Here is a 94,994-nt window from a genome sequence, read left to right as displayed (position 1 = left end):
CCGCCTGCCCCCCCCCCCCGCCCTGCATTTTTTCGCTTGAGCCATGACAGCGCCCGTCCGGTCCCTGAAACGGGACCGGACAGGCATCGATCACGCAGCCTGCGGCGGAGCGAACTTGGTCAGGTCGATGCCCTGCACGGCGCTCTTGTACTCGTCCATGTTCGGCGTACGGCCGAGGATCGAGGAAAGCACCACGAGCGGGGTCGAAGCGAGCAGCGATTCACCCTTCTTCTCGGCGGCATCTTCCACGACGCGGCCCTGGAACAGACGGGTCGAGGTGGCCAGAACGGTGTCGCCCTTGGCGGCCTTTTCCTGGTTGCCCATGCACAGGTTGCAGCCCGGACGTTCCAGATAGAGGGTGTTCTCGTACTCGGTGCGGGCGGCGGTCTTCGGTGCGACGTCGTCGAACTCGAAGCCGGCGTACTTCTTGAGCACGTCCCAGTCGCCTTCGGCCTTCAGCTCGTCGACGATGTTGTAGGTCGGCGGAGCGACGACCAGCGGCGCCTTGAACTCCACCTTGCCCTCTGCTGCTTCGATGTTCTTGAGCATCTGCGCCAGGATCTTCATGTCGCCCTTGTGCACCATGCATGAGCCGACGAAGCCCAGGTCCACCTTCTTGGTGCCGCCGTAGTAGGAAACCGGGCGGATGGTGTCGTGGGTATAGCGCTTGGACACGTCCGGGTTGTTTACGTCCGGGTCGGCGATCATCGGTTCGTCGATCTGGTCGAGATCCACGACGACTTCGGCGAAATACTTCGCGTTGGCGTCGGGGGCCAGAGCCGGCTTTTCGCCCGAACGGATTTCCGCGATGCGCGCGTCTGCCTTGTTGATCAGGCCCTGCAGGGTCTGGGCGGCGTTGTCCATGCCCTTGTCGATCATGATCTGGATGCGCGACTTGGCGATTTCCAGCGATTCGATCAGGGTCTCGTCCTGCGAGATGCAGATCGAGGCCTTGGCCTTCATTTCGGCCGTCCAGTCGGTGAAAGTGAAGGCCTGGTCGGCCAGCAGCGTGCCGATGTGGACTTCGATGATGCGGCCCTGGAAGACGTTCTCGCCGAACTGCTTGAGCATCTGCGCCTGGGTTGCATGGACCACGTCACGGAAGTCCATGTACGGGTGCATCTTGCCCTTGAAGGTCACCTTGACCGACTGCGGGATCGGCATGGTCGCCTCACCCGTGGCCAGCGCCAGTGCGACAGTGCCCGAGTCCGCGCCGAAGGCAACGCCCTTCGACATGCGGGTGTGGCTGTCGCCGCCGATGATGATCGCCCAGTCGTCCACGGTGATGTCGTTCAGCACCTTGTGGATGACGTCGGTCATCGAGTGATAGACGCCCTTGGGGTCGCGCGCGGTGATCAGGCCGAAGTTGTTCATGAAGGACATGAGCTTCGGGATGTTCGCCTGTGCCTTCTTGTCCCACACCGATGCGGTGTGGCAGCCCGACTGGTAGGCGCCGTCGACGATCGGCGAAATGACGGTGGCCGCCATCGCTTCCAGTTCCTGCGCGGTCATCAGGCCGGTGGTGTCCTGCGAACCGACGATGTTCACGCGCACGCGAACGTCCGATCCGGCATGCAGCACCTTGCCCGGCGTCACGCCCACGGCGTTGCGGTTGAAGATCTTCTCGACCGCGGTCAGGCCCTGGCCCTCAACCGAGATTTCCTTGTTCGGTGCAAAAACCGGGGTGGCCTCTACACCCAGCGTTTCGGCAGCAAAGGTCTGGAGCTTCTTGCCGAAGACGATGGCATAGGAGCTGCCCGCCTTCATGAATTCCATCTTCTGCGGGGTGAAGGAGCTTGCAACGTCGACCAGTTCGTTGCCGGCTTCGTCGCGCAGGACCTTGTCCTTGACGTCGATCTTGAGGACCGTGCCGGTCTCGACCGAGAACTTCTGTTCAAGGACGGGGTTTCCGTCGTTGTTGAGGATCGCCTTGCCGTCTTCGCCGACCTTCTTGACCCAGTTCTTCAGGTTGATGCCGATGCCGCCGGTCACGTCGACGGTGGTCGCAAAGATCGGCGAGATGCCGTTGGTACCCGCGACGATCGGCGCGTAGTTCACGAAAGGAACATAGGGGCTGGACTGCTTGCCGGTCCACAGCGCCACGTTGTTCACGCCCGACATGCGCGACGAGCCCACGCCCATCGTACCCTTCTCCGCGATCATCATCACGCGCGCGTCGGGGTGCTGCGCCTTGAGCGCAACGATCTGCTGCTGCGCTTCGGGCGAGATCATGCACTGGCCGTGCAGTTCGCGGTCCGAACGCGAGTGCGCCTGGTTGCCCGGCGAGAGCAGGTCGGTCGAGATATCGCCTTCACCGGCGATGAACGTGACGACCTTGATCTCGTCCTCGACGTCCGGAAGCTTGGTGAAGAACTCGGCCTTGGCGTAGCTCTCCAGCACGTCCCTGGCGATGGCGTTGCCGGCCTTGTAGGCATCGGCGAGACGAGCCATGTCGGCGTCGTAGAGGAAGACCTGAGTCTTCAGCACTTCGGCAGCCTGCGCGGCAACCGCGGCATCGTCGCCCAGCGCGATGTCGAGCAGGACCTTGACCGAGGGACCGCCCTTCATGTGCGAGAGCAGTTCGAGCGCGAAGGCGACCGAGATTTCCGGGACGACGACTTCGCCCAGCACGATTTCCTTCAGGAATTCTGCCTTCACGGCAGCGGCGCTCGTGGTGCCGGGCAGCGTGTTGTAGATGAAGAACTTGAGAGCATCGGCGCGGTGTTCGCTGCCGGCATCCTTGATCAGGGTGATGATCTCTTCGATGAGCTTGCCATCGTCGATGGGCTTGGGCGCAAGGCCTTGCGTAGCTCTGCTGTCGATTTCGGTCAGATAATCCAAGTAGATGCTCATCGTAATCCCAAGCTCAAGAGTGAATGGAGCCAAAAAAGTGCCGTGATCCGGCCTAATTCGGTTGCCCGAGGGCATGCGCGGCTCCCGCTACGCCAACCGAAATCAACTGGCAAGGCATCACATTTCGGCCAAACCGACTTGGGACGAAGATGCATGATATATCGGCAGGAGGATGCAACTGCGTGGCTGGCCCCATTCACGATGGACCGGAAGGGCCTCCTGCCCCGGACCGTCAATCCATCTCGTCGACCGGAACGCGCATGCGCAGAGAAGTGGAACCCGGGTTGGAGACGATCTCCAGCGTACCGCCTCGCTCGGTCAGGCGTTCGCGGATCGAGCGCGGGAAAATCGGCTCGTTGCTTTCGCCAAAGCCGTGACCATTGTCCGTCACTTCGATCTCGATGCCTACCGCACGCATGCGGCACTTGATGGTCACTCGCGTGGCATCCCCGTGACGTACGCCATTCGAAACGGCCTCGCGCACGATCTGCTGGATCTCCAGCGAGAGCCATACGGGCACCGGCACGCGATAGTCGGACTCGATGATGTCGACCGTGATCTGCCAACGCAGGGCCAGAGCTTCGCTCGTCGCCTCGAGATCGTCGATCAGGTTGCGCACGCGCGCATCGGAGTCCGTCTCGCGCAATTGCTCGATCAGGCGACGGACATGGATATGCTCGGCCGCCAGCGCGTCCTTGATGGCGTCGATCTCCCCGGTGACCTCGGGATCCGCGCCCACCTTCGAACGCAGCGCGACCAGCAGGAACTTCGCACCGACCAAGGAATGCGCTACGCTGTCATGCAGGTCGCAGGCGACCGACTTGCGCAGCCGGCTCAGGGCGCGGTCGAGCGCGTTGACCGCGCTGACCTGCCAGGCCACGCCTTGCGCCACTTCCGACGCGATAGCGTGGGCAAGGTACAAGTGCCCCCATCCCAGCATCGGAATGCCGGTAAGGATAAGGCAGTTGACGCCGTCCTCGCCGCTGGTCGGGATACACAGGCCCCGCTCCACTCCCAACTCCTTGAGGAGTTGGAAGCCGGGTAGTGCAGAAGCCTTGCATGCGCTCAGCTTGCCCTCTGCCGAGACGATCGCGCGATTGCGGACGAGATCGAAGAGCATCGGCTCCAGCTGGCGCAGGCGATCGGCAGCGCCGAAGCTCAATTTCCTGGGCTGAAGCCGTTCCTCCAGAGAGGCCGGCGTGCAGGAATAGCAGCCGAGATTTTCGCGATCGATCCAGCACAGCACGGCATCGGAGGCAGCGGCAGCTTCCATTGCATAACCCATCGCCGATGCGGTGACGGGATAGCCGGGCCCCGGGGTCTCGCCAGCGAACCGGGGCAGGTTCGTCTTGATCATCTGGCCGCTCGCCCAGACGAGAACCAGCGAGCCGAGCGGAACGAACAGCCCCCATCGCACCACGCTCGCCCAGGCCACAGTCCCGCGAGGCACTTCGACAAGCAGGATGTCGCCGATCCATACCGCGTTGAGAAAAGCGGCAATGGCAAGGACGAGCGCAAGGCGCCAGCGCAGGACGCTGCTGAACAGGATATGCCCGATCAGGCACAGCGACAGGACGACCCACGTCACGCCTTCGTTCATGGGCGGGACCGTCAGCGCAAGGAAAGCCAGTCCATCCAGCCCGATGAACGCCTCGGACGCGATGAAGTCGAGATACCAGTCATTGAAGGCGATGAGCAGCGCGACAAACGCAAAGGCCGCATAACCCAGCGCGAAAACGTCGAAGTAGCCGCCCTGAAGGCCGAGCCCCGATGACTTGGTGAAGGCGAACAACAGCAACACGAATGCGCAGAACGCCCGGCTTACCGCGACGATGTGGTTGGAGTGCGCCCCGCAGGTCAATTCGGACAGGAAGTGCAACAGCCGCGTGCCGGCGCCGGATGGCAGACCTTCTCCAGGACCGATCGGCTGTTCCCCCGCCTTGTCGAAATCATGGACCACGCCGTTCACGCCGCCCACCTCCGAAGGTAACGAAACGGTTTGAAAGAGACAGACACGAAGTCATGCATAGCAAGGCTCACCGCTGGGCGTTGCACCGAAACTGGCGATATTGAGCCTGAGACCGCGAAAGCCATTCGAACGCCATCTTTCTTTGTGCGAGCCTGCGTACGGAACGGTAACTGAGGGGCATTCGCGCCCCGGCGGCCCAACTTTCGCAACCTTGAATACACCCCCGGGTACGAAGCAGAAACCTCAATAACCTGCCCCTGCAGGAGCCGTTTACTTCTATGCCTCGACCGGCAAGAATTAAGTATCTATCGATAGTTAGTCAAGTTCCCTAACCGGGGTAGCTGGCGCGGTACTTCAATGCCGATCCAGCGAGGAGGCGGACCGCACCTCGTCGTCCCGCCACGAGACACTCCAGCAGCCAAGATGGCGACCAAATGGTCCGAGCTTGCAGCGAAAAGGCTATTCGCCGGCGTCTTTGAGGCTGTTCGCCAGCTCGGTCCGATTCGAAATGCCCAGCTTGGTATAGATGTTGTGAAGGTAGACCTTCACCGTGCCCTCGGTCGTACCCAGGCGCGCCGCGACTTCCCGGTTCCGCAGACCACGGGCCACATGCTGGGCCACGTCCAGCTCTTTTGGAGTAAGGCCGGCAAGGCGGGACGAAGGACTGGCCGAACTGGCATGGGCGATCGCCTTGTCGATCAGATCGCCATCCAGGTACCGCATGCCATTCTTGACCGAGTCGATGGCCTTGAGCAGACAATGCTCGGCATCGTGCTTGAAGACGATCCCGTTCACCTGCGACCGGATCACCGACAACAGTTGCTCGTCGTTCATTTCCACGGTCAGGATGATCACCGGGCGCGTATCGCCCCGCCTGCGCAATTCCGAGAGCGTCGAGACGCCATCACGACAGGGCATGCGGACATCGAGCAGGACGATGTCAGGATTCTCACGCTCGATCGCTGCAAGCGTTTCGTCCCCGTCGCCGGTCATGGCGACGACTTCGTGCCCACCCATTCGGAGTACGGCTTCGACACCCAGTCGAAAAAAGGGATGATCGTCGGCAACTAAGATTCGCGACACGTTTTATGTTTCCCACCCGACGACTGCCTTTCGGCAGCTTGATGCCCCCAACCCAAAGGTAACGCCCGATCATTACCTAGCGTCGGATTTTGCAAGGGCGCGTGGACAAGGTCAATAAAATAGCACCCCTGGATCACCCGATTTTCACAATCGATTCCAGGTCCGCCACCCACCGCGAATCCGGTACTCAGATAGTATGACTTGCGCAGGGGCATGGCAGGTCCGCGCATTAACTTGCGTTAGAAGTATTGACTAACGGCCTATATCTTTAGATATTAAACGCGTCTTTCAGCATAATGACCGATCATGGATAACGGCTCAGGACGCGGAGTTGTCAGATGACAGTGATGGCCAATATCAATCTGCGCAGCCGGACGGGCTACCTGCACGGGCAACCCACGCGCAAGCTCAGCCTTGAGGGAGCCGCCGCCAGCTTCAAGGGACAACGGGAATCCGTGTCCGTTACCAATCTGTCGAAGGCAGGCATGTTGCTCGAGACATCGGCTCCGCTCTCGGTGGGCGAACCGTTGATGATCCTCTTCCCCGAAGGAGAGACGTGCAACGCCAGCATCGTCTGGGCCGCCGAGACGATTTTCGCCTGCGAATTCGAAAAGGCCCTGTCGATCGCCACGATCCGGAAGGTGCAGCTGCAGAGTCCGCCGGAACCGCGCGCCGAGGAAGAGGCCGCGACCTCCGAAACCCTGGGCGCCCGCATCAAGCGACTGCGCCGCGAACGGGGCTTCGGCGTAGACCATTTCGCCAGCTACATAGGCGTGAGCCGGCCTACCCTGTGGAAGTGGGAGAAAGGCACAGTCTCGCCCCGGCAGAACATGGTCCAGACGATCGCAAAGGCGCTAGGCGTGCCGGAAAAGGAACTGCTCTACGGTAGCCGTCCCGAAGTGGTGCGCCACGACGCCAGCCAGCTTGCGGCCTTCGATGTTTCGAGTTCGGTCATTGCCAGCAAGAAGGTGGAGATCGCAAAGCTCATCGGCGTCGATCCCAATCGCGTGCGCATCCTGATCGAGACCTGATCCCGAAGCCCCTTCTCAGGCCGCTTCAACGCTGGGCCCGATAGCGCCAAGAGGTGTCTTTCGCACCCTATCGCCCGGTGCTTTCCCGGATTACCAGTTTGCCCGGCACCGGGCTCGTGTCGATGGCATCGCCAGAAGATACCCCGATGAAATTCGAGACGAGCCGCCTGGCAATGGCCGGCATGTCCTGCTCGACAGTCGTGATCGACGGATTCGTGAGACGCGTCGCATAGATCCCGTCGAAGCCGCACAAAGCCACTTGCCCGGGCACGCTCAGCCCACGTTCGTGCAGAGCCCGCAATGCCCCGATCGCCATGAGGTCGCACGTCGCGAAAATGCCGTCGAGTTGCGTGCCTTCATCGAGCACCTGATGCATCAGCTTGAGGCCCTGCTCCAACCGATCGGTCGGAACGTCCGAATAGCGCACCGTTTCCTTCATGCCGCGGCGGCTCATGACCGACCGGTAGCCCTCGACACGATCGGCAAACTGCCGCTGGTCGCCCGGCCTTGGCGAGAGACAGGCTATTGCCCGACAGCCAATGTCGACGAGATGCTCGACCGCGCCAGCCGCCGCGTCGACATTGGCCGCTGATATAGCCGAGAGACGCTGCGAAGCGATGCCCCACCCCACTACCGGCACCCCATCTTCGGCCAGCGCCCGGAAGCGGTCCCAGCAAACCTTGTCCCGGCCGCTGCCGATGACGATGTAGCCATCGGCCAGCCCTCGCATGACAAGGCCGACATCGCCCATCTTCTCGCTCATCAGCGACGTGAGGACAGCGTAACCTTCCGCATTGGCTGCCACCGAAATGTGCCCCTGCAAGGTGGTGTAGAAGGGATTGAGCGAGCCGATGCCCTCATGATCGTCATAGAGCACGACAAGAGCGATCGTGCGCGTCGTGCTGCGCCGAAGATTGGAAGCGGTGGCATTGGCGATGTAGCCCAGCTTGCGCGCCGCTTCCTCGACACGCACACGTATATCCGGCCTGACCGAAGTCTTGCCATTGAGAACGCGCGATACCGTCGACTGCGACACGCCCGCCAGACCTGCAACATCATATGCCGTGACGCGGCCCGAATTCACGCCTTCCCCTCCTGCACGACCCAACCGGAACAGCATCCGTCCGGTCAGACCCTCTATCGGCACAAGCCCATAGCAGCGCAAGCCCGGTGTAGGAACGCCCGAGATCGGCGATGCTTCCGGACGGCCAGCCGCACGAGCGCGACCCTGCGGGACCGCATGGAGGAGAGCGTCACAGCGTCCTGATCAGATCATGCTGCGGGCCGCTTCGCGCGCCTCCTTGTACCGAGCGCGTCGCCCCTCCTCGATCTTGAGCCGGGCATCCAGCCCCGGGTCTGCCGGATAGGCACGAAACGCATCGATCACTTCTGCAAAGACCTCGGCAAGTTCCTCGCGGAATTCCGGGTGAGAGAAGATATAGAAGCGGTTCTCCTTCACAGCATCGATCGTGCGCCGCGCGATCACTTCAGGCTCCATGCCGGCTTCGTGCACTTGCTCGAGCTGGTTTACGAATGCCTTGTTAACGTCCTTCGCCCCGGCCCTGAGCGTCGCGGGCCGAATTTCATCGCTGGCGTAGATATGCGTCTTCACCAGGCCAGGGCAGAGCATCGAGACACCGATCCCGTGCGGGGCAAGACTATATCGCAGCGATTCACTCAGCCCACGCACTGCAAACTTCGTCGTGTTATAGATGCCGGGCGTACCGCCGCACAGGAAAGCTGCCATGGATGCCGTATTGCAGATGTGGCCGCCCTGCCCTCGCTCCTTCATGCGCGGCGCGAAAGTAGCCACGCCATTGATCACACCGTGCAGGTTGACGCCAAGCAGCCAGTCCCAATCGTCGTAGGAAGATTCGTCGATCGACTGGAAGAGATTTACGCCGGCATTGTTGAACAGCAGGCTGACCGGCCCCAGTTCGCGCTCCACCCTTTCGGCGGCTTCGGCAAAGCCCTCCCGCGAGGAAACGTCGAGCTGCACACCCATCACTTCCTGATTTTCGAGGAGCTTCAATGCCTGCTCCAAGGCATCCTCGCGTATGTCTGCAATGGCGACCTTGCAGCCCTCGGCCAGAAGCGCGCGCGCAAGCCCCAGTCCGACACCGTTCGCCCCGCCGGTTACGAAGGCCGTTCTTCCCGAAATATCCTGCATTGGCATTTCCTCAGGCCGCGCTGATTTCGGAGAGTTGATCGGCGCGCAGCGCGTTCTGGCGCCCGATTTCATCAGCGATGGCCGGATTTCGGAAGAGAATTGCGAAGGTACGCTTATATTCTTCGCTCTCCGGAAGGTGGGTCTGAACCGCAGCGGTGGTCGCCTCACCCCGTTCACGCACGCCGTCCAGGAACTCACTGTGCGTGAGGATGTAGAGTTCATCGTTCATGATGCCGCGCAGTACACGCTGCCCCACCTCTTCCTTCGTCTGGTAAAGGTGGAAGAACTGGTCACCCGACTGCCGGCGCTTGTCCGCCTCGGCATAGCCGGTTGCACTCAGTTCCTCCGGCCGGGTCTTGCCCGCCTCGGCGATATTCGACTGAACGGCCCCCGGACAGAAGGCCGAGCAGATCACGCCGCGCGCTTCCAGTTCCGGACGCATGCATTCCATCATGGAAACGACCGCGGCCTTGCCGGATGAATAGATCGTCGTGCCTGCCGCCGGCACCAAGGCCGACATCGAAGCCGTGTTGACGATGTGCCCGCCTTCGCCATGTGCCAGAATTCTTGGCAAAATTGTGACAATCCCGTTGATTGTCCCACCGACATTGACGCCCATCACCCAGTCCCAATCGGCATAGGTCGCAAGGTCGGTGGGTCCGACAACCGCAACGCCTGCATTGTTGCACAGCAAGTGGATCTTGCCGAACTTCGCCTCCGCGCGGTCTGCAGCCGCAGCAAAGGCCTCGCGGTCGGTCACGTCCAGCCTGATCGCAAGAACCCGTTCGCCACCACCCAGTTCGGCAACCGCCTCGTCGAGATGATCCTGACGGATATCGGCAATCGTCAGGTTCATGCCTGCGCCGAGCAAGGCCTTGTCAATGCCAAGGCCAATGCCGCTGGCACCGCCTGTCACGAATGCGGTCTTGCCCTGAAGATCCTGCATGATTTGCGTCCTCTCTGAATGTCTTTCCTGCGTCGAAACGAATCTCCCCCCTTTTGTTCACCAACCAAAGTTAGTATGCAAGACAAACATTCACGATTGATCCCGTGCCCAAGAAGGCATTTGTAGGACGAATGGGAGAAACCATGGCCGCAGCAACTGCCAATGTCGCGATGCTGGAACAGTCACCGCAGATTGCAGCACCGGACGCTGCAGACACGCCGGAATGGCCAAGTTCGGCTTCAGCCTATTGGGCCCTGACAGTCATCGTACTCGCGACCTTCATGACCTTCTTCGATCAGGTCGTGTTCGGAATGCTGGCTGAACGAATAAAGATCGATTTCGGACTGAGCGATTCGCAACTCGGCTTCCTCGCAGGGCCAGCCAGCATCATCTGCTATCTCTTCGTCGGCATTCCACTCGCGCGCCTGGCAGACATCTGGCCGCGCAAGTACGTGCTCGCCGGGGGTGTTTCCGTCATTGGCTTCGTCACCGTTCTTGGCGGGATCGCCCAGACCTTCACGCAGTTCGTAGGGACCCGCGTATTCCTCGCGGCGGGTGGCTCTGCCCATGCCCCCTCGTCCTATTCGCTCATCGCCGACATGTTCCCCCCTGCGAAGATCACACGCGCTTTCGCGATCCTGCAATTCGGCTTCATCGGCGGAACGACTCTGGGGCCACTGGTTGGGGGACAGCTCATTGCGCTCACCGCGCCCTGGGCTCCGACCGAAATCGGACCGATCCAGATCCTCGGCTGGCAATGGATCCTGATCTGGACCGGGCTGCCCGCCTTCCTTGTCGCCCTGCTCTTCCTTACCGTACGCGAACCGCGCCGCCGACTGCCCACTGGCGAAGGTCCCGCCGTGAACGGGGATACGAGTCTTGCGCGGCGAGTGCTGACTTTCACCGGCCTCGATGCGGCCAGGGCCATTCGCGCCAACCGCAAGGTCTATTACCCGATGTTTCTCGGCCTTGCCCTCAGCGCCCTCGAAAGCACCGGGTTCGCATTCTGGCGCGTGCCCTTCCTGATGCGCACATACGGCTGGACCGAAGCCGAGATTGGCGCCGCGACATCGGCCTCGATGCTCGTAGCGTCGCTTCTCGGCCTGCTGCTCGGCGGCACCCTCGTCGAATGGCTCGCCAAGCGGCACAAGGATGCGAACTTGCGCGCGGCCTTCATCTGCTTCGTTGCCGTCACGATCTGCGCGATCCTTGCGCCGCTCATGCCTTCCGCCGTGCTCGCCATTCTCGTCATGTCGGTCGGCGTGATGTTCGGCATAGGTGGAGCGGTGCCGCAGAACGCAGCAATCCAGCGCGTCGCCCCAAGCGCAATGCGGGGTCAGGTGACCGCCATCTACCTGTTCATGTTCACGTTCTTCGGGGCGATGGGCAGCTTCGCGATTGGCCTCGTTGCGCAATACGTCGTTGTCGATCCGGCCAGGCTCTGGCTGGCGCTGGAGATCACGGCGGCACTGCTGATGCCGCTCGCAACCCTGTGCATCTACCGCGCCATTCGCCCCTATCGCGAAGAAATCGAGCGCCTTGAGGCAGCAGGAAACTGATGTCCGGCCGGCACCCATAACAGCAAGGAGAAGACTGAAATGGCAGACGACGAGCGCATTGGCGCCCTCGAGGCGCAAGTCGCGAACCTCGCACAGCGTCTTACCCAACGCGAAGATGAACTGGACGTGCGCAAGCTGCAGCACCTCTACGGCTACCTGATCGACAAATGCATGTACAACGAGGTCATCGACCTTTTCACGGACGACGGCGAAGTTCGCTTCTTCGGCGGCCTCTGGAAGGGCAAGGAAGGCGTGCACCGTCTCTACGTCGAACGGTTCCAGAAGCGCTTCACCCACGGCAACAACGGTCCGATCGACGGCTTTCTGCTCGATCATCCGCAATTGCAGGATATCGTCACGATCGATCCCGATGGCGTTACGGCCCATGCCCGGGCCCGCTCGATGATGCAGGCCGGTCGCCATCGCGATTTCGTCGACACTTCCAATCCGCTCACGGCAAGCGTGCGGCAATGGTGGGAAGGCGGCATTTACGAGAACACCTATCGCAAGGTGGACGGCGTGTGGCGCATCCATGTGCTCAACTACTTCCCGCACTGGCATGCCGATTTCGACAAGGGCTGGGCTTTCACGAAAGCCGAATATGTACCCTTCCCCAAGGAACTTTATCCGCAGGACCCAAGCGGCCCCGACGCCCTGATCGAAGACCACTGGCTCTGGCCTACCCACAAGCTCCTGCCCTTCCACATGCCTCACCCGATCACCGGCAAGCCGATGGTCGCGCAGCGCTGGCAAGGTGACATCGATCGCGAACACGCGCGCAAGGAAGGCTTCCCCGCCACATAATCCCAGCCATCCCCATCGGCAGACCTGTCGCCGCACGCGCCTGCGCGGCGCTAGGTTTGCCGTCGCCACGATCCAGGTGAGGCATGATCCAGTACCCCAAGCTTTCCATGATCATCGACGGCGAGCGCATATCCGGCGAAGGGCGACGCACCCACGCCGTCCTCAATCCGGCCACCGGCGAAAGGCTGGCTGAACTGCCGCTCGCCAGTGCTGAGGATCTTGACCGCGCCCTCGATGTCGCCGCATCCGGCTTCCGGCTCTGGCGCAAGTCATCGCCGCAGGAACGCGCCGCGGTGCTGCAGGGCGCGGCGCGACTAATGCGCGAACGATGCGAGGACATCGCGCAGGTCGCCGTGCTCGAACAAGGCAAGACACTCGCCGAAGCGCGCATCGAAGTGGCAATGAACATCGGCCTGTTCGAATTCTATGCTGGCGAAACCTTTCGCATCTATGGGCGGACCCTCGTGCGGCCCGAGGGGATGCGATCGACCGTACAGTATGAACCGGTCGGCCCCGTCGCAGCCTTCGCGCCCTGGAACTTCCCGATCGGCAATCCCGGCCGGAAGCTCGGGGCACCGATAGCCGCAGGCTGCTCGGTCATTCTCAAGGCGGCGGAAGAAACGCCCGCGTCAGCTCTGGCTGTCCTGCAGTGCCTGTTGGATGCAGGCTTGCCACCCACTGTGGCGCAGGCCGTATTCGGCGTACCGGATGAAGTCAGCCGGCACCTGCTGGCAAGCCCGGTGATCCGCAAGCTCTCCTTCACCGGATCGACTGCGGTGGGCCGCCACCTCGGCGCCCTTGCCGCGGCGGGCCTGCAGCGCACGACAATGGAGCTGGGGGGCCACGGCCCCGTGCTGGTCTTCGAAGATGCCGACCTCGACCGCGCGCTCGATACGCTTGTCGCGCAGAAGTATCGCAATGCCGGACAGGTGTGCGTTTCGCCGACGCGCTTCATAGTCGAAGACGGCATCTTCGAGGCCTTCTGCGACGGTTTTGCCGAACGGGCGAAGGCGCTCAAGGTCGGGGATGGCCTCGCCCCTGCAAGCCAGGTTGGGCCGCTCGCCAATGCCCGCAGGGTGGAAGCGATCGATACGCTTGTGAAGGAAGCGCTCGAAGCGGGAGCCCGGCTGGAGACCGGCGGCGAACGCCTTGGAAACCGCGGCTTCTTCTACGCGCCAACTGTCCTTCGCGACGTTCCGACGGCGGCGCGGATCATGAATGACGAACCTTTCGGGCCGGTCGCCCTGATCAACCGCTACGCAAACGAGGAAGCCATGATCGCGGAGGGCAATCGCCTGCCCTACGGCCTCGCCGCTTATGCGTGGACGCAGGACAGTGCTCGCCAGAAGCGGCTCGCCGCGCAGCTTGAAGCCGGGATGCTCGGGATCAACACCGCCATGATCGGCGGTGCAGATGCGCCCTTTGGCGGGGTCAAATGGTCCGGTCATGGCCATGAAGATGGACCGGAAGGGCTCATGGCCTGCCTGATTGCAAAAGCCGTCCACGAAGGCTGAAGGGAATTCGCAAGATGTCAGATATCGCGACAACCGCCGATCTGCAGACCGGCGGCGGGCAAGGCTACTTGCGCATCGCTACCGAGGAAGCCTTCGCCACGCGGGACCAGATCGAGGTGTATCTGCGAATGGTACGCGACGGTACCGCGGACCTCGGCATGACCTCGCTGTGGGGATTTTATGCGCAGAGCCCGAGCGAACGGGCAACGCAGATCATCGAACGCCTGCTGGACCTTGGCGATCAACGCCTCGCCGACATGGACGCGGCCGGGATCGACAAGGCGGTGCTGGCGCTGACCTCTCCCGGCGTGCAGCCGCTTCACGACCTGGAAGAGGCACGGCGCATCGCCGGCAACGCGAACGACTGTCTGGCCGAGCGCTGCGCAGCCCACCCCGACCGCTTTATCGGCATGACCGCCGTCGCACCGCAGGATCCACAGTGGTCAGCACACGAAATCCTGCGGGGCGCAACGCAGCTCGGCTTCAAGGGCGTCCAGATCAACAGTCACACGCAAGGCCGGTATCTGGACGAGCCGTACTTCGACCCGATCTTCCGGGCGCTGAGCGAAGTGGGCCAACCGCTATACATCCATCCCGGCACGCCGCCCGATTCCATGATCGCCCCTCTACTGGACGCCGGCCTCGACGGCGCGATCTACGGCTTCGGAGTCGAAACGGGCATGCATCTGCTGCGCCTCATCACCGCCGGCATCTTCGATCGCTACCCGGACCTTCAGATCGTGGTCGGCCATATGGGCGAGGCCCTGCCCTACTGGCTCTACCGCCTCGACTACATGCATCAGGCCGGCATCCGTTCGCAGCGATACGAACGCATGCGTCCGTTGCAAAAGACGATCGCCGGGTATTTCCGCAGTAACGTCCTCGTGACCTGCAGCGGCATGGCCTGGGAACCTGCCATTCAATTCACCCGGCAGGTGATGGGCGAGGATCGGGTGATGTACGCCATGGACTATCCCTACCAGTACGAAGCCGATGAAGTGCGCGCTCTCGATGCGATGAACCTCTCACCGCAGAGCAAGCGCAAGTTCTTCCAGACCAATGCAGAACGGTGGTTCAACCTGTGAAGGCGGACGTCAGGAACGCCTCCGGGCCGGATCGCACTTTCGAAGCGCCACGCCAAATCGCCCGGGGCGGATGGTACGCGCTGGCGCTGATCTCACTCACCAATGCGCTGAGTCTGCTCGATCGGCAGATCCTCGCCATTCTCGCGCCGGCGATCAAGGAGGACCTGAAGATCGGCGATGCCGAGATGGGCCTGTTGTTCGGAACGGTTTTCGCCTTGTTCTATGCCCTGTTCTCGCTGCCGGTCGGACGCCTGGCAGACGGCTGGCTGCGGGGTCGCCTGCTGTCATTGAGCATCCTTTTGTGGTCGGCAGCCACAGCGGTGGCCGGCCTGACGTCCAGCTTTGCGATGCTCGCCGCATCGCGCCTGTGCGTCGGTATCGGCGAAGCGGCGACGCAGCCTGCGGGCACATCGCTGATCTACGACTATTGGCCGCGCCATCGTCGCGGTTTCGTCATGGCGGTCCTCGCTGCGGCCATCGCGCTGGGGCTTGGCGGATCGCTCGTCCTGGGCGGGGTCGCTGCACAGATCTGGACCGATGCATTCCCGCCCGGCGAAGCCCCATTCAACTTGCGCGGCTGGCAGTTCGCCTTCCTCGTCGCGGCAACGCCGGGCTTCATCCTGGCCTGGTTTCTCTGGCGCCTGAAAGAACCGGAACGCGGTGCGATGGACGGTATCTCTTCCCCCACCGATCCGCATCCGTTCCTTTCCAGCCTTGCCCTGCTCGGTGCCGTCACGCCGGGACTGCACCTCCTCGCCATGACGCGCCGCAAGGCTGGCCCCCGCAGCATTGCCCTGAACCTTGCCGTGATCTTCGCGCTAGTACTTGGCATGGCCTTCCTGTCCCGGATTGGCGCGGCACACTCGCCGCGCCCGCCGCTGGGCTTCGGCTCGTTCGCCGTCGATCCCCATGTCCTGCAATGGCTGGTCATCGGCATCGGCCTGCTGACCATCGTGAACCTGCTGCAAGGCATCAAGGCCAGCGACAGCCAGGCATTCCGCGTGCTCGCCGGCTCACCGACACTCATAATGGCAATCGCGGTCGGCACGCTGCAATCGGCGATCAACTACGGCTTGATGGCATTCAATCCGAGCTTCCTGATCCGCAGCTACGATCTCTCGCTTTCCGAAGCCGCCTTGCAGTTCGGCCTGCTTTCGGCCGCGACAGGAATAGTCGGTCCGCTGGTCTGGGGACCGTTGTCCGATCGTCTGCACCAGCGCTTTCCCAGCAGCGGCCGCGCCATGATCGCGCTCATATCGATGGGCGCGTCCCCGCTGCTTTCGCTTTGGGTTTACACGGCAGATGCGCCTTCCGACTTCTATTTGCGCTTCGTCTTCTACGGCCTGCTTTTGACCGGTTGGATGCCCCCGCTTTATGCGATCCTCTATGATCAGGTTCTCCCGCGCATGCGTGGTCTGACCGCCAGCCTGTATCTGCTGGTCATGACGATCCTTGGCATGGGCGTTGGGCCTTACGTCGTCGGATTGGTATCGGATGCCACCGGCGACCTTCGCCTTGCAATGCTGTGTATCAACTTCGTGGCAGTGCCGATTGTCGTCCTGATGGTACTGATCGCCCGGCGCTCTGCCCGCGACGAAGGCAATCTCCTGAAGCGCGCCGGCCAGCCTGCCTGAAGGCCGGCGCGACTTCCCCTACCGTTTCTTCAGGCGGCAAGGCCGATAGCGTCGGCATCGGCCCAGTTGCCGTGAAGGCCGAAGCGTAGGCGGATCGGCACTTCGATGGTCGCCACCGGGCCCTTTCCGATCTCCAGCGCATCGAAAATCAACAAGTCGCTGCGTTGTTCTTCCAGACGATTGCAGACCTGCAGAATCCAGCCATCCCCTTCCGGGGTAACCGGAGAACGCGGCGCGAAACAGGGTTCCTGCAGGCTGCTGACGGGACCGCACCACCAGTGCTGCTCGCATCCTGTCTCCAGGTCTTTCAGGAACAGGCAGTTCATCAGCAACCCTCCTGCGCTTCCACCACGGATCTCGACAGGACGGCGCATGTCCATTTCCAGCATCCAGCCATAGCGGGTCCTGCGACCGGTGAATCGGTCATCGATGCGGGGGAACTCGGCCGCCGTGTCGCTAAGGCGTGTGATCGCCGAAAAGTCGGCACCGTTGGATGCCAAGTCGACCGTCCAGTCGGTCAGATAGCTCATGGCTTCCCGCCCGTTGAACGGCGCACCATGCACATCGGGGAAAAACGGGAACATGTTGTTCTTTGCCTCGGCGGTCAGGAAGTGGATCTGCGATCCCTCCTGCCAGGCATTGAGGACATGGCTGGCAAAGCAATTGTCCCTGCGAAACCAGCGTACCTGATCGCCGGTCACGCCCTCGCAGCGCGGCAGGACGCCGAGGTAGACGGGCATCGTCCTATCGAATCCGAAGTGCGGGAGCCCCTGCTCGAGCCGCTCCCAACTGCCGATCGAGGGAACGATGTGGATGACGAGATAGTCCTCGGTGATCGCGAAGTCATGCATCATGCAGTAGTAGGGCGCCTTGAACCAGACTTCACGGACCAGCGTTCCGCCTCGATCGACTTCGTAGTAGGCCACGTCGTCGCTGCACAGGCCCGAAGCGGCATAGCCGATCGCCACCATGTTGCCGGTCTTCGGATCCACCTTGGGATGCGCGGTGAAAGTTTGCCCCCGCATCGCCCCTTCGAAAGTTTCGAAACCGATCGTCTCCATCGAAGCGGGATCCATCAGCAAGGCAGGACTGTCTTCCTTCATGGCCCAGAGCTTTCCCGCATAGATCCAGGCATTGGTATTCGCCGTCGACCGGTAGACACCCTTGACCGATTCATCGTCCGTAAGCGGATTGCGATAGGCGCCGAACAGACCGCGCCCTGCCTCTCTTTCACGCAGCCACTTGTCGGTTCTCGCCCAGCGCTGGCGCAGATCGCATTGCCCGTCGTGAATGTGGAAGCGGGTGATCATCCCGTCGCCATTGAACGCGATGTCATCACCCAGCCGGGGCGGGAACTGCGGGTCGGGCTGAACCCGAAAGAAGGCACCGTTGAGTTCGCCCGGGATCGTCCCCTTGTAGGCAAGATCCGCGATGTCGGCTTCGATGCGGGACGGGGTATTGAAGCCCGTGAAGTTCGGCGTCTCGGGAAAGTGGGACATGGCCTCTCCAACTCAGATACTTTCGGTAAATTTTGTATGCACCACTAACATATTTATTCCAAGGCATCGCTTGACGATTCCCGAAAACGCAAGCAACAGGGAAAAATGAAGGATGCCGAAACATTCGCAGGACTGACAGCTGGCCGCACCCTGGACCACGTACTGGATCTCCATTTGCGCTTGGCGCAAAGCGCCACGCAGCGTCGCTTCTCGGAGATATTCAGCGATCTCGGAATCACGCAGACCCAGCTGACGGCAATGCTCCTGATTGCCGAAAACCCGGGCACCTCTCAGGCGGACATCGGTCGCACCCTACAGATGGACCGGGCAACGGTGATGGGCATCATCAACCGTCTCGAAGGCCGCGGGCTGATCGTGCGCGGGCAATCCGCGGAAGACAGACGTCGGCAGACACTCGACATTACCGAAGCCGGAGTGGCCATGCTGTCCGCGGCGCATGAACGCAGTGGTGAACTGGGCAGATGGCTGCGGGAGCGCTTTTCCGAAGCCGAATTCCACATGCTGGCAGCCCTCCTGAAACGCATCCACGAGGTCGACATCGGCGGAGTGTAAGCCTCAGTCGAAAAGCTGACCGAAATCCTCGAGCCTTTCTGCTCCCAGGCAGGCAAGGTCAGCCGCCGCCGCCGAATGGATCGGCAACTCTGCAAGGAAACAGGCCGCTGCAGATTTCATGCGCCGGGCGACGCCATCGTCACCTGCCCAGTGAAGAATGCGCAGGGCAATCCAGCCACTAGCGACCATCGTGCAGAGATCGAGATAGGCGACGGCGCCTGCATCGGCATCGCGTGGCGTATCGCGAAGGCCATCCATCTCCTGCGTCACCCGCTCCAGGCTGGCAATACTTCCGGCCAGCAGCCGGGACGGTTCATCATCGCACATGTCTGCCCGAACCATTGCCAAGAAGCGCGCAAGGCCCTCACCCTCCTCGCGCCAAATGCGGCGATGGACGAGATCGGTGGCCTGCATCCCGGTGGTACCTTCAAACACCGCAAAGACCCGCGCATCGCGCAGGCGCTGCTCGACCGGCCATTCGCGCGTATACCCTGCTCCGCCGAACACCTGCAGCGCCATGCTCGACACATCGAAGGCAAGTCGCGCCGCACCGTCCTTTACCAGCGGCAACAGGAACTGCGCGACAGAGGACCAGTGGGCCCGCGCCTCGGCATCCGGGGCGCAAGCGACAAGGTCCAGGGCAGCTGCACAGGCCAGCGAGACCCCTCGCGCGGTCTCGATGCGACCGGCCATCTGCAGCAGCATCCGCTGGACATCGACATGTTCGGCAATCGGCACGGGAGGCTCGTCGGGCCGCCCGCCCTGCCGCCTTTCCCGGGAATAGCGCAAGCCTGACTCGAACGCGCCGGTTGCAACCCCGATGCCCTGGGGCCCGCAGGACAGGCGCATGCGCAGCATCATGTGGAACAGCGTCTGAAGGCCGCGCCCTTCCTCGCCGATCAGATACCCGCGCGCATCCTCGAACCCCATGGCGCAAGTCGGCGATCCGTGAAGGCCCAGTTTTTCCTCGATGCGCCGAACGAAGACCCCGTTGCGAAACCCATTCTCATCGCGATCGGGCACGAGGAAAAGGCTGAGGCCACGAACCCCGCTCTCGGGGCCTGAACGGGCCAGCATGAAATGCCCGATACGCGCAGTCAGGTCGTGATCGCCGAAGGATATCCAGCATTTCTCCCCGGTTATGCGCCAGCCTCCGCACCCGTCAGCCACCGCACGCGTGCGGATACGCCCGACGTCGGATCCTGCATCAGGCTCCGAAATACAGATCGTACCACCCCACTCGCCAGCGAGAAGGCGCGGCACCCATTCGCTTGCCAGCTCGTCAGGTCCAGCCTCGGCGAGAAGTTGCGCCGCCGTGCGATTGGGCGTCGCCAACATCGCGAAAGCAGGCGATGCGCGGTTGAGCAGCTCCTCGCATGCGGTCTGCAGCACCAGCGGAAGGCCCATGCCGCCGCGTTCCTCGGGCAACGGCAGGCCGATCCATCCACCTTGCGCATAAGCCTGCCATGCCGACAGATGCCCTTCGGCAGTGACGACCCTACCATCGACAAGCCTTGCGCCCCGCCGATCCATGACGCAATCGACCGGCGCAACGACCTCTTCGGAAAGCCGCCCGGCTTCTTCCACGATGGCGCGCCACGTATCCGAGTCACTCTCGCAACCGGCCATTTCCAGGGCATCGCGAAACGGCCCGATCTCAAGGTGTCGGCAAAGCGCGTCGATGTGTGACTGATATTCCAAGCTCGCTCTCCTGTACCTGGAACCGCAGGCCGCAACGCCTCAATCGCGGGGACGAAACCGCATGGTTATGAGCGCAAACGCAGCGAACAGCGAGCCCATCGCGATAAGGGTGGAAACCCAGGGCAGGGAAAATCCCGCCTCGAACAGCACGCCGGCCAGGATTGGCGAGAGCGCCGCGCCGCCGCGACCGATACCGATTGCAAATCCCGTCCCTGTCGCCCGCACATGCGTCGGGAAACTCCGGGCGAAGATTACATAGAGGCCGGATACCGCGCTGTTGGTAAAGAGGCCAGAGACGAAGGCCAGCGCCGAAAGGCCAGCCAATGTCCGGACACCCGAAGCCCCGAACAGGGCGATCATGAGCGCCGATCCGAACAGCATGGCTATCGTGGCGCCCTTGAGCGGCAACTTCTGCACGGCGAACCCGAATATTCCGCCACCTATCGCCCCGCCAAGGTTCGCGGCAACCAGCACGCCAGCGGCCTCAGGCGCAGGGAAGCCAATGTCGACGACGATTTTCGGCGTCCACTTCAGGATGAAGTAAAAGCTGACGATATGGGCAAAATAGGCGAAGGTGACGAGAACGGTCGTCGCGAGGAGCCCGGGCCTGAAGATATCCGCAAGCGACGGCTTGTCCTTTCCGGACGGTTCGGGCGGCAAGGCTGATACCGGGCCATGCCCGAAGCGCGCCATGAGCCGGTTGATCCGCTCCAGCGTGTGGGGACCGCGGCGGACCAGCAGGTATTGCGCAGTTTCCGGAGCAAAGGCCCAGACAAGAGGAATGAAGCAGGCCGTCAGCAGGCTGCCGAACCAGAAGATGGCCCGCCAGTCGAACAGCACCAGTAATTCCGCCGAAATGAGACCGCCGATCACGGCACCCAGCGGATAGCCGATCACCATCAGACCCATGGCGATCGTGCGGCGCCGGGCATTGGCGAATTCCGCCGTCACGGCGTTGATCGAGGCAAGCATTCCGCCGATGCCGAGGCCGGTCAGGACACGCCAGATCGAAAGTTCGGTAATGCTGCCGGCCTGCGTCACCATCGCCATGCCCAGCGCCATCACGGCGAGGCAGCCCAGGATCGTACGCTGCCGTCCGACGCGATCCGCGACGCCCCCAAGGACAAGCGAACCGACCGCCATGCCGATCAGTTCCATCGACAGGACCGCACCCAGGGCGACCCTGTCGATACCCCATTCGGCAGCAATGCCCGGCGAAGCGAAGCTGATCGAAAGCACGTCGAACCCGTCCAGCGCGTTCAGGCCGACCATGATGGCCACGGCCACGATCTGCGCGCGTGACATGGGAGCATTATCGACAATGTCCCGTGGATCCTTCGCGTTCACCCAATTCCTCCCTTGGCGGGCGCAGCCGCCACAGGCAGGCACCACCCCGTTTAGTATCCTTGAGATACGAATACGTGTCTGCGAAAGGAATTCAATCGGTTTGGCGTGTGGCGAGCAAATTGCCGAAACGCGGGTGCGCAAAATGCATCGGGACGTCACGGCGATAGGGCGGGGTCGGACGATGCTCGCCGGAAGCAACCAGGGACCCATCTTTTCCCATCCCGAATATGCCCGGGATTTCCGCGAAATCTATGAGACGTCCCTCGCCGCCCTGCCCGAAGAGGATCCTCCGGCCGATCGCCTCGAGATCGAGCGCCTGCGCCGCGACGCCAATCGGGCGGCGGCGGCAGGTCGCACCGTTTCGATCAAGGAGCTGACCTGACTGCCGAAGGGCGGACACCGGACGGTCTCCGCCCTCCCGATCCCGTCAGGCGTTTTCGGGCTGGTATGCGCCGATGACCGACTTGATCTCGAGGAATTCCTCGATACCGAACTTGCCGAATTCCCGACCGTTGCCCGACTGCTTGTAGCCACCGAAGGGCATGTCGAAGACGAGACCGCCGGCGTTGACGAAAACGGCGCCCGCCCGCAGCTTGCCGACGATCTTGCTCGCCTTGGCGGGATCACCGGCAATGTAGGCGCCCAGACCGTAAGGCGTGTCGTTGGCGATGCGCACGGCGTCATCCTCATCCTCGTAAGGCATGATGGCCAGGACCGGACCGAAGATTTCCTCCTGGGCGATCGTCATGTCCGGGGTCACGTTCGAGAACACGGTCGGCTTGACGTAGAAGCCACGCTCCAGACCATCGGGACGCCCCAGACCGCCAGTTACCAGCGTCGCGCCCTCGTCGATGCCCTTCTGGATCAGACCCTGGATCTTGTCCCACTGCGCCTTGTTCACCACCGGGCCGATATGCGGGCCTTCCGTCATCGGATCGCCGACCGGCTTGGCGGCGAACATCTCGCCCACCATCCTTGCCGCTTCATCATGTTGCGACTTGTGGACCAGCATGCGCGTAGGGGCGACGCAGCTTTGGCCCGAATTGATCAGCACACCGCCCACCCCTCCGGGCAGCGCGGCATCGAGGGGAGTTCCTTCGATGATGATGTTGGGCGACTTGCCTCCCAGTTCCTGCGACACGCGCTTGACGGTATCGGCGGCATTCTTGGCAACCATGATGCCGGCACGCGTGGAACCCGTGAAACTGATCATGTCGATGCCCGGATGCTTCGCAAGCGCGGTGCCGACACCGGGCCCGTCCCCCTGCACGAGGTTGAAGACACCGGCAGGAACGCCCGCCGCTTCCATGACTTCAGCAAAGATCGCGGCGGAAGTCGGCGCTTCTTCGCTGGGCTTGAGGATCATTGTGCAGCCCGCAGCAAGGCATGGGCCGACCTTGGCGACGATCTGGTTCATCGGCCAGTTCCAGGGAGTAATGAGGGCGACAACGCCGATGGGCTCGCGGACCACCGTGTTCTCGCCCAGGCTCTCGGAGAACGCAAAGTCCTTGAGAGCAGCCAAAGCCTGGCCAAGATGCGCCACACCCGATCCCGCCTGCGCGGTGGACGCCGTCGAGATCGGACAGCCCATCTCGACTGCAATCGCTTCTGCAATGTCGGGAATACGGGCCTTGTAAGCCTCGATCACCCTTTCAAGCAGGGCCATGCGTTCTTCACGGGTGGTTTGCCCGAAGCTTTCGAAAGCCCGCCGCGCCGCCACCACAGCCCGGTCGACGTCAGCCGCCGTGCCCAGCACGATCTGCGAGCAGGTATCCTCGGTTGCGGGGCTCACGACGGGGTGCCCGACGCCGCCTTCGCTGTCGACCCAGCTGCCATCGATATAGTTCTGCAAGTAGCTCTTCATGAAAATGGTCCTGTTCTCGGCAAGAGTAAGAATATCGGAGATCTCAGGCACCGACAGTCGCGGCGGCAAGGCCCAGTTCGCGATCGGTGGCAGGCGTGCCCCACTTGTCGCGCGGAGGCATGGGACGCTTGTCCCAAGCCGGATCGAGAGTGAAGCTGGAGACCTGCCGCCCTTGAGGAAGACGACCGTTGCCACCGCCCTGGCTGTAATCGTAATACAGGGTCATCAGCTCGCGATGACTGTGCCTGTTCGCAACGGCCGGGTGTTCGGTACAGGCCTCGCGCCAACGCAATACGCGCGTGAGGTGCCGGGGCACTTCGTAATCTTCATAGTATTCAAGGAACCAAAGGCGCTTGAACATCGGCGCAAAGGCCACTTCGGCCCAACCGAAAGTAGCGAACAGATAATCGCCGTCAGGGCTGTAGTGCCTCAGGAAATCATCCAGCCTTGCATACTGCGCATCCACTTCCGCCTTGTGGTCGTCGCGCTTCGAGCGGTCCCGGTTGAGGATCATGCGATAACCGGCACCGGTAAACTGCCCGTCCGTGGCACAAAGCATGGCCTCGACCGCATGTTCAAAGGGATCGCGCCGCGCGACCGGCCGTTCGGGAAACCGCTCCTCGAAGTAGCGCAGGATCACCATGCTCTCCTTCAGGGTTTCGCCGTTCTCCAGCTCGAGCGCGGGAAGCGAGGTCGTCCCACGCGTTTTCGACAGGAGCCAGTCCGGCCGAGGCTTCGAGATGTCGATTTCATGGTCGGCCATGATCCCCGACAGCCCCTTGAGATCGAGCAGGATTTCCACGCGTTCGGAAAAAGGGCAGCCCGGGATGTGATACATCCGCAGGGCACCCGGCGGCGGCTCTTCGTGCCATGCCATCGTCACTCTCCTCTCAGTCCGCCATCTCGGCACTTCGTGCAGTTCCGCGGTTGACCGGAGCCACCTCGATCCCTGCACCGTCACGCACGAACGGTTCGGGATCACCTTCCCGCAGTTGCAGGCCGAAGAGACCGTGCATCCCGGGGTGCCGGCCCAGCCCGCCATGGAGATCGAAACCGCGATCGAGCCAGCCGCGCAAGGGATCGTCCTCGGTCAGAGGTGGTGTCGTTGCGACCGAGGCCGTCCACAGAAAGACGGAAAGCGCCGTGTAATCGGCGAAGTTCGGCGCATCCCCGCCAAGCCAGGGCGTATCGCGCAGCAACTTGCGGAAGGGTTCCAGCGTCGGAGGCACCAGCGGCAGGCGATCTTCCCTGCCCGCCTGCACTTCCTCCAGAGTCTTCCCGCCCAGAAACATCGTCTCGCGCGAGTGGCGGACATAGGCCTGATCCTGGGGCAATGACAGGTCGTGATAATCCTGGATATAGCAACGGAACCAGGGGCCGATCGCAGTCTGCCACAGCCAGGCGTCGAGAAACTTGGTGAGCTGTTGCATCGAAGGGCCTTCGAACAACATCGGCCGTTCCGGATAGCGCTCATCGAGGTATTCGGCGATTTTCCAGCTGTCCAGCACCCATTCGCCGTCATCGACGATGACCGGAACGCGCTCGCTGCGCCCACCCGTCCGTTCGGCGATTCCGGTAAAGCCGCCGGGCACGATATCGATGTCGAACCCCTTGTGCGCCAGCGCATATTTCGAACGCCAGACGAAGGGGCTGATCGTGCAGCCCGAAGCGAGTTGCAGATCGTAAAGGGTAATACGGTTGTCTCTGGCCATCCCGGGAAGCTCCTTGGTCGCAGGTTCGTGGCGGTGGGAACCGTCAGGCGGTGACTTTCCGGCCACGGTCGGCGAACTCGCTTTTCGAGTGAGCGAACATCGTCTTGCAGGCCGGGCGGTCGTTGATCTTCTCGATCCACGCTACGAGGTGCGGTGTCGCTTCGCGGTTGACGATATCGGAAAATCCGTTCTGCATGCCGTTGGCGATGGCGAAATTGCAAACGTCGGCCAACGTGAACTCATCGCCGGCGAGCCAGGGGCTCTCGGCAAGCCGCATTTCGAGCCGGTTCACCGATACGCCGATCTTGCGCATCTCTTCGGCCAGCACGTCCTTCGGGAAACCGGCGCGCGCGGTGCGCCACTTCGTACGTTGCTCCGGCACGGGAATGCGCGCGACCTTCGCCTCGAATTCCTCGTCCGAAAGCGCCCGCGCCATCGGCCCGATCATCCGTTCCCAGCCGATCGTGGAAACGCACCAGCAGAAGTATTCGTCCACCCACTTCGTCCAGACCCGCATTTCAGCGATATTCACCGGATCGACGGGTCGCAGGCGCGGAGCTTCGGGAAAGGCATCCTCGAGATACTCGCAGATCACCGTCGATTCGGTGATGATGTGCCCGTCATGGTCGAGCGCCGGGACCTGCCCGCGCGGATTGATCTTCTTGAACCAGTCTTCGTGATGCTCGAACCGCGTGGGATCGACGAAGCGCGGTGTGAATTCCAGGCCCTTCTCGTAAAGGGCAAGCAGTGGCTTGAGCGAATTGGCCCCCGGACCGAAGCTGTAGAGCGTCAACATGAACTGGCAGTCCCTCTCCGTCTGTCATTCTCGATATGACACGCAGAGTGCTGCACGGTTCGCGGGTGAGGAAGTCCACCGCCAATACTATTAGAATCGCCAACTGGTTAAGCGCTTCGGGAAGCTGTCAGTCCCACTAATACTGTTTTCGCTCTTCTGGTTGCGAAGGCGCCGCTCTGCTTGTCTTGCCCTTCAAGGCGCGGCGAATCGCGCGAAATGCGGAGAGAGACGCTTGCTCGAATTGCTGACATCGGAAACGCCGAACGGCTGGAAGACCACGATCATGCTCGAGGAACTGGGCGTGGCCTACAGGCTGCGCCCGATTTCGCTCACGGATCGAGAGCAGAAGGAAGAGTGGTATCTCAGGCTCAATCCCAACGGCCGCATTCCGACGCTGATCGATCACGATGTCGAAACTGTGCGAGGTCCCTTCGCGGTCTTCGAATCCGGTGCGATCCTCATCTATCTCGCCGAAAAGTTCGACCGCTTCCTGCCCGCAGATGTCACAGGACGCAGCGAAGTGATCCAGTGGGTCATGTGGCAGATGTCGGGCCTGGGTCCGATGATGGGACAGGCGACCGTCTTCAATCGCTACTTCGACGAAAAGCTGCCGTCCGTGATCGACCGTTACACCCGCGAGAGCCGGCGTCTGTTCGAGGTGATGGACCGCAACCTCGCCGATCGGGAATTCCTTGCAGGCGACTATTCGATCGCCGACATCGCCTGCTTCCCCTGGGTCCGTGGCCGCGACTGGGCCTGTATCGACATGGATGGCCTGACGCATCTCCAGCGATGGTTCGACACGGTCGCTGCCCGCCCGGCCGTGCAACGCGGTCTCCTCCTTCCCGAACCTCCCACGGCATCGGAAATGGCGGAACAGACGACCCGACAGGGCAAGAACATCCTGGCCTGAACGATGCAGCCATTCCTGATCCGCGAGCATCGCATCGAATGGGGCCAGTGCGACCCGGCCGGGATCGTCTTCGCCCCGCGCTTCATCGACATGTTCGCCGAGAGCACGATCCTCCTTTTCGAAGCGGCCGGCCTGCCCCGCAAGCGCGACATGCTTGCCCAGATGGGAGTGGTTGGCTTTCCCCTCGTCGACCTTTCGGCGCGGTTCGTCTCCCCAGCCAGCTATGGCGATGTGGTGAGGATCGAGGCAGATGCCCCGATTTTCGGGAAAAGCAGCTTCACGATTGCGCATCGCATCCTGCTGGGAGATCGGCTCTGCGTGGAAGGCACCGAAAAACGCGTCTGGACGGTCGCATCGCCCGATGCCCCCTCCGGCCTGCGCTCAACCCCTGTGCCGGATGACGTAAGGTCGCGCTTCTGCTGAACTTGCCTTTCGTGCCCGCAATGCAAGACGAAGGCTCTTCCTATCGGATGACCCCGATCTCGCTTACGCTGCTCGGGTATGGTGCTGCGCGCCTCGTTGCCCTGCTCACTGCCTGTCCCGGGATTATCGATCGCACTGCGCAGGAGCATCGAGTTCCGGCTTGAGCTTGCGCAGACGTTCGAGCAGAACGGCATCGCGTTCCTCGTTCGGCGCAAACAGGATCAGGCGCTGGCTGGAGGCTTCCTCGATCGCATAGGACGTGTGCCGGAACCAGATTTCTCCGATTTCGGGGAAGAAACTAGAATTGATCCCCTCAAAGTGAGCCCGGATCTCGCTACGCTCCCAACTCTCCCTGAACAGCGCGGATCGCTCGGCCATCTCGGCAATGATCTCGTCGAAGACTTCGGGCTGCGCGGTCTGGCTGTAATCCCACTTGAATCGCGCCGTCAGGCGCTGTCCCATTTCCCGAAAGAAGTCGGGATCGGCCTGATAGCGCTCGTTTAGCATCAGGATCTTGAACAGGTTGCGTTCGTTGCGCGGCAAAACACTGTAGTCACGGAAGGCGGCGGAAACGAAGGAGTTCCATCCCACGACCGTCCAGTCCTCGACGATCACGAGCGCCGGAATGGCGAGATGGTCAAGCAGATGCTGCGTGCCGGGCCGAATCGTCTCGTCAAAGCGCGAAACGAGCGGCGGCGGGCGATGCTGTGCCAATGCAAAGAGGTACTCGCGTTCGGTATCGGTCAGGTGCAGCGTGCGGCCCAGCCGTTCGATCATCGGCGCAGATAGCTGCACTTCACGGCCCTGCTCGAACCACGTGTACCAGGTCACGCTCATGCCGGCGAGCGCTGCCACTTCCTCGCGCCGCAGTCCCTTGGCACGGCGCCGCTCGCCCGGCGGCAGCCCGACATCGCCGGGCTTCAGCCGACCGCGCGCGGACTTCAGGAATCGCGACAGCTCTTCGCGATGCGACATCTTTGTGCTTCCTCCTCCAGTGTCATCCTGAACCAGTTACCTTACCTGATAGGATAGGCGCTGGTCTGTTCCGACCTTTCCGAATTTGCGAATCCCTCGAATCAGCAAATCAGAAGAACTGAGGAGAGCGAGATTGGCACGAAAAGTCTATATTACATGCGCAGTTACAGGAAGTTCCCCGATGCCGGAGCATCCGAACTTTCCGTTTCGGCCCGATCATGTCGCCAATGAAGCCCTGGCAGCTGCCGAAGCAGGCGCATCGATCATCCACGTCCATGTCCGCGACCGCGAAACCGGCGAACCATCGCAGGCGCTCGACGATTATCGCGAAGTCGTGGGCCTGATTCGCGAAAAGAACCGCGAGGTCATTCTCAACGTCACGACCGGACCGGGCTGCAACTGGATGCAGAGCGAAGAAGATCCGGCCGTATGCGGCGAAGGCACGCTGATGTTCACGGCAGAGCGCAGGCTGGAACATATTCTCGATCTCAAGCCGGACATGTGCACGCTCGACATCTGCACCATGCAACTCTGGGGCGGTGTCGCGATCAATCTCGATCCGATGATTACCCGCATGGGCCAAATGATCCAGGATGCCGGGGTCATGCCCGAAATCGAATGCTTCGAGGCAGGCGACTTCGTATTCGCCGATGACCTCATGGCGAAAGGGGCGATCCCCGGCAACGCGCCGTTCTCCTTCGTCCTCGGCACCAAGTACGGATTGCCGGCGACACCGGAAGCCATGCTCTACGCATCCAACCAGATTCCGAAAGGCGCACATTTCACCGGCTTCGGCATCAGCCGTCACTCCTACCCCATGGCCGCACAGTCAGTGCTCCTGGGCGGTCATGTCCGCGTCGGCTTCGAAGACACGATCTACCTGCGCAGGGGACTTATGGCGCCCGACAACGCCGCTCACGTGCGCTGGGCGGTCGAACTGATCGAACGCCTGGGCGCTGATGTCTCAAGCGCCGCAGAAACGCGCGACATGCTCGGGCTGGAGAACCACGCCTTCGCCTGAAAAAACACCATGCTCAAGGGAGAGTGAAGATGACACAAGTCGCAGGCCGCACAGCCTTCATAACAGGCGGCGGATCGGGCGTGGCGTTGGGCCAGGCCAAGGTCTTTGCGAAGGCAGGTTGCAGGATCGCCATTGCCGACATCAGGCAGGACCATCTCGACGAGGCGATGGCCCACTTCGCCAATACCGACGCCACGGTGATGCCGGTCCTTCTCGACATCACCGACCGCGAGGCCTACCGGCGCGCCGCCGATGACGTGGAAGCAGAGCTGGGACCGGTCGAACTGCTCTTCAACACCGCTGGCGTCTCTCATTTCGGCGCTATTCAGGACGCCACGTACGATGACTGGGACTGGCAGATCGACGTCAATCTTCGCGGTGTCATCAACGGCGTGCGCACGTTCGTCCCGCGCATGGTGGAGCGGGGCAACGGCGGACACATCGTCAACACCGCATCGATGTCGGCTTTCGTCGCGCTGAAGGGAACCGGCATCTACTGCACCACCAAGATGGCCGTTCGCGGCCTGACCGAGACTCTGGCTCTCGATCTGGACGGCACCGGGATCGGCGTATCCCTGCTCTGCCCCGGGGCCGTGAGCACCAATATCCACGAAGCCTTGCTAACGCGGCCGAAGCATCTTGCCGATACCGGATACTATCGGGCCGACCCAACCATGTTCGAACACCTCAAGAAGGTGATCGAAATCGGAATGGAGCCCGAAACGCTGGCCCGGCACGTGCTCAAGGGCGTGCAGGAGGACCAGCTGTACATCCTCCCCTATGCCGAATTCCGCGGCACACTGGAGGACATCCACGCCCGGGTCATGGGCGCACTTGCACGGCCCGAAGACGATCCGGACTATGAGCGCCGCGTTGCCCGGGGCGTGCCCGGTGGCGAAAGGAAGCAGGAGGAAGCCGCATGAACAGCCCCTTCATGGCTTTCGAAACGCGGGTTCGGGCCCGCGTCGTCGCTCTCGATCACTTCAACGTGATCGTCTCCGACCTCGACCGTAGCGAAGCATTCTACCGCGATGTTCTTTCGCTGGAGAGCTGCGCTCCGCCGGCCCCGCTTACCCGGGAGATGGCGCGCTGGATCTACAACAGCGACGAGCGCCCCATCCTTCACCTGAATGCACAAGACGCGCCGCGCGCCATGGACCGGGACATGACTCCGGGACCGACCGGGGCGCTCCACCACATTGCCCTTCGCTGCGAAGGTTTCGATGAGATCCGGGACCGCCTGGAAGACCGCGGACTCCGCTACGAAAGCAATGTTATCCTAAGCATCGGCCTGCGCCAAATCTTCGTCCATGATCCGGACGGCGTCCTGCTGGAACTCAACTTCTTCGACGAGTAAGGCGGGCAAGCGAAGGCGCGTTCGCCTAGACAGACAGGGTCCCGAGCACGCCGCCATCGACCGCGAGGCTCTGTCCCGTCACGTGCGATACGGCATCGGCAGCACTTGGGCGATAGCGCGAAACGCACACAGGAGATTGACCTGCATGGCCTGCATGAAATCACTGTCCGGGTAACTCTCCACCGGGGAGAAGGCCCCCCGGTTCCGGCGTTGAGGAAAAGGCCATCGACGAGACCGTTAACCGCGACGGCCCGGTCGATCGCGGCAATCAATGCCGCGCGGTCAGACAAGACCCAGCACTTTGGCCGCATTGTCCTTCATGATCCCGGCCATGACGCTTTCCTTGAACCCGATATCGCGAGCCGCCTCGATCCACATGTCAGGCCGGATCAGGGGGAAATCCGAACCGAACATCATTTTGCCCGAAAGCTGGCCATTGGCGTAGCGTACGATCTGGGGCAGAAAGTACCGGGGGCTCCAGCCCGACAGGTCGATGAAGACGTTCTCCTTGTGCAAGGCCATCGACAGGCTCTCATCCACCCAAGGCCAACTGGGGTGAGCCAGGATGATCTTCATGTCGGGAAAGTCCGCCGCGACATCGTCCACCAGCATGGGGCGGCCATATTTCAGGCGTAGCCCTGCGCCGCCGCGCATCCCCGTGCCCATGCCGGAATGCCCGGTGTGGAATATGGCCGGCAATCCGAATTCGGCGATGACCTCGTATATCGGATAGCCGACGCGATCGGCCGGGTGACAGTCCTGCACGATGTGATGGAACTTGAACCCCCGCACGCCGTGGTTCTCGACAAGATCGCGCGCTTCGCGAGCTCCGAGCTTGCCCTTGCGCGGATCGATCGAAGCGAACGGCAGGCAGATGTCCGCATGTTGCGCGGCAAAATCCGCAACTTCGTAGTTGGAGACCCGGCGCGCTCCCAGACCACTCTCCGCATCGACCGTAAACAGGCAGAAAGCGATATTCTGGCGCCTGTAGATCTCTGCGATCTCGGGCATCTTGGGACGTTCGCGAGGCGCCTTGAAATAAGCCGAGGCAGCATCGAAGAACTGGGCCATGACCGGATCCTCGGGATCATGGCAGGAAACTTCGGCGTGGACATGAACGTCGATCGCGCGGATGGCCTTTACGTCGATGGTCATCGGCCAGCCGTCTTGGCGGAGCCCGCGTCGAGATCGCGATCCTCGTTCGCACGATGGACGACGTACTGGCGGACCGCCTCGATTTCATCGGGGTTCAGAACATTCGCGAAACTGACCATGCCGTTGGCTTCGAGGGCACCGTCATGGACCACGGTCTGGAAGGCCGTTTTGTCTGCAACGATCGCAGAGCGACGCAGATCGGGCAGTAGCCCGCCGCCAATGGCCGCATCGCCGTGACAGGTTCCGCAGAAGCGACCATAGCGATAGGCGCCACTCTTCACCTGCTGCATCGTGCCGGTGAAGGGCGGCGGATCGATGGGCAGCTGATTAATCGGCGGGGTTGCAGGAAGCTTGGCCTTCCCGCCCAGCTTGAAGACGAGCAGCCGGCTGACGTTGTGCACCGGCCCACCGTCCTGCGACAGCAGTCCAGGTGCCAGGGCCCAGATACCGCCCCACCCCGCGACCACGGCCAGATACTGCGTATCGCCGATCTTGTAGGTGACCGGCGGTGCGACCACGCCGGTCTGGACAGGGTAAGACCACAGCTTCGCCCCCGTATCGGTGGCGTAGGCCGCCATTTCACTTTTCATGTTGCCCTGGAACACGAGTCCACCGCCGGTCGCCAGTAGGCCACCGTTATTGGCGCTGGGGAACGTGACCCGCCAGCGCTCCTTCTGCGCCACCGGGTCCCAGGCGATCAGGACGCCCTGCGTCGCCTGTTCGGCTCCGGCGCGGACCTTGCGATCGGCCGGCATGGCCCCGGCGGACATGTCGACGCCGGTATTGAAACCCTTCTTCGCCGGCTTCCAGTCCTTGTCCGCAAAGTAGGGGAAGGCTGCGATCTGGGCCGGAATGAATACCAGTTTCTCCTTCGGGTCCCACGCCATCGGATGCCACGAGTGCGCCCCGCCTGCGCCCGGCGATCCGATCCATGGGCGACCGGTCTTGTAGTAGCGCGCCTCGGGGTTCTCGATTGGCCGCCCGCTCTTCGGATCGAGGCCGCTGGCCCAATTGACCGGCACGAAGTTCTTGCCCGAGATGAACTCACCCGTCTCACGGTCGATCACGTAGAAAAAGCCGTTCTTGGGCGCCTGCATAAGCACCTTGCGAACTTTGCCGTCGATCTTGAGATCGGCAAGCATGATGTGCTGCGTCGCCGTGAAGTCCCAGGTTTCGCCCGGTGTTTCCTGGAAATGCCAGACGTATTCGCCGGTTTCAGGGCGGATCGCGACGATCGATGAAAGGTATAGGTTGTCGCCCTTGCCTTCCGATCGGATGCCGTGATTCCAAGGGCTTCCATTGCCGACACCGATGTAGAGCAGATCGAGTTCGGGATCGTAGGCCATCGCATCCCAGACCGTACCGCCGCCACCTTGTGCCCACCACTTGCCGTTCCAGGTCTTCTCGGCATCCTTGAGATATGTCTCGGCATTCTTCCCGGGCCGGTCGGGCACCGTGTAGAAGCGCCAGGCCTGTTTCCCGGTCTGTGCGTCATAGGCCGTGACGTACCCGCGCACGCCCATCTCTGCCCCGCCATTGCCGATGATCACTTTCCCGCCGATGACGCGCGGGGCACCGGTAATCGTATAGGGCTGGCTCTGGTCAACGGTAACCTGGCTCCATAGCGTCTTTCCGCTTTTGCGATCGAGAGCGATGAGACGCCCGTCGAATGTTCCCAGGAACAACTTGTCGCCCCAGGCCGCCAGCCCGCGATTGACGACGTCGCAGCAGCCATTGACACCCGCCTTGCCGGGAACCTCCGGATCGAAGGCCCACAGTTCCTTGCCCGTCACCGCATCATACGCTTTGACCTTCGACCAGGCAGTGGAGATGTAGATGACGCCATCGATGACCAAAGGCGTCGCTTCCTGACCTCTGGAGGTGTCCAGATCCGCAAACCAGGCAAGTCCGAGATCCCTGACGTTCTGCCTGTTGATGTCGGCAAGCGGCGAATGGCGCTGTTCGTCGTAGGTACGCCCATAAGAAGGCCACGCGTCATTCGCTCCCTCGGCGATAAGCCGCCCGTTGACGCCGTCTTGGGCGAGATCCTGCGAACTGTTGGCAAGACCCATCCCGCAGCCTGACAGGGCTAGGCATGTGCCCGACACGACAACCGCCAGCAACGAGAAACCCTTCGCAACCATTCCACTCTTCCCGCATTCCGGCCGTCAGCTGCGCCGGTTGATGATTTTTTGGACGTATTCGGGGCGACGCACGGTCATCCCCAGCGGTTGATCTCCGGACCGGGAGCCCAGAAGGTCGCAACATCCGCTCCGCCATCGGCAAGGACAGAAGCCACAGCGGGACGAGAGCGAACGCGCTGCAGCCAGACCGTCGTCAGCGGCTTGTCCCGGAAGGACTCGGGAAGAACCCGTTCCATTCCTGCAAGCCAGGCGAAGGTGGCGAGATCGGCGATCGTCAGCTCGCCCATCAGCCACTTGCGCCCGTCGCCAAGCTGCTTCTCGCAGCGCTCGACCGCCTGCAGGACCTTGGTCCGGCTGTCGACGATCTGCGCAAGATCCACCGCGCCGTCGCGCAGGATCTCCCAGCGCGAACGCAGGTCTGCACTGACGATCCGACCCGCTAGTTCCTCGAACCGTTCATCCGACACGGCCCCGAGAGTTTCCTGCGAGAATTCGACATTGCCCAGCAGGGCCGCAGCCGGAGACAGGCGCTCGGTGATCTGGCGGCACCACATCATCATTTCCCAGTGCGCATAGGGATCGATTGGCTGGAGCGAGGCTTTGTCCGAAAGCTCGTCGAAATACTGGGCCAGGAAGACGGCATCGGTCATCGCCTCGCCATCGACCACCAAGACGGGGCCTTCCCCTTCGATACCCATGTCCAGGGCCACCGCTTCGCCGATGCCGGGCAGGACGTGTCGCTCGCCGGCAAGCAAGTCGATCGGGCGCCGTTCGACGTCCACGCCGGTTTCGGCAAGGGCCGCCAGCACGATCAGTGACGGGCCGTTCGGCGCGCCGTGATAGAGAACCATCGCCATCAGATCTGCTCCCCGTCGAGAATGGCGACACGCTTCACCATGTCGGTCCGGCCCAAGGCCCAGCATTTCTTCACGGCCGGTCGGGCATAGACCGCCCGCAGCCAGCGCAGGAGATTGGGCGTCTTTTCATCATTGCAAAGCGATGGTTGCGAGAGCGGGATGGCGTAGGCCAGATTGAAGCCATTGATATCGGCAAGGCCATAGGTGTCGCTGGCAAGCCACTCACGCTTGCCCAGCTCTTGCTCCAGCATGTTGATACCCAGGGCCACGCGCCTTTGGCTTTCGGCGATCTCCGCTTCGGAAAAAGTGCCGTGGATCGCCTTGCGCCAGGATACGCGCCGCTCGGGCAAGGGAATGCGCTCAATCGCCGCTTCGAGTTCGGCCGGGTCGCGCTGGCGAACTATCGGACCGACAAAGACGCTCCAGCCGATCATCGAGAAACTCGGAGCCAGCCACTGATCCATGAACTTCATCCACCAGCGGACCCGCCAGCGATCCCGGGCATCCTTCGGCATGAGTTCCGGCCCGGAGAACGCCTCGTTCACGTATTCCATGATCGCCGTGCTCTCGACCAGGACACGGGATCCATGCGTCATGGCCGGTATCGTACCCTGCGGATTGATGGCCAGGTATTCAGGACGATGCTGATCGAACTGCAACATATCGATGTAGTGGCTATCGAATTCGACACCCTTTTCCATCAGGGTCAACATCGGCTTGCCTGAATTGGCATTCGGCTCCCAGTGGTACAGTGTCACTTGTGCCATGGCGCTTATCTCCCGTTCGTATTCATACCCGCCCCTGAATCGGGTCAGATCGCCTTTACCTGCTTGGCATTATGCGGTTGCAGCAGGCAGGAAAAGCCAACTGCAACCGGCATGATCAAAAGGTCTTCCTGGCGGTAACGGCCCATTCGCGCGGCCGCCCAACCGTGCTGTACCCGGTCCCCGCCGTGGCATAGACAGCCACGAACCGCAGGGGGAGCAGGTAATACTTGTCGAAAAGGTTCTGGACCTCGAACGAGATGGAAAGATCCTCGTCCTTGTTCTTCCAGGTCAGTCGTGCATTCGCGAGAACGAAATCGGGCCGGTACTCCAGCGGAGAAGCGAGCGTCAGACGCCCCACGCTGCGCTTGCCGGTATAGGCAAGGTCGAAGCGCGGCGTGATCGATCCGGCATCGCCCAGATCGGCACGGTATTGAATGCCTGCGCTCCACTTCCAGTTGGGCGTGGTAATCGGGTCACCGATCTTGATGGCTCCACCCACAACCTCATCGATCCGTTTCCACTTGCCGTCGATCCAGCTCAGCGACGCATCGATGTCGAGTCCATCGACGAGGTTTGCGAAGACCTCCGCCTCGACGCCGTACATCTTGCCGTCACCGGCATTCTGGATGGCTGCGCAGGTATTCGTACCGGTTCCCACCGGCAATTCATCGAGTACCGAACAATCCGAGATCGGCAACTGGATATTCTTGAAGTCGTTATAGAATCCGGAGAGATTGAGGCGCACACGATGGCCGAAGAAGTCGGTCTTCACGCCCATTTCATAGGCAGTTAGCGTTTCCGGATCGAAAGCACCGTTGATGGCCTGGAGTGCCGTGAAGGGGCGAGCCACAACGCCGCCGCCCTTGAAGCCGGTGCTCACCGTCGCATAGCCCATGATTTCGGGGCTGAAACGATAGTCGGCGGAAATGCGCCAGTCGACCCGGTCACCGTCGTAAAGGCCAACCAGCCCATCGAGCTGACCGACCCCGAAGCTGTCATTCAGCACGCCTCCGTCCAGGCCCTTGCGAACGAAAGTGTAGTCCTTGTGCTCCTTGGTATAGCGCAAGCCCCCGGTCAGAGTGAGTTCTGCGGTCGGACGCACGATGACCGTACCGAATACCGCCTTGCTATCGGCGTTTACCGGATCGTTGCCCTGGAACTGCAGGTTACAGAAGCCCATGCCTCCGCAGAAGGCATAGTCGATGTAGCGGATATCCTGCCGCGTGAAGTAGAGGGTCTTCTGGTCGCTGTAGAATCCGCCCAAGGTCCATTCCGCGTCAGGCCCGATATCGCCGGACAGGCGCAATTCCTGGCTGAAGAAGCGAAACTTCAGGTCATTGAAGCCAGCGCCAACGATGTTGGGATTGGGTGTAAAATCGTCATCGGTGCCAAAGACCTGCCGATAACGCCGATACGCGGTGATCGACTGCAAGCGCAGATGGGAGCTGAACTCGTAGCTCAGGTTGCTCGAAACGCCCCAGCCCTTGAACTTCGTCTTGCTGGGCATGTAGTACGCCTGATCGACAGCGCCGCCCGCCGGAGCGAAGAAATCTGCGTAAGTGCAGAAGCGTCCGCAGATGAAATTGATACCGTCGGTCTTGCTCGTATCGTTAACCGTCAGAACGCTCGCGCTGTAGGAGCGATTTTCATAGGTATAATCGCCCGTGATCGTCCAATCGAGCTTGTCATCCGGATTGAAGCGGAGCGAACCGCGAAGGCCGGTGTAGTTCTTCTCGCCGAACTTATCGACGACGCAATCCGAAGGCGTAGAGGGTCGAGCACCGATGCCCAGGGCGTTGCCGGGATTGGCGCAGCCAAAGTCCACCTGATCGACGTAGCCTTCCTGCCGCTTGTGAACGGCAGCGATACGGGCATAGAGGTTGTCGGTCAGCACGAAGTTGGCACTGCCTCGCAAGTCCGTGCGGTCACGCGAACCATAAGCAACCTCTACCGAACCGCTGTTCTCGTTGCCGGGCTTCACCGAAAACAGCTTGATCGCGCCGCCGATCGAGTTTCGCCCGGTCAGCGTACCTTGGGGGCCCCGCAGGACTTCGACCCGATCGAGATCGAGCAAGTCCATGATCGAACCGGTCAGCGTCGCATAGTAAACGTCATCGACATACATGCCCACACCGGGCTCGTAGGCCGGATTGAAGTCGTACTGGCCGATCCCGCGGACATAGACTGCCATCGACGAGCCGAAGGCACCGCCCATCTGCGTAAGCTGAACGTTCGGTGCCTGAGCGGCGATCTGGGAGATGTCCGTCTGGTTTCTTGAGGCCAGCAGGTTCGCATCGACTGCCGTGATCGACAGCGGTGTATCCTGCAGGTTCTGCGCGCGGAACTGTGCGGTGACGATGATTTCATTGAATGAAGGCGATTGCTCCGCCCGGTCTGCCTGCTTCGCTTCATTGGGCAGGTCCTGCGCTAGGACAGGCGCAGCAGCAAACAGCACACTGCCCGAAACGGTTACAAGCAGCACGCGACGCAAGTGTGCCCTGGTGAAGATCTGCATCTTGGTCCTCTCCTGAACCGGCACCCGGACGGTGTTCCGAACTCGGCGCCATATGATCGCCTAGATAGCGACATTATGTTTGTATGACATACTATTTTTGGATGGCAAGAGTATAGTCTCGGATGCCATCGATCGAACGCATCGGAACGCAGACAGCCATCTGCATGTGGACCGCAGAAACAAGGGATCCGAGCCCTGTTCCCGCGCGACGACAAGCATCACTATTGACTGTTAAAACTGGGAAATTCGAGGTTATCTGAAATTGGCCACGCGGCCGGCAAGGCTTCCAGAATGTTCCATAGCGCCAATGATTCTTCACGCGATAGCATTACGACTGCCCCAAGAACCCTGCCGATTCACGATGTCAGGGGATCGATAACCTCTCTCCATTTTGAAAGATTACAAATCATATCAAAAGTTATGGTTGCGCAGGCACTGCCATTTGAAAGTCAGACATCCGATCCACGCCAGAACGAAGCGCCCTCGCTTCTGGCCTAACTTGCCAGGTCGGATCTGATGATCCCGACGGGACGGGGCATACAACGCTTATCGGAACGCGCGCTCCTGCGCGGCACGCTCGACAATTCCCGTCCAGCCCGATTTGCACATGTCGACGTTTCCGGCCGAACAGCCGAAGCCTTCTCCCGACGCTCCGCCCCCAGCGGACTACCAAGTCCCCCATGCGCAGCGCTCACTACAACATCTGGAGCGCAGTCATCCCTCCCCCGCGGACGTTACTCTGGCGCTTTGCAAGGCAAGAACCGTCTCACCAGACGACCTGCTTCCTTCAGAAGCCATCTACGATCGTGACGGTAAAGACCTCTGGTCATTCGAAGGACCGGTGCCGGCCCATTCATCGCGGCATCGCTGGTGCTGGTTCAGCGACATGACGCCGGGCGCAGCACTTGTGTTCAAGACTTACGACAGCGCACCGGACGTCGCTCGATGCGTACCGCACGTCGCCTTCGACAATCCTGACGCTAACCATCACGCAGTGCCGCGCGCCTCGATCGAACAGCGGGCGATCGCATACTGGTTCTGACGCAAGACGCCCCGCCGAAAGCCAAATGGACAGATCCGTCCAAGCTTTGGCGGAGCGCCGAACGACTATGCCAATTCAGGCGTCGGCACGCTGGGTGCGCCAGCCTTCGTGGTAGGTTTCACGGGCCACGCGCGAATAGGGAACCGGCGAAACGATGGCCCGCACCGCGAGCTGTTTGTGCGGCTCGACGGTGGTCTTGCGCGTGCCGCCATCCTCTTCACCCCAGACGACCTGCACTTCGCTGCCGATGGGGATTTCAGGATCGATCGTCGCGAGCGAAAGCGCCTGCTTCTCGTTGTAGGAGTAGCCGGTGAACATCGACAGACCGACCGTCTTGCCATCGGCATCGGTCACGCGATCGTAGTTCGACGAAGCATAGTTCGCGAGAGGCACGTCGAAGAACTTGTACTGCTCACCATCCGGATCGAACAGCGACGCCATGATCTTCGCCATGTCCTCCGGATGCCACGCCAGGGTCACCTTCCTGCGCTGCTCAGCCGGATCGATTGCTTCAAGCGCTTCGCGCCCATGGAAGTCGTGGTCGAACTTCACGAAGGGGCCATAACCCAGTTCCCAGGGATTGAGGTAATAGTCCTCGATCGCCTGCGAGACGAAGCTGCCACCGATCGACCCTGTCGCTTCGTAGCTGTCAGCCCCGAGCCACTCACGATAGCCCTTGAGCTTCTCACCCGTGTAGATCGCCGGCAATGGTGAGGGGATCCAACCCGATTCCAGCGTATTGGAAGGATAGGCACGGCTGCCGCAGGCGATCAGGCCGAATTCCTTGCCTGCCTCGAGAATGGCCGCGCGGACTTCCTCCTGCTCCTCATAGGGCCCCCAGATTTCGAGACCCGGCGCGCCGGACATGCCGTGGCGCAAGGTCCTGATTTCCCGGCCGGCGATTCGCATCGTGCTCATACTGAAGAAACGCAGTTGCTCGAGCGGGCCGCCATTGAGTTTCTCGATGACGTCCCAAGCCCTGGGACCCTGGATCTGGAAGCGCCAGACCGAGCGCGAAACCGGTTTGCCCATGGGTCGCATCGGCGAACGATCGTCAAGTTCGAGCTCGACATCGTAGCCCTGCTGGGCCTGATAACGCAGCCAGTTCGACGCCGGAGCGCGGCCGACGTAGCAGAACTCTTCGGGGGCGAGCCAGAAGATGATCCCATCGCCGATGACATGGCCGTACGGCGTGGTCGGCACATACTGCTTGGCCTTATTGACCGCCCACCCCTTGGGCGAATTGATCATCGTATCGGTCAGAAGCTTGAAGGCATCTTTTCCGCGGATGTACAAATTCACCATGTGGTGGGACTGATCGAACAGAACCGCGCTGTTCTGCCAGGCCCACTGTTCCGAACGCCAGTTCGAGAATTCCGGCGCCACGACAGGATAGACGTAAGCCCCCAACTGCGAATTGCGCAGCATCTCGACGGGACTACCCGCGCCCTGCAAAACCTGCTCAAGATTCATGGCCATCTAAATTCTCCCACGTCACGCGCACAACCTCGTGGCGCTTTCCCCCAGCCTAATACCGGCATGGCCCTTGGGACAAGGAGAATGTTTGCCAGAATTATCGTCACGAATGACATAATAGTCTTTCGCGCAGTCAACAGCTCGGCGCAGGGAATTCTGGGATAATTTCCAGAGTTATGAGACGACAATGTTCCGATTGACAGAATCCCGCTCCTACACGGAAATAACTTTCGTTACCATTATGAATGAAATGCAGGCTCAGCGCAGGATGCAATAAAAGGGCTCGGACAAGGCGAACGAAGGCCACGCCAGGGAATCTCACCCCGATGCCGACGGATCCGGAAAAGGAAGCAGGAAGATAAGCGCGCCCTTACCGGACCTCGCGACAATCAAGGGCGCGAAAAACCGGTTCATCGCCGCCCTGGGCGCTTCGCAGGTCTTCCTCGACGAAGAGGATATCGCAAGCTATCGCGACAAGTACGCGGTCGACGACGCACTTCACCTCCCTGCCGGTGCGATCGCGCCGGACAACGTCGAGCAGATCCAGGCCGCCTTGCGCATCGCTCGCGACAACGTGCATCCCGCTTTGGCCCCTCAGCCAAGGCAAGAAATTCCGCCAATCCGGTACCGCCACGGCCGGCCAAGAAAAAAGGGGCCGCGTTGCCGCAGCCCCTTCTTCCGGATTTCGAATTGTCGAAAACCTATCAGTCTTCCTTGAGGAAGGCCGGCATGTGGTTCGGATCGCCACCGCCGTTGTCACCGCGCTCGCGGCGCGGGCCACGCTCGCGGCCACGGCCACCGCCGCCGCCTTCGCGACGCGGACCACGACGATCGCCACCACGGCCGCCGCCTTCACGGTCACCGCGCGGTTCGCGGGGCGGACGGGTATCCTCCAGCTCTTCACCGGTTTCCTGGTCGACGACGCGCATCGACAGGCGGACCTTGCCGCGATTGTCGATCTCGAGGACCTTGACCTTCACTTCCTGGCCTTCCGACACGACGTCGGTCGGCTTCTCGACGCGCTCGTTCTTCATTTCGGAGACGTGGACGAGGCCGTCCTTGCCACCCATGAAGTTCACAAAAGCGCCGAAGTCGACGATGTTGACGACCTTGCCGGTGTAGATCTTGCCGACTTCGGCTTCCTCGACGATGCCGAGGATCCACTTCTTCGCGGCCTCGATCTGGTCGAGATCCGAGGACGAGATCTTGATCACACCTTCGTCGTCGATGTCGACCTTGGCGCCGGTCTCGGCGACGATCTCGCGGATGACCTTGCCGCCGGTGCCGATGACGTCGCGGATCTTCGACTTGTCGATCTGGATCGTCTCGATGCGCGGTGCGTGAGCCGACAGCTCGGTACGGGCCGAGCCGAGAGCCTTGGTCATTTCACCCAGGATGTGCGCGCGGCCGGCCTTCGCCTGCTCCAGCGCCTTGCCCATGATTTCCTTGGTGATGCCGGCGATCTTGATGTCCATCTGCATCGTGGTGATGCCGTTCTCGGTGCCAGCCACCTTGAAGTCCATGTCGCCGAGGTGATCCTCGTCGCCCAGGATGTCCGAAAGGACGGCGAACTCGTCGCCTTCGAGGATGAGGCCCATCGCGATGCCCGAAACCGGACGCTCGATCGGAACGCCCGCGTCCATCATCGAGAGACAGCCGCCGCAGACGGTCGCCATCGAGGACGAGCCGTTCGACTCGGTCACGTCCGAGAGAACGCGGATGGTGTAGGGGAAGTCTTCCTTCGAGGGCAGCACCGGGTGCAGCGCACGCCACGCCAGCTTGCCGTGGCCGACTTCGCGACGGCCCGGGGCGCCGAAGCGACCCACTTCACCGACCGAGTAGGGCGGGAAGTTGTAGTGCAGCATGAACGCCGAGTACGACAGACCTTCGAGGCCGTCGATCATCTGCTCGGAATCCTTGGTACCCAGGGTGGTGGTGCAGATGGTCTGCGTTTCACCGCGGGTAAACAGGGCCGAACCGTGGGTGCGCGGCAGGAAGCCGACCATCGATTCGATCGGACGGACCTGGTCGAGCTTGCGGCCGTCGATGCGCTGGCCGTCCTTGAGGATGGCGCCGCGAACGATCTCGGCTTCGACCTTCTTCATGGTCTTGATCGCGACCATCTGGGTCTGCGGCTCGGCGTCGGCGAAAGCTTCCTTGGCCTTGGCGCGGGCTTCGTTGAGCGCGTTCGAGCGGGCCGACTTGTCGGTCAGCTTGTAGGCAGCGGCAACGTCCTTGCCGACGACCTTCTTGAGCTTCGCCTTGATGTCGGCCGTGTTGTCCGACAGGTCGATTTCCCAAGGTTCCTTGGCGGCCTGCTCGGCGAGGTCGATGATGAGGTTCACGACCTTCTTGCACTCGTCATGCGCGAACATGACGGCGCCGAGCATTTCTTCCTCGGTGAGTTCCTTGGCTTCCGATTCCACCATCATCACGGCATCGCCGGTCGCAGCGACAACGAGGTCGAGGCGGCCGTCGGCCAGCGCAGCTTCCTGCTTCGGGTTCAGCGTGTACGCACCGTCGACGAAGCCGACGCGGCAGGCGCCGATCGGGCCCATGAAAGGCACGCCCGAGATGGTGAGCGCGGCCGAAGCAGCGATCATCGCAACGATGTCGGGCTCGGTCTCGCCGTCATAGCTGAGGACCTGCGCGATGCAGTTGATCTCGTTGTAGAAGCCTTCCGGGAACAGCGGGCGAACCGGGCGGTCGATCAGACGGCTGGTCAGCGTTTCCTTTTCGGTCGCGCCGCGCTCACGCTTGAAGAAGCCGCCCGGGATGCGTCCGGCGGCGGAGAACTTTTCCTGGTAGTGCACGGTCAGCGGGAAGAAGTCCTGGCCTTCCTTCACCGACTTGGCAGCCGTGACGGCGCAAAGCACAACAGTTTCGCCGTAAGTGGCAAGGACCGCGCCGTCAGCCTGACGGGCAATGCGGCCGGTTTCCAGAGTGAGGGTCTTTCCGCCCCACTCCATCGATACGGTTTTGACGTCGAACATAGAGTTTTCCTCAACCCACCGGCCCTATTGCCTGGCGGGGTTTACTGCCGGGGATTCCGTCCCGGTCCGGTGCGGGGCCTTTCTCGGCCCCAAGGCCCCTCGCCGAATTGCGAGGATACCCAGATAGGGTGGCCCAGATGCAAGAAGCGGCCCACTCAGGGGCCGCCTCCGCGTCAGTCTTACTTACGTAGACCGAGCTTCTGGATCAGAGCGTTGTACCGCGCGACATCCTTCTTCTTGAGGTAGTCGAGCAGCGAGCGGCGCTTGTTGACCATGGCCAGCAGACCGCGACGCGAATGGTTGTCCTTGTGGTGCGACTTGAAGTGTTCGGTCAGGTTGACGATGCGCTCGGTGAGGATCGCGACCTGTACTTCCGGGCTGCCCGTGTCGCCAGCGGCGCGGGCGTTGTCCGAAATAATTTCCTGCTTCTTCTCGGCGGTAACCGTCATTCATTCTACTCCGCGACATCCGAAAGGTTGAACCCCCTGACGACGCGGGCTTCGCCGCCCGAAAGCTCCATCAACGCGACCGGAACAAGTCCTTCTCGCGCCCAATGCAGCCCGTCTTCATGGGGCAGCCCGGTCAGAACGCGGCCCTGTCGGACCGCCCTTGCCTGCTCCGGACCGAGGTCGATGGCCGGGATGTCGTCCAGCCCCACCTCCAGTGGCAAGAGTATCTGTTCAAGAGGCGCGCCCTTACCGATTTCGTTCAATTTGTCCAGCGAAATCGCGCGAGACAGGTCGAACGGCCCCGCCTTTACGCGGCGCAGCATGGTCACCGTGCCGCAGCTATCCAGGGCCCTGGCGATATCGCGCGCCAGCGACCGGATGTAGGTGCCCTTGGAGACATGGGCAAGAAATGTCGCTTCTTGAGCCGCTTCGCCGCCGGGATCGCACAGGGAGAGCGCATGGATCGTCACCGCCCGGGACTTGAGCGCAACTTCCTGTCCGGCCCGGGCCAGGTCATAGGCGCGCTCACCGTCGACCTTCAGTGCCGAGTAGGCCGGAGGAACCTGCTCGATCGGGCCGGTAAAGCGCGGCAGCACCGCGCTCACCTGTTCGCGCGTGGGCACGACGTCACTACGGGAAACGACTTCGCCCTCGAGATCGAGCGTGTCGGTCTCCTCGCCGAAGCGGACGGTAAAGGCATATGTCTTGCTGGCATCGAGCATGCGCCCGGTCAGTTTGGTCGCCTCGCCCACGGCGATCGGCAGGATACCGGTCGCCAGCGGATCGAGGGTGCCGCCGTGGCCGACCTTGACCTTCTTGCCGTAGCCCGCCTCGCGCAAGTTGCGCTTGACCGCGGCCACGCCCTGGGTCGAGCCCAGCCCATGCGGCTTGTCGAGAATGATCCAGCCGTGCGGCATTACGAGACGATATCGGAAAACTTCATCGCGCCTTCCAAGGCCGCCGACGCCGGTTTGTCAATCTCGCCGGCCCTGCGGATTACTTCGCGAGCTTCGCCTTGGCCGCGTCGATCCGGTGGAGGCCCTTGGATCCCTTGCTGGGCGGACCGTCGACCCGCTCGAACGAAGCGATCTGGTAGCGCTGCCCCTTGACGATGACCGCGCCGAACTTGTCGAGCGTGCCGTTGGGACGGGTATCGATCCCGATATCCTCGACATAAGGCAGATCGTAGGACGGCGACATCAGCTCCGCGCGATACCACTGGCGATGATTGTCGCGGAAATAGATCGTGTGACTGTCGCCTGCGCGCCAATCGTCGACACCGCCATGATCGGCGAAAGGAATGGAAGCTTCGCTGTGCCGGGCCGAAGCAGCGGGCGCCGGACCCGCCATTGCCGGCGTAGCGACAAGCAGGCCGAGCGGGATGAGCAATGCGGACATCTTCATGGTGACTTCCTTTCGAATTCTCGAACGGTTTCACCCCCTGCCCTCCCATTTCGGCTCCGGCGCGGGTCACTTCAAGGGCAACGACACTTTGTTACAGGCTCGCGCCGAAGCGGATCAGCCTCCCGCCACGGCTTCGGCCAGGGCATAGTAGTGATCGCTGGCCCAGATTACCGGCGGCAGGACCAGCCGACGCACGATGCCCCAGTCGGGGAACAGGTAAGGGATCACCAGCAGGACGAGAAACAGCAGCGGCAATCCATAAGGGCGCATCCGGGCATAGATCCGCGCGGCATGGCGTGGCAGCGCGCCCTCAACGATGTGCGAGCCGTCGAACGGCGGGATCGGCAGCAGATTGAACAGCGCCAGGAAGACGTTGATCAGGATGAAGTTGTTGAAGTTCATCGCCGCGAACTTCTCGACCGGGCCCAGCTCCGCTCCGGCAAACCGGACCAGCAGACCCAGCATGACCGCGCCAACCGCTGCCAGCACGAGATTGGTTCCGGGCCCTGCCGCAGCGACGGCCATCATCCCCTTGCGCGGATCTCGCAAGCGATGGTGGTTGACCGGCACCGGCTTGGCCCAACCGAATATCGGCATGCCGGTCAGTGCCAGGAACCCCGGCAGCACAACCGTGCCGATCGGGTCGACATGGCGGAACGGATTGAGGCTGAGGCGCCGCTGCTCATAGGCCGTCGGGTCGCCCAGCGCCCTCGCGGTCCAGCCATGGGCCACTTCGTGGAACACGATGGCGAAAATGAGGGGAATGATGAGCGCTGCGGCCTGCAGCAGTGTGTCGTTCATGCCTCCCATCTAGGCACAGAGCGCCGGCGCCGCAATCTCGCCCGGAAGATAAGTCCCGCCAGGCGCGCTGTCGACGCGCGAGTTTTCGGGTGGCAGCCCCACTTCCTGCTGGCGCAGATGACAGCGGAATCTCGGATGTCCAAGTTGCGTCAGTTCCTCAGGCCCGTGCGGCGGCCATTTCCATTCGATTGCGAAAGCAAGCCCCAAAAATCGGAACGTGCGAGCACGGAGTCTTCGGACAATGGCCTCAGGACAGCGCCAGTGCCTTGCTGAAATGCCGGCGGCAGAGCGCAACGTAGCGGTCGTTGCCGCCGATTTCGGTCTGCTCTCCCTCGCTGACGGCGGCGCCTTCGGCATCGACGCGCAGGTTCATGGTTGCCTTGCGGCCGCAATGGCAGACCGCCTTGAGCTCGACGAGCGCGTCGGCGATGCCGAGCAGTATGGCCGAACCGGCAAACAGCTGCCCCCTGAAATCGGTCCGCAGGCCGTAGCACAGCACCGGGATGTTCCCGCCATCGGCCAGACGGGCGAGCTGCCAGACCTGCTCCGCACTGAGGAACTGCGCCTCGTCCACCAGTACGCAGGACAGCGGAGCCGCACGATGCAATGCGAGGACGCTTTCCTCCAGATCGGTATCGGCCGCGAAACGATGGGCATCGGCATGCAGGCCGATCCGGCTCTCGATCGCCCCTGCCCCACCACGGCTGTCGATGGCCGCGGTCCACAGCATCGTGCGCATGCCGCGTTCGATATAGTTGAAGTTCGCCTGCAGCAGCGTTGCCGACTTACCGGCATTCATGCTGGCATAGTAGAAGTAGAGCTTGGCCATCGCGACGGTGGATAACACGGCCAATTCAGCCCGGCACGAGGACTTCGGCAGTTCTCCCCGCTTGAATGAATTCCTCTGAAGTTCTTTAAGATGAACCACGCAGGCCGTGGGAGTTCGCAATGAAGAAATTGCTCGCCATGTTCGCTGTCTTCGGGTTGGTCGCACTCGTCGCCGCCTATGTGGCGCTGGCTCCTCTATCGACTTCAGGCCCTGGAGCCGTGCAGACCGCGCTCGCCTTTCTCGATGAAGGGGCGGCGCGCATTTCCGCCGTTGCCGGACGCAGCGAAGCCGTCCTGGCCCTGCTCGGCTCAGGGATGGTGCTGGGCCTGATTGCGGCCGTGGCTGTCGGCAAGCGCTCCTCGCCACTCGAAGACGAAGACGCAATACCCGCTGCCGGCCCGGTCTGGCGTCCCGAGGCCCACTCGCACGAAGACCGCATTGCCGGACTGCGCAGGCGGGCCAGCGGCGCGGCTAACCCGGAGCCTGAAATCGAAGGCCCGGTCATCACCGCCGTGGTCGACGAGGTGGACTTCGCCCAGGTAACGGAATTGCAGCTCGCATCCCCAGCCGAGCCTGAAGAGCCTGCAGAAGAAGCGCCTCGCCCGGTCGTCCTCGTGCGCAAGAAGCGAGAGCGCAATCGCGACTGGACCTGGGACCTGAGCTGGCTGGGCGGCCTGCCGAGGCTGGGGACCGCGCAATGGCCGCGCGATGCCCAAGGCACGCCGCTACCCTTCGCAGCGCAAGTCAACCTGTCCGAACTGGCCGGAACCTGCCCGCAAAGCCCGCTTCCCCATGCCGGATCTCTGGCCTTCTTCCTGGGCGAAGGCGCGGTCGTCGCGGTCACGCCGGGCGAGCACGATTTCACCGATCCACCCGCCGACCTGCCACCCGCCTACGAGGAAGACGGCGCACCGCTGCCGACAACACCGACGCGGCTCAGTCGTTACCTTTTCCCGTTCTGGCCTGTCGAACCGGTCGCACAGGATGGCGCCGAAAGCGCGGGCGCGGCAATCCTGCAACAGGGCGGCATGACCTCGGCGGCACTCGTCGAAGATGGCGAGGCCGATTTGTGGTGGTACGGCGTCTTCCACCTGACCGACCACTTGCGCGAAGCCCTGGACGGCGCCCAGCGTGAATACGATGCCGAACTGCGACAGGAGAAAAAGGCCAGGGATGCGCTGGAAGCCCTCGAAGCACGCGGCGATGCCCTGCCCGAAGCCGTCGCCGGAGCGCGTCGCAAGGTCCACGACGTGACCGCAAGGTTGCGCGAGATCGAGGAGCAGGCAAGCGACTTGCCGGCCATGATCGAGGCACTTGAGGGCTTCACATCAGGCCGCGGTCCGTGGGAGCCACTGACCGAGGAAGAGCGCGGCCTCGTTTCGGATATTCTCGGAGAGATTCATGCCCGCCACGGCAAGCTCGTCGACGGGCGCGTACCGCACGCCCTGGCGCCGCTGAGAGCCCTGTGCATCCGGGCCATGGCAACCGGCGCACCCAAGGCCTTTTCCGCCCTGCCCGACGACCTGCTCGAGAAGATAGGCAAGGACTTCACGGTCCCGCCGCGCGATCATCACCAGATCTTCAGCGACCCGACTCACGGCTCGGAAGGTGAAGACCTGCTGCTGCTGCAACTGGCCAGCGACGACATGATGGAATGGCGCTGGGACAACCTCGGGCGCTACCAGTTCCGCATCGACCGCCAGGACGCGATGGGCGGGAACTGGCACAAGGCAAGACTGATCTTCGAACCCGCCTGAATTCGTCCGGCTGCGATCAGTCTTCCTGACCGAGATCGCGCTTCACGCGCGGATCGGACAGGAGCGCGTCGATGCGGCTCGCCTCGTCGAAGGTCTCGTCCGCGCGGAACCGGATCTTGGCCGCGAACTTGAGCTTCAGTCGCTGCGCCACTTCGCGCTGGAAGAAGGCCGTGTGCGTCCGCAGGGCCTTGAGGACAGCTTCCTCGTCCATGCCGAGCAGCGGTTTCACATACACCGTCGCCTGCCGCAGGTCCGGCGTCATGCGCACTTCGGTGACCGATACCGAATGCCCGCTCAACGTGTCGTCATGCACTTGCTGACGGGTAAGGACTTCGGAAATCACATGGCGCACCTGTTCCCCCACCTTCAGGAGGCGGACAGAGTGCTGTTCGGGAGTAAATTGCTGGCGTGCCATCGTCTGCGTCCATTTGGGTGCCCGGCGGCAATTTGCAACTCATGAGGCCGGCCCGGCGCCGTCCTCCTGCGGCTTTCCTCATGAGAACTCCTCACAAGGGAAATGGGGCAGCGATTTGCGATCGCCGCCCCATCAATCCTTCGATCCGACCGGTCCCGCGACGCGAAACCGGGGAACGCGCGGCCGGCCTTAGCCGATCGTGCGTTCGCGCTCGCTGACCTCGAAGACTTCGAGGTGGTCGCCCGGCTTGATGTCGTTGGTGTCGGCCAGAACCACACCGCACTCGAGGCCGGTGCGCACTTCGTCGACGTCGTCCTTGAAGCGACGCAGCGAAGCGATGGTCGTTGCCGAAACGATGACGTCGTTGCGGGTGAGACGGGCATGGAGTCCCTTGCGTATGACGCCCTCGACGACCAGCAGACCGGCCGCCTTGTCCTTCTTGCCGGCCGGGAAGACCTGCTTGACTTCGGCGCGACCGACGACCGTCTCGACCTTTTCCGGACCCCAGATGCCGGCCATCTGCTTGGCGACTTCCTCGGTCAGTTCGTAGATGACGTCGTAGTACATCATCTCGGTCTTGGTCTTTTCGATCTGTTCGCGCGCCTTGGCGTTCGGACGGACGTTGAAGCCGACGATCGGCGCGCCCGAGGCCGAAGCCAGGGTTACATCGGTCTCGGTGATCGCGCCCACGCCCGAATGCAGGATGCGGACCTTGATCTCGTCGTTCGAGAGGTTGTGGAGCGCGTTGTTGATCGCTTCCACCGACCCTTGCACGTCGGCCTTGATGACCAGCGGGTACTCGATGACGTTCTGCTTGGCGGCCAGCGCCGAGAACATCGTGTCGAGGCTCGCCGGCGCCGTTGCCGTGCGCTTGGCGGTCGCCTGCTCCTGGCGATAGGACGAGACTTCGCGGGCGCGCTGCTCGCTCTCGACCACGGTCAGGACGTCACCGGCCATCGGCACGCCGCCGAGACCGAGGACCTCGACCGGCATCGACGGCCCGGCTTCCTTGACCTGGCGGCCCTTGTCGTCGTTCATCGCGCGGACACGACCGCTTTCGGTGCCGACCACGAAGATGTCGCCGCGCTTGAGCGTGCCGCGGTTGACCAGGACGGTCGCAACCGGGCCCTTGCCCTTGTCGAGCTTGGCTTCGATCACGGTCGCCTCAGCGGCGCGGTCCGGGTTGGCCTTGAGCTCCATCAGTTCGGCCTGGAGCAGGATCTTGTCGATCAGTTCGTCCAGACCCTTGCCGGTCTTGGCCGAAACCTCGACGTCCTGCACGTCACCCGACATCTGCTCGACGATGATCTCGTGCTCGAGCAGACGCTCGCGCACCTTCTGCGGGTTTGCGTCTTCCTTGTCGCACTTGTTGATCGCGACGATCATCGGCACGCCTGCGGCCTTGGTATGATTGATGGCCTCGATCGTCTGCGGCATGATCCCGTCATCGGCGGCAACCACCAGGATGACGATGTCGGTGACGTTGGCACCGCGCATGCGCATCTGGGTGAAGGCCGCGTGACCCGGGGTATCGAGCACGGTGATCTGGTCGCCGCCCTTGGTCTTGATCTGGTAGGCGCCGATGTGCTGGGTAATGCCGCCAGCCTCGCCGCGCACCACATCGGTGCCGCGCAGCGCGTCGAGCAGGCTCGTCTTGCCGTGGTCGACGTGGCCCATGATGGCAACCACCGGCGGACGCGGCTTCAGCGAGGCATCGGTATCGACGTCCACCGAAGTGTCGATGTCGACGTCGCTTTCCGAGACGCGCTGGATGTTGTGGCCGAATTCGGTGACGAGCAGTTCGGCGGTATCCTGGTCGATCGTCTGGTTGACGGTGACCATCATGCCCATGTTGAACATCGCCTTCACGAGGTCCGCGCCCTTCTCGGCCATGCGGTTCGCGAGTTCCTGCACGGTGATCGCCTCGGGAACGATGACGTCGCGAACCTGCTTTTCGCGCTGCTGGTTCTGACCCGAGAAATGCGCACGACGCTCCTTCTCGCGGGCACGCTTGAGCGCAGCGAGCGAACGTGCACGTGCACCTTCGTCCTCGTTCAGCGCGCGGCTGACGGTCAACTTGCCGGACTGGCGGCGATGATCGGTTGCCTTGCGATCGCCGCCGCGTGCAGCGGGAGCGCCCTTCTTGGCACCGGCCGGTCCCTTGTTGGCACCGCCACCGGCAGCACCGCCGCCCGCGGCACCGGCTTCCTGCTTGCGGGGCGCCGGCTCCGGTCGCTTGACCGGGGTGAAGCGACGCGGTGCGGGCGCCGGGGCAGCGGCTTCCCTGGCCTTGGCTGCAGGCGCAGCGGCAGCCTTGGGAGCATCCTGCTGGGCTTCCTCGGCCTGTTCGGGCTCGACAGCTGGCTCGGCCTTGGCTTCGGGTTCAGGCGCAGGTTCGGCCTTGGCCACTTCCTGCTCTGCTTCCTTGGCCCTGGCGGCTTCTTCCTCGGCGCGGCGATTATCTTCGGCGCGGCGCTTCTCTTCCTCGATGGCGCGCAGCTTTTCTTCCTGCTCGCGACGATTGGCTTCCTCCAGCGCGGCGAGTCGGGCTTCCTCGGCCTCGCGCAGCAGGCGTGCCTGCATCTCCTGACGGGTCTCACCCGCAGGGGCAGCCGGCCGCTTCGGCGCAGGGGCCGGAGCCGGTGCAGGCTGCTGGGGCGCAGCCTTGGCTTCGGGCGCCGGAGCCGCAGTTTCCTCGGCCTTGGTTTCCACGACGTCGCCCGCGCCCGGCTTACCGATGATCTTGCGGCGCTTGACCTCGACCACCACCTTGTTGGTGCGGCCGTGGCTGAAGGTCTGCTTGACCTCACCCGCTTCCACCGAGCGCTTAAGCCCAAGCGGCTTGCGGCCCAGGGTCGGTTTGTTGTCGGTCTCGCTCATATCTCTCGTCGTGCCCTTCAATCTCAATTCGTCGTGACGGGCGCGGCGTCAGCCTGCCCGTTATCATCTACCATACCGGCCGCGTGCCCTTCGGACGTGGCCTGCCCCTGGAAATGCAGGAGGCGCTGCAGCAGCGAAGCGACTCGGTTAGCCGCACCGCGATCGGTCAGCGCCAGGTGAACGACGTTGTCGCGGCCCAATGCCACAGACAGTGTCTCCCGGTCCAGTGGCAAGCGCGTCCCTTTAAGACCGCTTCCCTCCGCCTCGCTACCGACCCTCCAGGCCTGGTCGAGCTTTCGCGAGCCATCTTCGCTCGCATCGGCGGAATGACCAAGCCACTCTACCCGTCCCTCACGCGCGTTTTGCGCAATGCGGTCCGAGCCCATGAGCAACTTGCCCGATTTCAGTTCGAGGCCCAGCCGTTCGGTCAGCGCGCGAATCAGCGCCTGCTCGATCCGATCTGCCAGGTCGTCGGGAATGGACAGTGGCGCACCCTTGAAGGCACGAGCCAGCGCTCCCTTAAGTTTGCCCTTCGCGAGCGCTTTTTCAAGGGCCTCACGCGACACGCCGATCCACGCGCCGCGCCCGGGGGCACGCGCGTGGACGTCCGGAAGGACGAGGCCATCGGGCGAGATCGCCAGGCGCAGGAGTTCGTCCCGCGCAGCCGTCTCGCCGGAAAGGATGCAGGTCCTTTCCGGGCTGGCACTATCGATGTCGGAGCTTACGCGCTCATTGCGAGGATTCCGCATCGGCGGCCTCCTCGGTTTCGGGCGCTTCGTCCGCCGGTTCGTCGTCGAACCAGTGGGCGCGAGCGGCCATGATGATCTCGTTGCCCTGCTCTTCGGTCAGGCCGTACTCGCCGAGCACGCCGCCCTTGTCCTCTTCGCGGGCGCGGCGGTTCACCGAACCGTCGCGGCGACGCTGCTCGGAACGCTTCTTGGCGATGAGTTCGTCAGTGGCGAGGTCGGCAACGTCGTCGAGCGTCTTGATCCCGCCCTTGCCGAGCGTGACCAGCATCGCTTCGGTAAGGTGCGGCAGCTCGGCCACGGCATCCTCGACGCCGAGCGCGCGGCGTTCCTCACGGGCAGCCTCCTCGCGGCGTTCGAGCGCTTCGTGGGCGCGGCTCTGGAGTTCCTCGGCGAGTTCCTCGTCGAAGCCCTCGATCGCGGCCAGTTCGGCCAGCTCGATGTAGGCAACTTCTTCCAGCTCGGTGAAGCCTTCGGCCACCAGCAGCTGCGAGAGGGTCTCGTCGACGTCGAGTTCGTCCTCGAACATCTTGGAGCGCTCGGTGAATTCCTTCTGGCGCTTCTCCGAAGCTTCGGCCTCGGTCATGATGTCGATCTGCGAGCCGGTAAGCTGCGAAGCGAGGCGCACGTTCTGGCCGCGGCGGCCGATCGCCAGCGAAAGCTGGTCATCGGGCACGACGACTTCGATGCGGCTCTCTTCCTCGTCGATGACGACGCGGCTGACGGTCGCGGGCTGGAGCGCGTTGACGACGAAAGTCGCGGTGTCCTCGCTCCAGGGAATGATGTCGATCTTCTCGCCCTGCAGTTCCTGCACGACGGCCTGCACGCGGCTGCCCTTCATGCCGACGCAGGCGCCGACCGGGTCTATCGAGTGGTCATGGCTGATCACGCCGATCTTGGCGCGCGAACCCGGGTCGCGGGCAGCAGCCTTGATCTCGATGATGCCGTCGTAGATTTCGGGCACTTCCTGCGCGAAGAGCTTCTTCATGAACTCGGGGTGTGCGCGGGACAGGAAGATCTGCGGACCGCGGTTCTGGCGCTCGACGCGCAGGACCAGCGCACGCACGCGTTCGCCGACGCGGGCGGCCTCGCGCGGGATCTGCTGGTCGCGGCGGATGACGCCCTCGGCGCGGCCGAGGTTGACGATCACGTGGCCGAATTCGACCGACTTGATCACGCCGGTGATGATCTCGCCCGCGCGGTCCTTGAATTCTTCGTACTGGCGATCGCGCTCGGCATCGCGGACCTTCTGGAAGATCACCTGCTTGGCCGACTGCGCGTCGATGCGGCCAAGGTCGACCGGCGGCAGCGGGTCGACAATGAAGTCGCCGATCTTGGCGTCCTTCTGCAGCTTTTCAGCCTGCTTGAGATCGACCTGCTTGAAGTAGTCCTCGACGTGCTCGACGACTTCGACGACGCGCCACAGACGCAGGTCGCCGGTGCGCGGATCGAGCTTCGCGCGAATGTCGTTCTCTGCACCGTAGCGGTTGCGGGCCGACTTCTGGATGGCTTCTTCCATCGCCTCGATGACGATCGACTTGTCGATCATCTTCTCCGATGCGACGGAGTTCGCGATCGCAAGCAGCTCGGCGCGGTTGGCGGAAATCGCACTGGCCATGGCTTAGTCTTCCTGTTCCTCGAGAATCTCGTCGGCGCCGCTCGTATCCAGCGGGCGGGTTGCAGCAATCAGCTTGTCGGTGAGGACCAGCCGCGCGGAATGAACGTCGGACAGCGGGAAAGTCACCCGGCCCGATTTCCTGTCTTCGAATTCGACCGTTTCGCCATCGAGGCCGACAAGCTCGCCATGCAGCGTCTTGCGATTGCCCTCGACGGGAGCGGTCAGATTGATCCGCGCCTCATGACCGGCCCAGTTGACGTAGTCCTTGGGACGCGTGAGCGGTCGGTCGATGCCCGGCGAGCTGACTTCGAGGCGATATGCCTCGTCGATCAGGACTTCGCCTGCTTCCTCGAGCGCATCCATGCGGTCGGAGATGCGATGCGAGAGCTTCACGCAATCGTCGAGGACGAGCTGCCCGGTCTTCGGGTTCTCGGCCATGATCTGCAGCGCATGCTCATCGTCGCCGACTTCCGAGCGGCCGAACAGCTTCACGCGCACGAGATCGAATCCCAAGGCTTTGACCTCAGGTTCGATGACTTCGACAAGGCGCGCGATATCGACCAAACGAAACTCCACGTTAAAATCACTGGCTTCCCGGCAGCACATCGATGCAACGCGGTTCCGCGCCGGCCCCTTCCGGCGCCAGCCCGAACCTTGTTTCACCAATGTCGGGATGAGGCGCAGATAAGCGCATTCCCTTCAAAACGCAAGGGGCCGATGAAAGCGGCGGCAATCGGTGCGCACCCCCGCAAAACCCGAAGCGCGACCTGCCGTACCGGACGCTGACCACACCGGTAACGACAGGCCGCAACTCCCCCATGCAGCTCTTGCCCGGATAACCAGCATTCGCCCGACACGCGATTCGCGCCGGGCAAAAGCAGGATATCCGCTAAGGTTTGGACCGGCTTGCGCGGCCGGTCATCAGTCCCGCCCGGCGCATGCTCACGGCCATGCGCCCGGCGACGACGAGGTGATCGAAGAAGTCGACTTCCACTGCCCGCGCGATCGCGCCAAGCCGGCGCGTGGCGGCGATATCCGCCTCGCTCGGGCTGGGATCGCCGGAAGGATGGTTGTGAACGAGGACAAGCCCCGTCGCATCGTCATCGAAGATGCGCTTGAGCAACGGACGATAGCGCCCGCTGACCGATGCGCTCGTCCCTTCGCTGCCGGACAGGCAGGAAACCAGTATGCCGTGGCCATCGAACAGGAGTGCGATCACGACTTCATGGCGCAACCCGCCGATCTGGCTCACCAGCGATTCGAGGGTCGCCCCGGATAGCGGTCGTACGACGCTGACCCCCGGGACCAGTTCTGCCATGAGGGATCGGCTCCATGCCGCTTCAACCTGACCATGTGCAGGACCGTCCCCACCAGCAGCGCCGCCAGGGCCACGAAGGTCGGAGAACCGCGCATCAGCGCGTAGACGAACGGCGGGACGCCGATGTCCGCCCACCGCGCGAAGTGCGCGCTCACGCTGAGGAGTTGTAGGGACGCTGCCCATATCGGCCAGATTCTCCGGGCTTGAACAGCCAGTATTCCAAAACCCGTCAGTCCAACGAAATCGGTCACGAGGGCCGCCGGGTCGACACTGACGAAATGGCTGGGCACGAAGACGATGGCGATCCGCTGGATCACGGCCATCGCGACGATCACCAGGGCTCCGTAACGCTCCGGTGCCCCGCCCTTCCATGTCGCCAGGATGAGGGAAAGGGGCAGCAGCAGGAAGAATGCCAATTGTTCACTTCCCAAACCTGCCCCTCCTCATTCCTCAGGCGACGGCGCGCTCCAGGTCGAGGTCGCGCAACTCGCCGCGATTATCCGGGCACTCGTAAGGAATGTCCATGCGTTCCGCGAGCTTGGACAGGTCGGAGTGCGCACGAACCAGTTCCGAACGCGCTTCCATCAGGTTTCTCTGCATATTTGCGACCCGCATCATCGGGCGCTGCCCTTCGTAGGCGTCTTCGGTCGTGGCGATGCGCCCCCGAGCGATCTCGGCAAGAAGCTCTCCGGCCATGGCGAGCAGTTCGTCCATGCCCGTTTCCACCGACTTGATGCTGCGGGAAATCCGCATTCCAGCAATTTCAGGAGTCATGCTCTTCGTCTCCGCTGGCGCCCCCGGCGCTCATTCAGGTTCGAAGGCAATCGGTGCTCAACCCGGCCGCTGCGCTCCGGCAGCACCGACCGTCAGATCAGTCTGCCCAAGGCATCGGCAATGGCCAGCGAAGACGCGAGCGTCATCGCCATGATCATCGCCAGAACGAGAATGGCTACCAGCCGCCCCGTCCTGCCGAATTTCGCATCGAAAGCCTCCAGGCCCGTCGGTCGCCGTCCCTTCTCCCCGCCCCACTCGCGATGCATCGCCATCGGCCTTGCATCGGAGAGGACGAAGACCGGATCGACCGGCAAGTCCTGATCGACGTCTTCCCCGCCGTCGGGCTCATCGTCGACACGTGAAAATTCACATGTGGTTTTGTCACATAGCTCGAGAAGCTGGACGTAGCGCCGCGTGGTATCCTTGCGGTTGGTGGTTCCCCACTTGTCGCGAACCGCGGAAATGCGCTGATCGACCGTATTGGGCGCGATATTCAGCTCACGCGCGATTTCCTTGGTGGTGCGGTGCATCGCAAGCAGGTCCAACACTTCGACCTGCTTGGCCGTGAGACTGTCCAGCAATGTTCTGGCTTCATCTTCGTTGAACACCGGAATACGACTCGCCCGCCAATTGTATGCCTACCCTACACGACAAACCGGGGCGCCATAAACGAACCCGGCTTTATCCTAAGCTGTCAGTTAATTGCATGGCAAAGCGGCCCGTCCCTGACAAGATCGCGCGCCGCTTATTCCGCCTCCATGATTCTGTGCTTGCGGATACAGTGCCTTATCTGATCGTATGTGAGCCCCAGCGCGGCGGCTGCACGGCGCTGGTTCCAGCGATGACGGTCAAGCGCCGCGCGCACCAGACCGCTTTCGTAAGCATCGACCGCCGCGCGCAGATCGTCGACGCTGTCGGGACCCGTCACCGATGCCGGCAACACCGGTTCCGGAGCAGACGCCTCTTCTTCCCGAACGCCGGCGCGCGGCTCCATAAGCGCATCCGTGCGATGCCACGGGCTTTCGAAAGGATCGAACACGATCTCCGCGATCGGCTCGTCTTCGCGCGCCCAGCGATAGACCGCCCGCTCCACGACATTGCGCAACTCGCGCACGTTGCCGGGCCAGGCATGTCTTTCAAGCGCGTCGAGCGCGACCGCGCTGAAGCCGGGCCAACCCTGCCACTCCAGTTCGGCGGCCATGCGCCGCCCGTAGTAGTCCGCCAGTTCGAAGACATCCCCTTCCCTCGCCCGCAGCGGAGGCAGATTGATGACCTCGAAACTCAGCCGGTCGAGCAGGTCGGCGCGAAACCTGCCTTCATCAGCAAGGCGCGGAAGGTCGGCATTGGTGGCCGCCACGATCCGCACATCGACGAGCGAAGGCCGCGACGATCCGATGCGGGCAATCTCGCCATACTCGATCGCGCGCAGCAGCCGCTCCTGCGCGGCCATGGACAAAGTCCCCAGTTCGTCGAGGAACAGGGTGCCGCGGTCCGCCTCCTCGAAGCGTCCGACCCGGGCCTTGACCGCCCCGGTGAAGGCGCCCGCTTCATGTCCGAACAGTTCGGCCTCGATCAGCGTTTCGGGAAGCGCCGCGCAGTTCATGGTGACGAGCGCCTCGTCCCAGCGCGGGGACAGGCGGTGAAGGCGCTGGGCGATCAGTTCCTTGCCCGTCCCCCGCTCCCCGATGACGAGAACCGGCCGGCTGACGGCGGCAGCCCGGCTGGCCCGCTCCACCGCATCGAGGAAGGCCGTCGACTGGCCGATGAACTGCACATCGCGATCCATTCCCAATAATTAGCGAAATTTCCCATTCATTGGCAATTCATCTTTTACAAGAGCATCGGATTGCCGAAAGAACCACAGGAATTCCGCCATTTCAGGCAATTGGCACGCCCTTTGCTGTGCATGAAGCGTAGTGAACGCAAGACCGGAAATTGAGGGAATTCACGCCATGTCGATGAGCATCGCCAGCACCGAACGCACCGACCGCCAGCCGGAAAGTCCCCGCGTGCGCAGCAAGCTCGACTGGGCGATCATTGCCAGCGTCCTCGCCATGGGCACTCTCAATATCCTGGCCCTGTCCGACCAGGTCGGCCCGACCAAGGCCTATGCCGCTTCGCCGGTTTGCGGAGTACCGCTGCAATGAGCAGGCTCGACGCGGAAATCGAAATCCTCCAGAATCCGGTCAAGCACTCCGGCTCCGGCGAGGACCGCTTCGGCACCGCCCCCACCGACACCCAGACCCAGAACTTCGGCCCGACCTATATCAAAGGAAACATCAGGATGGGTATCTTCTCCCGCACGCGCGACATCATCGCCGCGAACTTCAACGACATGCTCGACAAGGCCGAAGATCCCGCCAAGATGATCCGCCTGATCATCCTCGAGATGGAAGAGACCCTCGTCGAGGTCCGCACTTCGAGCGCGCGCACGATCGCCGATCAGAAGGAGCTGCGCCGCCATGTCGCCAAGCTGGAAAAGCTGCAGGATGACTGGGCGGAGAAGGCCCAGCTGGCCCTGAGCAAGGACCGCGAGGATCTGGCCCGCGCTGCCCTGGTCGAACGCAAGAAGGCCGCGGACATGGCCGCGCAGCTGCGCGAGGAAGTCCTCGTCCTCGACGATGCGCTGCGCGCCTACGAGGAAGATATCGAGAAGCTGCAGAGCCGCCTTCGCGAGGCCCGCAGCCGCCAGAGCTCCATCGCCGCACGCTTGCAGAGCGCCGAAAATAGGGTCAAACTGCGCACCCTGCTTTCGAGCGAGCGCGTGGACGAGGCGATGGCACGCTTCGACCAGCTTGAGCGGCGCGTCGATTATGCCGAAGGTCGGGCCGAGGCGCTGGGCCTCGCCGACAGGCGCCAGCCGACGCTCGCCGAGGAAATCGCCGCGCTTGCCGATGGCGACAAGATCGAGGCCGAGCTTGCCGAGATGAAGCGCAGCATGGGCCATGCCCCCGAGACGCCGAGCGACGCATCGGGCAGGCGCGCCGAAGATCAACCGGAATAATTGCGGCGCGCGCTGGCATCCCGGCAGCGCGCACCGCCCGCGATGGGCCAGGACCGGGAAACAGGGACAGCGCACGCTCATTCACAAGCAATGGCGTGCGCAATCAAGGGAAGGAACACCAGTGTCACGCGGACAATTCTATCTCGACAAGTCGAATGCCAAGCTCGCGGGCGTGTGCGCCGGCATTGCCGACTATACCGGCGTCGATGCGCTCTGGATCCGTCTGGCCGCCGTTCTGCTGACGTTCTTCGGCTTCTACCTCACCATCCCGATCTACATCGCGGTCATGGTGCTGGCGGACAAGCGTCCCAACTACCTCTATAGCGAGGAAGAGGAAGAACGCCTGCTGCGCCGCATGGACCGCCGCCGTTCGAGGCAGAGCCGGTCCACCCGCCTGCGTTCGGAAATCTCCGACATCGACCGGCGCGTGGCGGACATGGAAGCCTACTATACGAGCAGCAATTCGCGGCTCGCCGCAGAGATCGAAAGCCTGCGCTGAGCGCGGGCTTCACGAAAGGACCGCTTTTCATGTTCAACTTTGCGGAACTCATCCCCATCGTGGCGCTGTCGATCCCGATCGTGGCGATCTGGACCAGGCACCAGCGCAAGATGGCGGAGCTACAGGTCAAGGCTACCGCCGAAAAGGCCGCCCAGTACGCGACGAGCAACGCCGAACTGGAAGAACGCGTGCGGGTGCTCGAGCGGATCATCACCGATGGCGGCTACGACACCGCACTGCAGATCGAAGCCCTGCGCGACACGCGCGAAGGCGATGCCTTGCGCAAGTCCGAACGGGACACTTCCGTCAACTGAGACCGGCTTGCGGTCGGGCTACAGGGGGTAGAATACGATGGGTTTCGGTGATGTCATCGCCTTTGCCGCCCTCATGGGCGCACTGATCGCCATGGTCGGGATCGTGTCGGGCGCCTACAAGCGCCGGCTTGACTTCCAGCAGCGGAAGCTCGAACTCCTTGCGGGCAAGGAAACGCAGCATGCAAAGCAGCTTGAGGTGCATTGCGCCGAACTGGAGCAGCGCCTGCGCGTCCTTGAGAGGATTGTCACCGATGCCGAGAGCAAGAGCCTGATCGCCATGCAGATCGAGGCCTTGCGCGACAGCGATGCACAAGAGGTTGTCACGCAATGAGTTTCTGGACTGCCGTCGTCGTTCTCTTCGCAATCGCGTCGATTACCTGGCTGCGCTCGCAAAAGTACCGCGCCATGGGCGACCATCGCGGACCGGGCCACAGCGCCCGCGAGGAAGAGCTCGAGCACGAGGTCGAAGCCCTGCGCAAGCGCATCTCCGTGCTCGAACGCATCGCCACCGACGATCGGCGCAGCTCCGACCTCTCGCGCGAGATCGAATCGCTGCGCGACTGATCACGGCAGGCGCGCTTCCAGCTCCGACAGCCAGACCGCCGCGCTCGCGTCGGACGGTGCGCGCCAGTCCCCGCGCGGGCTGAGCGCCCCGCCGGACGAGACCTTGGGCCCGTTGGGGATCGCCGAGCGCTTGAACTGGCTGAAAGCGAAGAACCGGCCAAGGAACTTCTCCAGCCAGCTGCGGATGGTCGCAAGGTCGTAGGCGTTCTTGCGTTCGTCCGGGAACCCGGCCGGCCAGGTCCCCGCCCCCGTATCGCGCCAGGCATGCCAGGCAAGGAATGCCACTTTCGAGGGCTTCTGGCCGAAGCGCATCACGTGATGCAGAAAGAAGTCGTTGAGTTCGTACGGGCCGATTTTCGCCTCGGTGCTCTGGATCGCACCGTCGGCGCCTGCCGGGACCAGTTCGGGAGAGATCTCCGTGGAAAGGATCGCCAGCAGGATCTTCGCCGTCGGCTTGTCGAAGTCGCCGGTCGTCGCGCACCAGCGGATCAGGTACTGGATCAGCGTCTTGGGTACGCCGGAGTTGACCGCGTAGTGGCTCATCTGGTCGCCCACGCCATAAGTGCACCAGCCCAGAGCCAGTTCGGACAGGTCGCCGGTGCCGATCACGAAACCGCTGTTCTGGCTGGCCAGGCGGAACAGATAGTCGGTGCGCAGGCCCGCCTGCACGTTCTCGAACGTCACGTCGTAAACCGGCTCACCGTCGGCGAAGGCGTGGCCGATGTCCTCCAACATGCGGGTCGAGGCGGGAATGATGTCGATCTCGTCGGCGGTAATGCCCAACGCCTTCATCAGTTTCCAGGCATTGGACTTGGTGCCCTCGCTCGTCCCGAAGCCGGGCATCGTGTAACCGCGGATGAATGTGCGCGGCAGACCGAGCCGGTCGCAGGCGCGCGCCGCGACGATCAGCGCATGGGTCGAATCAAGGCCGCCCGAAACGCCGATGACCATCGACTTCGCGCCGGTCGATTCGATGCGGCGCATGAGGCCGTCGACCTGGATGTTGAACGCCTCGTAGCAGTCCGCATCGAGACGCTCGGCACGGTCGGGCACGAAGGGAAAGCGGCTGACCGGCCGGGTCAGCCCGATATCGCCGCCTGCAGGCGCGTGGCGGAACGGCACGGTGCGGAACGTCTCGTCCGGTCGTCCGGCCACTTCGCCGGAATCGTTGAAGGTCGGCAGACGCATGCGGTCGTTCAGGATGCGGTCGCAATCGACATCGGCGATGCACAGCTCGGGATTGAGCGAGAAGCGCTCGGATTCGGCGAGCAGGTCGCCCAGTTCGTAGATCACGCCCTGCCCGTCCCAGGCGAGGTCGGTCGTGCTCTCGCCGTGCCCGGCAGCACAATAGACGTAGGCTGCGGTCGCGCGGGCCGATTGCGACCGGCAGAGCATGTGTCGCTCGTCGGACTTGCCGATGACGATGTTGGAGGCCGACAGGTTGCACAGGATCGTCGCCCCGGCGAGCGCGCCGAGCGAACTGGGCGGCGTCGCGGCCCAGAAATCCTCGCAGATCTCGGCGAAGAAGCGGAAGCCCGGCAGCACTTCGGAAGCAAAGACGAGATCGGTGCCGAAAGGCACGTCATGCCCGTTGACCTGGATCGACTGACCGCGGATGTCCTTCCCGCTGGCGAACCAGCGCTTTTCGTAGAACTCGCGATAATTGGGCAGGTAGGACTTGGGCACCGCGCCCAGCAGCTTGCCGTGGGCGATCGCCAGCGCGCAGTTGTAGAGCCTGCCGTTCTTGCGCAGCGCCGCGCCGATCAGCAGCACGGGCGTCAACTGCGCGCTCGCCTTGACGATCTCGCCGATCGCCGCCTCCACCGCTTCGATCATGGCCTGCTGCAGGTGCAGGTCGTCGATCGCGTAGGAAGACAGGCACAGTTCTGGATAGACCAACAGGTCGACGTGCGCCTCGTGAGCGCGGCGCGCCTCGGCCAGGATCGCATCGCGATTGAATGCGACGTCGGCCGTGCGGACATGCGGCGTAGAGGTCGCAACGCGCACGAAACCGTGTTCGTGCATGGCGTAGAACGGGTGGCTGTGCGTGGCGTTCAAGGTTGCAGGGCTCCGTACGTCTCTATGCGACTCCACTGACAGCAAGACGCTGGCGAGGCAAGGAATCCCCTTGCCCTCACCCGTTCGGCGCTTAAATGGCCTAGCATGCGCAGCCTCGACGATATCCGCGAAGAGTACGAATTCCTCGATGGCGACGAACGCTATCGCCTGCTGATCGAACTCGGCCGCGAGCTGGACGCCATGCCCGATGCCCTCAAGACGGACGCAACCAAGGTCCGCGGCTGCTCGGCCAGCGTCTGGGTCTATCCGATGACACAGGACGACGGCAAACTGCACTTTCTGGCCGACAGCAACGCGGCCATCACCAAGGGCATCGTCGCCCTGGTGATCTCCACGGTGCAGGACCGGCCGGCGGCAGATGTCGCCGCAACCGACATAGCCGCCGCGCTCGAGCCCTTCGACCTGAAGAACCAGCTCTCTTCCAACCGGACCCAGGGCGTGCCGAACATGATCACCCTGATTCGCGAAACAGCAGCCCGGTATGCGGCAAGTTAAACGCGGGGTCTGGCTGGCGGCGGGGATCTTCTTCGTCGCACTGGGGACCATCGGCATCTTCCTGCCGATCATGCCGACCGTGGTGTTTTACCTGCTGGCGGCCTGGTGCTTTTCCAAGAGCCACCCGGAATGGGCGGAAAAGCTGCACAACCACCCCATACACGGCCATCACCTGCGCGCCTGGCGCGATCGCCGGGCGATCAGCCGCAAGGGCAAGGTCTCCGCGATCCTCGCGATGACTGCCTCGATTCCCTTCACCTGGCTGCTGACCGGCTGGCCTTGGTTCATGATCCCGGTCGCGGTACTGGTCATCTTGGGGCCCTGGATCTGGACGCGGCCCGAATAGGGCCGGCAGCGTGGATCAGTCCTCGACCGCCTCGCGCAGGACGGCAATGCCGGCCTTGCGCTGTTCGCGCAGTTCGCGCTTGAGCACCGCCGGATCGCGGGCGACCACGAAGCCGAAGCTGACCCCGCCCTCCTTGCCGATCGTTGCATGGTGCAGCCTGTGCGCCTGCACCAGCCGCTTGGCATAGCCGCGTTTGGGCACCCAGCGGAAATAGCGCTGGTGGACGAGGCCATCGTGAATCAGCGTGTAAATCACGCCGTAGACGAGAATGCCCAGGCCGATCCACGTCGCCGGCGCCCAGGCGCTCTCCCCCAGGACCAGCGGAGAGCCGAGAGCGAACATCGAAATGCTCATCGCCGCGCCGACCAGCGCGAAGAGATCGTTCTTCTCCAGCATCTTGTCGTGCGGCTCGTGATGATCGCGGTGCCAGGCCCAGCCGAACCCGTGCATGACATACTTGTGGCTCGACCATGCGACGAATTCCATCGCGGCCACGGTGGCAAGGACGATCAGGCTGGCAAGAGTTGCGGACATGCCTCCGCTATAGCACCGCGGACGCACCCTGCGACACTCTCTTACAAACCCACACGAATTTGCGACGGGTCATATGTCTGGCGTTCATCTTCGTAGCCATATTTCTGAATGCACGGAAACGCCGAGCAGCAACCGCCAATTGCTCCGGGCTTCCGAACTGATGCAGATAAGGAATTGAACTCATGCGCACCCTGACCAAGATCGTCGCCCCGGCCCTCGTCGCAACGCTGGCCATCGCCACGATCGCCCCCGCCTCGGCCCACGAGACGGTCCGCTACGACAACGTCCGCTACGATAACGTCCGCCATGACAGCGGCCGTCACGATGCAGCGCGCCACACCCCGGCCCGCAACGCTTCGATCCGTAGCGATATCAATGACCTGCGTCGCGACATCGACCGGGCTGCCGCCCGCCGGGCGATCAGCCAGCGCGAAGCCAAGGGCCTGCGCCGCGACGCCGCGGAAATCCAGCGCCTCTATGCCAGCTATGCCCGCAACGGCATCTCTGCCCGGGAGATGCAGATCCTCCAGCGCAAGGTCGATCGCGTCCATGTCGCCCTGCGCATGGAACGCCATGACCGCGACAACCGACGCGGCTGAGGCGGAGCCTCCGCTATCGCTCCCAACATCCACCCTACGATCAGGTACGCTCGTTCCGCTTGAATTGCGGGGCGAGCGCGCCTAATCGCGCCTCATCATGAGCACGAAACCGCGTACACTCTACCAGAAGATCTGGGACGCCCACGTCGTCGACCGGCGCGACGACGGTACCAGCCTCGTCTACATCGACAGGCACATCATCCACGAGGTGACCAGCCCGCAGGCCTTCGAAAGCCTTCGCGCCGCCGGCCGCCCGGTGCGTCGCCCGGATCTTACGCTCGCGGTTCCCGACCACAACCTGCCGACCACGGCGCGCAAGGACGCCTCGGGCAACATCCTGCCCATCGCCGACCCGCAGAGCGCGCAGCAGCTGGCCGCGCTTCAGAAGAACGCGCCCGAGTTCGGCATCCGCTACATCGATTCGACCGATCCCGAGCAGGGCATCGTCCACGTCGTCGGCCCCGAACAGGGCTTCTCCCTGCCCGGCGCTACGATCGTGTGCGGCGACAGCCACACTGCCTGCCACGGCGGCCTCGGCGCGCTGGCATTCGGCATCGGCACCAGCGAGGTCGAGCACGTTCTCGCCACGCAGACCCTGCTGCTCAAGCAGTCGAAGACCATGGAAGTGCGCGTCGAGGGCACGCTGGGCGCCGGCGTCACCCCCAAGGACGTGATCCTGCACATCATCGGCCTGATCGGCACCGCGGGCGGCACCGGCCACGTGATCGAGTATCGCGGCAACGTCTTCGAGGAAATGTCGATCGAAGGCCGCCTGACGGTCTGCAACATGTCGATCGAGGGCGGCGCGCGCGCTGGCCTGGTCGCGCCTGACGAAGCCACTTTCGCCTACATCAAGGGCCGCCCCTATGCGCCCAAGGGCGAGGAATGGGACAAGGCCGTCGCCTGGTGGAAGAGCCTTGCGACCGACGAAGGCGCAACCTTCGACAAGACCGTCTCGGTCCGCGCCGAAGACATCCAGCCGACCGTCACCTGGGGCACCAGCCCCGAGGACACCTCCGCCATCGGCGGCCTGGTTCCGGCACCCGAAGACTTCGCCGACGCTTCGAAGCAGAGCGCGGTCAAGGTCAGCCTCGAGTACATGGGCCTGACCCCGGGCACCAGGCTGACCGACATCGAAGTGCAGAACGTCTTCATCGGCTCGTGCACCAACAGCCGCATCGAGGACATCCGCGCTGCCGCCGAAGTGCTCAAGGGCCGCCACAAGGCCGACAACGTCAAGTGGGCGATCGTCGTGCCGGGCTCGGGCCTCGTCAAGCAGCAGGCCGAAGCCGAGGGTCTCGACAAGATCATCATCGACGCCGGCCTCGAATGGCGTGAACCGGGCTGTTCGGCCTGCCTCGCGATGAACCCCGACAAGGTTCCCGCCGGAGAGCGCTGCGCCTCGACCAGCAACCGCAACTTCACCGGCCGTCAGGGCCCCGGTGCCCGCACCCACCTGATGAGCCCGGCCATGGCCGCGGCGGCAGCCGTCACCGGCAAGCTGACAGACGTGCGCGATCTGGTAGGATAAGAAGATGTCCGAGGAATCCGAAAGCAATCTCGCCAGCAAGGCCGCCATTGCTGCCGGCGCCGCGATTGGCTCTGCCGCCATTGCCGCCGCCCTGCTCTTCGTGAAGCGCCGCAAGGCGCGTAACGAGGAAAAGCCGCTCCACCCCGAAGACGCGCCAGAGACCGACTGATGGAACCCATTTCACACGTATCCGGCCGCGCCATTCCGTTCGGCCGCAAGAACGTCGACACCGACGTCATCATCCCGGCCGCCTGGCTCAAGACGATCACCCGCGAAGGGCTTGGCCAGGGCGCCTTCGAGGCGGTCAAGCAGGAACCGGACAACGTCTTCACCGACCCGGAATATGCCGGTGCGCCGATCCTGATAGCTGGCGACAACTTCGGCTGCGGCTCCAGCCGTGAGCACGCCGCCTGGGCCCTGCTCGACATGGGCGTGACCTGCGTGATCGCGCCCAGCTTCTCGGACATCTTCTCCAGCAATGCCTTCAAGAACGGCATCCTCACCGTGGCACTGCCGCAGGATGCCGTCGACCGCCTGCTGGAAGTGGCGAAGAGCGATCCCATCGACGTCGACCTGGAAGCGCAGTCGGTGACTACGCCGTTCCAGGACCGCTTCGCCTTCGAAATCGACCCCTTCCGCAAGCATTGCCTGCTCGAGGGGCTCGACGAAGTGGGCCTGACCATGGCGCAGGGCGATGCCATCAAGGCGCACGAGGCGCGGGCGAAAGAGCAAATGCCTTTCCTTGCCCGCACCATCTCGACGGTAGACTGAAAAAACCTTCGCCATGACGAAGGAATAAGGGCAATCGGCGAATCTGGATTGAACCAAGTCAATCCGGGCCTTATCCGCTTCTGGTAAGCAACAGGGGCCCTATTCCCGTGGGCATTATTTTCGAGGTTGTCATATGACGAGTTTTGAAGACCGCGAACGCGCTGAAGAAGCCAAGTTCGCACATGATGCCGATACGCAGTTCCGCATTCAGGCGCGCCGCAACCGCCTCGTCGGAGAATGGGCCGCTGAACGCATGGGCCTTTCGCCGGCCGAGACCGAAGCCTATGCCAAGGCCGTCGTCCAGGCCGACTTCGAGGAAGCCGGCGACGAAGATGTCATCCGCAAGCTGCTCGGCGACATCACCGCCGCCGGCGTCGAGACCACCGAGGCCGAAGTGCGCACCGCGCTTGAGGCCAAGCAGGTCGAGGCCCGCCGCGCCTTTCTCGGCGAAGTCTGAGAAGCGCCGGGCCTGGGAAACAAAGGGAGCCCCAACTATGGCAATGTCCGCTGAACAGATCGAAACCCTCATCCGGGCCTCGCTTCCCGATGCGCAAGTGACGATCACGGACCTTGCCGGTGACGGCGACCATTATTCCGCGCATGTGGTTTCCGCCGCATTCACCGGCAAGCCGCGCGTTGCGCAGCACAAGATGGTCTACGAAGCACTGGGCGGTCGCATGGGCGGCGAACTCCATGCCTTGCAACTGACGACCGCCGTTCCCAACTGAGCTTGCGTAGAAGATTAAAAGGTCAGCCTTCACCATGTCCGAAGTCAACGCCCGCATCGGCGAGATTGTAAACAAGAACGACATCGTCCTGTTCATGAAGGGGACGCCGCTATTCCCCCAGTGCGGCTTTTCCAGCCGTGCCGTGGCGATCCTTGAGCACCTTGGCGCCCCTTACGAGAGCGTCGACGTGCTGCAGGACATGGAAATCCGCCAGGGAATCAAGGCCTACTCGGATTGGCCGACGATTCCGCAGCTCTACGTGAAGGGCGAATTCGTCGGCGGCAGCGACATCATGATGGAGATGTACGAAGCCGGTGAGCTTCACCAGCTCTTCATCGATTCCGGGCTCGCCACGCAGGGCTGACCTGCGCAAGGCATCGCGCCGCATCACGAGATCGAGACGCCCGGGAGGAAACTTCCGGGCGTTTTCGCATTGCGCGCAAGACGTTGCGGTGGCTGCAAACCTGCGAGCCTGCCGCTGCAAAATAATGCCGGTGCTGGGAAAAGCGTCTCGGGGAGACGGGGCCGTGGAGACTGGTCGGCCCCGTCTCTATTCGAGACTACTTGGGGGTACGAGCATATAAGCATGGACCGTGCCAATTTGGATTTTCGCCGGTTTTTCGGGTTTTTCGCATGAAGCGCCGACCGGCAAGTGCAGGAAAGTGTAAAGTCAGCCGACACGCCCCCAACATCGCGTGACGCAACACCTCTCACATTAATGCCTTGCATGCTCCGCCCTGCAGCGCGACAGCAACGCCATGTTCGAATTTCCTCCGACAGATGAGCCCATGCCCGTGGATGGCCCGAATGTCGTCCCGGCCGCAACCGTCGTCATTTTCCGCCAACCGAGGACCGGTACCGCGCCCGAACTGCTGATGCTGCAGCGGGCCAAGGAAATGCGTTTCGCAGGCGGTGCGGCCGTCTTTCCGGGCGGGCGGGTCGATCCCGCCGACCGCGATCTTGCCAACGTGCTGCTTCCCGACATGCCGATCGAAAGGGCCGCGGCCAAGATTGCCGGCATCCGCGAAACGCTGGAAGAGACGGGGCTGTTGATTGCCGCCCGCACCCCGGTCAGCGCGAAGGAGGCCGCGGACGCCCGGGCCATGTTGCTCAAGGACGGCAGGCTCGCCCCGGTACTCGACCATTTCGGCTGGGAACTGGATACCGACAGTCTCACGCTCTATGCCCACTGGTGTCCGATCTGGGAGCGCGCTTTCGACACCCGTTTCTTCGTTCATGACCTTGGCACCGGCTCGGTCGACGTCGAAGTCGATGCAACGGAGAACACACGCCTGTTCTGGACCAGCGCCGCCGAGGCCCTGGCCATGGCGGAACGCGGTGAAATCAAGATCATCTTCCCGACCAGACGCAATCTGGAAAGGCTCGCCCAGTTCAGCTCCTACGGCGAGGTACTGGAGGATATTGCCCGTCACCCCGTCCGCCGCATCTGCGGAAGCTTTGTCGACCAGAATGGCGAAAAATGGCTAATGCTGCCCGAAGGCACAGGCTATCCTGTACTCGGCGAACCCGGCGCGACGCTTCTGCGCGGTTAAGGCATCGCGGGCATCCACCAAGGCGAGTACCCGCCCCGGCCCTCGCTTAAAGCTCGACGGCGTGCCTCTGCGCGAGATGATCGACGACGGGACCATAGATCGGCCGATCGAACTCGATCCCGGCCACATCGTTCTTGTTCCAGCGCACGACGCCGGTCAGCGCTTCCATGCCTTCTGGCCGGATCATGACCCGCGTGCCGACACGGAAGAACAGGCTGCGCGGCCGGATGCAACATCCCTCGACCGAAATATCGGAGATCTCGCCCTCGTCCCGCATGCCCGCTTGCGTGCGACATTGCACGGGCATCGACACAGGCCGACGGATGTAACGGCGAGGCAACATGGGACGGGTCATGATGGCCCATCATGACCGAAACTGGTTGACCAACTTTTAAAGATACTTGCGGACATGCCGGTCCGGCACAGTAAGTACCCAGTACAATTGAGTCATTACTGAGGTTTTAAAGGCACTTGGCAAGAGCACGCCCAAGCATGGACCCTTGCCTTTTCTGCAGCAAAAACGTTCTGAACCGGCCTTCTACCTGCCCCCGAGAGACAAGATCCGCTCAGGCGAAGAGCCCGGCGAACCGTTCGCGCAGGAGCTTCTTCTGGATCTTGCCCATCGTGTTGCGCGGCAGGGCATCCAGAGTCAGGATCGTCTTCGGAACCTTGAACGCGGCCAGATCCTTGCGCAGTTGCTCGCGCACGGCATCGGCATCGAATGCACCCGCCGGCTGGACCACGGCGACCACCGCCTCTCCGAAATCGGGATGGGGTACGCCGATCACGGCCGCTTCCGCCACGTCATTGCGGTCGTCCAGCAAGGCTTCGACTTCAGCAGGGTAGACGTTGAGCCCCCCGGTGATGATCAGGTCCTTCTCGCGCCCGACCAACTGGACATAGCCGTCGCCGTCGATCACCCCCATGTCGCCGGTGATGAACCAGCCGTCGGGGCGAAACTCGGCCGCGGTCTTCTCGGGCATTTGCCAGTAGCCCTTGAAGATGTTGCGGCCCTTGACCTCGACGATGCCGACTTCCCCCTGGGGCAGCACCTTGCCGGTCTCGAACTCGGCAATGCGCAGCGATACGCCGGGCAGCGGCGGGCCGACATAACCGGCACGGCGCTCGCCGTCATAGGGATTGGAGGTGAGCATCCCGGTTTCGGTCATACCGTAACGTTCCAGGACGCGGTGACCGCAACGCGCTTCGAATGCGCGATGGATGTCGGCGGACAGCGGCGCCGAGCCCGAGATGAACAGGCGCATGTTCGCTGCCGCCTCACGCGTGAACGCAGGATCGGCCAGCAGGCGGACGTAGAACGTGGGCACGCCCATGAGCACGGTCGAATCCGCCATGAGTTCGATCGCCTGCGCGCTTTCGAACTTCGGCAGGAAAAACATCGAGGCACCAGAGAAGAGCACGCAGTGGACCGCCACGAACAGGCCATGGACGTGGAAGATCGGCAAGGCGTGAATGAGCCGGTCCTCCGGCGTGAAGCGCCAGAAATCGATCAGCATCTCGCCGTTTGAAGCGAGGTTGTCCTGCGTCAGCATCGCCCCCTTGGGCTTGCCGGTCGTACCCGAAGTATAAAGGATTGCCGCGATATCGTCGCTCTGGCGCGGGACGGGCGCGGCACCCTCTTGCGGCAGGTCGGCAAAGAGGCGTTCGAGCGTCGTCACCTGCATCCTGCCGCCGCCGATGCGGTTGAACAGTCCGGTACTCTGATCGCGGCAGACGGCCAGGACCGGCGTGGCATCGGTCGCGAAATAGGCCAGTTCGGCTTCGGTGTAATCCACGTTGAGCGGCAGGTAGATCGCCCCGGCCCGGATCGTGGCGATATAGAGGATCAGCGTCTCGACGTTCTTGTCGGTCTGCACCAGCACCCGCTCGCCCGGTGCCACTCCCAGCCCTTGCAGCCGCGCGGCCAGTCGCCCGGCCTCCTGCTCGACCTCACGATAGGTCCAGCGACGCTGCCCGTCATCGACGAGGATGCTGTCTGCATACGCATCGAAACTGCGCGCAATGCGTGAATAGAGATCGCCCGACACTTCCTGCCTCTTCCCTTGCGTCATTTCCGTCGACTTCGAATGAGGGAGGTGCGGGTGATACGCAACCCCTGCCCGGCGGTAAGGCATTCGCACGAATTCGGACAAGCGCCAGGCCGTCAGGCGCAACTTATAGAAATATATAACAAATATTGCAGAAGGAAATTCCCCGCGCACTACACTCCTTGCAAATCCCGCCTTCTGGCGCCGCCAAGACGCCAGGAACATTTCCGGATGGCTGGATCGACTAACACAATACATGTCAGGCCAGGACGTTACCTCTGCCCTTGCGATCCAGCTTACCGCCATCCGGATGCGCCAATCTGACACTCAATCGCATCAAGATGGCGCCCCTATGGTCACTGTCGCGCTTGCAACACGACCCTTCTCCTGCGAAACGGGAGCCGATCAGCATATATAAAAACTTGACGAAATCCTACAGGACTAAAACATCTTATCCTGCATTATCAAAAAAATAACCAGATTATTTCAAAAGCGTAATATAAAGCACCAAGAAGAATTCGGATCGTCGCGCTCAAGGAATGCCAGAAGATAATGCCCCCCATTCCACCGAATGATGCCGAGCGGGTCGCAGCGCTCAGACAGCTTGAATTGCTTGACAGCCCGGGGCACTCGTCGTTCGACGAGATCGTCCAGGTCATCAGCCGGTCGCTCGATTCCTCGATCGCAATGATTTCGCTGATGGATGAGCAGCGGCAATGGTTCCTTGCCTCGCGCGGGATCGATGTCAGGGAAACGCCCCGGGAGATGGCGTTCTGCAATTATCCGGTGGCCCTTGGCGAACCCTTTCTCATCCGCGACACCCACAAGGACACGCGCTTCTCCGACAGCATTCTCGTGCGCGAAGGACCGCAGATCCGGTCCTATATCGGTTATCCGGTTCGCGCGCCCGACGGCCATATCCTCGGGACCGTGTGCGCAGCCGATCCGGCCTGCGACAAGTTCGATACTTCGCACATAGACCTGATGGGAAATCTCTCCACCCTGGTAGAGCAACTCGTCGCGGCCCATGTCCTCACGCTCGAGCTGGACCGGATTCATCGCGATCTGGCGGCCGAGAAGGAAAGGCTTGAACAGGTCGACATGACCTTCCGCCAGATGGAGCGGATCGCCCGGATCGGTGCCTGGGATTATGACATCGAGACTGCCCGGATCACCTGGTCCGAGAGCATCCACACCATCCACGACCATCCGATCGATCAGCCCATCGATAGCCAGACCGCCATTGACTACATCGTGCCCCAGCACAGACCCATAGTCCGCAACGCCATCCGGGCGATGAAGGACGGGGCTGACGAAGTCAGCTTCGAGGCCGACATCGTTACGCGCACCGGCAAGTCCAAACGGGTGCACATTATCGGCCAAAAGCGCAAGGAATGCGAAGGCCCCAGACGTATCGTCGGCGTCCTCATGGATGTTACCGAACGGCATACGACGCACCTTGCCCTGAAGCGCGCGGCCGAAATCGACGACCTGACCGGCCTGCTCAATCGCAATGCCTTCGCGGCGCATCTCGATGAAACGATCCAGCGAAATGGCGGCGGTGCACGACCGCCTCACCTGCTGATGTTCGACCTCGACGGGTTGAAGGATACCAACGAGATCTACGGGCATACCGTGGGGGACCATGCGCTGCGCGAAATCAGCGCAAGGATCGCCGCGCTTGCGGCGGAGCACTGGTCGGTTTCCCGCTGGGGCGGAGACGAGTTTGCGGTCACGATACCGGGCAACAAGCCGATCGAGGCCATCCAGAAGTTCGCCCGCAAGGTGATCGACGCCATAGCAGTCCCGATCGAACAACCTTGCCGCACGATCTACTTGAGGGCCACTTGCGGCGTCGCGGCAAGCGAGCCGGGTATTTCGGGCAAGGAAATGGTGCGACGCGCCAATCAGGCGCTTCACCTCGGCAAGACCACCGGCATGGGGCTCGTCCATTTCTACGACAAGTCGTTCGAGCAGCGAAAGCAGGCGCGCAAGGCCATAGAGCTGGAAATCCGTTCGGCGCTCGAACAGCATCGCATCTTTGCGCGCTACCAGCCGATCGTCGACCTGCGCACGGGCCGCACAGAGGGCTATGAGGCGCTGCTGCGACTGACGAGCGCGGCAGGCAAGGAAATGACGGCGGCGCAGCTCCTGCCCGCCCTCGTCGATCCGGAACTTTCCAGGCTAGTCGCTTCCCGGATGATATCCCTTATCGCCGCGGACTTCGCCAGCATCTCCCGCTCCGCCGGAACCCCCGGCTTCGTCAGCATAAACGCCACCGAGGCCGACCTGCTGGGCGGCGACTATGCGGACATGCTGCTGTCCACTCTGGCCGCCCATGACATTCCCACCGAGCGCATCACCCTGGAAGTCACCGAAACGATGCTGCTGGTGAACGATCTGGAACGCATGCGCGCCGTTCTCGAGCGGCTCAAGGCGGCAGGAATTTCCATCGCCCTCGACGATTTCGGGACCGGATTTTCCTCACTGACGCACCTCAAGGTCTTTCCGATCGACAAGGTGAAGATCGACCGCAGCTTCGTGTGCGACATCGCGCAGGACCGTTACGCGCATTCGATCGTGGCCGGCGTCATCGCCATGGCCCGCAGCCTTTCGGTCGACGTCATTGCCGAAGGCATCGAGACCCGGGAGCAACTGACGATGCTGCATGAGATGGGCTGCCTGATGGGCCAGGGCTTCCTGCTGTCGAAACCCGTCCACGCCAGCGACTGCCGGCCCCGGGCCGCATTCGACGAAACCACGGACGGCTGCTTACGACAAAACTAATCTTTTCAATTTAGGGAAGAAGGCGTCGCGCTGCCGGCAAAAGCCGGCAAACTTGGAGAGAAAATGGCGTGCCACTGAGTTCGACAGAGCCACTTAACGACAGGGTCTATGTCGAGCTTGTCCGCAGCCTCTATGCCAACATCACGCCCGCCGTGATCATGATGTTCGCCTTCATGCTTGCGTTCGGCATCATCTGGCTGGAATCCCCGGAATTCGATCCGCTCCTGATCGCACTCGGCGTTGCGAGCATGCTCGCAAGCCTGACCCGGGTTCTCGTAACGGCCGCCTTTCGCAGCATGGCGCTTACCGCCGCCCTGAACCGGCCGCAGGCGCGCAGGCTGGAGCTGGTCTTCGCGTTCCCCTACCTCGGTTTCGCAGCGTTGCTGGGGCTTTATGGCGCCTACGTTTTCTGGATGCCTTTGACAGAGGCCCATACTCTGATCATTGCCCTGCTCGTCGGCTATTGCGCCGGCGTCGCCACCGGCACCGGGTTGCGTCCGAACATCGCCGTTCCCAGCATGTGCCTGGCCATCGGCCCGACGATCCTGATTTCCGCGATCCGCGCCGACCCGATCCACATCGGCCTCGCCGTCATCACCCTCGCCTTCCTCTTCGGTGGTTCGCAGACGGTGCTGATGCGGCACGACACGATGCGCGCGGAGATCGCCAAGCGGCTGGCATCGGTGTCGCTTGCCCGGCGAGACACGCTGACCGCCCTGCCCAACCGACTCGCGCTCCAGGAATATTACGAGGAAAACGCAGCGACGATCTCTCCCAACGGATTGATCGCCGTGCATTATCTCGACCTCGATGGCTTCAAGCCGGTCAACGATACCTATGGCCACGGGGTCGGCGATGCCCTGCTCACATCCGTGGCCAGCCGCCTGCGCGGCGCGATCCGCAGCGGCGACATCGTCGCGCGGCCGGGCGGCGACGAATTCGCCGTCATCCAGTTCGGTCTGCAGCGCGCCGACGAGGCGGACCTGCTCGCGCGACGCATCGGCGCCACTATCGCGCAGCCCTTCGAGATCGGCGATCACAACGTCTCGATCAGCACCTGCATCGGCACCGTTGTGAGTACCGATCGAAGCCAGCGGCTGGACCTGCTGCTGCAGGAAGCGGACGAGAAACTCTACGCCCGCAAACGGGCCCGGAACGGGACTGCGGCCCTGCGCGACTTCGCCTGAATTGCATTCGGGCATATGCCCGCAGGCATCTTCGCGGTTGTCTTAATCACCTGTCCTGACCTAGTTGCGCGGCCTTCAACCATGGAGATAGACGCATGTTGCTCAAGCTTGAGGGAGTCATGTCCCGCGATGAAGTCGCCGCCTGCCGCGCGCTGATCGACAGCGGGGAATGGGTCGACGGCAACGAGACCTCCGGCCACCAGTCGCGTCTTGCCAAGAACAACCTGCAGCTTCGCAGCGGCAGCGCCGAAGAGCGCCAGGCCGGCGAGATGGTCGCGGCCGCGCTGGGGCGCACGCCGCGCTTTGTGGCAGCCGCCCTGCCGCTCAAGGTCTTCCCGCCGCTGTTCAACCGCTACGGCGGCGGCCAGGAATTCGGCGCCCATGTCGACAATGCGATCCGCCAGGTCAAAGGCACCGAGTTCCGCATCCGCAGCGACTTGTCCTGCACGCTGTTCCTGACCGAGCCGGAAAACTACGACGGCGGCGAACTGGTGATCGAGGACCTTTACGGCGAACAGCGGGTCAAATTGCGCGCGGGCGACATGGTGCTCTATCCCGCATCCAGCCTGCATCACGTCACCCCGGTCACGCGCGGTGAGCGCATTTCCAGCTTCTTCTGGTTGCAGAGCATGGTTCGCGACCATGGCGAGCGCGAACAGCTCTATCGTCTCGACTGCTCGATCCAGACGCTTTCGGCCGAGCGCGGCGGGCAGGATCCGGTGGTTCTGGAACTGACCAATCTCTACCACAATCTGCTGCGGCGCTGGGCTGACACCTAATTGTTAATGAAAATAATTCTCATTAAGCATTGACTCATTGCGACTGACTCGCAATAGCCCCTGTCGAGATTCAACAGGGGAGTTATATGACGCGTACCCGCATTACTGGCGGCCAGGCGGCCGCCAGCTTCGTCGCTCTGAGCTGCGTTGGTTTCATTGCGACAGCACCGGTTCAGGCCACGGCTCAAGAGGCCAAGGACCAGCCGGTTCGTCTGCAAGGCGTATCCGTCACCGAAAGCGCCATTGCAGTGGATTACGGCGCCGATCACGTTCAGAGCCCCAAGGCGACGGCTCCGCTGATCGACACCCCGCGTACCGTCAACGTCATCACCACCGACGTGCTCAAGGACACCGCGTCGTTCGAACTCGCCGATGCCCTGCGCACCGTTCCCGGCATTACGCTGGGCGCCGGCGAAGGCGGCACCGCCAGCGCCGACATTCCGCTGATCCGCGGCGTTGACGCGACCTCGGACACATATGTCGACGGCGCCCGCGACATCGGTTCGCAGACCCGCGAAACCTTCGCGGTCGAGCGGATCGAAGTCTTCAAGGGCTCGACCGGTGCATTCGGCGGCCGCGGCTCGGCCGGCGGCGCGATCAACATCGTTTCCAAGCTTCCGCGGGACGGCAACTTCGCCAATGCCGACGTGACCGTAGGCACCGACGACTTCAAGCGCGTGACCGTAGACGTCAACCAGAAGGTCGCGGACAAGCTTGCCGTGCGCATCAACGGCCTGTGGCACGATGCCGATGTCGCCGGGCGCGACGCGGTATTCAACAAGCGCTGGGGCATCGCTCCCTCCGTTACCTGGGGGATCGGCACGGAAACCACCGCGACGCTCTCGTACTACCACTACGAGACCGACGACATGCCGGACTACGGCATCCCGCTGACCTCGCGCGGCCAACTCGATGACGTGCTGCCCGCAGGCTCGCGCCGCGTGGCTGATACCGATTTCGACAACTTCTACGGCCTGACCGACCGCGACTTCCAGAAGACCAAGGTCGACTCGGTGACCTTCCAGTTCCAGCACGACTTCGGCCGCGGCTGGGTCCTGTCGAACACCGCCCGCTGGTCGCGCGCGCGCAACAACTACATCGTCACCAACCCGGACGACAGCAAGGGCAACGTCGCCGACGGCATCGTCTGGCGCGGGGTCAAGAGCCGCAACTCACTCAACCAGAGCCTCGTCAACAACCTGAACCTGGCAGGCCAGTTCAAAACGGCCGGCATCGAGCATAGCATTGCGGTGGGCTTCGAGATGTCGGCTTCCGACACCGACCGCTACTCCTACTCGGTCGATACCGGCGACAGCACCTGCGCCTCGCTGGCGGACTACAACTGCACCACGCTCGACAATCCCAATCCGTCGGATCCGTGGACCGGGACGATTGCCCTCAATTCCGGCAGCGGTGTCCTGACCCGCGCGGAAGACTACAGCTTCTACGCTTTCGACACGGTCACCATCATCCCGCAGCTGCTGCTCAACGGCGGCGTGCGCTGGACCAGCTTCAACATCCGGGCCAGCGGCTCAAGCCGCGGCGTGCCCTACTCGGTCGACAAGAAGACCGACTTCTGGACCTGGCAGGGCGGCGTTGTCTTCAAGCCGGTTGAAAACGCCAGCATCTACTTCTCCTATGCGGACTCGGCCACGCCCCCGGGCGCGGACGTCGGCGAAGGTGCGAATGCCGTAAGCGGCACCAATGCCAATTACGAACCGCAAACCATGGAAAACTGGGAAGTGGGTGCCAAGGCCGATCTTTTCGGCGGTGCGCTCAGCCTGACGGCAGCCGCTTTCCAGATCGACCGCAGCAATATCCGCGATCTTGATCCGGGAACCGGCGATCAGGCGATCATCGCCAACAAGGCCCGCATCAAGGGCTTCGAAGTCGGCGCTTCGGGACGCATTGGGCCGGTCTCGCTGCTCGCCGGATACAGCTACACCGACAGCGAACTGCGTGACGGCAGCGCAAGCGACGGCAACGCCCTGCCCAACACGCCCAAGCACAATGTCGCGCTTACTTCGAGCGTCGACGTGACCGACCGGTTCAGCATCGGCGGCGGCGCCTATCACGCCTCCAAGCGCTATGCCGACACGGCCAACCTCATCGAGGCGGACGGCTACTGGCGCTTCGATGCCAATGCCGGTTTCCGCTTCAACGAGAACTTCTCGGTCAAGCTGAACCTGCGCAACCTGACCGACAAGCGCTACGTCACGAAGCTGCGCAACCCGCACTTCGCGGTGCCATCCGCCGGTCGCCAGGCCCTCATCACGCTCAGCGCGAGCTACTGAGGCCGACCTGACGACGCTCCTTCCCTGCCCCCCGAAATCGCATGTTGAGGACGACCATGGAACTATCCATCACCGATACCCTTGACCCGATCGCGTCGGGGCAGGCGAAGGGCGCGACCTGCCCGGACGGGCGCGGCCAAACGGACGAAACGATCTGGCTCCGGGCCTCCCCATCCGTTCGGACAGCCGTCGAACCAGAAACAATCCAGACCCTCGAACCGCCCGGTGCGCGCTACGCACCGGGCGGCTTCAATTATCGGGCCTTTGCAGTCGTCGCTGCGATCCATGTCCTGGCCATTGCCGCCCTGCTCGGCTTGGGCGTGGTGAAGGTTCCGCAAGTCCGGCAAAAGCACCTTACGGTGTTTACCGTCTCGCCGCCGGCGCCCCCGCCGGAACCGGCACCGCAACCCGAGGCCGAGCCGCAACCGCTGGTCCAGGATCCGCAGCCGACAGCGGTGAAGCCGATGATCGAGCTGCCTTCCAGGTCCACGCTCGTCATCGATGCCGCCCCGGTCCAGAGCGCAGTTGCCGTCAAGGTCGATGCCCCGCCCGCGCCCAAGGCCGCGCCCGCACCGCCAGCCCCGGTGACCCCTCCCGATTTTTCCGCCGCCCAGCTCAACAACCCCGGCCCCAGCTACCCCTACGCCGCCCGCCGCGCGCGGGAGCAGGGCACGGTGATGCTCAAGGTCCTGGTCACGCCCGAAGGCCGTGCCGGCGACATCGAGATCAACGAGTCCAGCGGCTTCGACCGGCTCGACCAGGCCGCGATCCAGACCGTGCGCAAGTGGCGCTTCGTTCCGGCCAAGCAGGCCGGCAAGCCGGTTGCCGCATGGGTGCTCGTGCCCGTCGGCTTCCACCTGAACTGATCCATGAACGAGGCCGCCATGCCCGATACGACTACCACCCTGCGCGTCGGCGCCAATGCCGCCCCGTCCGGCCGGTCTGGCGGCACGGCCCGTCCGCGCAAGAAACTGACCCGCGGCTTCTGGCTGCGCCACCTGCACACCTGGCACTGGATCAGCTCGGCCGTATCGCTCGTCGGCCTGATGCTCTTCGTGATCACCGGGTTCACCCTCAACCACGCCGCCGACATCAGTTCCCAACCGCAGGTCGTCGAGGGATCGGCAAACCTTCCGGCCGAACTGCGCGAAAGCCTTTCCGGCCTCGCCACCGAGGGCAAGGCCCCGCTTCCCCGCGACCTGCGAACCGAGCTGTCCGGCCAGACCGGCATGACCATATCCACGGCTCCTGCCGAACTGAGCGAGGACGAGGTCTATCTCGCCATGCCGCGTCCCGGCGGCGATGCCTGGGTCGCGATCGATCGCACCACCGGCGACGTCACCTGGGAGAGCTCCGACCGCGGCTGGATCTCCTACCTCAACGACCTGCACAAGGGCCGCGACACCGGCAAGGCATGGCGCCTGTTCATCGACGTCTTCGTGCTGTCGGCAATGGTCTTCATCGGAACCGGCTTCGTGCTGCTCTGGCTCCATGGCCGCAACCGCCCGGCCACCTGGCCGCTTACCGGCCTCGGCTTCTTGGTGCCCTTCCTGCTCGCCCTTTTCTTCATTCACTGAGGACATCATGCGCAAGACTTCGCTTTTCGCCCTGACCGGCGCCGCGACCATCGCCAGCCCGGCAATGGCCGAGACGATGACCGTAGACATCACCATCCCGCGCCTCTCGGTCGCTGAATACCACCGCCCCTACGTCGCGGTCTGGCTGGAAGGCGAAGGCGGCAAGGTCCGCACGCTTTCCGTCTGGTACGACAAGGACAAGCGCGGCGGCGAAGGCAAGAAGTGGCTCAACGAAATGCGCACCTGGTGGCGCAAGGCGGGCCGCAGCGCGTCGATCGACGGTGTCTCGGGCGCAACGCGTGCGCCGGGGCCGCAGAAGCTCTCGATACCGGCCGCCGCCCTTCGCGGACTTCCGGCCGGAAACTACCAGCTCGTGGTCGAGGCCGCGCGCGAAGTCGGCGGACGCGAAGTCGTGAAGCTTCCGGTCACGCTGGGTGGCAAGAGCGCCTCGACCGCCCGCGCCAGCGGCAAGACCGAACTCGGCAGCGTTGCCGCCACCATCAAGCCCTGAAAGGACTGAACTCATGAAAATGCGCAGCCGTCTTGGCGCACGCGCCGCCCTGCTTGCCGTCTCGCTTGCCGCCGTCCTGCCCGGATCGGCCCAGGCGCACCGGGCCTGGTTCCTCCCTTCCGAGACGATCCTGTCCGGCGAAGACGCCTGGATCACGGTGGATGGGGCGATCTCGAACGACCTGTTCTATCCCAACCACTTCCCGCTCGGCCCCGACGGCGTGACGGTCGTAAAGCCGGACGGCAGCGCCGGCGCGATCGAGAATGCGGCACGCGGCAAGATCCGCTCCACCTTCGACCTGCACCTGGACCAGCCGGGCACCTGGAAGATCGGCAACATGCGCAGCGGCGTCTTCGGCCGCTACAAGCTGAATGGCGAGCAGCAGCGCCTGCCGCGCGGTGCGCAGGCGGACGAGATCGAAAAGCTGATCCCGGCCGGCGCGACCGATATCGAGATCCGCGAAAACGTGATGCGCAACGAGTTCTTCGTCACGCTCGGGGCGCCGACCGATGCGGTCTTCACGCCGAGCGGCAAGGGCCTTGAAATGGTGCCGGTTACCCACCCCAACGATCTCGTCGCGAACGAGGAAGGCGTGTTCCGCTTCCTGATCGACGGCAAGCCTGCTGCCGGCGTGGAACTGACCGCGATCCTCGGCGGTGGCCGCTATGCCAACCAGCCGGTCGAAGTGAAGGCGACCAGCGATGCCAAGGGCGAAGTCCGCCTCGCCTGGCCGCAGCCGGGCATGTACTGGCTCGAGGCCGAAACCAAGGACAAGAATACCAGCGTCCCCGGTGCAACCGAGCGCGGCCTCGGCTATGTGACGACGCTGGAAGTCATGGCGCCCTGAACCAGCGTCCCGCGCCCTGAAGGAGAACCGCGATCCGCATCGCCATTCCGTCCGTCGACTGGCCCGACGCACTGCTGACCCCGCCCGCGGGAGAAGTCGTGTCCTTCGGCGGGCAATCGATGGCCACGACATGGTCGGTGCGGCTCGTGGCCGACAGCCGCCTGGAGATCGACAGGCTACGCCGCGATTGCCAGGCGGCGCTGGACCGGATCGTCGCGCAGATGAGCCAGTGGGAGCCGGAATCCCACCTCAGCCGTTTCAACCGCGCCGATGCGGGGGAATGGCTTGCGCTCCCGCCCGAATTCGCGGCGGTCATGGCAGAAGCCCTCGAACTGGCCCGGATGACCGGCGGGGCCTTCGACCCCACGGTCGGCGCGGCGAGCGAGGCATGGGGCTTCGGGGCAAGTCAAGTCAGACGGGCGCCAACCGGAGTCGCGCTCAAGATGCTGGCCACAGGGCAAGGCTGGGCCCGGCTGGACTTCGAACCCGGCCCGGCGCGCCTGCGTCAACCGGGCGGTATCGCCCTCGACTTGTGCGCCATCGCCAAGGGTTACGGGGTCGACCGGCTCGCCGAAGTGATCACGGCCGCAGGCGTATCATCGTACATCGTCGAGGTTGGCGGCGAATTGCGCGCGCAGGGCCTGAAGCCCGACTTCCAACCGTGGTGGGTCGATCTTGAGGTAACCGACAGCAGTGAACACGCGCCCTTGCGCATTGCCCTGAGCGGCTTCTCCGTCGCGACCAGCGGCCACGCGCGCCGGTTCCATGACGTGAACGGCATGCGTCTGGGCCATACGATCGACCCGGCATCGGGCGCTCCGCTTCGCAATGGAACCCAAAGCGTGACGGTGCTCGCCGAAACCGCGATGCGCGCCGACGCGCTCGCCACCGCGCTGATGGTGATGGGTGACGCTGCGGCGGACTTCGCCTGCCACTACGGCATTGCCGCGCGCATTGTCGCCGATTCCGAGATACTCACCCCCGTACTGGCGGCGATGCTCGACTAGGCCATGGCCTCGCGGGTAACCTGCGCGGCATAGCGGCGCGCGAGGATGGCGCAGACCATCAACTGGATCTGGTGAAAGAACATCAGCGGCAGGATGATCGCGCCGACCTGCGCCTGTGTGAACAACACGCCTGCCAAAGGCACCCCGGTCGCAAGGCTCTTCTTCGAACCGCAGAAGACGAGGACGATGAGATCCTCTCGCGAAAAGCGCATCACCCGCCCGAGCATGTTCGCGGCCAGCAGCACGATGGCGAGGATGGCAATCGATATGCCCGCGATCAGCGCCAGTTCGCCAATGGTCACGCGGCTCCACAGCCCGTCGATCACGGCCGCGCCGAAAGCGGTATAGACCACCAGCAGGATCGAGCCGCGGTCGGTGTAGCCCAACACTTTCTTGTGCCGCGCCACGAACTCGCCGATCCAAGGGCGCAGGAAATGGCCGGCAAGGAACGGCAGCAGCAGTTGCACGGCAATTGTGATCGCCGGATCGCTCGAGAAACCGCCCTGCTTGCCCGTAATCAGCAGCGCGGTCAGCAGCGGCGTCAGGAAGATACCGGCGAGGTTGGAGAAAGAGGCACTGCAGACCGCCGCAGCGACATTGCCCCCGGCAATCGCGGTGAAGGCGATCGAGGACTGCACCGTCGACGGAAGCAGCGTCAGGAACAGCACGCCGGTGGCCAGTGCCGGGTCCAGCCCGGGAATGGCCGAAACCGAGAGGCCGATGAGCGGAAACAGCACGAAGGTGAGCGATGCCACCGACACGTGCAGCTTCCACGCCCGCGCGCCGTCCATGATCGCCTGCCGCGAGAGCTTGGCTCCGTGCAGGAAGAACAACAGCGCGATGCCGGCATCGGCCACTCCTCCCGCGATGTCCGCGAAGACCCCGCGCGCAGGCAGGACCGAGGCAAGCGCAACGGTCGAAACCAGCAGCAGCAGGTAGGGGTCGATATTGAGGCGGGCGAGCAATCGGTTCATCGGATATCCTGTCCGGCGCGCGCCTAGCACGAGATTCTGAGGCAGGCGACGGTACTTTTTCTTGAAACTTTGTCCGGTTGCCCACGCTCAGGCGGAGACCGGCAAGCAGGATGAGCTGCCGGTCGTCACCGCGGGCCGGCTGCCGAGAATGGGAGCGGGACACGTCCCGTGCCAAACCTTTTGCACCTGCGTTTGGTTGCTGTCCCGGCAGGCTTGGAGCGGCGCGGTTACGACAACTTGCCGCGCAGCGCCCGAACAGCTTTCCAGACGTTGGGAAGTCGCTTCAGGCCGATGTGGCGCGAATGACGTCCAGCGCCGCCTCGGCGTCGATGACCTCACCGATCTTGGCACGGATATCGAACAGGTTGCCGTCGTGCGGGCGCGGATCGCGGTCGGCGCAGGCATCGGCAACGACGAGCGGCACGAACCCGTGGCACAGCGCATCGAGCGCGCTGGCCCTCACGCAGCCGGAAGTCGAATAGCCACCGATCAGCAGGGTATCGATGCCTTCCGCCACCAGCATCGGCGCCAGTGCGGTGCCGAAGAATGCAGAAGGATAGAACTTGGTGAGCACGCGGTCGCCCGGCTTCGGCGTCAGTTCCTCGGGGAAGGCGCCCAGCGGTGAGCCGGCCATGAAGTTGCGCAGGCCCGGCACCTTGCGGAAGAACATCCCGCCTTCCTTGCCATCGACATATTCGACATTGGTCAGGATTACCGGCACCCCGGCCTTGCGCGCGGCTTCGGCCAGGCGCACCGCCTGCGCCAACGCTGCCTCACCCCGTGCATAGAGCGGCGATTCCGGATCGAGATAGGCCCTGACCATGTCGACGAGCAGCAGGGCCGGCCGCTTGCCGGGCTCCAGGCCACCGCCGAACCCTGCACCTGCGTAGTCGTTGTCGAGATCGGATTTTTCAGCAGCCATATCTTGCCCCTTGAGCCGGCAGCGTCTGCGCGCCGGTCAGTCCGTTGAGATCATGAAGCACTCCGGTCTCCTCACGCAAGCCCGCGCTGGAATGGACCGAAAAATGACCGTCCGGCTGACCCGGCGCACCCGTGACGAGCGGTTGCAGGCCGCGGGCATCGTCCATCGGAGGCACCTCGGCAAACCGGCAGGAAACCTGATCGCATGGCGGGTCAGTTCAAGCCGACCTCGAGCCTCCCGACGGACCCTGAAAGGTGTGAAGTCAAAAAATTTGTCACCAGTGTGTAAGATTTGTAGCATTGGTGAACTCCTCTCTCCTCTCCCAACCGCAAACAAACGGAACATCAGCGCATGGCTTCATCCGCGATTATCCCGCTCAATCGCAGATCGTACGAAATTCCAGAGACTGCCAACGACGCCGAAGACAACGCAACAAGCGGTCGCGGCATCCCCATCCGGGCCATCAGCCGCGCAATCAGTGTCCTCCAGGCGATCAACCGCGCGGGTTCGCTGAACATGATGGAAATCTCGCAAGCCTCGCGGGTTCCCTATCCCACGGCCTGCCGGATTGTGCAGACCTTGTTGCATGAAGGGCTGCTTGAACGAGAGGAAGGCCGCAAGCATTATCGGCCGACCGCGCTTGTCCAGACACTTTCGCACGGTTTCCAGGCCCATGGAGAGCTCGTCCGGACCGTACGGCCGCATATCGCCCAACTGACGCATGAGATCGGCTGGCCCATTTCCCTTTCGACTCATGTCGGGAGCAACATGGTCCTGCGCGATTCAACCCATTCGCTGACCTCGCTGACCTACAACGACTATCATCCCGGCTACACGATGCCGCTCCTCGACTGCGCGGCGGGACTGGTCCACCTCGCTTTCTGTCCGGCAGAAGAACGCGATACCATTCTCGATAACCTCGACCGTTTCGGGGACGACGAGACGCACAATCTGCTTCAGCTCCTGCGCGAAGGGGGGCTGATCGATACCGTGCACAGCAGCGGTTATGCGGCACGCGGCTACAACCGCTTCACCCTCAACCCCGGCAAGACCTCATCGATTGCCGTACCGCTTCTTGTCGGCAGGCAAATCAAGGGTTGCCTGTCCGTTGCCTTCTTCGCCACGACGATCGACATGCGCGACGCCATACGCGAACTTCTGCCGAAGTTGCGGACCTGCGCCCAGACGATTGGCAAGGAACTCGCCGGGACAAACCTCGAAGCCTGAATACGGCATCAATACGCAAATTTAAGCACATTGCTGCGCCCGCCCACAAGCGGCGCAGCAATGACGCACTACGAAATCTGCAATAAAGTGCAATAACGCACAAAGCGCCATTCGGATAACCGACTGATTTCGTTTATCTATCGAAAAATCCGATCACTCTGAGCAGTTTGATCTGTTTTCCGGCCTGACCGCATCTCGATAACCAGGTGTCCTCCCAGCGAAAAAGTCTGCAAACGGAGGGGATACTCATGAGAAAGACGTCGATTTCCGCGCTCGCCATATTGGCGGCCGCCATGGCTCCCGCAATGGCAGTCACACCAGCCCAGGCCGAAGAAGAGGCCATATCGAACCGCGACTGGTGGCCCAACCGGCTTGACCTGAGTGCGCTTCGCCAGACCGAAGCCGGTGCCAATCCCTATGGCACGAACTTCGACTACGCCGCCGAATTCGCGACGCTGGATCTGGCCGCGGTCAAGAGGGACATCGACACCGCCCTCACCACTCCGCAGTCCTGGTGGCCCGCCGACTATGGCAATTACGGCCCCTTCTTCATCCGCATGGCCTGGCACAGTGCCGGCACCTACCGAGTAGGTGACGGGCGCGGCGGTTCGGCCGGTGGCGAACAGCGCTTCGAACCGCTCAATTCCTGGCCCGACAATGTAAGCCTCGACAAGGCCCGCCGCCTGCTCTGGCCGATCAAGCGGAAGTACGGACGCAAGATCTCCTGGGGCGACCTGATGGTGCTGGCCGGCAACGTCGCGCTGGAGAACATGGGCTTCCAGACCATCGGCTTCGCCGGCGGCCGTGCGGACGCCTGGGAGCCCGACCTCGTGTTCTGGGGCCCGGAGAAGAAATGGCTCGACGACAAGCGGCGTGACGGCAAGGGCGGTCTCAAGGGGCCGCTGGCGGCCACCCAGATGGGCCTGATCTACGTGAACCCGGAAGGCCCGAACGGCAATCCCGACCCCATCGCCGCGGCCGCCGACATCCGGCTCGCCTTCGGCAACATGGCCATGGACGACGAGGAAACCGTTGCGCTGATCGCTGGTGGCCACACGTTCGGCAAGGCCCATGGCGCCCACAAGCCGGAGGAATGCGTCGGCGCGGATCCGTCTGGTGCCCCCACCGAACAGCAGGGCTTCGGCTGGGTCAACAAGTGCGGCAAGGGCAATGCCGAGGACACCGTAACCAGTGGCCTCGAAGGCGCGTGGTCGGCCAATCCGATAGCCTTCACCACCCAGTACCTCGACAACCTGTTCGGCTTCGACTGGGTACAGACGCGCAGTCCGGCGGGCGCTATCCAGTGGATCCCCAGTGACGAGAGTGCCTCGGCCCTGGTTCCCGACGCCCACAGGCCGGACGTGCGCCACGCGCCGATCATGTTCACCACCGACCTGTCGCTGAAACAAGATCCCGGTTTCCGCAAGATCGCCCAGAGCTTCCACGAAGATCCGGATCTGTTTGCCAAGGCCTTTGCCCGGGCGTGGTTCAAGCTGACCCACCGCGACATGGGCCCCAGCGCGCGCTACCTCGGCGCAGAATCTCCCAAGGAGAGCTTCACCTGGCAGGATCCGCTGCCCAAGGCGCCTTATGCCATGATCGAGCCTGCAGACGTTTCGGCGCTCAAGGCCAAGATCCTCGGTACCGGCCTGAGCGGACGGGAACTGGTCAAGGCGGCCTGGGCCTCGGCCTCGACCTTCCGCGGCACCGACATGCGCGGCGGCGCCAATGGCGCCCGGGTGCGGCTCGATCCCGCCAAGGGCTGGGAAGTCAACGACCCCTCCGAACTGGCCGCGGTCCTGACGAAGCTTCAGGGCGTGCAGAAGGACTTCAACCGCTCTGCCAAAGGCGGCAAGCAGGTCTCGCTCGCCGACCTCGTCGTGCTGGGCGGAAATGCCGCGATCGAACAGGCGGCACAAAAGGCCGGCCACACCGTCATCGTGCCGTTCACGCCCGGCCGCGTCGATGCGACCCAGGCGCAGACCGATGTCGCCTCGTTCGAATACCTCAAGCCCAAGGCCGACGGGTTCCGCAACTACTACAGCACGGAAAGCAGCCTTTCACCGGCCGAGATGCTCGTTGACAAGGCGGACATGCTGAACCTGACTGTGCCGGAAATGACTGTCCTCGTCGGCGGCATGCGCGCACTTGACGCCAATACAGGTCACACGGCCAACGGCGTCTTCACCAGCCGTCCGGGCCAGCTGACCAACGATTTCTTCGTCAACCTGCTCGACATGTCGACGAAGTGGTCGAAGTCCGAGAAATCCCCCGGGCTCTACGAAGGCCATGACCGCATCAGCGGCATGCTCAAGTGGACAGCGACACCGGTAGACCTCGTGTTCGGTTCGAATTCCGAACTGCGAGCCGTCGCCGAGGCCTATGCCGCCGACGATGCCCGAGAGATGTTCGTGAACCACTTCGTCGCAGCGTGGACCAAGGTGATGAACAACGATCGGTTCTAGGCGCTCTGCGGGTCGCGACCGGGCAAGGCGGCGGCGGTATTCCCTCCTGCCGCCGCCGAGCTTGGATCCAAAGCAAGATCTCGAACCAATTACCTGGCCCCGACAACCGGCTGAGCAAGCCAGGACGACCGCTATTCCTGGGTTCCCAAAGCCCGATTCTTCGCCCTTTGGAGTAAGCCCGAGGGCTTACTTGTGCCCTTGTGATCACAATGAGACCATAGCGGCATCGGGGGAGTACGAATCCTACCAGTGCGACAGTCTCCCGGCGCCGAGGGTCATTTGCATGGTCTATCCTTCTGAACTGTCAGACTGGCGAGCGCAGGGGCCGCTCGACGAGGAGGCAATGATGGATGGTCAGGACGAAGGTGCCGGGGAACGGTTCAACAAGGTAGCCGCGTTGGCCTACGCCCGCTGGGAGGCCCTTCGCGAAGATGACGAGTTGCCCTCGATCGCACACAGCGCGATCGAGGAAACCCGCCTGTTCACGCCCAACTGCGTGCAGGTGGCATGGGATCCGGAAATCACCTTGCCGACGATCTCCTATCTTGGCGAAGATCTGGCGCCACAATTGGCGGAGATCTCCGGCGATCCCTGGCCGAACCTCCCGATCGAGAACCCGATAGTCGTGCTGCTGCATCGTATTTCGCAGCAGGCTGTCGAAGAAGCCGATGCGACGGAGTTCAGGGAATGCGTGACGGACAGCAATGGCATGACGAGGGAATGTCGGGGACTGGCCCTGCCCTTTCTCGGGCGCGAGCGCGGGACATTTCTGGTCGACGTCATGTTTAATCTCGACCAGCCCATGCAGCCGCTCGAACAGGCCGAGGAGCTCGGCGAACTCCTGCTCGAGCAGGAGTTCAATCCGGAAGAGATGCCGCGCCTGGCCAAGGCCCCGCAGCAGCCACCGGTGCTTTTCGTATGCGTCTCCGGGGATCGCGACCAGATTGCCAAAGCGCAGCCGACCCGCCCCTCCGAAGCGACGATGAAGCCCTATCTCCTGCCGATCAGTGCCGAGATCCCGACCAAGGACGAAGCTGGCTCAGGCACGCTCCAAGAGGAAGAACCGCTCCTCCTGACCGAGACGTTCGAAGCGCCATCGGCAGACGAAAGCCTGCTGATCAACTACGACGAGTTCCTGATGTCGCTCGAAGAGGCGCGGCAACAGGTCGAAGCGGCCAGTTCGAGCGAAGAACGTTCGCATGTCGCGCTCTACAAGGCGATCGGTGCCGCCTACGACTTTTCCCTCTACGCTCTTGACGCGCCGGACAGGCTGGAGCGCATGGTGATGGAAGCGGGCCTGACGATGCAGGCACGCGCGCCGATGACGCCGATCGTCAAGCTGGTATTCGGCAGCCATTACGACCGCTCGCGCCTCGCCGAATATGCAACGGCACTGGCTCATGGCCGGCGCAAGGGCGTGACGGCCGGCGGCTTCGTCGATTACCTGCTCGCCTACGAGGGCGGGCTCAAGGGGATCGTCAAGACGGAACGCGCGCGCAAGCGCAAGGTCGGGGCCCCACGCCAGTCGAAACTGGAAAAGATCGAAAGCAAGCTACGGGCGCTTCCCGCAGTGCCCGCCCAAGCGATTACACCGGAAGGCGAGGAGTTTGCACTGGTGATCGCTCGCCGCATGCCCGACGGCACCATCGCGCTGCTCGGCGAAGTGCCGAACGACGAAAAGCTGCTCTGTACGGCCGCACAGAAGCTTCTGAAGTCATAGGCTTTCGTTCGGGCCGACCGTATTGGCTTAACGGCGGCCGGTGCCCGTACCCCTTTCGCGTAGAGGCTACCGAATCCGGCCAAGACCTGCTTCACGAGCTAGGCCCGCGACGCGGAATAAAGGGGCATGCCCAAGGAACTATCCCCAGTCCTGCGGCACTTATCGCCCACTACTTCGAACGCTCCGCTGCCTACTCCAAAAGCTCGCTGGCAAGCCAATCCGATCAACCGCATCCTCCCTCCCGTGAAGTTCACCGCCCCCCCAGGTCTCGCCCGTTCGCGCATGGCGGCAACGCCGGCCAAACACGTGAAGCAGATGCTCGTCGACCGCGAAACGAAGTATGCGGTCGCGGGGGTCGTTCCCGTTTTCGTGATGGTGATGATGCTCGCCCACAGCGCCAGCCCGGCACCGGCGCGCCACGAGGCGATACCGCGGCTCGGCGATACCGTTGCCCCGGCATCGGCCAGGCCCGTAAAGATGGTCCAAGCCGCGCCGACCGTGGCAGACTGGGACCACATGCCGCAACAACCGGCTATGCTGACCGTGACTTATGCCAAGCCCCGCAGCGCGGCGCCGTTCTTCTACAAGGGAACGACCGACGACCGCGAACGTGCGGTCAATTGCCTTGCCGCCGCTGCCTGGTACGAGGCCGGAAACGATCCAGAGGGACAAAGGTCGGTGATGCAGGTCGTGCTCAACCGCGTCCGCCATCCCACCTTTCCCAGCTCCGTATGCGGCGTCGTGTTCGAAGGCAGCGAACGCACCACCGGATGCCAATTCACGTTCACCTGCGACGGATCGATGCAGCGCCGCTTCCCGTCGGCGCAGCAATGGTCACTGGCCCAGAAGCTGGCGGAAAAAGCCCTGACCGGCTCGGTCGACGATACCGTTGGCCAGGCCACACACTACCATGCGGACTACGTCTCGCCCTGGTGGAGCGGCGCCCTGCAGCAGGTCAGCCAGATCGGTGCCCATATCTTCTACCGCTGGCCGGGCGGCCAGGGCCATCTCGCCCGAAACCGGAATGCGGGCGCCGAGGCGAATGAAGCCGAACTGGCGCAAGGCCGGCCACGGCCGGAAACGCAGGGTGAAGCCACCGCGCTTCTCGCTCCGCAAATGGCTACGCTCGATGCGGCAGCGAGCGCCCCGGTCATCCCCGTCGGCGTCAGCCAGGCCCAGTTGATCGGGCTTGACCCGAACTCGCCGAGTGGCCCCTGGGCCGTAACCGCCCTGAGCCAATGCCTGAAAAAGCCGGCCTGCACGGTCATGGGATACGGGCAAGGCCTCGAACTGAGCCGCAACACGAACCTCGTGCCGGCGCAGATGGAGCGACCGCTGTTTCTCTTCGTGCGCGATCGCGCGTCGGGAATGGAAGTGATCCTGTGGGATTGCGACCGAACTGCCAGGCCCAGTGAGGATCAGTGCCTGCCGAAGGATCGAAAGTCGCTCGATCAGCTCATGCGCAACCGCTGAACACCGGCGCTGTCCAAGGCTTTTTCGCAATAATCGAGATATCCTGCAGCCCGGCGCGCCTTCTCACGACTATACGCCTGCCCTGAACAGGAAAAGGCGGGCCGGGTATGGCCCGCCTGTTCAAGAGCCGGTGACGGGCCGCCCAAGACGCGCCCGGCACCTGTCCTCAGGCATGCAGTTCCATGTCGGACAGCCCGCGCGAGCTGGCCCAGATCGCAGCCTGCGTCCGGTTGTGGACGTTGAGCTTGCGAAGGATGGCCTTCACATGGACCTTCACCGTCGCTTCGCAAACCATGAGTTCGCGAGCGATGACCTTGTTCGAATAGCCTGCCATCAGGCAGCACAGAACATCGAGTTCGCGCGGCGAAAGACGCGCCCGGTTGACTTCCTCGTCCGGCTTTTCCGCAGTACGCAGGATCGGCGTGAATGTCTGCTGCTCGAACACATCGACAAGGTCGGGCGGCAGTACGCGTTCACCCATGGCGGCGAGCCGCAAGGATGTCATCAGCGGCAATGCCTTCATCGAGCGCACAATATACCCCTGTGCACCGGACTGGAAGCATTCCAGCATCGTATTGAAGTCGAATCGCTCCGACAGGATGACGACGGGAACGGTATCGAACCGCGCCTTCAACTTCTGCACCGCATCAGACTGGTCGTCTGCGGCAATTCCATCGAGAACGAAAAAGAACTCGGCTCCGAAATCCTGCTTCTCGAGGTCCTTTATGGCCCCGTAGGAACCGATGATGTTGAAGCCCTCCGACTTCAGGATATTACCCAGGCCTTCCCTGGTTATTTCGCATTCACTTACTAAACAGACGTCCCTGTACATGTGCAGTCCCCCCGATTGACCCCGCAGGGCATTACCACGGCCCAGCAGAATGCCGGACCGATCGGAAGCGCGACTCCATTTCTCTTATGCTGAGACGATGCGGCAACCTGATATAGGAATCAACTATCAGCTAACATGCTTAGTCGTATTATGGGACAGGCGCGTCAGATTCCCCAATCAAAAGGACGCCTTTACATGAGTTTAACGCCGATATAACTCTTTCTGGGTATACCCGAACGAAGAGTAAACGAGTCCAGATTTGGATCAGTTTGCAACCCCCGGTTAACGGGTACTTGTGATCAGAAGAACGATTCCTGGATGATGATGGTGTCTCCCGGTGCAATCTTCAGCGGCGTTCCGTCCAGCTTGATTCGCGTGGCGACTTTCGCGCTCTGGCGCTGAAGCTTGATCACGCGCTTGTTGGCGCGCGCCGTAAAGCCTCCCGCCTTCGCTACCGCCTGATTGAGCGTAAGTTCCCCGCTATAGGGATATTCGCCCGGCTTGGCCACTTCGCCGAGGATGTAGAAGGGCCGGTGCTCGGTCACTTCGACGGCTACCTTGGGAACGAGGACATAGCCCCCTTTCTGCAACCGGTTGGAAATCGCATTGGCCAGTTCACTTGTGGTCAGCCCGTTGACATCGACAGGGTCGATGAGCGGAAAGGCCACGGCGCCATCGTCGCCCACCTCATAGTCGCCGGTGAGTGTAGGCTCATCGAACACCGTAATACGCAGCTTGTCGCCGGTCGAAACCTGATAGCCGGATATGAGCCCGGCATTCGCTTCCTGCGCCGACGTGAGCGGCAGGCCCGCCTGGGCCGGCGCCGCCACGAGCATGGTGCCCAGAACGATTCCCGAAAGAAGCAGGTGGGGCCTTTTGCCAAGTCTGCGATCCTGGGGGCGCATCAACGATCTCCTCAATCCCGAAATGCAACGAACGGGGACGCGGAATCACTTGTCGTGTCTCGCGTATGGCTATCGTAACCGCCAATTAAACGGCCCGAAACGACCATTTAGAGCGAACGGGAACATCTCCCGGACGACCGCTTTAGCCTCATTGGGTAGAAAAGCGCTACACCGGATGCCCGGTTGTGCAGCACCCTAATCTGGGAAATCGTCAGAGTGCGATCTGCGCTTATTCTTGAACGCAGATGGGTGGCAGGGATTACTGGTCGAATAGATCGAGAGATGCACACATCTAGCAAAGACATGTCACGCAAAGGGAGCGAGGGGGATCAAGCATATGGCTCCTGTATTGCCGTGGCATCGTCCAGCGCGGCCGAGGCGGCCCTGATCTCGAAACCGCGACTCGAGACGGTGCGCAGCACTCCCGCAGCTGCCGACAGTGCAGTTCGCGCCGCCAGGATCATCGCCACGCAAAGCGGGGACCCTCCACACTTCGGCCTTTGCCGGATCCGCGACATCGTCTGCGCCCTCGCCCTTATCATCCTGCTGCTTCCCGTATTCGTTGTATTGATCGCGGTCATCCTGATAAACGACCCCGGCCCGCCGATCTTCGCCCACCAGCGGGTTGGCAAGAACGGCCAGCCCTTCAAGTGTTACAAACTGCGTTCGATGTACTGCGACGCGCAGGAGCGGCTTGTCGTGCTGCTGGCGAAGAATCCGAAGATGCGGCGCGAGTGGGAAGCGATGCACAAGCTTACCGAGGACCCGCGCGTCACGCCGCTGGGCGACTTCCTGCGCCGCACCAGCCTCGATGAGCTACCGCAACTGTTCAACGTGCTGATGGGATCGATGACGCTTGTCGGCCCCCGGCCGATCGTCTTCGACGAACTGCATCACTACGGACGCCATGCTTCGTGCTACCTGACCTCGAAGCCCGGCCTGACCGGCCTGTGGCAGGTCACCGGACGCAGCGAAGTGTCCTATCGCCGGCGCGTGGCGACCGATCGCCTCTACGCCCGGCGCAAATCTTTCAAGCTCGATTTGCGGATCCTGCTCGCAACGGTTCCCGCCGTTCTGGCGCGCAAGGGAGCCTGGTAATGGGGGGACGAAATCAGGTGATCAGCCAGAACACCAGCGCCCACAGGGCAATGGCTGCGGGCACTGCCAGAACGAGGCCGCGCGCGAAGCTGCGGCCAGGACCTCGAGACGGCTCACGCGCAACTGAGCGCTTCTCCGTGGGCAGTTCATTCATGGCAAATACGCTATCCATCACACGTCGCGCTCTACTCCTTTTGGGCAACTTGATCCAGCCAATCTTAATCATTCCGGCTATCAAGCACGGATTCAACGCACAAAGGGGGAAGGAGTTTCGCAAATCCACGGGTTTCGCGACGAATCGCACCCCTATTTCGACGTCTCGAACCGTCGACCTGCTGGAAATTGCCCCGCTGATCCTGCGCCTCGCTTTCTCCAAGGGAGAGCAGCGCGAAAGGCTGGTCCAGCACGTGATCTACGTGGGCATGCCGCAGGGCAACCGCAGCAGGCCCTCGCTGGCAGCGCGCGGCGCCATTTTCCTCGCCCTTTTCGCCATGCCGCGTGTCGCCTCGGCGCAGGCGGGCGGCGGTGTTGGGGGGGCCCCCCCCCCACCCCCCC

At 62.8% G+C, this 94,994-nt stretch carries 92 protein-coding genes and 1 pseudogene; 46 read left to right on the top strand and 47 right to left on the bottom strand.

Annotation, left to right across the window (positions count from 1 at the left end; genetic code table 11):
- Positions 1-90 precede the first annotated feature (90 nt).
- From SPHV1_RS19915 to SPHV1_RS19905, 3 genes are all read right to left on the bottom strand, one after another.
- Positions 91-2,853, bottom strand: a complete 2,763-nt coding sequence (locus tag SPHV1_RS19915) for a bifunctional aconitate hydratase 2/2-methylisocitrate dehydratase (protein ID WP_054947742.1) — start codon at positions 2,851-2,853, stop codon at positions 91-93.
- 232 nt (positions 2,854-3,085) lie between these two features.
- Complete coding sequence (locus SPHV1_RS19910; RefSeq protein WP_231634774.1) at positions 3,086-4,822, bottom strand: sensor histidine kinase; 1,737 nt, start codon at positions 4,820-4,822, stop codon at positions 3,086-3,088.
- Positions 4,823-5,281: 459 nt separating this feature from the next.
- Positions 5,282-5,905: a response regulator transcription factor gene (locus tag SPHV1_RS19905; protein ID WP_054947741.1), complete on the bottom strand. Its 624-nt coding sequence runs from the start codon at positions 5,903-5,905 to the stop codon at positions 5,282-5,284.
- A 347-nt stretch (positions 5,906-6,252) separates the two neighbouring features.
- On the opposite strand from SPHV1_RS19905, the gene SPHV1_RS19900 reads away from it, so the two are divergent.
- Positions 6,253-6,936 (top strand): helix-turn-helix domain-containing protein, encoded by a 684-nt coding sequence (locus SPHV1_RS19900; RefSeq protein ID WP_054947755.1) that lies wholly within the window; start codon positions 6,253-6,255, stop codon positions 6,934-6,936.
- Between the two features lie 67 nt (positions 6,937-7,003).
- Here the strand turns inward: SPHV1_RS19900 and SPHV1_RS19895 are convergent, their stop codons facing one another.
- The 3 genes from SPHV1_RS19895 to SPHV1_RS19885 form a co-directional block, all read right to left on the bottom strand.
- Positions 7,004-8,020, bottom strand: a complete 1,017-nt coding sequence (locus tag SPHV1_RS19895; protein ID WP_231634773.1) for a LacI family DNA-binding transcriptional regulator — start codon at positions 8,018-8,020, stop codon at positions 7,004-7,006.
- A 183-nt stretch (positions 8,021-8,203) separates the two neighbouring features.
- Positions 8,204-9,106 (bottom strand): SDR family NAD(P)-dependent oxidoreductase, encoded by a 903-nt coding sequence (locus tag SPHV1_RS19890; protein ID WP_054947739.1) that lies wholly within the window; start codon positions 9,104-9,106, stop codon positions 8,204-8,206.
- A gap of 10 nt (positions 9,107-9,116) precedes the next feature.
- Complete coding sequence (locus SPHV1_RS19885; protein WP_054947738.1) at positions 9,117-10,052, bottom strand: SDR family NAD(P)-dependent oxidoreductase; 936 nt, start codon at positions 10,050-10,052, stop codon at positions 9,117-9,119.
- 143 nt (positions 10,053-10,195) lie between these two features.
- Between SPHV1_RS19885 and SPHV1_RS19880 the strand changes: the two genes are divergently transcribed.
- The 5 genes from SPHV1_RS19880 (at position 10,196) to SPHV1_RS19860 (ending at position 16,648) form a co-directional block, all read left to right on the top strand.
- Positions 10,196-11,611, top strand: coding sequence for an MFS transporter (locus SPHV1_RS19880; RefSeq protein WP_054947754.1), 1,416 nt, complete (start codon positions 10,196-10,198; stop codon positions 11,609-11,611).
- Positions 11,612-11,650: 39 nt separating this feature from the next.
- Positions 11,651-12,415 (top strand): nuclear transport factor 2 family protein, encoded by a 765-nt coding sequence (locus SPHV1_RS19875; protein ID WP_054947737.1) that lies wholly within the window; start codon positions 11,651-11,653, stop codon positions 12,413-12,415.
- An 83-nt stretch (positions 12,416-12,498) separates the two neighbouring features.
- A complete protein-coding gene (locus SPHV1_RS19870) occupies positions 12,499-13,929 on the top strand; it encodes an NAD-dependent succinate-semialdehyde dehydrogenase (RefSeq protein WP_197277753.1) in 1,431 nt (476 codons plus the stop codon).
- Positions 13,930-13,943: 14 nt separating this feature from the next.
- Positions 13,944-15,014, top strand: a complete 1,071-nt coding sequence (locus tag SPHV1_RS19865) for an amidohydrolase family protein (RefSeq protein ID WP_054947736.1) — start codon at positions 13,944-13,946, stop codon at positions 15,012-15,014.
- Positions 14,999-16,648 carry an MFS transporter gene (locus SPHV1_RS19860; RefSeq protein ID WP_231634772.1) on the top strand — a complete coding sequence of 550 codons (1,650 nt, stop codon included), beginning with the start codon at positions 14,999-15,001 and terminating at the stop codon, positions 16,646-16,648. The genes SPHV1_RS19865 and SPHV1_RS19860 overlap by 16 nt, the downstream gene beginning before the upstream one ends.
- 29 nt (positions 16,649-16,677) lie before the next feature.
- Here SPHV1_RS19860 and SPHV1_RS19855 read toward each other — a convergent pair whose 3' ends face one another.
- The gene (locus SPHV1_RS19855; protein WP_054947734.1) at positions 16,678-18,147 is read right to left on the bottom strand and encodes a carotenoid oxygenase family protein; all 1,470 of its coding nucleotides are present in this window, start codon (positions 18,145-18,147) and stop codon (positions 16,678-16,680) included.
- Between the two features lie 105 nt (positions 18,148-18,252).
- On the opposite strand from SPHV1_RS19855, the gene SPHV1_RS19850 reads away from it, so the two are divergent.
- Positions 18,253-18,720, top strand: coding sequence for a MarR family winged helix-turn-helix transcriptional regulator (locus SPHV1_RS19850; RefSeq protein WP_054947733.1), 468 nt, complete (start codon positions 18,253-18,255; stop codon positions 18,718-18,720).
- A 3-nt stretch (positions 18,721-18,723) separates the two neighbouring features.
- Here the strand turns inward: SPHV1_RS19850 and SPHV1_RS19845 are convergent, their stop codons facing one another.
- Complete coding sequence (locus SPHV1_RS19845) at positions 18,724-20,421, bottom strand: acyl-CoA dehydrogenase family protein (RefSeq protein WP_054947732.1); 1,698 nt, start codon at positions 20,419-20,421, stop codon at positions 18,724-18,726.
- 39 nt (positions 20,422-20,460) lie between these two features.
- Positions 20,461-21,768 (bottom strand): MFS transporter, encoded by a 1,308-nt coding sequence (locus SPHV1_RS19840; RefSeq protein WP_231634771.1) that lies wholly within the window; start codon positions 21,766-21,768, stop codon positions 20,461-20,463.
- Positions 21,769-21,949: 181 nt separating this feature from the next.
- Between SPHV1_RS19840 and SPHV1_RS19835 the strand changes: the two genes are divergently transcribed.
- Positions 21,950-22,150 carry a hypothetical protein gene (locus SPHV1_RS19835; protein ID WP_079730295.1) on the top strand — a complete coding sequence of 67 codons (201 nt, stop codon included), beginning with the start codon at positions 21,950-21,952 and terminating at the stop codon, positions 22,148-22,150.
- Between the two features lie 45 nt (positions 22,151-22,195).
- Here the strand turns inward: SPHV1_RS19835 and SPHV1_RS19830 are convergent, their stop codons facing one another.
- The 4 genes from SPHV1_RS19830 to SPHV1_RS19815 are packed head-to-tail and all read right to left on the bottom strand — an operon-like array spanning position 22,196 to position 26,140.
- Positions 22,196-23,632, bottom strand: coding sequence for an aldehyde dehydrogenase family protein (locus SPHV1_RS19830; RefSeq protein WP_054947752.1), 1,437 nt, complete (start codon positions 23,630-23,632; stop codon positions 22,196-22,198).
- Between the two features lie 43 nt (positions 23,633-23,675).
- Positions 23,676-24,509, bottom strand: coding sequence for a glutathione S-transferase family protein (locus SPHV1_RS19825; RefSeq protein ID WP_231634770.1), 834 nt, complete (start codon positions 24,507-24,509; stop codon positions 23,676-23,678).
- Between the two features lie 13 nt (positions 24,510-24,522).
- The gene (locus SPHV1_RS19820) at positions 24,523-25,344 is read right to left on the bottom strand and encodes a beta-etherase (protein ID WP_054947729.1); all 822 of its coding nucleotides are present in this window, start codon (positions 25,342-25,344) and stop codon (positions 24,523-24,525) included.
- 43 nt (positions 25,345-25,387) lie between these two features.
- Entirely contained in the window at positions 25,388-26,140 is a 753-nt protein-coding gene (locus SPHV1_RS19815; protein ID WP_054947728.1) for a glutathione S-transferase family protein, read from the bottom strand.
- A 232-nt stretch (positions 26,141-26,372) separates the two neighbouring features.
- Between SPHV1_RS19815 and SPHV1_RS19810 the strand changes: the two genes are divergently transcribed.
- Both SPHV1_RS19810 and SPHV1_RS19805 read left to right on the top strand, forming a co-directional pair.
- Positions 26,373-27,053 (top strand): glutathione S-transferase family protein, encoded by a 681-nt coding sequence (locus SPHV1_RS19810; RefSeq protein WP_054947727.1) that lies wholly within the window; start codon positions 26,373-26,375, stop codon positions 27,051-27,053.
- Between the two features lie 3 nt (positions 27,054-27,056).
- Entirely contained in the window at positions 27,057-27,476 is a 420-nt protein-coding gene (locus SPHV1_RS19805; RefSeq protein WP_054947726.1) for a thioesterase family protein, read from the top strand.
- Positions 27,477-27,599: 123 nt separating this feature from the next.
- Here SPHV1_RS19805 and SPHV1_RS19800 read toward each other — a convergent pair whose 3' ends face one another.
- Entirely contained in the window at positions 27,600-28,451 is an 852-nt protein-coding gene (locus SPHV1_RS19800) for a helix-turn-helix transcriptional regulator (RefSeq protein ID WP_054947725.1), read from the bottom strand.
- Between the two features lie 85 nt (positions 28,452-28,536).
- Between SPHV1_RS19800 and SPHV1_RS19795 the strand changes: the two genes are divergently transcribed.
- Genes SPHV1_RS19795 through SPHV1_RS19785 form a run of 3 tightly spaced genes read left to right on the top strand, consistent with a single transcriptional unit; the run spans position 28,537 to position 30,829 of the window.
- The gene (locus SPHV1_RS19795; protein WP_369817958.1) at positions 28,537-29,472 is read left to right on the top strand and encodes a 3-keto-5-aminohexanoate cleavage protein; all 936 of its coding nucleotides are present in this window, start codon (positions 28,537-28,539) and stop codon (positions 29,470-29,472) included.
- Positions 29,473-29,501: 29 nt separating this feature from the next.
- Complete coding sequence (locus tag SPHV1_RS19790; protein ID WP_054947723.1) at positions 29,502-30,395, top strand: SDR family oxidoreductase; 894 nt, start codon at positions 29,502-29,504, stop codon at positions 30,393-30,395.
- The gene (locus SPHV1_RS19785; protein ID WP_231634769.1) at positions 30,392-30,829 is read left to right on the top strand and encodes a VOC family protein; all 438 of its coding nucleotides are present in this window, start codon (positions 30,392-30,394) and stop codon (positions 30,827-30,829) included. Before SPHV1_RS19790 ends, SPHV1_RS19785 begins: the two co-directional genes overlap by 4 nt.
- A 282-nt stretch (positions 30,830-31,111) precedes the next feature.
- Here the strand turns inward: SPHV1_RS19785 and SPHV1_RS19780 are convergent, their stop codons facing one another.
- From SPHV1_RS19780 to SPHV1_RS19760, 5 genes are all read right to left on the bottom strand, one after another.
- Positions 31,112-31,984 (bottom strand): amidohydrolase family protein, encoded by an 873-nt coding sequence (locus SPHV1_RS19780; RefSeq protein WP_156367403.1) that lies wholly within the window; start codon positions 31,982-31,984, stop codon positions 31,112-31,114.
- On the bottom strand, positions 31,981-34,128 hold the full coding sequence (locus SPHV1_RS19775; RefSeq protein WP_054947722.1) for a PQQ-dependent dehydrogenase, methanol/ethanol family: 2,148 nt from the start codon (positions 34,126-34,128) through the stop codon (positions 31,981-31,983). Before SPHV1_RS19775 ends, SPHV1_RS19780 begins: the two co-directional genes overlap by 4 nt.
- Positions 34,129-34,202: 74 nt before the next feature.
- Positions 34,203-34,985: a glutathione S-transferase family protein gene (locus SPHV1_RS19770; protein WP_054947721.1), complete on the bottom strand. Its 783-nt coding sequence runs from the start codon at positions 34,983-34,985 to the stop codon at positions 34,203-34,205.
- On the bottom strand, positions 34,985-35,752 hold the full coding sequence (locus SPHV1_RS19765) for a glutathione S-transferase family protein (protein ID WP_054947720.1): 768 nt from the start codon (positions 35,750-35,752) through the stop codon (positions 34,985-34,987). Before SPHV1_RS19765 ends, SPHV1_RS19770 begins: the two co-directional genes overlap by 1 nt.
- A 115-nt stretch (positions 35,753-35,867) precedes the next feature.
- Entirely contained in the window at positions 35,868-38,267 is a 2,400-nt protein-coding gene (locus SPHV1_RS19760; RefSeq protein WP_054947748.1) for a TonB-dependent receptor, read from the bottom strand.
- A 607-nt stretch (positions 38,268-38,874) separates the two neighbouring features.
- Between SPHV1_RS19760 and SPHV1_RS25145 the strand changes: the two genes are divergently transcribed.
- Positions 38,875-39,309, top strand: coding sequence for a CmcJ/NvfI family oxidoreductase (locus tag SPHV1_RS25145; protein WP_156367402.1), 435 nt, complete (start codon positions 38,875-38,877; stop codon positions 39,307-39,309).
- A 75-nt stretch (positions 39,310-39,384) separates the two neighbouring features.
- Here SPHV1_RS25145 and SPHV1_RS19755 read toward each other — a convergent pair whose 3' ends face one another.
- The 8 genes from SPHV1_RS19755 to SPHV1_RS19715 form a co-directional block, all read right to left on the bottom strand.
- A complete protein-coding gene (locus SPHV1_RS19755; RefSeq protein WP_197277754.1) occupies positions 39,385-40,782 on the bottom strand; it encodes an aminomethyltransferase family protein in 1,398 nt (465 codons plus the stop codon).
- Positions 40,783-41,155: 373 nt separating this feature from the next.
- On the bottom strand, positions 41,156-41,365 hold the full coding sequence (locus SPHV1_RS19750) for a hypothetical protein (RefSeq protein ID WP_054947718.1): 210 nt from the start codon (positions 41,363-41,365) through the stop codon (positions 41,156-41,158).
- A 124-nt stretch (positions 41,366-41,489) separates the two neighbouring features.
- A complete protein-coding gene (gene pnp, locus SPHV1_RS19745) occupies positions 41,490-43,778 on the bottom strand; it encodes a polyribonucleotide nucleotidyltransferase (RefSeq protein ID WP_054947717.1) in 2,289 nt (762 codons plus the stop codon).
- A gap of 179 nt (positions 43,779-43,957) precedes the next feature.
- On the bottom strand, positions 43,958-44,227 hold the full coding sequence (rpsO, locus tag SPHV1_RS19740; RefSeq protein WP_054947716.1) for a 30S ribosomal protein S15: 270 nt from the start codon (positions 44,225-44,227) through the stop codon (positions 43,958-43,960).
- Positions 44,228-44,232: 5 nt separating this feature from the next.
- Positions 44,233-45,144: a tRNA pseudouridine(55) synthase TruB gene (gene truB / locus SPHV1_RS19735; protein WP_054947715.1), complete on the bottom strand. Its 912-nt coding sequence runs from the start codon at positions 45,142-45,144 to the stop codon at positions 44,233-44,235.
- Between the two features lie 79 nt (positions 45,145-45,223).
- Positions 45,224-45,631, bottom strand: coding sequence for a DUF6491 family protein (locus SPHV1_RS19730; protein WP_054947714.1), 408 nt, complete (start codon positions 45,629-45,631; stop codon positions 45,224-45,226).
- 114 nt (positions 45,632-45,745) lie between these two features.
- On the bottom strand, positions 45,746-46,432 hold the full coding sequence (locus SPHV1_RS19725; RefSeq protein WP_054947747.1) for a site-2 protease family protein: 687 nt from the start codon (positions 46,430-46,432) through the stop codon (positions 45,746-45,748).
- A gap of 247 nt (positions 46,433-46,679) precedes the next feature.
- Complete coding sequence (locus tag SPHV1_RS19715; protein WP_054947712.1) at positions 46,680-47,261, bottom strand: thymidine kinase; 582 nt, start codon at positions 47,259-47,261, stop codon at positions 46,680-46,682.
- 119 nt (positions 47,262-47,380) lie between these two features.
- Here SPHV1_RS19715 and SPHV1_RS19710 point away from each other — a divergent pair, with 119 nt between their 5' ends.
- Positions 47,381-49,018 (top strand): DUF1963 domain-containing protein, encoded by a 1,638-nt coding sequence (locus tag SPHV1_RS19710; RefSeq protein WP_054947711.1) that lies wholly within the window; start codon positions 47,381-47,383, stop codon positions 49,016-49,018.
- Positions 49,019-49,034: 16 nt separating this feature from the next.
- On the opposite strand, the gene rbfA is transcribed toward SPHV1_RS19710, so the two are convergent.
- From rbfA to pspF, 10 genes are all read right to left on the bottom strand, one after another.
- Entirely contained in the window at positions 49,035-49,433 is a 399-nt protein-coding gene (gene rbfA, locus SPHV1_RS19705) for a 30S ribosome-binding factor RbfA (protein ID WP_054947710.1), read from the bottom strand.
- Between the two features lie 189 nt (positions 49,434-49,622).
- Positions 49,623-52,313 carry a translation initiation factor IF-2 gene (gene infB, locus SPHV1_RS19700; RefSeq protein ID WP_054947709.1) on the bottom strand — a complete coding sequence of 897 codons (2,691 nt, stop codon included), beginning with the start codon at positions 52,311-52,313 and terminating at the stop codon, positions 49,623-49,625.
- A gap of 23 nt (positions 52,314-52,336) precedes the next feature.
- Positions 52,337-53,062 carry a DUF448 domain-containing protein gene (locus SPHV1_RS19695; RefSeq protein WP_054947708.1) on the bottom strand — a complete coding sequence of 242 codons (726 nt, stop codon included), beginning with the start codon at positions 53,060-53,062 and terminating at the stop codon, positions 52,337-52,339.
- On the bottom strand, positions 53,043-54,677 hold the full coding sequence (nusA, locus tag SPHV1_RS19690; RefSeq protein WP_054947707.1) for a transcription termination factor NusA: 1,635 nt from the start codon (positions 54,675-54,677) through the stop codon (positions 53,043-53,045). The genes SPHV1_RS19695 and nusA overlap by 20 nt, the downstream gene beginning before the upstream one ends.
- Positions 54,678-54,680: 3 nt before the next feature.
- Positions 54,681-55,241, bottom strand: coding sequence for a ribosome maturation protein RimP (gene rimP / locus SPHV1_RS19685; protein ID WP_054947706.1), 561 nt, complete (start codon positions 55,239-55,241; stop codon positions 54,681-54,683).
- Positions 55,242-55,566: 325 nt separating this feature from the next.
- Positions 55,567-55,929, bottom strand: a complete 363-nt coding sequence (locus SPHV1_RS19680; RefSeq protein ID WP_231634768.1) for a JAB domain-containing protein — start codon at positions 55,927-55,929, stop codon at positions 55,567-55,569.
- On the bottom strand, positions 55,926-56,411 hold the full coding sequence (locus SPHV1_RS19675) for a hypothetical protein (RefSeq protein WP_054947704.1): 486 nt from the start codon (positions 56,409-56,411) through the stop codon (positions 55,926-55,928). Before SPHV1_RS19675 ends, SPHV1_RS19680 begins: the two co-directional genes overlap by 4 nt.
- A gap of 34 nt (positions 56,412-56,445) precedes the next feature.
- Complete coding sequence (locus SPHV1_RS19670) at positions 56,446-56,769, bottom strand: hypothetical protein (protein WP_138921406.1); 324 nt, start codon at positions 56,767-56,769, stop codon at positions 56,446-56,448.
- A 92-nt stretch (positions 56,770-56,861) separates the two neighbouring features.
- Positions 56,862-57,377, bottom strand: a complete 516-nt coding sequence (locus tag SPHV1_RS19665; protein ID WP_054947703.1) for a helix-turn-helix transcriptional regulator — start codon at positions 57,375-57,377, stop codon at positions 56,862-56,864.
- A 137-nt stretch (positions 57,378-57,514) separates the two neighbouring features.
- A complete protein-coding gene (gene pspF, locus SPHV1_RS19660) occupies positions 57,515-58,555 on the bottom strand; it encodes a phage shock protein operon transcriptional activator (protein WP_054947702.1) in 1,041 nt (346 codons plus the stop codon).
- Positions 58,556-58,721: 166 nt separating this feature from the next.
- On the opposite strand from pspF, the gene SPHV1_RS19655 reads away from it, so the two are divergent.
- From SPHV1_RS19655 to SPHV1_RS19630, 6 genes are all read left to right on the top strand, one after another.
- Complete coding sequence (locus SPHV1_RS19655) at positions 58,722-58,916, top strand: hypothetical protein (protein ID WP_054947701.1); 195 nt, start codon at positions 58,722-58,724, stop codon at positions 58,914-58,916.
- A complete protein-coding gene (pspA, locus tag SPHV1_RS19650) occupies positions 58,913-59,773 on the top strand; it encodes a phage shock protein PspA (RefSeq protein ID WP_054947700.1) in 861 nt (286 codons plus the stop codon). The genes SPHV1_RS19655 and pspA overlap by 4 nt, the downstream gene beginning before the upstream one ends.
- A 121-nt stretch (positions 59,774-59,894) precedes the next feature.
- The gene (locus tag SPHV1_RS19645; protein ID WP_054947699.1) at positions 59,895-60,272 is read left to right on the top strand and encodes a PspC domain-containing protein; all 378 of its coding nucleotides are present in this window, start codon (positions 59,895-59,897) and stop codon (positions 60,270-60,272) included.
- A gap of 29 nt (positions 60,273-60,301) precedes the next feature.
- Complete coding sequence (locus tag SPHV1_RS19640; RefSeq protein ID WP_054947698.1) at positions 60,302-60,586, top strand: hypothetical protein; 285 nt, start codon at positions 60,302-60,304, stop codon at positions 60,584-60,586.
- Positions 60,587-60,623: 37 nt separating this feature from the next.
- Positions 60,624-60,917, top strand: a complete 294-nt coding sequence (locus SPHV1_RS19635; RefSeq protein ID WP_054947697.1) for a hypothetical protein — start codon at positions 60,624-60,626, stop codon at positions 60,915-60,917.
- A complete protein-coding gene (locus tag SPHV1_RS19630) occupies positions 60,914-61,150 on the top strand; it encodes a hypothetical protein (protein ID WP_054947696.1) in 237 nt (78 codons plus the stop codon). The genes SPHV1_RS19635 and SPHV1_RS19630 overlap by 4 nt, the downstream gene beginning before the upstream one ends.
- Here the strand turns inward: SPHV1_RS19630 and SPHV1_RS19625 are convergent, their stop codons facing one another.
- Entirely contained in the window at positions 61,151-63,175 is a 2,025-nt protein-coding gene (locus SPHV1_RS19625) for an NAD(+) synthase (protein ID WP_054947695.1), read from the bottom strand. It lies immediately after the preceding gene.
- Positions 63,176-63,313: 138 nt separating this feature from the next.
- Between SPHV1_RS19625 and SPHV1_RS19620 the strand changes: the two genes are divergently transcribed.
- Positions 63,314-63,724: a SufE family protein gene (locus tag SPHV1_RS19620; RefSeq protein WP_054947694.1), complete on the top strand. Its 411-nt coding sequence runs from the start codon at positions 63,314-63,316 to the stop codon at positions 63,722-63,724.
- Positions 63,711-64,070 carry a YbaN family protein gene (locus tag SPHV1_RS19615; protein ID WP_054947693.1) on the top strand — a complete coding sequence of 120 codons (360 nt, stop codon included), beginning with the start codon at positions 63,711-63,713 and terminating at the stop codon, positions 64,068-64,070. Before SPHV1_RS19620 ends, SPHV1_RS19615 begins: the two co-directional genes overlap by 14 nt.
- A 15-nt stretch (positions 64,071-64,085) precedes the next feature.
- On the opposite strand, the gene SPHV1_RS19610 is transcribed toward SPHV1_RS19615, so the two are convergent.
- Positions 64,086-64,604: a sterol desaturase family protein gene (locus SPHV1_RS19610; protein WP_054947692.1), complete on the bottom strand. Its 519-nt coding sequence runs from the start codon at positions 64,602-64,604 to the stop codon at positions 64,086-64,088.
- Between the two features lie 182 nt (positions 64,605-64,786).
- On the opposite strand from SPHV1_RS19610, the gene SPHV1_RS19605 reads away from it, so the two are divergent.
- The 8 genes from SPHV1_RS19605 to SPHV1_RS19575 all read left to right on the top strand — a co-directional run bounded on the left by SPHV1_RS19605 (position 64,787) and on the right by SPHV1_RS19575 (position 69,786).
- A complete protein-coding gene (locus tag SPHV1_RS19605; protein WP_054947691.1) occupies positions 64,787-65,203 on the top strand; it encodes a hypothetical protein in 417 nt (138 codons plus the stop codon).
- Positions 65,204-65,300: 97 nt separating this feature from the next.
- Positions 65,301-66,734, top strand: a complete 1,434-nt coding sequence (gene leuC, locus SPHV1_RS19600; RefSeq protein WP_054947690.1) for a 3-isopropylmalate dehydratase large subunit — start codon at positions 65,301-65,303, stop codon at positions 66,732-66,734.
- 4 nt (positions 66,735-66,738) lie between these two features.
- A complete protein-coding gene (locus SPHV1_RS25530; RefSeq protein WP_176167998.1) occupies positions 66,739-66,903 on the top strand; it encodes a hypothetical protein in 165 nt (54 codons plus the stop codon).
- Positions 66,903-67,505: a 3-isopropylmalate dehydratase small subunit gene (leuD, locus tag SPHV1_RS19595; RefSeq protein ID WP_054947689.1), complete on the top strand. Its 603-nt coding sequence runs from the start codon at positions 66,903-66,905 to the stop codon at positions 67,503-67,505. The genes SPHV1_RS25530 and leuD overlap by 1 nt, the downstream gene beginning before the upstream one ends.
- A gap of 133 nt (positions 67,506-67,638) precedes the next feature.
- Complete coding sequence (locus tag SPHV1_RS19590; protein ID WP_054947688.1) at positions 67,639-67,962, top strand: DUF1476 domain-containing protein; 324 nt, start codon at positions 67,639-67,641, stop codon at positions 67,960-67,962.
- Positions 67,963-67,999: 37 nt separating this feature from the next.
- The gene (locus tag SPHV1_RS19585; protein ID WP_007013653.1) at positions 68,000-68,233 is read left to right on the top strand and encodes a BolA family protein; all 234 of its coding nucleotides are present in this window, start codon (positions 68,000-68,002) and stop codon (positions 68,231-68,233) included.
- 34 nt (positions 68,234-68,267) lie between these two features.
- On the top strand, positions 68,268-68,597 hold the full coding sequence (gene grxD / locus SPHV1_RS19580; RefSeq protein WP_013832425.1) for a Grx4 family monothiol glutaredoxin: 330 nt from the start codon (positions 68,268-68,270) through the stop codon (positions 68,595-68,597).
- Positions 68,598-68,991: 394 nt separating this feature from the next.
- On the top strand, positions 68,992-69,786 hold the full coding sequence (locus tag SPHV1_RS19575; RefSeq protein WP_054947687.1) for an NUDIX domain-containing protein: 795 nt from the start codon (positions 68,992-68,994) through the stop codon (positions 69,784-69,786).
- 46 nt (positions 69,787-69,832) lie between these two features.
- Here the strand turns inward: SPHV1_RS19575 and SPHV1_RS19570 are convergent, their stop codons facing one another.
- The gene (locus tag SPHV1_RS19570; protein WP_079730272.1) at positions 69,833-70,141 is read right to left on the bottom strand and encodes a PilZ domain-containing protein; all 309 of its coding nucleotides are present in this window, start codon (positions 70,139-70,141) and stop codon (positions 69,833-69,835) included.
- A gap of 211 nt (positions 70,142-70,352) precedes the next feature.
- A complete protein-coding gene (locus tag SPHV1_RS19565) occupies positions 70,353-71,858 on the bottom strand; it encodes an AMP-binding protein (protein ID WP_231634767.1) in 1,506 nt (501 codons plus the stop codon).
- Positions 71,859-72,386: 528 nt separating this feature from the next.
- Between SPHV1_RS19565 and SPHV1_RS19560 the strand changes: the two genes are divergently transcribed.
- From SPHV1_RS19560 to SPHV1_RS19520, 9 genes are all read left to right on the top strand, one after another.
- A complete protein-coding gene (locus SPHV1_RS19560; protein WP_054947685.1) occupies positions 72,387-74,621 on the top strand; it encodes a bifunctional diguanylate cyclase/phosphodiesterase in 2,235 nt (744 codons plus the stop codon).
- A gap of 68 nt (positions 74,622-74,689) precedes the next feature.
- Complete coding sequence (locus tag SPHV1_RS26060; RefSeq protein WP_304437727.1) at positions 74,690-75,808, top strand: GGDEF domain-containing protein; 1,119 nt, start codon at positions 74,690-74,692, stop codon at positions 75,806-75,808.
- 95 nt (positions 75,809-75,903) lie between these two features.
- Positions 75,904-76,587 (top strand): Fe2+-dependent dioxygenase, encoded by a 684-nt coding sequence (locus SPHV1_RS19550; RefSeq protein ID WP_054947684.1) that lies wholly within the window; start codon positions 75,904-75,906, stop codon positions 76,585-76,587.
- Positions 76,588-76,673: 86 nt separating this feature from the next.
- Positions 76,674-78,881, top strand: coding sequence for a TonB-dependent siderophore receptor (locus SPHV1_RS19545; RefSeq protein WP_054947683.1), 2,208 nt, complete (start codon positions 76,674-76,676; stop codon positions 78,879-78,881).
- 56 nt (positions 78,882-78,937) lie between these two features.
- A complete protein-coding gene (locus SPHV1_RS25880) occupies positions 78,938-79,747 on the top strand; it encodes an energy transducer TonB (RefSeq protein ID WP_054947682.1) in 810 nt (269 codons plus the stop codon).
- A gap of 3 nt (positions 79,748-79,750) precedes the next feature.
- Positions 79,751-80,458 (top strand): PepSY-associated TM helix domain-containing protein, encoded by a 708-nt coding sequence (locus SPHV1_RS19535; RefSeq protein ID WP_231634766.1) that lies wholly within the window; start codon positions 79,751-79,753, stop codon positions 80,456-80,458.
- Positions 80,459-80,465: 7 nt separating this feature from the next.
- On the top strand, positions 80,466-80,969 hold the full coding sequence (locus tag SPHV1_RS19530) for a DUF2271 domain-containing protein (protein ID WP_054947681.1): 504 nt from the start codon (positions 80,466-80,468) through the stop codon (positions 80,967-80,969).
- Positions 80,970-80,982: 13 nt separating this feature from the next.
- Positions 80,983-81,816, top strand: a complete 834-nt coding sequence (locus SPHV1_RS19525) for a DUF4198 domain-containing protein (protein WP_054947680.1) — start codon at positions 80,983-80,985, stop codon at positions 81,814-81,816.
- A gap of 98 nt (positions 81,817-81,914) precedes the next feature.
- Positions 81,915-82,823: an FAD:protein FMN transferase gene (locus SPHV1_RS19520; protein WP_231634765.1), complete on the top strand. Its 909-nt coding sequence runs from the start codon at positions 81,915-81,917 to the stop codon at positions 82,821-82,823.
- On the opposite strand, the gene SPHV1_RS19515 is transcribed toward SPHV1_RS19520, so the two are convergent.
- The 3 genes from SPHV1_RS19515 to SPHV1_RS25140 all read right to left on the bottom strand — a co-directional run bounded on the left by SPHV1_RS19515 (position 82,820) and on the right by SPHV1_RS25140 (position 84,885).
- Positions 82,820-83,797, bottom strand: a complete 978-nt coding sequence (locus tag SPHV1_RS19515) for a bile acid:sodium symporter family protein (RefSeq protein ID WP_054947678.1) — start codon at positions 83,795-83,797, stop codon at positions 82,820-82,822. The two genes, SPHV1_RS19520 and SPHV1_RS19515, sit on opposite strands and share 4 nt — an antisense overlap.
- Positions 83,798-84,080: 283 nt before the next feature.
- Entirely contained in the window at positions 84,081-84,719 is a 639-nt protein-coding gene (locus SPHV1_RS19510; RefSeq protein WP_054947677.1) for an isochorismatase family protein, read from the bottom strand.
- Positions 84,709-84,885, bottom strand: coding sequence for a hypothetical protein (locus tag SPHV1_RS25140; RefSeq protein ID WP_156367401.1), 177 nt, complete (start codon positions 84,883-84,885; stop codon positions 84,709-84,711). Before SPHV1_RS25140 ends, SPHV1_RS19510 begins: the two co-directional genes overlap by 11 nt.
- 185 nt (positions 84,886-85,070) lie before the next feature.
- Between SPHV1_RS25140 and SPHV1_RS19505 the strand changes: the two genes are divergently transcribed.
- The 4 genes from SPHV1_RS19505 to SPHV1_RS19490 all read left to right on the top strand — a co-directional run bounded on the left by SPHV1_RS19505 (position 85,071) and on the right by SPHV1_RS19490 (position 91,604).
- Complete coding sequence (locus tag SPHV1_RS19505; RefSeq protein WP_054947676.1) at positions 85,071-85,946, top strand: helix-turn-helix domain-containing protein; 876 nt, start codon at positions 85,071-85,073, stop codon at positions 85,944-85,946.
- A 248-nt stretch (positions 85,947-86,194) separates the two neighbouring features.
- The gene (gene katG, locus SPHV1_RS19500; RefSeq protein ID WP_054947675.1) at positions 86,195-88,411 is read left to right on the top strand and encodes a catalase/peroxidase HPI; all 2,217 of its coding nucleotides are present in this window, start codon (positions 86,195-86,197) and stop codon (positions 88,409-88,411) included.
- 283 nt (positions 88,412-88,694) lie between these two features.
- Complete coding sequence (locus SPHV1_RS19495; RefSeq protein WP_054947674.1) at positions 88,695-90,131, top strand: hypothetical protein; 1,437 nt, start codon at positions 88,695-88,697, stop codon at positions 90,129-90,131.
- A gap of 243 nt (positions 90,132-90,374) precedes the next feature.
- Entirely contained in the window at positions 90,375-91,604 is a 1,230-nt protein-coding gene (locus SPHV1_RS19490) for a cell wall hydrolase (RefSeq protein ID WP_231634764.1), read from the top strand.
- Between the two features lie 166 nt (positions 91,605-91,770).
- Here the strand turns inward: SPHV1_RS19490 and SPHV1_RS19485 are convergent, their stop codons facing one another.
- Positions 91,771-92,436: a response regulator transcription factor gene (locus SPHV1_RS19485; protein WP_054947673.1), complete on the bottom strand. Its 666-nt coding sequence runs from the start codon at positions 92,434-92,436 to the stop codon at positions 91,771-91,773.
- 299 nt (positions 92,437-92,735) lie between these two features.
- Entirely contained in the window at positions 92,736-93,341 is a 606-nt protein-coding gene (locus SPHV1_RS19480; protein ID WP_054947672.1) for a polysaccharide biosynthesis/export family protein, read from the bottom strand.
- Positions 93,342-93,644: 303 nt separating this feature from the next.
- Here SPHV1_RS19480 and SPHV1_RS19475 point away from each other — a divergent pair, with 303 nt between their 5' ends.
- On the top strand, positions 93,645-94,439 hold the full coding sequence (locus tag SPHV1_RS19475; RefSeq protein WP_054947671.1) for a sugar transferase: 795 nt from the start codon (positions 93,645-93,647) through the stop codon (positions 94,437-94,439).
- A gap of 13 nt (positions 94,440-94,452) precedes the next feature.
- On the opposite strand, the gene SPHV1_RS25135 is transcribed toward SPHV1_RS19475, so the two are convergent.
- On the bottom strand, positions 94,453-94,593 hold the full coding sequence (locus SPHV1_RS25135; protein WP_156367400.1) for a hypothetical protein: 141 nt from the start codon (positions 94,591-94,593) through the stop codon (positions 94,453-94,455).
- On the opposite strand from SPHV1_RS25135, the pseudogene SPHV1_RS25525 reads away from it, so the two are divergent.
- Positions 94,592-94,994 (top strand): annotated as a pseudogene (locus SPHV1_RS25525) (hypothetical protein); the annotation flags it as partial. The gene SPHV1_RS25135 and the pseudogene SPHV1_RS25525 overlap by 2 nt on opposite strands.

Origin of the sequence: Novosphingobium sp. KN65.2, assembly GCF_001368935.1 — a bacterium.
GTDB lineage: Bacteria > Pseudomonadota > Alphaproteobacteria > Sphingomonadales > Sphingomonadaceae > Novosphingobium > Novosphingobium mathurense.
The sequence above is the reverse complement of the archived record's forward strand: the minus strand, read 5'-3'. Positions and strand labels throughout refer to the sequence as shown.

Excerpts from the sequence above, each read along its gene's own strand:
- SPHV1_RS19505 (WP_054947676.1), top strand. The coding sequence starts at position 85,071 with ATGGCTTCATCCGCGATTATCCCGCTCAATCGCAGATCGTACGAAATT.
- SPHV1_RS19850 (WP_054947733.1), top strand. The coding sequence starts at position 18,253 with ATGAAGGATGCCGAAACATTCGCAGGACTGACAGCTGGCCGCACCCTG.
- SPHV1_RS19585 (WP_007013653.1), top strand. The coding sequence starts at position 68,000 with ATGGCAATGTCCGCTGAACAGATCGAAACCCTCATCCGGGCCTCGCTT.
- SPHV1_RS19710 (WP_054947711.1), top strand. The coding sequence starts at position 47,381 with ATGAAGAAATTGCTCGCCATGTTCGCTGTCTTCGGGTTGGTCGCACTC.
- SPHV1_RS19495 (WP_054947674.1), top strand. The coding sequence starts at position 88,695 with ATGGTCTATCCTTCTGAACTGTCAGACTGGCGAGCGCAGGGGCCGCTC.
- SPHV1_RS19825 (WP_231634770.1), bottom strand. The coding sequence starts at position 24,509 with ATGGCATGGCACGAAGAGCCGCCGCCGGGTGCCCTGCGGATGTATCAC.
- SPHV1_RS19590 (WP_054947688.1), top strand. The coding sequence starts at position 67,639 with ATGACGAGTTTTGAAGACCGCGAACGCGCTGAAGAAGCCAAGTTCGCA.
- SPHV1_RS19770 (WP_054947721.1), bottom strand. The coding sequence starts at position 34,985 with ATGGCGATGGTTCTCTATCACGGCGCGCCGAACGGCCCGTCACTGATC.
- SPHV1_RS19670 (WP_138921406.1), bottom strand. The coding sequence starts at position 56,769 with ATGACTCCTGAAATTGCTGGAATGCGGATTTCCCGCAGCATCAAGTCG.
- SPHV1_RS19835 (WP_079730295.1), top strand. The coding sequence starts at position 21,950 with ATGCTCGCCGGAAGCAACCAGGGACCCATCTTTTCCCATCCCGAATAT.
- SPHV1_RS19730 (WP_054947714.1), bottom strand. The coding sequence starts at position 45,631 with ATGAAGATGTCCGCATTGCTCATCCCGCTCGGCCTGCTTGTCGCTACG.
- SPHV1_RS19715 (WP_054947712.1), bottom strand. The coding sequence starts at position 47,261 with ATGGCCAAGCTCTACTTCTACTATGCCAGCATGAATGCCGGTAAGTCG.
- SPHV1_RS19625 (WP_054947695.1), bottom strand. The coding sequence starts at position 63,175 with ATGCACGAACACGGTTTCGTGCGCGTTGCGACCTCTACGCCGCATGTC.
- SPHV1_RS19530 (WP_054947681.1), top strand. The coding sequence starts at position 80,466 with ATGCGCAAGACTTCGCTTTTCGCCCTGACCGGCGCCGCGACCATCGCC.
- pspA (WP_054947700.1), top strand. The coding sequence starts at position 58,913 with ATGAGCAGGCTCGACGCGGAAATCGAAATCCTCCAGAATCCGGTCAAG.
- SPHV1_RS19610 (WP_054947692.1), bottom strand. The coding sequence starts at position 64,604 with ATGTCCGCAACTCTTGCCAGCCTGATCGTCCTTGCCACCGTGGCCGCG.
- SPHV1_RS19755 (WP_197277754.1), bottom strand. The coding sequence starts at position 40,782 with ATGAATCTTGAGCAGGTTTTGCAGGGCGCGGGTAGTCCCGTCGAGATG.
- SPHV1_RS19865 (WP_054947736.1), top strand. The coding sequence starts at position 13,944 with ATGTCAGATATCGCGACAACCGCCGATCTGCAGACCGGCGGCGGGCAA.
- SPHV1_RS19785 (WP_231634769.1), top strand. The coding sequence starts at position 30,392 with ATGAACAGCCCCTTCATGGCTTTCGAAACGCGGGTTCGGGCCCGCGTC.
- SPHV1_RS25145 (WP_156367402.1), top strand. The coding sequence starts at position 38,875 with ATGTCGACGTTTCCGGCCGAACAGCCGAAGCCTTCTCCCGACGCTCCG.
- SPHV1_RS19515 (WP_054947678.1), bottom strand. The coding sequence starts at position 83,797 with ATGAACCGATTGCTCGCCCGCCTCAATATCGACCCCTACCTGCTGCTG.
- leuD (WP_054947689.1), top strand. The coding sequence starts at position 66,903 with ATGGAACCCATTTCACACGTATCCGGCCGCGCCATTCCGTTCGGCCGC.
- SPHV1_RS19545 (WP_054947683.1), top strand. The coding sequence starts at position 76,674 with ATGACGCGTACCCGCATTACTGGCGGCCAGGCGGCCGCCAGCTTCGTC.
- pnp (WP_054947717.1), bottom strand. The coding sequence starts at position 43,778 with ATGTTCGACGTCAAAACCGTATCGATGGAGTGGGGCGGAAAGACCCTC.
- SPHV1_RS19805 (WP_054947726.1), top strand. The coding sequence starts at position 27,057 with ATGCAGCCATTCCTGATCCGCGAGCATCGCATCGAATGGGGCCAGTGC.
- SPHV1_RS19615 (WP_054947693.1), top strand. The coding sequence starts at position 63,711 with ATGCGGCAAGTTAAACGCGGGGTCTGGCTGGCGGCGGGGATCTTCTTC.
- SPHV1_RS19605 (WP_054947691.1), top strand. The coding sequence starts at position 64,787 with ATGCGCACCCTGACCAAGATCGTCGCCCCGGCCCTCGTCGCAACGCTG.
- SPHV1_RS19620 (WP_054947694.1), top strand. The coding sequence starts at position 63,314 with ATGCGCAGCCTCGACGATATCCGCGAAGAGTACGAATTCCTCGATGGC.
- SPHV1_RS25140 (WP_156367401.1), bottom strand. The coding sequence starts at position 84,885 with ATGGACGATGCCCGCGGCCTGCAACCGCTCGTCACGGGTGCGCCGGGT.
- SPHV1_RS19750 (WP_054947718.1), bottom strand. The coding sequence starts at position 41,365 with ATGCACGTTGTCGCGAGCGATGCGCAAGGCGGCCTGGATCTGCTCGAC.
- SPHV1_RS19485 (WP_054947673.1), bottom strand. The coding sequence starts at position 92,436 with ATGTACAGGGACGTCTGTTTAGTAAGTGAATGCGAAATAACCAGGGAA.
- nusA (WP_054947707.1), bottom strand. The coding sequence starts at position 54,677 with ATGGCCAGTGCGATTTCCGCCAACCGCGCCGAGCTGCTTGCGATCGCG.
- rpsO (WP_054947716.1), bottom strand. The coding sequence starts at position 44,227 with ATGACGGTTACCGCCGAGAAGAAGCAGGAAATTATTTCGGACAACGCC.
- SPHV1_RS19780 (WP_156367403.1), bottom strand. The coding sequence starts at position 31,984 with ATGACCATCGACGTAAAGGCCATCCGCGCGATCGACGTTCATGTCCAC.
- SPHV1_RS19655 (WP_054947701.1), top strand. The coding sequence starts at position 58,722 with ATGTCGATGAGCATCGCCAGCACCGAACGCACCGACCGCCAGCCGGAA.
- SPHV1_RS19875 (WP_054947737.1), top strand. The coding sequence starts at position 11,651 with ATGGCAGACGACGAGCGCATTGGCGCCCTCGAGGCGCAAGTCGCGAAC.
- SPHV1_RS19815 (WP_054947728.1), bottom strand. The coding sequence starts at position 26,140 with ATGTTGACGCTCTACAGCTTCGGTCCGGGGGCCAATTCGCTCAAGCCA.
- SPHV1_RS19915 (WP_054947742.1), bottom strand. The coding sequence starts at position 2,853 with ATGAGCATCTACTTGGATTATCTGACCGAAATCGACAGCAGAGCTACG.
- SPHV1_RS19800 (WP_054947725.1), bottom strand. The coding sequence starts at position 28,451 with ATGTCGCATCGCGAAGAGCTGTCGCGATTCCTGAAGTCCGCGCGCGGT.
- SPHV1_RS19640 (WP_054947698.1), top strand. The coding sequence starts at position 60,302 with ATGTTCAACTTTGCGGAACTCATCCCCATCGTGGCGCTGTCGATCCCG.
- katG (WP_054947675.1), top strand. The coding sequence starts at position 86,195 with ATGAGAAAGACGTCGATTTCCGCGCTCGCCATATTGGCGGCCGCCATG.
- rbfA (WP_054947710.1), bottom strand. The coding sequence starts at position 49,433 with ATGGCACGCCAGCAATTTACTCCCGAACAGCACTCTGTCCGCCTCCTG.
- SPHV1_RS19695 (WP_054947708.1), bottom strand. The coding sequence starts at position 53,062 with ATGCGGAATCCTCGCAATGAGCGCGTAAGCTCCGACATCGATAGTGCC.
- SPHV1_RS19630 (WP_054947696.1), top strand. The coding sequence starts at position 60,914 with ATGAGTTTCTGGACTGCCGTCGTCGTTCTCTTCGCAATCGCGTCGATT.
- SPHV1_RS19765 (WP_054947720.1), bottom strand. The coding sequence starts at position 35,752 with ATGGCACAAGTGACACTGTACCACTGGGAGCCGAATGCCAATTCAGGC.
- SPHV1_RS19475 (WP_054947671.1), top strand. The coding sequence starts at position 93,645 with ATGTCACGCAAAGGGAGCGAGGGGGATCAAGCATATGGCTCCTGTATT.
- SPHV1_RS19775 (WP_054947722.1), bottom strand. The coding sequence starts at position 34,128 with ATGGTTGCGAAGGGTTTCTCGTTGCTGGCGGTTGTCGTGTCGGGCACA.
- SPHV1_RS25530 (WP_176167998.1), top strand. The coding sequence starts at position 66,739 with ATGTCCGAGGAATCCGAAAGCAATCTCGCCAGCAAGGCCGCCATTGCT.
- SPHV1_RS19570 (WP_079730272.1), bottom strand. The coding sequence starts at position 70,141 with ATGACCCGTCCCATGTTGCCTCGCCGTTACATCCGTCGGCCTGTGTCG.
- SPHV1_RS19900 (WP_054947755.1), top strand. The coding sequence starts at position 6,253 with ATGGCCAATATCAATCTGCGCAGCCGGACGGGCTACCTGCACGGGCAA.
- SPHV1_RS19725 (WP_054947747.1), bottom strand. The coding sequence starts at position 46,432 with ATGAACGACACACTGCTGCAGGCCGCAGCGCTCATCATTCCCCTCATT.
- infB (WP_054947709.1), bottom strand. The coding sequence starts at position 52,313 with ATGAGCGAGACCGACAACAAACCGACCCTGGGCCGCAAGCCGCTTGGG.
- SPHV1_RS19855 (WP_054947734.1), bottom strand. The coding sequence starts at position 18,147 with ATGTCCCACTTTCCCGAGACGCCGAACTTCACGGGCTTCAATACCCCG.
- SPHV1_RS25880 (WP_054947682.1), top strand. The coding sequence starts at position 78,938 with ATGGAACTATCCATCACCGATACCCTTGACCCGATCGCGTCGGGGCAG.
- SPHV1_RS19820 (WP_054947729.1), bottom strand. The coding sequence starts at position 25,344 with ATGGCCAGAGACAACCGTATTACCCTTTACGATCTGCAACTCGCTTCG.
- leuC (WP_054947690.1), top strand. The coding sequence starts at position 65,301 with ATGAGCACGAAACCGCGTACACTCTACCAGAAGATCTGGGACGCCCAC.
- SPHV1_RS19535 (WP_231634766.1), top strand. The coding sequence starts at position 79,751 with ATGAACGAGGCCGCCATGCCCGATACGACTACCACCCTGCGCGTCGGC.
- SPHV1_RS19560 (WP_054947685.1), top strand. The coding sequence starts at position 72,387 with ATGCCCCCCATTCCACCGAATGATGCCGAGCGGGTCGCAGCGCTCAGA.
- SPHV1_RS19760 (WP_054947748.1), bottom strand. The coding sequence starts at position 38,267 with ATGCAGATCTTCACCAGGGCACACTTGCGTCGCGTGCTGCTTGTAACC.
- SPHV1_RS19880 (WP_054947754.1), top strand. The coding sequence starts at position 10,196 with ATGGCCGCAGCAACTGCCAATGTCGCGATGCTGGAACAGTCACCGCAG.
- SPHV1_RS19510 (WP_054947677.1), bottom strand. The coding sequence starts at position 84,719 with ATGGCTGCTGAAAAATCCGATCTCGACAACGACTACGCAGGTGCAGGG.
- SPHV1_RS19870 (WP_197277753.1), top strand. The coding sequence starts at position 12,499 with ATGATCCAGTACCCCAAGCTTTCCATGATCATCGACGGCGAGCGCATA.
- SPHV1_RS19635 (WP_054947697.1), top strand. The coding sequence starts at position 60,624 with ATGGGTTTCGGTGATGTCATCGCCTTTGCCGCCCTCATGGGCGCACTG.
- truB (WP_054947715.1), bottom strand. The coding sequence starts at position 45,144 with ATGCCGCACGGCTGGATCATTCTCGACAAGCCGCATGGGCTGGGCTCG.
- grxD (WP_013832425.1), top strand. The coding sequence starts at position 68,268 with ATGTCCGAAGTCAACGCCCGCATCGGCGAGATTGTAAACAAGAACGAC.
- SPHV1_RS25135 (WP_156367400.1), bottom strand. The coding sequence starts at position 94,593 with ATGAATGAACTGCCCACGGAGAAGCGCTCAGTTGCGCGTGAGCCGTCT.
- SPHV1_RS19890 (WP_054947739.1), bottom strand. The coding sequence starts at position 9,106 with ATGCAGGATATTTCGGGAAGAACGGCCTTCGTAACCGGCGGGGCGAAC.
- SPHV1_RS19885 (WP_054947738.1), bottom strand. The coding sequence starts at position 10,052 with ATGCAGGATCTTCAGGGCAAGACCGCATTCGTGACAGGCGGTGCCAGC.
- pspF (WP_054947702.1), bottom strand. The coding sequence starts at position 58,555 with ATGGATCGCGATGTGCAGTTCATCGGCCAGTCGACGGCCTTCCTCGAT.
- SPHV1_RS19565 (WP_231634767.1), bottom strand. The coding sequence starts at position 71,858 with ATGACGCAAGGGAAGAGGCAGGAAGTGTCGGGCGATCTCTATTCACGC.
- SPHV1_RS19575 (WP_054947687.1), top strand. The coding sequence starts at position 68,992 with ATGTTCGAATTTCCTCCGACAGATGAGCCCATGCCCGTGGATGGCCCG.
- SPHV1_RS19480 (WP_054947672.1), bottom strand. The coding sequence starts at position 93,341 with ATGCGCCCCCAGGATCGCAGACTTGGCAAAAGGCCCCACCTGCTTCTT.
- SPHV1_RS19550 (WP_054947684.1), top strand. The coding sequence starts at position 75,904 with ATGTTGCTCAAGCTTGAGGGAGTCATGTCCCGCGATGAAGTCGCCGCC.
- SPHV1_RS19830 (WP_054947752.1), bottom strand. The coding sequence starts at position 23,632 with ATGAAGAGCTACTTGCAGAACTATATCGATGGCAGCTGGGTCGACAGC.
- SPHV1_RS19525 (WP_054947680.1), top strand. The coding sequence starts at position 80,983 with ATGAAAATGCGCAGCCGTCTTGGCGCACGCGCCGCCCTGCTTGCCGTC.
- SPHV1_RS19790 (WP_054947723.1), top strand. The coding sequence starts at position 29,502 with ATGACACAAGTCGCAGGCCGCACAGCCTTCATAACAGGCGGCGGATCG.